Source organism: Mesorhizobium sp. ZC-5 (assembly GCF_025753855.1).
Classification (GTDB): Bacteria; Pseudomonadota; Alphaproteobacteria; order Rhizobiales; family Rhizobiaceae; genus Neomesorhizobium.
The window spans coordinates 57,672-171,912 of sequence record NZ_JAOWPT010000009.1 but is presented as its reverse complement, the minus strand read 5'-3'; the positions used below and the strand labels follow the sequence as shown (position 1 = coordinate 171,912).

Genomic DNA, 114,241 nt, shown 5'->3' with positions numbered 1-114,241 from the left:
TGGTCAAGAAGGCGATTGATGCGTTTTCATCTCCAGTCAACGCTCGGAGACCTCGCTTCTTCCCTGAGCGAGGTCTCCTAAGACTGGCGGGTCATCTGTGTAGTTAAAATAACCTGTGAACGATCTCTTAGCGATCGAACGGGAGCAGGTCGTAATCCCGGTTGGCGAGATGCATGTCGAACTGCGCGCGCGTCACATTCATCGCCACCAGATTCTCGAAGACATCCCGCAGCGGCGGCAATATCTGAATTTTCCTGCCGCCATCCTGGAGCAGGCGCACCAGGCCCTCGGCCTCCGCCTTTTTCATGAGGCGCCTGATGTGCGTTCTCGACACCGCAAACTGCGGCGCAATCTCGTCGAAGGGAAATTCGACGATTTGTTCGTCGCCGGATTGCACCGCATCGCCAATGCTCATCAGCTTGAAGAGCAGTATCTCGCCGCCATCCGAAGTGGCAAACAGCTGCGAGCCCATGAGGCTGGAAATCAGGGAACTCCTGTTCAGCAGCGAATGGATGGTCGAAGCGAAATAGCGTTGGAGGAAGTCGTCGCTGTCGATCAAGGCGCGATAGTTGCGCGACGGAAACAGCGTGTCGGCGGAGGTCAGCGCAATGCGAAGTACCCCCCTCGCCCCGGCGACCAGCCGCTCGGTGGGAACGATATGCATCGACCGGCGATCCTGGTCGTTTTCCATGCGCCGGACCAGGCCGATCCGCTCCAGCAGCAGAACCGTCGCCGCGGTGGTGTTTTTGCTGCAGACACCCGTCGCGGTGGTCAGGTTCTGGATGGACGAAAGAGCGGTCGTGAGCGCCTCGGCGTCTGCCGTCGACGGGCAGGTCTCCTCCCCCTCGCGAAAATGCAGTGACAGGATGGCCATGCAGATTGTCTGGCGCGCGATGTTGGCCATCGCCCGGTTGACGAGGTAACGCCCCTGGAACAACTCGACCATGCCGCGCGCGTAGTCGAGAGCGATCGCATGGAAATCCGGGTGCCATCGCAGAATGCGAATGCGCTGCTCGAACCACTGCGCACGGGTCTCGTGACTAATTCCGGCGAGTGTCTGCGGCAATGGCAGCGGGCGAAAGGGAGCATTCATGTCTTGAATCCAGGCATCAGATGCGATTGCGCGGGACGGTCAATCAGGACCGGCGTCGTCGCGAGACGACCCGCGAGGGGTGCCGCACCGCCGGCAGGAACGTCTTGGGGAGAATGCGGCCGGCGCAGGAAAATCGGAAAAACGGATGTGCATAGTGCCCCTCGGTTCCCCTGCAAGCATCGAGTTTGACAGTAGCAAGTCAGCATGTTACTGGGTTGTAACATCGCGATTGTTACTGGCGGGTAACATCTATGTCAAGAACCGAACTGCACAATCCTGACAGCGCCTTGCGCCTGTTGGACGAGTGCGCCGCAAAGACCCCTCCTCGGGAACGCATCCTCACCAGTGCGGCCGAGCTTTTCCGCACGCACGGGTTCGGGGCCGTCGGTGTGGAGATAATTGCCGAACAGGCAAATTCCAACAAGATGACGCTCTACCGGCACTTCGGCTCGAAAGAAGAGCTCCTGTGCGCATGCCTTCGCATGCATGCCGAAAAGACCACCGAGATCTGGCGGTCCCTCGATGAAAAATATCCGGACGACCCGAAGCGGCAGTTGCGCGCCTGGGTCGAGGGCGCCACCGAGGTGGTGTTCTCAGACGACAGCGCCTGCCTGCTCGCCAACGCGGCGGTCGAGCAGAAAGACACCAACCACTGCATTCACCAGATCATCGCCGACGCCAAGGAAACCTACAGACTCAAACTGACCGATCTGTGCCGGCGTGCGGGAATAGCCCAGGCCGAAGAACTCGCCGACGCTTTGACCCTGCTGTTCGACGGAGCCAGGATCAGCAGCCAGAGCTCCGGGCCGGAAGGGCCGCATCAAAGGCTGAAGCAATCGTGCCTTGCCATGATCAACGCATTTTCGCGTTGAGCGGCACGCCGCGGCTATCGCTCCTAGCACCGCGGCTTGGCAGGGATGACTGATCCTCGCCGCTCGCGATTCACCTAGGTGAGAACCCGCGTCTTTGAGGCTTCGATCAATTCGAAGTCGATTTCGACGCCAAGTCCCGGCTCTTTGGGAACGCTGACGAAGCCGTCCCGGCCGACGGAAAGATCGTTGATCAGCCCGCATTTCTGCGCCTCGTCGGGCAGCACGACTTCGAAGAACTCGGTGTTCGGGATCGCGCAGAATACATGCAGGTTGGCGACGTTGTTCAGCGAATTGCCGCCATGGTGGAGTTCGTAGTTGAGCCGGAATGCCTCGGCCAGGTGTGCTGTCTTCAGGCAGGCGGTGATGCCGCCCTTCAGCGCCACGTCGCCGCGCAGCGCATCGGTCGCCTTCTGCGAGACCCACGGCTCGTAAGCGTGGAAGGCGCCGGGTGAGAGTTCGGTCGCGACGACCTGGATATCGAGCTTCTGCTTGAGCTTGGTGTAGTTGTAGATGTCCTCGAAGGGCAGCGGATCCTCGAACCAGTAGTAGCCGAGTTCCTCCAGTTCGCGGCCGACCATGAGCGCCTGCGGATAGGTGTAGACGCCGGTGGAATCGAACATCAGCCGGTACTCGTCGCCGACCGCCTTGCGCACCGCGCGGGCAACTTCGAGATCGGTTTTCGGGTCCAGGCGCGGCGGATGAACCTTGTAGGCCGCGTAGCCGTGCTCCTTCACCGCGAGCGCTTCCTCGATGTAGTTCCCGACATCGGCCCATCCCGGCGAACTGGCATAGGCGGGCGCCTTGTCCCTGAACCCGCCGATCAGTTGGTGGATGGGAAGGCCGGCAACCTTGCCGGCAATGTCCCATAAAGCCACGTCGATCGCGCCGACGCACCGCCAGGTGGAGAGTCCGGCGCGGCGCGCCATGTCCTTGTAGATCGCCTCGCGCTGCAGCGGATCGCGCCCCACCACCACCGGTTTCAGCGCGATGATCAGTGATGCCGCGTCGAGTTCGGCGGTGCGCACCGGCGAGCCGAGGAATGCATGCCCCTGAATGCCCTCGTCGGTCGACACCGTCACCAGGCCCATCGACAGCTTGCCGGACCCCGGCAAGGTGTGGCGTCCGTATGATGCCTTCGGGATGGTCCGCTCGAACATCGTCACGGTGAGATCGGTGATTTTCATCGCTGTTTTCCTCCCGGTGCCCGAAGGCTGTCCGCGTCTTGCCGCCGTACCTGTATATTGCGGTATACGACATTTGCATGTGATTGCATATCTGTGTATACATCATGCAAAGGGGCATCAAGAACCTCGGCGGGAGCAGATACTGCGAGGGCTGCGACGGCGGCCCGGGAAGCGGACATAAACCGCATTCAGGGAGGAAGAAAATGCGCTTCAGAACCACGTTATTCGGGGCAGCGCTGGTCGTCGCGGCTGGCATCGGCACCGCCGCCGCGGACTTTCCCGACCGCCCCATCACCTTTCTCGTGCCGTTCGGCGCCGGCGGCGGCACCGACGTCGCGGTGCGCACCTATGCGCCCTATCTGGAAAAATGCATCGGCAACGGCGCGACCATGGTTGTCGTCAACAAGCCCGGCGCCAGCGGTCAGCTCGGCTTTACCGAACTCGCCACCTCACAGCCCGACGGCTACATGATCTCGACGCTGAACGCACCGAACTTCGAGATCGGCGCGATAACCGGCACCAGCTACAAGCTCGACCAGTTCGAGCTGGTCGGCAACATCGTCGGCACCAATGTGACGCTGACCGTCGCCAAGGAAAGCCCGATCAAAACGGTCGATGATCTGATCAAGGCCGCGAAGGAATCGCCAACGCCGATGAATCTCGGCACCTCGTCGCTCGGCGCCGACGATCACTTGATGGCGCTGCGGTTTGCCAAGATGGCCGGGCTGAAATTCACCACGCTGCCGCTCGAAAGCGCCGGCAACGTGCGCAATGCCATCATGGGCGGTCACGTCCAGGTCGGCAGCCTGTCGAACACCGAGACCGGGCCCTTCATGGACAAGCTGACTGTGCTCGCGGTGGCATCCGCCGAACGCATGCCATCGCTGCCCGATGTCCCGACATTCCGTGAACTCGGCTACGACCTCGTCGCGGGCTCCAACCATGTGCTCGGCATCAGGGCCGGAACGCCGGAGGATATCCGCGCCAAATATGCCGACTGCATCGCGCAGGTGGCGAAAGACCCGGCCTTCCTCGACGAAGCGAACAAGCGGTCTGTCAGCCTCAACATCATGAGCGACAAGGAGGTGAAGGACTTCATCGCCAAGGAGGAAGCGGATCTGCGCGCGCTCTGGGAAAGCGATCCCTGGCAATAGCGGAACGACGCCGAGCCGGTTGAACCGGCAGGCGGGTCTTCCGGCATTTCGAGCGACTTCATCAGGCGGAACTGGGAGTTCGACATATCATGAGGCGTGGCATCGGATTGCTGGCGGCGGCTGTCGCGACGGTGTGGGCAACGGCGGCCTTCGCGGAGTATCCGGACCGGGTAATCACCTACATCGTGCCGTACGCGCCGGGCGGCGGCGCCGATGTCGGCGTGCGCATCGCCGAACCGTTCCTGGAGAAATGCCTGGGCGGCGAGATCGTCGTCATCGACAAGCCCGGCGCCGGCGGCGTGCTCGGCATGATCGACATCGCCGCGGCTGCACCCGACGGCTATACGCTCGGCAGCCTGCTGACGCCCAATCTGCCGGTCGGCACCATCGCAAACGACCCGCCCCGCTACACCATGGACAGTTTCGACTATTTGTCGAACCTGGTCGGTTCGCGCGTTGCCATCAGCGCGCGCAAGGGCGGCAAGTTCAAGACGATCCAGGATCTGCTCGATGCCGCGAAGGCCGCTCCCGTCCAGGCAGCCATCACCCAGGCCGGCGCCGACGACCACCTCGTCCTGCTCCGCCTGATGGAAGCCAGCGGCGCGCAATTCGAATTCATCCCGATGGTGGAATCGCCGCTTGCGAGAAACGCGGTGATGGGCGGCCACGTCGATATACTCGGCCTGTCGGTAACCGAGAGCGCCAACTTCAAGGACCAGCTCGAAACATTGGTAGTGGCGGGAGCGGAGCGGTTTTCAGGCCTGCCCGACGTGCCGACCCTGAAGGAACTCGGCTACGACATCACCGGCGGCAACACGTTCCTGATGGGGGCGCCCAACGGGTTGCCGGCAGACGTCAAGGACAAGCTCGACAAGTGCTTCCAGGAGGTCGGCAAGAACCCCGACTACCGGAAGGCGATCGAGGAAAGAAACTTCATCTTCACGCCGATGACCGCTGCCGAGACGGAAGCCTTCGCCATGGGCGAGTACACCGCATTGAAAAGGATCTGGGACAGCAAGCCCTGGAAATAGCCTTCAAGCCGAAGGCGCAACCGCCTTCGGCTTTGCCCACTTGTCTCAATGTCATCACCCGGCAGGCCATGAAAATCAGCAGCGTCGAAACACTTTATTGCAGCGCCGGCTGGCGCAACCTCTCGTTCCTGAAGGTCAGCACCGATGCCGGACTGGTCGGCTGGGCCGAATTCCCCGAGAACCATATCAACGGCGTGCTGTCGCCGCTGGTGCGGCATCTCGGCCAGCAGTTGATCGGCGAGGACCCGCGCCGCGTCCAGCCGCTGGTCGACCGCCTCCGCCGGGCATCGTGGGGCGTGCCTTTCGGCGCTGTCGCGCGCTCCATCGGTGCACTCGAAAACGCCCTCGTCGACATCAAGGCGAAGTCGCTCGACGTTCCCGCCTACGAACTGATCGGCGGCATGATCCGCGACCGCATCCGCATGTACTGGTCGCATTGCGGCTCCTACCACGTCACCAACTGGAAAGACCTCGGCGTGCCGCGCATCACCTCGCTCGACGACGTGAAGGCGCTGGGACGCAAGGTCAGGGAATCCGGCTACCACGCACTGAAGACCAACCTGATGATGTTCGACAAGGCCGAGCCCTACATGTACCGGCCCGGTTTCGCCGGCGGGTCCGGCGATCCGGACCGCAACCCGACCCGCGCCGCCATCGCCGCGGCGGTCGACCAGATGACCGCCTTCCGCGAGGGTGCCGGGGCGGACATCGGCATCAAGCTCGACATCAACTTCAACTTCCGCCCGGAAGGCTATCTGCGCATGGCCCGCGCGCTGCAGCCGCTCGATCTCGACTGGCTGGAGATCGACAATTTCAGCGCAGCGGCGGTGGCGCAGGTGCGTCGCGGCAGCCGCATCCCGATTGCCTCCTGTGAGACGCTGAGCGGCTGCAGGCAGCTTCGCCCTTATCTCGAACAGGAGGCCGTGGATGTCGCCATCATCGACGTGCCGTGGAACGGCATTCTCGAATCGATGCGCATGGCAGCGCTGGCCGACGCATTCGAGATCAACGTCGCCACGCACAATTTCTGCGGTCCGATCGCAACGCTGATGAGTGCCCATTTCTGCGCGGCGGTGCCGAATTTCCGCGTCATGGAGATGGACGTCGTACAGGTGCCGTGGACCAACGACCTGATCACCCAGGCGCCGGTCATCGAGGACGGCCATATGCGTCTGCCGGCCGGACCGGGCTGGGGCGCCGACGTCAACGAAGAGGCCCTGAAAGCCCACCCGCCCGTCGCCACGAAGCACTGAAGATTTTCGCGGTCAGCGCGAATTCGCAGTCGTCCGGAAATCCCGACGACGTCTCTGGGAGGAGCAAGGGAATGAAAGCCACAGCTTTGTTGTTGTCCTTGACCGCGTCGCTCGCTCTGGCGGCCGGCGCGGCGCATGCGGAATATCCCGAGAAGCCGATCACCTACCTGCTCGGCTACAAGGCCGGCGGCGCCAGCGACATCGCCTTGCGCACCTGGACGCCCTATATGGAAAAATGCCTGGGCAATGGCGCTTCGATCGTCATCGAAATGCGGCCGGGTGCCGGCGGCAGTATCGCCATGACCGACCTCGCGCTTGCAGCGCCAGACGGCTACACGATGGGCCAGACCACCGCTCCCGACCTGATCAGCCAGCGTTTCGGCAAGGACGCGAAGTGGACGAAGGACAGCTTCGACTACATCGGCAACCTCAGCGGGGCGAGTTCGACGCTCACCGTCCGCACCGAGAGCGAGTTGAAGAGCTTCGCGGATTTCGTCGCCAAGGCCAAGACAAGCGGCACGCCGCTCAATGTCGGCATCGGCGGCGTCGGCAATGACGACCATCTCGCCGGGCTGCGGCTCGCCGAACTGTCGGGCATAAAGCTCAACCTCATCCCGTTCGGCGGCGGCGCCGAAACGCGCCTCGCCCTGCTTGGCGGCCATGTCGACCTGGCGCTGATGTCGAGCGGCGAGTTCGGCCGCGACATCACGGACATACGGCCGCTTGCCATCGCGCGCGAGGAGCGCAGCCCGATGCTGCCCGACACGCCGACGTTCCGGGAGCTAGGCCACGACATCATCATGGGCTCGCGGCTGCTGATCGCGGCACCCAAGGGCGTCCCCGCCGAAGTGCTGGAGAAATGGCGCAACTGCGTGACGACGATCGCGGCGGACAAGGCGTTCATCGCCGACGCGGAAACCCGCAAGATGCCCCTGCTCCCGATGACGGCCGACGAGACAACCAATTTCGTCGACGAGACGGATGCGGCACTGACATCGATGTGGGCGAAGGAACCCTGGGTCAAATAGCTCAGGGTCAGCTCTCGATCAGCAAATGCAAGGAATGCAGCCATGAAGCCTGAAGTCATCGTGCGTGTCCCCTTTCCCAAGGAGAGCATCGCGCTGCTCGAGGAGGATTTCGTCGTTCACTATGCGCCGTCCCTGGAACTGCTCGAACAGGCGATTAGGGACTTTGGTCCGCGGACACGGGCGGTGGTGACCAATGGTTCGATCGGCCTGACCGGAGAGCAGATCCGCGCCATGCCGAAGCTCGAGATCATCCATACCGTCGGCGTCGGCTTCGAGCAGATCGACATGACCGCGGTGCATGAAAAAGGCATCGTGGTCGCCAACAATGCCGGCACCAACTCCTTTTCGGTGGCCGAGCAGGCGCTGGCGCTCATTCTTGCGGTGCTGCGCGATATCCCCGCCAACGACCGCGCCACCCGTGACGGCGTCTGGGAAGAGGCGCGCGCGCCACGCCCGCTGATCTACGAAAAACGCGTCGGCATCATCGGCCTGGGCGAAGTCGGTCTCGCCATCGCCAAGCGCGCCGAGGCCTTCGAGGCAACCATCGGCTACCATAACCGCAAGCCGAAGGACGGCGTCTCCTACCGGTATTATGCGTCGCCGCTGGAACTCGCCGAAGCCTCCGACATTCTCGTCGTCTCCTGCCCCGGCGGTCCGGAAACGAGGGGCATCGTCGGACGCGAAGTGTTGGCGGCGCTCGGGCCTTCCGGCCTGCTGATCAATGTCGGGCGCGGCAGCGTCGTGGACACGGACGCGCTGGTCGAGGCCCTGCACGACAAGACCATCGCCGGGGCCGGCATCGACGTCTGGGCCGGCGAACCGGTTCTCCCGGCATCGCTTACCGGCGCGCCGAACCTGATCGTCAGCCCACACATAGGCGGCCGCTCGCCGGAAGCCGTCGTCGCGGCCCGTCGCCAGATCTCGCGCAATTTCAAGGCGCATTTTTCAGGCGGCGAGGTGCTGCACCGCGTCGACTGACCGGGCCTACGCAGCGAACCTGATGCCGACGCTGCCGAGCCGGGTGAAATCCACCCGCACATCGTCGCCCGCCGAGATCGGGATGGCGGCGATGATCGACCCGGTCATCAGGATCATCCCGGCGCGCAGCATGTCGCCATTCGCCAGCACGGTGTTGGCGATGAAGGCGGCGGCGTTGTAGGGATCGCCCATCACTTCGACGCCGGTGGCCGAACCCCGGACCTCGCCGTTGATCGACATCACGCAGCCCTCGACGCGCAGATCAATGCCCGCCGGCGACAGGCCCGGCCCGCCGACGACGATGCTGCCCGCCGTCTTGTGGGTGGCGATCACCATGTGGCGGGTGCGTTCGACATTGCCTGGCGCCCCGACCGCCACCTCGATCGCCGGAAGCAGCGCTTCGGTGGCGCGCAGCACGTCGAGCGGCGTGACACGAGGGCCCGGCAGGTCGGCTCCAAGCAGGATGGCGACCTCCGGCTCGACCGCATTGCGGCTGTTCGGCACGATGGCGATCGGAGCGCTCTCCGGCAGATGCGCCGAGCGCAGGATGGCGCCGGCGATCGGCCCGCCATTGCCGCGCTGGGCCTGGATGGCGGCGCTGGTATAGGCCGCCTTGTAGCCGATGACGGTTTCGCCTTCCGCGATGCGGCGGCGCATCAGGCCGGCCTGGACGCTGTAGGCCTCCGCTTCGACCAATCCCGGCTCGTCCTCCATGATATCCTTCCAGGGCGCACGGCCGGAGACACGGTCGGCGATCCGGTCCACGAGGTTTTCAAGATCGATCTTCATGGCGTCTCCTGGATTGCGAAATATGCGGAAGGGCCTCGCCGGCAGGAATGCCGGCGACATATCCGCCGAGGCGAATGCCTGGATTATGCGATCACGGCTTGATCCATGGGTCGCTGGCCCAGAGTTCTTCCAACTGTTTTGCCTGGCTGCGGATGAAGGCTTCGGTTTCCTCGCCGGTCATGACGTTCAGCGAGAGCGAGCGCTTCTTGGCATCCTCGAGGAATTTCGGATCCTTGGCGGCAACCTGGATGCATTCGCGCCATTTGGCGAGCGCTTCCTCGGGGAAGCCCTTTGGCGCACCGATCACATGGGTCGATCCGCCGACCAGTTCCAGCCCTTCTTCCGTGAAGGTCGGGGTATCGGGAAACAGATCCGTGCGCTGTTCGCCGGCGACCGCAAGCGGCCTCACTTCCTCGCGAAAACCCGCCGCCTCGACATTCGACATGAAGGCGAATTCGACCTGGCCGCCGAGCAGCGCGTTGCGCGAATCCGCACCGGAGCCGAACGGGATGAAGTTAAGCTTGACGCCGACGAGCTTTTCGAACTGCAGGCCGACCAGATGGTCGTCCGCGCCGATGCCGCCCATGCCGACATTGATGGGGCCGCTGCTCGCCTTGATGTGGTCGATCGCTTCCTTCAGCGATTTGAACTTGCTGTCCGCCTGGACATTGAGCGTGGACCGAACGCCAATGACATTGCCGATCCAGACGAAGTCGTCGGCGATCGACGGCTCGGACTTCGACAGCTTGTTGGTGACCAGGTTCGGCATGTTCGCCATGCCGATCGTGTAGCCGTCGGGTGCCGCCTTGTGCAGCGCCTCGATGCCGACGGCCGAGGCAGCGCCCGGCATCGCGGTCGGAACCAGCGCGGCGCCGTTGCCCAGGCAGGCCTCGACGTAGGGCTGCCAGGTGCGAATGCCGACATCGGTGCCGCCGCCGGCGGAATTGGGATTGATGACGATGATCGGGCGTTCGGGATATTCCGCAAAAGCCGCGGTCGAGACCAGGCCAAGCGCCATCGCGCCAGCCAATTTCAGCAGGTTTCGCATTCCAATACCTCCCAGTCAAAGTTTGCGAATACTTTTGTATACATTTGTAGGCAAGACGAGTCCAGCGAGGGTTTTGCTCCTCCGTGTCGCGCAAACCCTCCTGCAGACCGCTGTTGAATTCAGCCTGTGATCGCCGCGTCGGCGGTCTTGGCTTCGGCGAGGAACATCCTGGCGCCCTCGACCATGAAAACGCTGTCGGCGCCGGTGAAATAGCAGCGAGCCGCACCCATCCGCACATAAGGCTCCAACTCGTCGCTTTTGCGGATTCCGCCGATGATCAGCGGCTTGCCGGCCCCCTTGCAGGCCTCGATCACCTTGCGATATGCCTCCTTGACCCGTTCGTTCTTGTATTGGCCGGGAATGCCCATCGATGTGGTGAGGTCGTTGCTGCCGATCTGGATCGCGTCGATGCCGTCAACGCCGATGATGTCGGCGGCGGCTTCGACCCCGGCCTCGGTCTCGATCATCGCGATCAGCAGCGTCGCATCGTTGATGGCGGTCGTCAGGGCGTTGCCCGCAAGGCCCTGGAACCGCGGATTGGGGATGCCGCCACCGACCGAGCGATCGCCCTTCGGCGAAATCAGCGCTGCCTTGACCAGCGCCTTCGCCTCCTCGGCCGAGCGAATGTCGGGCGCAAGGATTCCTTGCGCGCCGGCATCCAGCACGCGTGAAATCAGCCCCGGTTCGAGGCTCGGAACACGAACGAAGGCCGTCACCTCGCTGTGAAGAGCCGTACTGAATATCTGGGCCGCCGTATCGATCGAGATCGAACTGTGCTGCAGGTCCACATAAATGCCGTGATAGCCCACCGCCTGTGCCAGCGAGACGATGTTGACCGTACGCGCCATGCGGACGGAAAAGACGAAGGCCGGCTCGCCGGATTTGAGCCGTTCCTTGAGCAGATTTGTTTGCATGGCTTGTCCTCCTCCGACGTGGCCGCAAATTTGTGACAGCGGCCATCTTGCACGACATGGCTTCATTGCATACAAAGGTCGACAGAAAAATACAACATTGATCTTCCGCGTGACCGATGGAGAATAGGACCCATCGTAACTGCGGGATTCAAACGGGAAAGTTCATGACTCACATTGCTTTGATCGGGTTTGGAGAGGCAGCCCAGGCTATGGCCAACGGCTTGGCGAAGGAGCCGGCGGTTACCGCCTTGTCGGCTTTCGACATCCGTTTCGCGGACGCCGCGCAGACCGGCAATCTTCTCAGCCAGGCGGAAGCCCGCCGTGTCAAGGCGCATGCCGATCTGAAGGACGCGCTTGCCGGCGCCGACATCGTGCTGTCGCTGGTGGTGGGCTCGGCCGCGGTCAAGGTCGGCGAGGCTGCCGGCCAGCACCTGAAGCCGGGGCAGATATTCATCGACCTCAACTCCATCTCCCCCGACGCCAAGAAACGCGTCGCCGAAGCGCTGGCCAAAGGTGGCAGCGCCGATTTCGTCGAGGGCGCGGTCATGGCGCGGGTGCCGCCTTACGAACACAAGGTGCCCATCCTGCTGGCCGGCGCGGCGGCAGAGCGGGCAGCGGAGATCCTGACCAGGGCGGGCATGGAGATCGAGGCGGTCGGCACCGAGATCGGCCAGGCCTGCGCGGTGAAAATGATCCGCTCCATCATCGTCAAGGGCGTCGAGGCCCTGCTGATCGAGAGCCTCACCGCCGCCGAGAAAGCCGGCGTGCGCGAGCGCATCCTCGATTCGATCTCCGAGACGTTTCCCGGCCTCGATTGGCGCCAGACGGCGACCTACTACATCGGCCGGACGCAACAGCACGGCGCCCGCCGCGTTACCGAAATGAAGGAGGCGGCGGCTACTCTGGAAAGCCTCGGCCTCGAGCCGGTGCTGTCGCGGGCGATCTCGGAAACCATCGGGGCGGCTCACGCCAGGTTCAAGGCGTCGACGCTTCCATTCGACAAGGATTATCCGGAGCTTCTGGCCGTGCTGGCGGCGGAAGACGACAAGGCAGGGGACAAGGCAGCATGAAGCCTGAAATTATCGTTCGCGTTCAGTTTCCATCATCGGGACTGGAACTCTTCGAGAAGGATTTCGTCGTTCACTACACCCCCTCGCCCGAGGAATTCGACAAGGCGATCGACGCGTTTCCGAATACCCGTGCCCTCGTCACCAACGGTTCGATCGGCGTCACCGGCGTTCAGCTGCGCCGCATGAAGAAGATCGAGATGGTGGTGACGCAGGGCGTCGGCCACGAGAATGTCGATATGGCGACCGTCAAGGAACTCGGCCTCGTCCTGACCACCGGCAAGGGCACCAATGCCTTTTCCGTCGCCGACCATGCCATGGCGCTGCTGCTGGCAATCGCCCGCAACATCGTGTGGGCCGACAAGCGCGTCCGCGAAGGCGCCTGGCTGCAGTCGCGCGGACCGCGTGCGCTGGCCTGGAAGAAGCGGCTCGGCATCATGGGCCTCGGCGAGATCGGCTTGCAGATCGCCGAGCGGGCAGCCGGTTTCGGCATGACCATCAGCTACCACAATCGCAACAAGCGCGATGACGTCGATTTCGCCTACAAGGCGACGCCGTTGGAACTGGCCCGGGACAATGATTACATCATCATCGTCATGCCGGGAGGCCCCGACACCAGGGGATTGGTCGGCCGCGAATTCCTCGACGCACTCGGTCCGCAAGGCTACCTGATCAATCTCGGCCGCGGCACCATCGTCGACACCGGCGAATTGATCAGCGCACTGCACGAAAAGCGCATCGCCGGCGCGGCGATCGATGTCGTCGCGGGCGAGCCCGCGGTTTCGCCGGAACTGCTCGACGCGCCGAACCTGATCATCACGCCGCATATGGCCGGCCGGTCGCCGGAATCGGTTTCCGTGGCGATGAAGCGCATCTCCGACAATCTGAAGGCGCATTTCGAAGGTGGTGAATTGGTCTCGCGGGTCGCCTAGCCGCCTCGCCGGAGCCGCGATAGAACGGCAGCATGGAACAGCTGGATTGTGTGGTCGCCGGTGCGGGCGTCATCGGCCTCGCGGTGGCACGTGCCTTGGCTCTTGCCGGTCGCGAGGTGGTTATCCTCGAGGCCGCGGATGCATTCGGAACCGAGACCTCGGCGCGCAACAGCGAGGTCATCCACGCCGGCATCTACTATCCTGCCGGAAGCCTGATGGCGCGCTTTTGCGTCGCCGGCCGCGAAGCACTCTATGCCTACTGCCGCGAACGGGGCCTGCCGCATAAAAACTGCGGCAAGCTGATCGTCGCGACCTCGCAGGAGGAGCTTGAACGGCTGCCCGCGATTGCCGCGCGCGCCGCAGCCAACGGCGTCGAGCTGCGAAAGATTTCAGCGGCCGAGGCGCTGGCGCTGGAGCCCGCCCTGGCAACCACCGGTGCGCTTCTCTCCCCATCGACCGGCATCGTCGACAGCCATGCTTACATGCTTTCGCTGCTCGGGGACGCCGAGAATGCGGGTGCCGCGCTGGTTCTGAACAGCCCCATCGTGTGCGGCAAGGTGGACGGCGACGGCATCGTGCTCGATGTCGGCGGCGCCGATCCAATGACATTGCGGTGCCGCACCCTGGTCAACGCCGTCGGGCTGAATGCCCCGGTGCTGGCGGCGGCGATCGAGGGGATGCCGCCGGCCCTGGTGCCGACGCGATATTTCGCCAAGGGAAGCTACTTCTCGCTCGCCGGAAAAGCGCCCTTCTCGCGGCTGATCTATCCCGTGCCGGTCAAGGGAGCGCTGGGAGTCCACCTGACCCTCGACATGGCCGGCCAGGCCCGCTTCGGCCCGGACATCGAATGGGTGGACCGGATCGACTACGAGGTCGACCCGCAGCGGGTGGAAAGCTTCTACGCCGGCGTGCGGCGCTATTATCCGGATCTCGCGGACGGTGCACTGCTGCCGGCCTATTCCGGCATGCGGCCGAAAATCGTGCCGCCCGAAATCGCCAGCCAGGACTTCATGATCCAGGGCCCCGGCACGCACGGCATTGCCGGCCTCATCAACCTGTTCGGCATCGAGTCGCCCGGACTGACCTCGTCGCTGGCGCTCGCCGACCATGTGCGAGACATAGCCGGCGCGAGCTGACAAACTTAAAGCGCATGCGGCTCCTTGCGCACGCCGAGACCGCGCATGAAACGCTCGCGTATCTGCACGGGATCGCGATGCGTCGTGGCGGCGGGCTTCTGGCTGTCGATCTTGGCTGCGATGAAGAACGGGCCGTCCTCCGACAGCGAACGGTCGATCAGCTTGTCGAAATGTGCCTCGTCGTCGGCCCAGAACGCCTTCTCCAGGCCTGACGCGCGCGCCAGTCCGACGAGGTCGGCGACGGTCGCGGATGTCGACGGCTGCCCGCCGGTGATCTGGTAGGCGCCATTGTCCCAGACGATCATCACCAGGTTTTTCGGCCCACGGCTGGCGATGGTGCCGAGCGCGCCGATCTGCATGAGCAGCGAACCATCGCCTTCGAGGCCAAAGACGCGCCGGTTGGGTTGCGCGATGGCGACGCCGTGCGCGATCGGGAAAGCGAGGCCCATGGAGCCCAGCATGTAGAAATTCTGCGGACGGAACCCCGCCCCCCACAGTTCGAAATTGGTCCAGCCGATGCCGCCGATAACCGCCTCGTCGTTTTTCAGCTTGCCGACGAGACGCTTGCTCAGATCGGCCCGGCTCATCACCTTGCGGTGGTTGTGCTGCGCCTGTTTGTTGTTGCCGGCCATGGTCATTTCTCCTTCTTCTCGACCTTGCCGCCGGTCAACAGGGCATTGAGGATCAGCGCCGCGGGAGCCTGCGTCGACACGGCCTGGCTGATGGTGCGGTCGACGATGAACGCCACCTCGTCGAGCCGCCGCAGCGTGTGGTGCTCAATGCCCATGGAATCGAGCGACGGGCGCATCGTGCGGCACACCATGGCCTGGCCGAGGTTGAACTCGCCAAGCGAGCCGCGCTCGGAAATGATCATCAGCAGCGGTATCTGATAGGGCACGGCGAGCGAGGCCAGCGCGTTGGGCAGCGTGGCAAAACCGCTGGTCTGCATCAGCACCACGCCCAGCATGCCGCCCATCCAGGCGCCGGTGACGATGCCCACCGCCTCTTCCTCGCGCGTGCAGCAGAAGGTGGTGAAAAACGGGTCTTCGTGCAACGCCTTCATCAGCGGTGACAGCACGTTGTCCGGCACATAGGTGACGAGCCTGACGTCGTTTTCCTTCAGGACATCGCGCACGATCTCATACCATGCGCGCTGACCGTTCGGGTCTGCGGAATTCATTCCGTCCATCCTCCATGAGTGTCCGGTGCATGCCGGAAATCTGTTCGAAATCGACTGGCTTGGAAGCTCTGCGTACAATTGTATACAGAGACTTTCACGCGGAAACAACAGGCTTTTCGCCGCGAAATCGGATCATGTCGCGGTTTGGAGCCCTTCACGAAAAGGGCCGGCAGCTAGCCGGCCCTTGCCCGAATTCATGTCGATCAATTCTCCACCGAGATCTCCCGGCCGCCGTTGCGCTTCGACTTGCGCAGGTCGTTCACATAGCGGATGCCGGGATAGAACAGCAGCAGAGCCGACAGGAAGATCAGGATGATGCAGATCGGCCTAGTGTAGAGGATCGACGTGTCGCCAGCCGACATCAGCAGCGACACGCGAAGATTGAACTCGGCCTTGCCCCCGAGCACGACGCCGATGATAACCGGCGCGATCGGAAAGCCGAAGCGCACCATGCCGAGGCCGACGAGGCCGAAGATGAAGGCCATGTAGACGTCGAACATCGAGTTCTGCGCCGCAAAGCCGCCGCCGATGACCATCACCACGATGAGCGGCAGCAGCATCGCCTGCGGAATGCGCAGGATGTTGGCGAAGAACTTGTTGGCGATGGTGCCGCCGAAGACGATCAGCAGCGCCGAGGTGATGAACATCTGCCACGAATAGCCGTAGACCACTTCCGGCGCGTCACGGAATAGCTGCGGTCCGGGCTGGAAGCCCTGGATCAGCAGTGCGCCGAGCATCAGCGCCGCGATGCTGGAGCCTGGCACGCCCAGCGTCAGCGTCGGGATCATGGCCGCGGCATTGTCGGCATTGTTGACGGATTCGGCGGCGGCCAGTCCCTCGATGCTGCCCTTGCCGAATTTTTCGGGATGCTTCGAGCTGCGCTTGGCCTCGTTGTAGGCGATGAAGGCGCTGATCGCCGAGCCCGGCAGGATGCCGATGATGATACCGATCAGCGACGACTTGATCCACACCCACCACACCTGGCTGAACTTCCAGAAGCCCTTGTCGGTGTTGATCTGGAACACGGACTTGGCGCCGTGAACATGGATCTGCTGCGCCATCTCCCAGGCCGGCGGCAGCGAGAACATGCCGACCATGACGGCGAGTTCCGGAATGCCGTTGACCAGTTGCAGCATGTCGAACGTGTAGCGTTCGTGGCCAGACACGTTGTCGAGGCCTATCGTGCCGATCAGCAGCCCGAAACAGGAGGCGAGGACGCCCTTGAGAACATCGTCGCCCAGCATCGACGAGATGGTGACCAGGCCGAACACGTTGACCCAGAAGATTTCCGGCGGGCCGAACGCGAGAGCCACCTTGGCCAGCGGCGGCGCCAAGAGGACGAGCGACAGCGCGCTGATCATGCCGCCGACCGCCGAAGACCAGGCCGCGAGATTGATCGCGCCGCCGGCATTGCCCTGCTGGGCCATCGGATAGCCGTCCCAGGCCGTGCAGATCGAGCCAGCATTGCCGGGGATGCGCAGCAGGACGGCGGGAATCGCGCCGCCTTGCGAAGCGCCGTTGTGGATGCCGGCAAGCAGGCCGAGCGCGGGCAGCACGTCCATGCCGTAGGTGAACGGAATGGCTAGCGCGATGCACATGGTGGCGCTCAAGCCCGGCAACGCGCTGAGCATGATGCCGATCAACGTCCCGCAGCACATAGCCAGCAACGACTGCCAGGCCAGAACCGCGAAGAAGGCGTTAAATACGTGGTCAAGTTCGGGCATGGAAGCCTCGCGCTCAGAAGAAGGTCAAGATGAGTTCCCGCGGCAGCGGGACCAGGAAAACGCTGCGAAACAGAAAAGCCACGAGCGAAACGAAGATGAGCGTGGAAAGCCAGACCAGCAGGTGATTGCGGATGCCGAGGAAATAGGCCGTCGCCGGCACATAGATGAAGCTGGCGGTGACGAAGCCGAGATAGTCGACCCCGATCATGTAAAGCAGCGTGCCGACGATCACCGTTCCGACGCGAAACAGTTCGCCGCCATTCATGCGCTCACCGTCGGTCGGCCGCACGATGCCCCTGATGAACAGCAGCACCGAGCAGACCATCATGATGGCGGAAATGCCGCGCGGAAACAGTTCTGCCCCGCCGCCGTAGTCGCGCGCCATGATGAATGCCGTCAGCGAGAACGCGAAGATGACGATCGCTGCAATCGGATCTCTAAGCGCCATGGCGATACCTCCCGGATTCCTGAGCAATGGGGTTGCGGAAACCCTCCGCCCAAAACGGTTGCCGATCTGAATTCAAGATGCTTCCTCCGGTAAGGCGGATTAATCCGCCTTGTATTTTAGTGTCGACGAAAGTATTCCCGTCCGGTCGATGGGGCAATCGAAACCTTTGCCGATTTCGTCAGCCATCGGCTGGGCGGCAACCTTTACGCCTGCCGTTTCACGAAGCGATCGAGCGTCGAGATGATTTCCGACTTCGGACCTGCGCGGTTGTCCTCCGCCACATGTTCGTAGAGGTCGGCAGCGCCCGTTAGCATTCCAGCCGCGCCCCGCTCCGGCTCCAGGAACCTGGCGATCTCGCGCATTTCGCCGTCCCAGCGGTAAGCCTTGGCATACATCGTCGGCAGTTGCTTCGAGAGCCAGGCGTAGAGCGCCGGCTGGCTGGCTTGCAGTTCCTCGACGAAGCTCTCGTTCACGCCGTTGCGGGCGGCACCCAACGCCATCGACGTGCCCAGCGCCTGGAATCCCTTGGTGATGCCGGCATAGGCCATCTTCAACGCCGAGGCGTCGCCGAGCGCGTCGGAAACCACGCGCGTATCGAGGCCAAGCGTCTTCAGCGTTTCGGCTTCGTCCGAAATCGGTCCGGACATATAGAGGCGCGGACTGGAGCCGTCGGATTTCGGCGCCGCCCCGATGATCGAGGCATCGATGAAAGGCAGGTTGCGTTCGAGGAACGGCTTCGAGATGGCATGCAGCGTCTGCGGGGCAATGGCGTTGCAGTCGATGAAGGCGGGTTTTCTCGCCGCCTTTTCGATCAGCGGCATGAAACGCTCGGCCGTCTCGGCCGCCGACGAAGGCGGCACGATCGACAGGAAAATATCCGCTTCAGAAATCAGCGAAGCGTCGTCCGCCGCCACGACGCCGGCAGCGGCCGCCCGTTCGGCGCTGGCGGCGCTTCGGCCGGCAAGCGAGGTCAGCACGCGGGCACCGCGCTCGGTGAGGCGCCGGGCAACGCCGGAACCCATTTCACCCATGGCTATGACGGCAATCGTCTTCATCGCGTTACCTCTGGTTTGCCGTTTTCGGCGCTGGCCCAGCACTCTCGGCGCGATTCGAACCGTCGTCCAGCAGCCACTCCACACTCGCGGCCTCAGTCACGGCCAGCAGTTTGGCGCGCAGGCCCGGACCGATCGGGATGCCGTCCCGCATGCGCTTTTCGGCCATCTTCCATTGCGGATCCCCCGCGACCATCACCGGTTCACCCTCGACGGCGGGTTTGGTGCCACGCAACGCGCCGCAAAGCGCCGCGACGTCCGCCTCAAACTCGCCCTCGCCGCGAAACAGCTTCGGATCGATGGCCAGAAAGAAATGGCCGATGTCAAAGCCCTTGGGTTTCTTGGTATGTTGCGGGTCGGTGATCAGTGTCGCGCCGGTGAGGCAGGACGACAGGATATTGACCATCATCGAAAGGCCGTAACCCTTGTAGCTCGATCCTTCGAGGGTACCGCCGAGCGGCGACATGAAGCCGCCGCGCCGGGTGACATCGAGCGGGTCGGTCGAAACCTGGCCCTGGCTGTCATAGCCCCAGCCGACCGGCATCGGCTGGCTCTCGTTCATCTTGTTGCGGATCTTGCCGTAGGCGACGGTGGTCGTCGCCATATCGAGCAGAAACGGGTCTTCATCGGCGCTTGGCGCCGAGAAGGACCACGGATCGGTGCCGAGCTTGGCTTCCGCACCCCCCGTCGGCGCGACACGAATGCCGGCCGCGCTGGTTGCACCCATGCCGATCAGCCCGGCGCGCGCGGCAAGATCGGTGAAATAGCCGACGGCGCCAAAATGCGAGGAATTGCGCACCGCGGCGACCGCGATGCCGCTCTGCTTCGCCTTGGCGATGGCCGCATCGACCGCCATGGCATAGGCGACGTGCCCCATGCCGCCGTCGCCGTCGACCAGGATGGATACCGGCGTCTCGCGTACAACCTTGTAATCCGCGTTCATCTTCAGCCGGCCGGCCCGAAAGCGCATGTCGTATTCGATCAGCATCGAAACGCCGTGGCTCTCCACGCCATGCAGATCCGCCCATGACAGCACTTCAGCGGTGCGTTCCGCATGCTGTTGCGGCATGCCCCAGGCGAGCAGGATCAGTTCCATCTGCCGGCGATGCACCGAATAAGGAGCGCTCATCGGCGGCCTCCCCGGCATCCACCAGAAGCGCGTTTGGTTTCCCGCCGACCGGCCAGGCACTGCCCCGCGCGGACCGTGACGACGAACTGGCTGCTATTCCGAAAGCTGTTCAATCCGGCTCCTCCGACCCTTGCGAACGCTTGATTTTCGACCGAGCGATCCGCCCGTATGGTGCTGTCGACATTTGTATACGACGATTGTCGCATGTTCAACCCTGCGACGAAGCGATAACGAAATCACCGCTTTAGATGCAGAAAAACACTTGCGCATACATTTGTATACGATAGATTGAACCCGTGCAAAGACAAAATAGCAGGCGTCTAATGACTGAAGTTTTTCATGATGTGATCGTGGTGGGGGCAGGCAATGCCGCAATGTGCGCGGCCTTGTCGGCGCGGGAAACGGGCGCATCCGTACTGGTTCTCGAACGCGCTCCCGAAGAGGAGCATGGCGGAAACAGTACCTTCACCGCCGGCGGCATGCGCTTTGCCTATTCCGGCATCGACGACCTGCGCAAGGTGATGCCCGACCTCACCGAAGAAGAGATCGCGCGCACGGATTTCGGCACCTACACGGAAGATCAGTTCTTCGACGACATGGGCCGGATCACGGAATACCGCACCGACCCGGACATGGCGGAACTGCTGATCACCAAGAGCCTTGAGACCATGGTGTGGATGCGTTCCAAAGGCGTGAAATTCCAGCCCATCTACGGCCGCCAGGCCTTCAAGGTGGGCGGCATGTTCAAATTCTGGGGCGGCATGACCGTGGAATCCTGGGGCGGCGGGCCGGGCCTTGTCGCAGCACTCCACGCCCGCGCCGCGCAGGACGGCATCGAGGTTCGCCACAATGCGCGGGCCCTCTCGCTGATTGCCGACGATGACGGCGTGCATGGCGTCGTTGCCCGCATCGATGGACGCACGACCGAGCTCCGCTGCGCATCGGTGGTGCTGGCCTCCGGCGGTTTCCAGGCCAATTCGGAATGGCGCAGCCGCTATCTCGGACCGAACTGGGAACTCGCCAAGGTGCGCGGCACCCGTTTCAACACCGGCGACGGCATCAAGATGGCAATCGAGGCCGGCGCGATGCCGTGGGGCCACTGGTCGGGTTGCCATGCCGTCGGATGGGACCGCAACGCACCGCCGTTCGGCGATCTCGCCGTCGGCGACGGCTTCCAGAAACACAGCTATCCGTTCGGCATCATGGTCAACGCCAATGGCGAGCGTTTCGTCGACGAGGGCGCCGACTTCCGCAATTACACCTACGCCAAATACGGCCGCGTGATTCTCAACCAGCCGCAGCAATTCGCCTGGCAGATCTTCGACCAGAAGGTCGTCCACCTGCTCCGCGACGAATACCGGATCAAGCAGATCACCCGCGCAGAGGCGAATTCGATCGAAGAGCTTGCGGGCAAGCTCGATGGCGTCGACGCGGAGCGCTTCATCGCCGAGGTCAACGCATACAACGCCTCGATCAGAGAGGACGCACCCTTCAATCCGAACGTCAAGGACGGGCGCTGCACGCAGGGCCTCAAGGTCAACAAGTCGAACTGGGCGAACACGCTCGACCAGGGGCCATTCGTGGCCTTCCAGGTTACCTGCGGTGTCACCTTTACCTTCGGCGGCCTCAAGGTCGATACCGACGCGCAGGTCATCGACACCGAAGGCGACCTGATGCCAAATCTCTTTGCAGCCGGCGAACTCGTCGGCGGGCTGTTCTATTTCAACTACCCGGGCGGCACCGGCCTGATGGCGGGAGCGGTATTCGGCCGGACCGCCGGCCGGAGTGCCGCGATTTCCGCCCTCGCCCGCAACAAGGTGCGGGTCAAGGCCTCTTAGGCGACCCGCCGCACTTTCTCCGGGTCGAATTTCTTTTCGCATTTCAAGGAGCCTGCATGTCTGAGCGCCAGTTGACCGGTAAAATCAATCGAGCGGGGATCGGTCGACTCGAATTGCCGGCTATTCCCGCCGAAATCATCGACGGCTTTCGCGCGCTCGGGGCCGATCTATCGAGTCTGGTTTCCGACGTGCTCGACGAAATGGGCTATGCGAAGGCGATCGGAGCCTCCGTCCTGCGGCCGATCTATGCCGAAGCGGCCGTCGTCGGCCGCGCGCTCACCCTTCGAAACATCGTCCAGGAAACCACGCCCTACAAAGGAGCGATGGCCAAGGTCTCGCGGCTCGCCGAGATCGAGGCGCACAATCTCGCCGAACCCGGCGACGTGCTGGTCATCCAGGGCGTGCACGGCGTGTCGAACATCGGCGGCATCTCGGCCGCGATCGGCAAGCGCGAGGGTGAGATCGGCGCGATCGTCGATGGCGGCGTGCGCGATGTCGGCGAATGCCGTTCGATCGGCTATCCCGTGTGGAGCCGCGACGTGACGCCACTCACCGGCAAATGGCGCATCCAGACCGTCCAGATCAACTTTCCGGTCGAGATCGCCGGTGTCCAGGTGACGCCTGGTGACATCGTGATTGCCGACGAAACCGGCATCTGCTTCGTGCCGCAGGAGATCGCACCCGAGGTTCTGGCCCGGGCGCGCGAAATCCTCGCCGCCGAAGGGCGCCGCCAGAAAGACATCGAAGCCGGCGTTTCTGTACCGGACCTGGCCAATCGCGCCGGCTCCTTCACCATGCCGAAACAGGACTGACGAGCATGAACATGGCACACCATCCCGGCACTGATGCCGCAAACACGCGCACCGGCGCTCAGGTGCTGGTAGACACGCTGATCGAGGCAGGCTCCAACCTCGCCTTCTGCGTTCCCGGCGAAAGCTATCTCGCTGCCCTCGACGCCATGCACGACGTCCAGGACAAGTTCCGCATGATCGTCTGCCGGCACGAGGCCAGCGCCACCAACATGGCGGAAGCGACCGGCAAGCTGACCGGGCGCCCCGGCATCTGCTTCGTCACCCGCGGGCCGGGCTCGTCGCATGCCTCGATCGGCATCCACACCGCACAGCAGGACTCGACGCCGCTGATCGTCTTCGTCGGGCAGGTCAGCATCGGCGATCTCGGGCGCGAAGCCTTCCAGGAAGTCGATTATGTGCAGATGTACGGCAAGTTCGCGAAATGGGCGGTGCAGATCGACGACGCGGCGCGCATCCCGGAGATCGTCAGCCACGCCTTCCACGTCGCCGTCAACGGCCGGCCGGGGCCGGTGGTCATCGCTATCCCCGAGGACGTGCTGAAGCATGCCTGCCCCAATCCGCCCGCCCCCCGCTACACCCGCGCGGTAGCGGCGCCGAGCCGCGCAGCGGTGGCCGAACTGGAAAGCCTGATCGCCGCGAGCGAACGGCCGCTGCTGATCCTCGGCGGCGGTGGCTGGAACGCCGACGCAGTCAAGCAGATGCAGGTCTTCGCCGAAAAGCATCATCTGCCGGCGACCGTCGGTTTCCGCTGCCAGGATCTCTTCGACAACACGCACCCCAACTATGTCGGCGACCTCGGCCTCGGCATCGATGCGGCCCTTGCCGAAATGGTAAAGTCGTCCGACCTGCTCATCGCCGTCGGCGAAAGGCTCGGCGATGCCAGCACCAAGGGCTACACCCTTCTCGACATCCCAACCCCGGCGCAGAAGCTTGTCCACGTCCATCCTTCACCGGAAGAACTCGGCATGGTCTACCGCGCCGACATGGCGATCGCCGCGACCGTTGCCGACTTTGCTGAAGCTGTCGCCGACATCAAGCCGGGGCCTAGGACGCGTGAAAAATGGATCGCCGAAGGTCGTGCGGCATATGACCGGAAGATCACGCCGAAACCGACCGGATTGCCGCTCGACGTCGCACAGGTGGTCAAATATCTGCGCGAAACATTGCCTGACAACGCCATCATCGCCAACGGCGCCGGCACCTACACAGGCTATGTGCATCGCTACTACACGTTCCGCTCGTTCAAGACGCAGCTGGCGCCGACCAGCGGAGCGATGGGTTATGGCTTCCCGGCGGCGATCGGCGCCAAATTGGTGCATCCCGACCGCCCGGTGGTCTGCTTTGCCGGCGACGGCTGCTTCCTGATGGCGTCGCAGGAACTGGCGACGGCGATCCGCTACGACCTGCCGGTCATCGTCGTTTTGGTCAACAACTCCAGCTACGGCTCGATCCGCATGCACCAGGAACGGGAATATCCGGGCCGGACCTTCGCCACGAACCTGAACAATCCCGATTTCGTCGCGCTGGCCAAGGCCTATGGCGCCTATGCCGAACTGGTGGACAAGACCGAGGATTTCGCCGCAGCCTTCGAACGCGCGACGGCTTCCGGCAAGCCGGCCCTGCTTGAGCTCCAGATCGATATCGAAGTGATGGTGAAGGCAAATCCGCGCAAATAAACCGTGGTGGAGAAAAACCGGACGCCACGGCGTGGCTGTTGACATATTGTCGGCTTACAGCCACACGGCATACAATAGTCTACGGAAATGTTCGTCGACATTCGGGGTGAATGTCGGTCACGGGGTGACAGATTGATGTCGGATGATCGGGAATTCATGTCGGGCAACCAGGGTACGGGTTCGGCCCTGTCGTCGCGCGGTGGCCCCCGGGGCGAGTTCGTCTACAAGGCGCTCCTCGACGGCATCCGCGCCGGACGCATCTTGCCGGGCGATCGCATCCGCGAGGAAGACGTCGCACAATCGCTCGGTGTAAGCCGCACTCCGGTTCGCGAGGCGCTTCAGCACCTGCAGGCCCGGCGCCTCGTCGAGATGGCACCCGGCCGCGGCATCGTCGTGGTCGAACTCAACACCCAGCAGGTGATGGAACTCTACGCCATGCGCGAGGTGCTTGAAGGTGCCGCCGCCCGGTTTGCGGCCCAGCATGCGCTGCCGGCTGAAATTTCCATGATGCGCGAATTTCTCGACGAGTTCGAGAAAGCGGAAGGCGACCCGCCGCGGCTGGCGCGAATCAACAACAGTCTGCACCGGACGATCTACGAAGCGGCCCGCAACCGCTACATGCACGAAGCGCTGAACAATCTCGAGGATGCGTTGTCGCTGCTGCAGAACACGACGTTCAGCCTACCTGAGCGCTATGGTTCCGCCTCGCGCGAACACCAGGCGATCGTCTCGGCCATTGAAAACCGCGACAGTGAAGGCGCCGAGGCCGCGAGCCGGCTGCACATCCGCGAATCGCAGCGTGCCCGCCTGCGGATGCTGATGAACCGCTAGGAAGCCCTGCTCCGCACGATTCCACGGCGAGAGTCACCCAAGCGCTGTATCGGGCAGTGCAACAATCTCGACGTCGCAAGAACTGAATTGATCCGTTCCGACGCATCCAGGCAGACCGGCAGTAGTAACGTCGGGGTGAACACGCCGTTTCGGCCTTGCGGTGAAGTTGTCATCTGTATACAGATAAATACATCAAGATACAGGACTTCGGATTGGCTTCCACAAGCCGTCATCGGCTGCGTCTCGACACCGCCAATCGGATTCTCCAGCTGACCATGCAAACCCTCGCCACTGAAGGGCCGGATCGGCCCTGCTACAACCGGACGCCCCTCCCCGATCCACGACATGACATGGCCGGGAAGCTGCCGGGATGAGCGCGCCGGATCCTTCTCCAGGCACGGACGGGGCACAGCCGGCCTCGGCGACCTTCCTCTATATTTTTCCAAAAGTCGCGTTGCCGATGTTTCTGGCGCTGTCCGACCAGTCGATCCTGGCAACCGCGCTGCCGGCGATCGCCGGATCGCTGGGCGGCGTCGAGCAGATATCGCTCGTCGTCATCGGCTACCTCATCGCCGCGACTGTCGCCGCACCGGTCTATGGCCGTCTCGGCGACGCGTTCGGCCGGCGCAACATGATGCTCGGCGCCCTGGGCATCTTCATGGCGGCGTCGGTCCTCTGCTCCTTCGCCAGCAGCCTGACGATGCTCGTCATCGGCCGAGTGCTGCAAGGATTGGGCGGCGGCGGCCTCATGGCGCTCGCCCAGGCACTGATCGGCGAAACCGTGGTACCTCGCGACCGCGCCCGCTACCAGGGATACCTGGCCACTGTCGGCGTCAGCTCCAATGCGCTCGGGCCTGTGCTGGGCGGGCTCCTGACCGAGCATTTCGGCTGGCGCTCGATCTTCATCTTCACCTTGCCTCTCGGCCTCCTGGCAATCTGGCAGATTTCGCGCCTGCCCAGGCATGGCGCCAAGGGCGGCGTCTTCAAGTTCGACTATCTCGGCCTGCTGCTGTTTGCCTGCTTCGTGATCTCGGTGCTGGTGCTGCTGGAGCATGTGCAACGCTTCGAGGCCAGCGGAATACCGTTGATGCTGGCCTTGCTGGTCGTCGCTGTCATCTCGTTCGTGCTCCTGGTTTCGGTAGAGCACCGTGTGACCGCCCCCCTCCTCCCGGTCGATCTTTTCCGCAATCCAACAATCTGGCGCGCCAACGCGGTCGCCGGCTGCCACGGCGCCATTCTGGTCGCGCTGCTGACCTTCGTGCCCATCTATCTGCGCGTCGTGCATGAAGCGTCGGCCAGCCAGACCGGGCTGCTGCTGGTGCCGATGACCGTCGGCATCGGCCTCGGTTCGCTGATCACCGGGCGTATCATCAGCCGCACCGGGCGAACCGCCATCCTGCCCTCGTGGGGACTGGTCTTCGTCGTGGCCGGGCTGACGATCATTGCGCTCTACGCACCACAGTTCCGCCCGATCGAACTGTCCGCTTCGCTCGGCCTGATGGCGCTTTTTCTGGGAACCGTCATGAGCGTGGTGCAGGTTACCGTCCAGCTGGCGGCCGGCCAGGCCATGCTCGGCGCCGGCGCGGCATCGGTCCAGTATTCGCGTTCGATGGGCGCAGCACTCGGCACCGCCATCGTCGCTGCCGTTTTGTTCACGACGCTGTCGTACACCGATCCGGAAGCCGGGCGCCTGTTCGGCCAGGTGCTGCAGTACGGTGCCGGCGCGCTCGAAAGCCTGCCAGCCGCGCGCAGCGAGATCATCCAGGCCGAGTTCGCGCAATCCTTCCGCGCGGCCTTCCTCGCGATTGCCGGGATTGCCGCGCTTGCGGCCATTTTTGTCTGGACGCTGCCACTGCGCCGCATCTGACGCATTTTAGCTCTGCCTCATAACAATCGGCTTGACAAAGCCGGGCAACTGCTATGTCACTATGTGTGATGTATACAACCGCATGCAGATGAATTGGATCGCGCTCCATGGTGTTCCGCATCAATCACATTCACGTAAAGTCACGCGACCCGGGAGCGTCGGCCGACTGGTTCGCGAAAGCCTTCAACTTCACCATCCTGACCGACGAAACCCGCAAGTCGGGTGACCGTTTCATTCGCTGCCAGACCGAAGACGGCTCGCTGCGGGTGAACTTTTCCGGCGAGCAGCAGGGCGAGACCCTGCCCGACGGCATCGTCGGCGTACATCTCGGTCTCGAGCATTTCGGCATCGATTCGACGGATATCGACGCCGATGTCGAGCGCCTCTCGGCGCTCGGCGCCAAACTCGACGAGGCCCCGCGCGTCGGCAGGGGCGGCCAGATGGTCGCCTTCATGCACACGCCGGACGGCGTCCGCGTCGAACTCATGCAACCGCCGAAACAATAACAATCGACAGCGGCCGTGTTCATCGGCCGCCGCACTATCAGGGAGGAAACTGGATATGCGTACTTTGAAAATTCTGCTCGCGGCGGCCACCGCGACGTCGATGCTGGCGGGGCCGGCAATGGCCGAATACCCGGAACAGCCCGTTACATTCATCATCCCCTACGGTCCTGGCGGCACGTCGGACGTCGGCGCCCGCACCTGGGGTCCGTTCATGGAAAAGTGCCTCGGACAGCCGGTCGTGTTCGTCAACAAGCCCGGTGCGGGCGGTGAACTCGGCTTTGCCGAACTGGCGAACGCCAAGCCCGACGGCTATACGATCGGCGCGCTCAACGTGCCGAACTTCCCGGCCGGCGCGATCACCAAGGAAAGCCCGCCCTACAAGCTCGACAGCTTTGCATTCCTCGGCAACCTCTACGGCTCGATCGTGACGATCAATGCCAAGAAAGGCGGCAAGTACAAAACGCTGGAGGAAGTCGTGGCGGCAGCCAAGGCCGGCCAGGTCAACATGGGAATCTCGAACTTCGGCGCCGACGACCACATCAAGATGCTCGCCTTCATGAAGGCGGCCGATGCCAAGTTCACCTTCATCCCGATGACCGATGCCGCGGCATCCCGCAACGCCGTCATCGGGGGCCATGTCGACGTGTCGGGCAACTCCATGACCGAAGTCGCGCAGTTCCAGAACGAGCTGCAGACCCTGGCCATCGCTTCGCCGGAACGCCGGCCCGAACTGCCGGACGTGCCGACCTTCAAGGAACAGGGCTACGAGATCTTCGGCGGCTCCAACCACGTGCTTGGAGCGCCTGCGGCGACTCCGCCGGAAGTCGTGGAGAAACTGTCGACCTGCTTTTCCCAGGTCGCCGCCGATCCGGAATTCCAGAAAGTCGCAAAGGAACGCACGCTCCTCCTCAACGTGATGAACGGCAAGGAAACGGCGGATTGGGTGGCCAAGGAATCCGAGATGCTGAAGGCGCTGTGGGAAAGCGACCGCTGGCTAAAATAGCTCCTCCCGAGGCTGTTTGCGCGCAGCAAACGGCGGGAAGGACCGGCTTTAGCCGGTCCTTCCCATTTTCGGGGTTCACGAACGCGCCTTCACCGCGTTCTTCAGGGCCTTGGCGCGCTGCGACGCGCCTTCGATCAGGTAGGTGATGTCGGTTTGAGTGGTGTGAAAGCGCAGGCCTTTCTCGATGTACCCGGCAAGGCGCTCAAGATTGCGGTCGCCACCCAGCCCGGCGAACTTGCCATTGGCGCCGCATGTCGAAATCAGGCGATGCACCACCGACAACAGCTCCGGATCGTCGAAGGCTCCGGGCTTGCCCATATCCGCCAGAAGGTCCGTACAGCCGAGATGGATGACATCGACACCCTCGACAGCGGCGATTGCGTCGAGATTCTCGACACCCTCGACCGTCTCGATCATGCAGGCGACCAATGTCTTGTCCTCGATCTCGCGCAAGAGTTCGACGATCGGATACGGCCGGTAGCCGGTGACCGAATAGGTGCTCTGGACGGAGCGCTTGCCGAGCGGCGGGAAACGGCAGGCCTCGACGACCCGTCGCGCCTGGTCGGCATTGGCGACATCGGCAACGACGATACCGGAGACACCGGCGTCGAGAAGCTTCGCGATATCGGGATCGTCGTGGCGCGGCACCCGTACGATCGTCGCCACGCCGCAGCCGATCGCGGCCTGCGCGATGTGGCCGATGGTCTCCAACGAAAACAGCGCGTGCTGGGTGTCGATGAAGAGGAAGTCGTGACCGCTGACCTTGGCGATCGCCGCGACCTCTCCCGACCGCGCCAGGCGCACCACCAGGCCGAGCGTCACCTCTCCGGCCCGCATCCTTTCCAACGCGGCGTTGCCGACGTGAAGTTTTTCCATTGGTTCTCCCCTCTTGCCTGCCGAACCGGGCCTTCCGGTTCATCGAGTTCACTTGCGTTACGTCAACTTTGTCATATAAACTGACAATCTTTCCTGGAGAGATACATGCCGTCGAACGGTTCGTCCAACAAATTCAAAGTGGCCTGCGTGGGCCGCGCCTTCGGCCCCGAAGCCGAGGCGATCATTCGCGACGTCGCGCCGGCGGAGTTCGATCTTACGTTCAGCGTCGAGACGGGAGAGGCCGCGCATCCGCTCGTTCACGAGAGCGATTTCATCCTGGTCACCATGCCGGTAACCGAAAAACTGATCCAGGAATCGCCGAAGCTGCGGCTGGTCCACAAATGGGGCATCGGCGTCGACAAGATCGACCTGGAAGGCGCCGAGCGGCAGGGCGTCCCGGTGGCGATCACCGCCGGCTCGAATGCCGGCGCCGTCGCCGAGCACACCTTGCTGCTGATCCTTGGCGCCTTGCGCCGCATTTCGCTGGCCGACCGCAGCATGCGGGCGGGCGAATGGATCTACACCGAACTGCGCCCGCTCTGCCGCAAGCTCTCCGGCAAGAAGGTCGGCATCCTCGGCTTCGGCAACATCGGCAAGAACGTCGCCCAGCGCCTGCAGGGCTTCGAGGTGGAGATCATCTACCATGACCCCTACCGGGCCAGCGAAGAAGTCGAGAAAAAGCTCAACGCCCGCTATGTGTCTTTCGACGACTTGATGGCCGAGAGCGATATCCTCACCCTGCATTGCCCCGGCGGCGAGGCCAACCATCACATCATCAACGCCAGGAGCCTCGCCCGCATGAAACGCGGCTCGGTGCTGGTCAACTGTGCCCGCGGCGACGTCGTCGACGAGCAGGCCATGGTGGCGGCGCTGAATTCCGGCCAGCTTCTGTCGGCGGGGCTTGACGCCTTCGAGCCGGAGCCGCTGCCGGCATCGAGCAAGCTGCTCGCGATGGACAATGTCGTGCTGACGCCGCACACCGCCGGAAGCGTGCTCGATAACGTCGCGCCGGTGGCCCTGCATGCCTTCCGCAACATGCAGCGCGTCATCAATGGCGAGCCGATCCCGAGGTCGGACCTCGTGGTGGTTCCTTCCAAGCCCCGCCAGTTCGCCGGCAGCGACGCCGGCGCGCAACGCGCCTGATCGCGGAAGGTTCTGACGAACATGGCGGAGGACAAGCCAAGGGGGCTGGCCGCGGGATTGACCAATTACGGCGATCCAGGCTTTGCAGCCTATCTGCGGCGGTCCTTCGCCCAGTCGATGGGCTATTCGCGTGATCTGTTGTCCAAGCCGGTGGTCGGCATCACCTGGACGGCCAGCGACTTCAACAATTGCCATCGTGGCGTGCCGCGGCTGGTCGAGGCGGCAAAGCGCGGCGTTCTTGCCGCCGGCGGCCTGCCGCTCGATTTCCCGGTGCCGTCGCTCGGCGAGGTTTTTCTCAACCCGACCAGCATGGTGTTCCGCAATCTGATGGCGATGGCGACGGAAGAGATGATCCGCGCCCAGCCAATGGATGCGGTGATCCTGGTCGGCGGCTGCGACAAGACGCTGCCGGCGCTGGCCATGGGCGCCATCTCGGCTGGCAAGCCGGCGATCATGCTGGCGACCGGACCGATGATGACCTCGCTCTACAAGGGCGAGCGGCTCGGCGCCTGCACCGACTGCCGCCGCTTCTGGGCAAAATACAGGTCCGGCGAAGTCGACAAGCAGGAAATCGGAAAGATCGAGCAGACGCTTGCAACCACGGAAGGCACCTGCTCGGTGATGGGCACGGCCAGCACCATGGCGATCCTGTGCGAGACGATGGGCCTGATGTTGCCGGGCACCGCGGCCATCCCGGCCGTTCATGCCGACCGGTTGCGCGCCGCCGAGGAAACCGGGCGGGCGGCGATGCAGCTTGTTTCGAGCGGCCTCACCTACGACCGCATGCTGAGCCAGGCGAGTTTCGACAACGCCATGAAGATGCTGCTGGCGATCGGCGGTTCGACCAACGCGGTCGTGCATGTCGCCGCCATGGCCGGCCGTCTCGGTTTGGACTTTTCCCTGGAGCGGCTGAACCGGTTCTCCGACGAGACCCCCGTGCTGGTCGACCTCAAGCCGACCGGCCAGGGCTACATGGAGGATTTCTTTGCCGCCGGCGGCGTCGGCGCAGTGCTGAACCGGCTGCGCGGAAAGCTCGATCTCGATGCGATGACGGTGACCGGCGCGCCGCTCGGCGACTTTGCCGCTGCCGACGACGCATGGATCGCCGACGAGGTGATCCGGCCGGTCGAAAATCCGGTGCGCGAAAACGGCGGGCTGGTCGGACTGTTCGGATCGCTCGCTCCCGGGGGTGCGGTGCTGAAGCGGGCGGCGGCTGATGAGCGTCTGTTCGAGAAAACCGCGCGCGCCGTCGTCTTCGACGGACTGGCCGATCTCTCCGCCCGCATCGACGATCCGGATCTGGACGTGACCGAGGACGACGCGCTGGTGCTGAAGAACGCCGGCCCGATCGGCGCCGGAATGCCGGAGGCCGGCTACCTGCCCATCCCGGCAAAGCTCGCCAGGCGTGGCGTCAAGGACATGCTGCGCATCTCGGATGCCCGCATGAGCGGCACTGCTTTTGGAACCATCGTGCTGCACGTTTCGCCGGAAGCGGCGGCCGGCGGCCCGCTCGACCTCGTCCGGAATGGCGACCTTGTCCGCATCAGCGTCAAGGATCGCCGCATCGACCTTGTTGTCGAAGAGACTGAACTGGCGCGGCGGCGTGTGGCAAAGCCTCCCCGGCTCGCCGCGAAGGATCGTGGCTGGCTGGGCCTCTTCAAGCGGCATGTGCTACAGGCCGAGCGGGGCTGTGATCTGGATTTCCTGACCGCGGAATTTCCCCACGAGGAAAGCTGACCATCACGATATGAACCGGCCTCGTCGCGACTCCACGAGGCGCCAATCGGAGGAAGACATGGCAAACATCGCGCTTCAGAAACTTCGCCAGCACGAACTGTCGCTGGGCGTCGTGCTCAGGCAGGCCCGCAGCGTCGAAACCGCCAAGATATTCGAGACGGCCGGCTTCGACTGGCTGTTCATCGACCTCGAGCACAATTCCATGTCGATCGAGACGGCGAGCGAACTGTCCGTCGGATCGCTCGATGCCGGCATCGCGCCGCTGGTCCGCGTTCCCGAAAATCAATACTGGATGGCGACGCGCGCCCTCGATGGCGGCGCCCAGGGCATCGTCATGCCGCATGTCGACACCGTCGAGCAGGCGCGAGAAGTGGTGCGACAATTGCGCTATCCGCCGGTCGGGCGGCGGTCGATCTCCTCGATGCAGGTGCATGTCAACTTCCGCTCCATGCCGGTCGGCAAACTGACCAAGCAGCTCGACGAGGATTTCCTGATCGCGGTGATGCTCGAAACTGAGGCGTCGATCGAGAACTGCGAGGCGATCGCCGCCGTGGAGGGCATCGATGTCGTCATGATCGGCGGCAACGATCTTTGCCTGGACATGGGAATTCCCGGCGACGTCATGAACCCGCGCGTCGTCAAGGCTTTCGAGCGCGTCGCCGCGGCATGCAAGAAGCATGGCCGCCATGCCGGGCTCGGTGGCGTGCGCAAGCCAGAGGACCTGAAGGTCTATTTCGACATGGGCTACCGCTTCATCCTCGCCGCCAACGACGTCACCCTGCTGGTCGACGCCGGCCAGAAGCGGACCGAAGCCCTGCGCGCACTCATCTGAGTTGCACCGCCGATCAGGCCGGCGCGGTTTCGCCGTGCCGAAGCCGCTTCACCGTATTGCGAATGTGGATGCGCGCGGCGGCGGCGGCCTTCGTGGGGTTCGCGGCTTCGATCGCCGCGAGGATCGCGACATGCTCGCCCTGCGCCTGGAGCCACAGCCCGGCCGCCTTGCTCTGCGACAGCCTCGCCGTCTTTTCACGGGCCTGCCTGATCTCGCGGCGTATATGCGGATTGATGAAGTCGAAGAAATCGCTGTAGAGCGGATTTCTAGTCGCCAGCGCAATCGACCGGTGAAAGCGGACATCGGCATCGATGCCCTCCTCGGTGCCTGCCATGTCCGCAGCCATGATCGAAAGACAGTGCCGCATCTCGTCGAGATCGGCCTCCTGCCGCCGCTCCGCGGCAAGCCGCGCCGCCTCGACCTCGAAGGCCATGCGAAGCTCGAGCACATGGGCGAACGGCGTCTCCGCCGGGCCGCCCGACGGATCGATGCGGAACGAGCGGCTCCATCCCGTCGGCGTGACGAAGGTCCCGGCGCCCGGCCGCGCGGTGACCACGCCATCGGCCCGCAGCCGCGAGATAGCCTCGCGCACGACGGTTCGGCTGACGCCGTATTGGGTGGCGATTTCGGCCTCAGTCGGCAGCCGCTCTCCGGGCGATATCTCCTCGCGTGCGATCCGCTCGATCACGTCGCTTGCAAGCCTGCTTGCGAGGCCTTCGCGTGCCAGAAAGGTCGGTTTGTTTCGCGGCATTCTTCGCCTGACTTGGTATGACAATCCGATCAAGTCTTAGCGTGACATCCTCGCATGCACAACGCCGGTGCGGACTTGACGTGAAATGCTGAAAAAAGCGCCACAACCGCCCTCAATACGGCGAACACCATCTTGCCAAACGATGGAGACGACCGTTAGGATTGTCTGATATATACAACCGTATACAATAAAGGGAAACGCACAATGAGATTGAAATCCAGCCTGGCCCTCCTGCTCCTGGCAAGCGTCGCCGCCACGCCCGCCGCAGCCGAATATCCCGAGCGGCCGATCGCCTTCATCAACCCGAACTCCGCCGGCGGCGGCACCGACGTCGGCATCCGGACCTGGGCGCCCTATGTCGAAAAATGCCTCGGCAACGGCGCCACCTTCGTGGTCACCGCCATGCCGGGCGCAACCGGTGCCGTCGGCATGACCGAGGCGGCGAAGGCGCCGAACGACGGCTACACCATCGCCTCGCTCAACATGCCGCAATTCGTCACCAACCAGATCGGCAAGCAGATGACCTTCACGGTCGACACTTTCGATTTCCTCGGCAATATCGTAGGCGTCCGCTCGCTGATCGCGGTCCGCCCCGACAGCCAGTTCAAGACCCTTGCCGATTTCGTCAAATTCGCCAAGGAAAGCGGCCAGCCGATCAATGTCGGCCTTGGCGGCCTCGGCGCCGACGACCATCTCGGCGGCCTGCGTTTCGAACAGATGCTCGGCGTCGATTTCAACTTCATTCCGTTCGGCTCCGGCGCGGATTCGCGCAACGCATTGCTCGGCAGCCAGGTGGAAATCGCCTTCATGTCGAACAGCGAAGCGGCGCAGTTCCGCGACGAGATCCGGCCGCTGGCGATTGCCGCCGACAGCCGCGATCCGCTCTATCCCGACACGCAGACTTTCAAGGAAGCCGGTTTCGACCTGATCTCGGGCTCCGACCACATCATCGGCGTGCCCAAGGGCGCACCGGCGGAGGTGGAGACGAAACTGGCCGAGTGCATTGCGCAGGCGGCCAAGGATCCAGCGTTCCTGGCCGATGCCAAGAAGCGCTCCCTGTCGCTGAACATCATGGATGCAAAGCAGACCGACGCCTTCGTGCGCGAGCAGGACAAGATTTTCCGCGACCTGTGGGCCACCAATCCCTGGATCGCCAAATAGCCGGCCAGCCGGAAGCATTTCTGCGGCACTAGCCGCCGCGATCCAGACGGGCCGCGTGACCGGTTTCGGCGCGGCCCGCCGGACAATCCTGCCTCGCGAAGGAATAGCGACATGACAACCATCCTCGGAAGCGGCGACTTCACCTACAAGGTGGAAGAGCAATGGGTGAAGCTGCCCCCCGGCATCGTCATGGGCGACGTCGCAGCACTTGCAGTCGACCGGCGCGACCGCGTCTATCTGTTCAACCGAGGCCCCAATCCGATGATCGTCGTCGATGGCGAAGGGGCTTTCCTCGACACCTGGGGCCAGGGCGTCTTCAGCAATCCGCACGGCCTGCATATCGGCCCCGACGACACCATCTTCTGCACCGACGATGGCGACCACACCGTGCGCAAATGCACGCTGGACGGCAAAATCCTGCTGACGCTCGGTACCCCGAACAGGCCGGCGCCCTATATGTCCGGCCAGCCCTATCACCGCTGCACGCACACGGCGGTCTCGCCGGAAAACGACTTCTATGTCTCCGACGGATACGGCAACGCCCGCGTCCATAAATATTCGCCGCAGGGCAAGCCCATCCTGTCCTGGGGAGCACCCGGCATCGACGCCGGCCAGTTCAACTTTCCGCACAACATCTGCTGCGACGTCGACGGCTGGGTCTATGTCGCCGACCGTGAAAATCACCGCATCCAGGTCTTCGACGGCAACGGCAGATACGAGACCCAGATCAACAATCTGCATCGCCCGAGCGCCTTGCTGCTCGGTTCCGGCAAGTGCCCGATCTGCTATGTCGGCGAGATCGGCCCCTACATGAACGTCAACCGCAAGAATCCGAACCTCGGGCCGCGCGTCTCCATCACCACCAATGACGGCAAGCTGCTGGCGCGCTTCGGCAACCTGCCGACCGGACCGCGCAATCCGGGCCAGTTCCTTTCGCCGCACTCGCTGGCGGTGGACTCGAAGGGGAATCTCTATATAGGCGAGGTCAGCACCCGGGCCTGGCCTTCGCTCTTCCCCGGAGAGCCGCTGCCTGACAATCTGCACCGCATGCACCGGCTGACGAAAATCCCCGACCCGGCTCTCGACAAGAGCGCTGCCGGCAAGGCGGGCGCCGAGGGGCTGTTCGCATGACGGGCGCATCGGGGGCGGTCCTGCGGCCGGAGCAGCTTAAGGTAATCGACCGCGGCGGCGGCGCCCGCACGACACCTTTGGTGACGCGGGCCATCGGCTCGACCTCGATGCTGAACGGCATCACCGAGTTCCAGCCCAGCGCCTCCATCCCGATGCATTCGCACAATTGCGAAGAGAGCGTTATGGTGCTCGACGGGGAATGCATCGCGGTGATGGACGGCATCGAACATGTTCTTGGGCCGAACGACACGACCTTCATTCCGAGCGGTGTGCCGCATCGTTTCATCAATGCCTCCAAAACGCACAATGCGAGGATTTTCTGGACCTACGCATCGATCGATGCCACGCGTACGATGATCGCGACTGGAGAGACACGCCCGGTCTCGACCGAACATTCGGCGCCGAAATCCGCAGGCGGCCAGGGGTGAGCTAGGCCATGCTCGGTGGTCTCCTGGCCTTGCTGGCGGCTTTGACGTTCGCCATCAACAATGCCGCCTTCCGGCGCGGCGCACTGACCGGAACGGTGGCGCAAGGCATGGCGATCTCGCTGGCCATCGGCGTCGTGCTGTTCGTCGTCGTGGCGTCGCTAACCGGCGCCTGGAGCGCCGCCGCCGCCTTTCCCGCCAATTCATTCCTGATGCTGTGCGCGGCCGGCGTCCTGCATTTTGCCTGGGGCCGGTACTGCAATTTCCGCGCCACCAAGGCGATGGGCGCCAACCTCGTCGGCCCGCCGCAACAGATGAGCATCGTCGTCACGCTGGTGCTAGCGATCGTACTTCTCGGCGAGGCGCTGACACCGCTCAGGCTGCTCGGCATCCTGTTGGTGATATTCGGTCCCGCGGTATCGCTGCGGGCGCGAAAGGCGACGCTCGGTCCGGACGCGACCGCTTCGACCTTCAAGCCGAATTATGCCGAAGGCTACACCTTCGCGCTGCTCTCGGCGACCGGCTACGGCACCAGTCCCATCCTCGTGCGCACGGCGCTTCAGGATGGCGGCCTTGTCGCCAGCATTGCCGGTGGCCTGATCGCCTATGTAGCGGCGGCGGGCGTGATGGCCTTTGCCCTGCTGTCACCCGCGCTTCGCGGCGGCATATTCAGCGTCGATCGCGTGTCGCGAAAATGGTTTTCGATTTCAGGCGCGCTTGTCGCGATCTCGCAAATGACCGGCTACATGGCGCTTGCGGTGGCGCCGGTGTCGGTGGTGACGCCGATCCAGCGCCTGTCGCTGGTATTCCGCGTCTTCGCCAATTCGCTGCTGAACCGCGAGCATGAAGTGATCGGTGGCCGCATCTGGGCGGCGACCATCATCGGCCTCATCGGCGCTATCGCATTGTCGCTCAGCACGGATTATGTGCTCGAGGTTCTGCCGTTGCCGGAATGGCTCGAAACCATTGCCCGCTGGCAATGGCCCGCCGCCTGAGGATCGAGGCGAACGCGATCCTCCAAGCACCTGCTCAGATGAAAGGCGCCTTGCCGCCATCGACGGGAATGGCGGTACCGGCAACATAGGACGCGTGCTCGGAAGCGAGGAAACAGGCGACATTGGCGAACTCTTCCGCCCTGCCCATGCGGCCGAGCGGAATGTCCTTGCCGACTTCGGCGATCATGTCTTCCAGCGTCGCACCGTCCTTGCGGGCCTTCTGGCGGCGCGCGATCTGGTCGGAGACGATCGAGCCGACCATCAGCGCGTTGACCAGCACGTTGTGCGGAGCGCCCTCGCCCGCCAGCACCTTGGTCAGCGCCAGCCCGGCGGCGCGGGACACTGTGGTGGGCGCCCCGCCCGCCCGCGAGTGTTTGGCGTTGATCGACAGGACATTGATAACGCGCCCCCAGCGACGCTGCTTCATCTGCGGCCAGGCGAGCCGCGTCATGCGGATCGCGCCCATCAGCTTCTGCTCGATGTCGTCCTGCCACATCTGGTCGGTGATCGTCTCGAAGGCGCCAAGTCGTGACTCGCCGGCATTGTTGACGAGGATATCCACCTTGCCGAAGGCGGCCATCACCTTGTCATAGGCGTCCTGCGTATCGCCGGCCTTGCCCACATCGCAGACGAAACCCTCGACCTTGCCCTTCGCAGATTTGCGGACCATCGCCACGGCTTCCTCGATTGGGCCGATGCCGCGCGCCAGTATGGCGACGTCGGCACCGGACTGGGCGAAGCGGGTGGCCATCGCCAGCCCCAGCCCCTTGCTGCCGCCGGTGATGATCGCCGATCTTCCGTCCAGCCTGATATCCATGACAACTCCCCTGCCGGCGCTACGCCGTGATCTTCTGCGAGATGAACTTGGTGATCATGAAGGCGTCCAGCGTCTCGTAGCCGCCCTCGCGACCATAACCGCTTTCCTTGACGCCGCCGAACGGCGTATCGGCCTGCGACGTACCGAAATGGTTGAGCGACATGATGCCGCTTTCGACGCGGTGCGCCAGTTCGAACGACCTAGCCTGCGAGTTGGTGAAGGCATAGGAGCAAAGGCCATAGGGCAGACGGTTGGCGATCTCGATCGCTTCTTCGAGGTCGTTGAAGCGGATCACCGGCGCGATCGGGCCGAACGGCTCGATGTTCACCACGTCGGCGTCATCGGGAACGTCCGTCAGCACGGTCGGCTCGAAGAAATAGCCGCGGTTGCCGATGCGCGATCCGCCGGTGGCGATGGTGGCGCCCTTCGCCTTCGCATCGGCGACCATCGCTTCCAATGCCGCCATGCGACGCGGGTTGGCGAGCGGGCCCATCTGCGTTCCCTTGTCCAGGCCGTTGCCGATCTTGATGGCCTTTGCCGCGTTGACGAAGGTCTCGACGAAGGCGTCATGCGCCTTTTCCTGGACGATGAAGCGGGTCGGCGCGGTGCAGATCTGCCCCGCATTGCGGAACTTTCCGGCGGCTCCCTGCTTGGCGATGGCCGCGACATCGACGTCGTCGAAGACGATGACCGGAGAATGGCCGCCGAGTTCCATGACGGCCGGCTTCATTGCTTCAGCGCAGAGCTTGGCGAGGTGTTTGCCGACCGGCGTCGAGCCGGTGAACGTGATCGCTCGGATGACCGGCGAGGCGATCAGATAGGCCGAGATCATCGACGAGTTGCCGGAGACGACGTTGATGACCTCCGGCGGCAGTCCGCCGGCAAGCAGGCATTCGACCAGCGCGCAGGTGGATGTCGGCGTTTCTTCCGAACTCTTGATGATGACGGAGCAGCCGGCGCCCAGCGCTGCTCCCAGCTTGCGGCCGGGCGAAGAAATCGGGAAATTCCACGGCGTGAAGGCCGCGACCGGCCCGATCGGCAGCTTGAGCCCGAAACGGTTGAAGCCGGGATCGCTGGGCACGATGGTGCCGTAGGCGCGGCGGCCCTGCTGCACGTCCCATTCGATGATCGAGGCCGCCCGGATGATTTCCATCCGAGCTTCCTCGACCGGCTTGCCCTGCTCCATGGTGATGTGCGGCGCGATCTCGGCCGCGCGCTCGCGCAGGATCTGGCAGCCCTTCATCACGATGTCGCAGCGCGCCTCGGCGGAAAGGCCGCTCCACGCCTTGAAGCCGCGCTGCGTGGATTCCAGAGCGCGGTCGAGATCGGCTTCGGTCGCACCCGGCAGTTGCGCCAGAACCTCTTCCGTTGCCGGATTTATGACATCCTTCGGCTTTCCGGACCCCTTGGTCCACTCGCCGGCGATGTACATCAAGGGCGCCTTGTAACTCACCACGTCTTTCTCCTTGGGGTATGTGACCGCCCGGAAACGCGGCCGCCTGCTTCAAGTTGTGAGGGAACCTAACCTTGTATTCATCCGCATACAAGGTGCTCGTTGCCCGTTTGTATGACAATTCATCCCGTTACAGCGCTACGGCAAGAATGCGATTCTTTTCAGCAGAACGCGACTTCAAGCCTTTGACCTGGTTCAATTTTTGCCAAGGAGCGCACGGCGGAACTGCGCCTTCTGCAAAACGCCGTCGCGGTTGCGCGGGAAAAGCGGGCCGATGTCGGTGCTGACCTTTAACGTGGCGAAGATCGGGCCTGGCGCCGAGCGGATGAGAGGCGCCGCTTCGTCGAGTTCCGCCGTTGTCCTTATGGTCCGCGCAACCGCAAAACCGCACCCGGTCGCGACAGCGGCGAGGTCGACGCCGCGCCCCGTGTGGGTGCGCTGCATGCCGGTCTCCGCGTAGTATTCGTTGTCGATGACGACGATCGCCAGATTGTCCGGCTTCTCCGCGCCGATGGTCGCCAGCGAGCCGAGGCTCATCAGCATTTCGCCGTCGCCTGCAAAGACGATGACCCGGCGTTTCGGCTGCGACAGCGCAAGGCCAAGGCCCACCATGGTCGCCTGCCCCATGGCGCCGCCAAGCGGAAAATCCTGCTCGAAATCGACCTGGATGGCCGCCACGTCGTAGGACGGGCCGCCAAGCGAGGAAACCGTGAGCGTGTCGCCGCGATCGGCGAGAATGTGTTTCACCGCCGCGCGGCGGTCCAGCGTGTTTCCATTTTTCATGGCCGGGCTCATTTGAAGATCTTGGCGCCGATCAGGCGCTGGGAAAGAAGGACGGCGATCGACTGCGACGCTGAGAACGACATGCGCAGCGCTGCACTCACCGTTTCCTCGATGTCTTCGGCTTTCTCGACGCGCAGGCAGACCATGCCCATCGCCTCCAGCACCGTCGGCGTTGCCTGCCCCATCGCCATCTGCCAGTTGTTGGCCTCGCCGAAATCGCCGCGCATGGTGACGAAGGTAAGGAACGGTATCTGGCAATTCTTGATCAGCGACAGCGCGTTGATGCAGTTGCCGACACCGCTCGACTGCATCAGCAGGGCGCTGCGCACGCCGCCGAGCCAGGCGCCGGTGGCGACGCCGATGCCGTCCTGCTCGGTGGTCAGCGATACCGTGCGCATGTCGGGATCATCGGTGCAGTGCTGGATCAGTTGCTTGTGGCCGCCGTCCGGCACATAGGAAACCTGCGTGACCTTGGCTTCCTTAAGAAGCCGGTAGATCGTCTGCGGCCACGCCGCGCCTTGCTGCTCGTCTGACATTCCTTACCCGTCTCTCCATCCCGGCATCCATTTCGCCGGCAGTCGACCGCCGCCGCCAAATACGGCGGATTTAACGACTACCGGCAAAATCGTGTTGCCTGTATACATGGGTAGACTATAGGATACAAGAAACCCGCCGGTGATTTTATGATACGGCGGCGTTTGGCTCGCGGAGGAGTTGATGACGGTGATCCTGGGCGAAGGCGACTATCGCTACGCCATGCAACGCGGCTGGGGCCGCCTCCCCGACGGCTGGTCGCTCAACGAGGTCGGCGGCGTCGGCGTCGATTCCAGCGACCGCGTCTATGTCTTCAACCGCGGCGAACACCCGATGGTGGTGTTCGACCGCGACGGCAATTTCCTGACCTCCTGGGGCGAAGGGCTGTTCAAGCGTCCGCATGCCGTCCACATGGGGCCGGACGACAGCATCTTCTGCACCGACGACGGCGATCACACGGTGCGCAAATGCACGCTCGACGGCAAGGTGCTGATAACCATCGGCACGCCCAACCAGCCGTCGCCCTACATGAGCGGCCAGCCCTTCTGCCGTTGCACCCACACCGCCTGCGCACCCAACGGCGACATCTATGTCTCCGATGGCTACGGCAACGCCCGCGTGCACAAATACACGCCGGACGGCCGCTACCTGAAAAGCTGGGGTTCTCCCGGAACCGGACCGGGCCAGTTCAGCCTGCCGCACAACATCACCTGCGACGCCGACGGCTGGGTCTATGTCGCCGACCGCGAACTGCACCGCATCCAGGTCTTCGACGGCGAGGGCCGCTACGAGACGCAGTGGAACAATCTGCACCGCGCCAGCGCGCTCTACATGCCCGCCGGGAGCTGCCCCCTCTGCTATGTCGGCGAAGGCGGTCCCACGATGAGCGTCATCCGCAAGGTGCCCAATCTCGGCGGACGCATCAGCATTCTCGACAACAAGGGCAATTCGCTCGCCCAACTAGGCGCCCCGCACACCGGCAACGGCCCGGGCGAGTTCATGTCGCCGCACGGCATCGCGGTGGACTCGCAAGGCTCGATCTATGTCGGAGAAGTGGCGCGCACCGCCTGGGGTCACATCAACCCGGGCATCCCGGTGCCGGACCCCATCCATGTCCTGAACAAACTCACCCGGGTGCCGTAGGAGCCTCCACATGAAACTTGCCTTCATCGGATTCGGCGAAGCGGCACAGGCCATGGCGCTCGGTTTCAAGGGCGAGAAGAGCCTCGACAAGCTGTCCGCTTATGACATCCGCATCGAAGACCCGGCGCATGCGGCGGCGTTGAAGACAAAGGCGGCGGAACTCGACGTTTTCCTGGCGCCGTCGGTAGCCGAGGCGGTCGCCGGTGCGCCGGTGGTGCTGTCGATGGTGCAGGGTTCGGCATCGGTCAAGGTGGCCGAATCCGTCGCGCCGCATCTGTCGCCCGAGCAGATCTTCATCGATCTCAATTCCATCGGACCCGACGCCAAGCGCCGTGTTGCCGCAGCCATTGCCGACGGCGGCCCCGGCGCCTGCGTCGAGGGCGCCATCATGGATGCCGTGCGGCCGAAGAACCACAAGGTGCCGATCCTGCTCGCCGGCCCTCGGGCGGACGAGGCAGCCGCCACCCTCAACGGCGTCGGCATGAAATGCGAGGCGATCGGCGACAGGATCGGGCAGGCCTGCTCGGTCAAGATGATCCGCAGCGTCATGATGAAGGGCGTCGAGGCGCTGATCCTGGAGAGCATGCGCGCCGCAGAAACGGCCGGCGTCACCGAGCGCATCCTCGACTCGGTGAACGTCACCTTCGAGGGCCTCGACTGGCGCAAGCTCACCTCGCACTATCTGAAGCGCACGCACGAACATGGCGCCCGCCGCGTTTCGGAGATGAAGGAGTCCGCCGCGACGCTGCGGAGTTTCGGACTGGAGCCGCGCATGTCGCTGGCGATCGCCGAGACGATTGCCGGAGGCCATGCCAGGCTTTCGTCGACGCCCTATGATGCCGCCGCGCAATATCCGGAACTGCTGAAGATACTCACCACGCCGCAGGCCGGCAGCCAGTCGAACAAATTGCAGGAGAAATAATATGGCGAAAGTCGCCGTGGTCACAGGCGCGGGATCCGGCATCGGCCGGGCGGTGGCGCTTGGTCTGCTCGATGCCGGTTATGCCGTTGCGCTGGCCGGGCGCCGCGTGGCGGAACTGGAGGAAACGGCGGGCCTGGCGAAGGCGGGCAAGCCCCTGGTCGTCCCAACCGACGTATCCGACCAGGCCGCCGTCGAGACCCTGTTCGAGAAGGTCGGCAAGCAGTTCGGCCGCCTCGACCTCCTGTTCAACAATGCCGGACGCGGCGCCCCGGCCGTGCCGATCGACGAGCTGCCGGTCGAGACCTGGCGCGCCGTCGTCGACACCAATCTCACCGGCGCCTTCCTCTGTGCCCGCGAAGCCTTCCGCATGATGCGGACCCAAACGCCAGGCGGCGGCCGCATCATCAACAACGGCTCGATTTCCGCCCATGCGCCGAGGCCGTTCGCCACCGCCTATACCGCGACCAAGCATGCCATCACCGGCCTGACCAGGCAGCTTGCGCTTGACGGTCGCTCGTTCGACATCGTCTGCGGCCAGATCGATATCGGCAATGCCGATACGCCGCTGACGGGACGGATGAAGGAAGGCGTCCTGCAGGCCGATCTCCGCAAGGCAACCGAACCGTTGATGGACGTGAAGCATGTCGCGGATGCCGTGCTCTACATGGATGACCTGCCGCTCGAAGCCAATGTGCTGTTCATGACCGTCATGGCCAACAAGATGCCTTTCGTCGGCCGGGGCTAGATCGATGGACGCGCCCCGCGAAGCCACGCAGTCCGACCAGGTCGCGGTGCCGGCGGTGTTCATGCGCGGCGGCGCCTCCAAGGCGATCGTCTTCCATCGCAGGGACCTGCCGGTAGACCAGGCCGCCTGCGACGCGATTTTTCTCGCAGCCATGGGCTCGCCCGACCCCAATGGCCGTCAGCTCGACGGCATGGGCGGCGGCCTGTCGTCATTGTCGAAAATCTGCATCATCGAAAGGTCGAGCCAACCCGGCGTCGATATCGACTACACGTTCGGCCAGGTCGAGGTGCGCGATGCCCGCGTCGACTACAAGGGAAGCTGCGGCAGCATGGCCTCGGCGATGGGGCCTTTCGCTGTCGACGAAGGGCTGGTCGACGCGCCGCGCGACGGTGAAGCCACGGTTCGCATCCGTGATGTCAACGCCGACAAGATCATCGTTTCGCGCTTCGCGATGCGCGGCGGCAGGGCGGCGGTGACCGGCGATCTCGCCGTCGACGGCATCTCGGGAACGGGTGCCGCCGTCCGGCTGGAGTTCCAGTCTCCAGGCGGCGCGGCGACTGGGAAACTGCTGCCGATGGGCAACGTCGTCGACACCGTGGACGTGGCGGGCGTCGGATTGATCGAATACAGCTTCGTCGATGCGGCGAACCCGGTGATGTTCGTTGCCGCCGAGGCCGTCGGCCTGACCGGCACGGAGCTGCCCGACGCGATCGAATCCGCTCCGGGCCTGCTGGAGCGGATCGAATTGATCCGCCGTCATGTCACCGTGAAGGCCGGGGCCGCGCCCGACATTGCCGCTGCCGCAAAAGTCTCGCTGCCGCGCATCGCCTTCGTGGCGAAAAGCGCCAGGGCCGCAACCCTTTCCGGGCGCGTCCTCGAGGCCGGAGACGCCGACATCATGATCCGGATGATCGGCCGCGGGTTGCCGCATCGCGCCGTACCGGTGACGACCGCGCTCTGTCTTGCCGTCGCCTGCAGGTTGCCCGGAACCATCCCCAACCGCCTGCTCAGCACCCGCGCAGCGCAAGGCGGCGACATCGTCGTCGCGCATCCGAGCGGCGCCTGGACCCTGGCGGCTCAGGTCACCGATACCAACAGTGGCGGCTTCAACGCCGAGATGGCGTCCGTGCAGATGACCGCGCGACGGTTGTTCCAGGGTGAGGTGCTCGTACCGGCGAGCCGCGTCTAAGGCTGTATGCTCGGCCTCAAGCCTTCAGGTGAAGGGTGATCAGCACGGTACAATCGGCGCCGGCGTCGAACCGTGTTGTTATGCGCAGCCAGTTGCCGAATGTCGTCAGGCGCGCCACGGCGACCTGATCCTTGGCCGACGGCATCTCGAATTCGGTGCCTTCCCTCACCCAATGCATGCCGTCCGGAGAAATCTCCACCCACGCTTTCGGCGCCTTGCCGGCCGGCTGCTTCAATGCGCGTAGGAAGAACACCGCCTCGCGCGCCCAGCCGGCCTCATATGGTTCGCTTGCCGCTTCGCCGGTCCAGTATTCGTTGCGGGCGACGATCGCCGTTATGTTTTCCGGAAGCATCAGAAATCCCCCGAAATGCAGACCGAGTCGACATAGAGGAAGGCGCGCTTGGCCACGTCGGTTTCGGCAAACAGGGCGAAGTTGAGCATGCACCACAGATTCTTCATCGCCGGGATGCGGATCGAATCGAAACCGGAAAGATCGAATGTGCGGTCGTTGCACTGGAGCCCTGTCGCCTGCATCGTCTCCAGATCGAAATCGAAGCGCAGATAGCTCCAGTTCACTTTTGTCGGGATCTCGTTGTAGCAAAGCCGCTGCCCACCATCCGGCAGGTCGATCCATCCGTCCGGCGCCAAATGATAGTGGCTGAGGGTCTTGTCCTCGCTGCCGATCGCCTTGAATGTCGTCGTCTCGCGCTTGTACTGCCACTTCTGCAGGTGCTTGCCGTCGGCGGCATTCAGGAAACGCAGATGCGGCATGACGCGCTCTCCGTCTCCGTCGCGGTCGCCGCCTTGCAGGTCGAACAGGAGGCCGATTGAACGCACGTCCGTCTCCGACAGCTTCAATTCGGTCGCCTCCGGTTTGAAGGTGAAATAGAGTTCGAAGCGGATGGGTCCACGCTTGCGGAATGTGTGGCGTTTGATGGCGACATTCTGCGCGCCAGGCCTTGCCCGTGTCGCGATCTTCAGGGCGTAGGAGGAGCCCATGCCGCCGTGCGAGCCCGCATCCCAATGGCCGAGCGTGGAAAGCATCGCACTCGTGTGCTGCGCATAGCCAGGCAGCATCGTGTCGAGGTCACCCTCATAATTGCCCACCAGTTGCGACCAGCCGCAATGGCCGCGGGAGAAATCGTCGAAGGAGATGATGCGCGGCAGCGGGTCGAAGCGCGACAGCGCCGGATCGGCCCGCAGCATCGCCAGCCGCATCGCCTCGCTCATGCCGGCAGTGGAGAGGTCCGTCGTCATTGCTTCGCTGCCCTCACTTGACCGTCAGTTTCTTCACCGCGTCCCAGTCGACTTCGATGCCGAGGCCGGGACCGGTCGGAACCGGCAGCATGCCATTCTTCTGGCGGTCGGCTCCCGGCGCCGCGCCGGTGATCGCCGTCTTGAACGGGCTTGAATCGGTCTCGCATTCCATCGCGCGCAGGTTGGGCATCGCCGCTGCGAGATGAACGCTCGCCGTCTCGCAGACAATGCCGGACATGCCGATATGCGGCGCATATTGGACGTCGTGCGCGGCGGCGAACTCCGCCATGCGGCGCGTCTCGGTGATGCCGCCGGAGCGCGCCACGTCGGGCTGGAGAAAGGAGAGAGTCCGGTTGGCGACGAGCCGCATCGCCTGGTCGAGCGTGTAGTTGCTTTCGCCGGCCGCAAGCGGCGTCGCGCAGCGGCGATGCAGTTCCTCGTAGCCGCTCTCGTCTTCGGGCCGCAACGGTTCCTCGAACCAGAAATAATTGTTGTCGGTCAGCGCGCGCCCGAGTTCGACCGCCTCTTCCAGCGTGTAGGCCCAGTTCGCATCGACGCAGAGCTCGATGCCGTCGCCGGCCCTCTTGCGCAGGCGTTCGACGCGCTTGCACGCTTCCTTGACCGGGTTGGCAACCTTGACCTTGATGCGCGGAAAGCCCTTCTCGATATAGCGGTCGAGTTCCTCGTCCATGAACTCGTCATTGCCCCAGTTCACCGACGCGGCATAGACGGGCACTTCCTGCCGCCCGACGCCGCCAAGCAGCCGGTAGATCGGCAGGCCGGCAACCTTGCCCAGAATATCCCAGAGCGCGATGTCGACGCCGGCAATCGCCTCGAACAGTATGCCGCCCGAGCGGCCGGACAACGACCGGCGCATCGAGTGCCAGTGCGTCATGATGTCGGTGGCGTTGCCCCCCACGAGCCGCGGCTTCAGGGAACCTTCGATAAGTTCGCAGTAGGCTTTCGGTGAGAACCGGGCCAGCGCCTCGCCCACGCCGGTAATGCCGGCATCGGTGCGCACCTCGACCAGCACGATCGAGACTTCGGTGTATTTGCCCCACGACGTCACCGTCGGTTGCGGCAGTTCCTGCGTGAGCGGATGCGCAATGACATCGCTGATGCGGATGTCCGCATTGAGTGTGCCAACGCTCATCGATCTCTTCCCCGGCTTCATTCTGGTGCCTCGCTTCTAGCCGCAACAAAGCTTCTTGGCAACTGACAAACTTAGTTGCTAAGTTAGAAGTTCCTATGTTAGTGGTCTGCAAGCCGAGGATGCAAATGACCACCGATCCGATCCGCAAGCCGATCTTTTCCGCGAGGGTTACGAGCCCGTTGCGGCTGGCCGACTCCGTTTCGGATGCGATCGCCGAGGCGCTTTTCGACGGCCGTATCTCGCCCGGCGAGCCTCTGCCGCCGGAGGGCGAGATCGCGAAGGAATTCGGCGTGTCGAAGCCGATAGCGCGCGAGGCCCTGCGCCAATTGACCGCCGCCGGCCTGATCTTCACCCAGCAGGGCAAGGTTGCCCGTGCGAAGGCTCTCAACGGCGCGCCGCTCGAACGCATCTACGGTTACGCCGTGCGGTCGAGCCTCACCCACCTGCGCGAAGCCAACGAGATGCGCCGCGTCATCGAGACCGGCATTGCGCGCCTTGCCGCCGAGCGCCGGGACCAGTCCGGCCTCGATGCGATGAAGCAGGGCGTTGCCGACATGCGCGCCTCGCTGCTCGACCCGGCGGGTTTCACCGAGGCGGACATCCTCTTCCACGTCGGTCTCGCCATGGCGACCGGCAATTCGATGATCCGAGTCCAGATGGAAGGACTTCGCTCCGTCCAGCGCGAGGTGTCGGAACTGTTCTCGCGCCGCGCCAACCGTACCGACGCCGACTGGAACGCCACCATCGACCGCCACCAGGCGATCTACGACGCGGTGCTTGCAGGCGATGTGGATCGCGCCGAGCAGGCGATCAGGGATCACTTTGAAGCGGCCGACATCGCGTCCCTCGAAGTGGCCGAAAAACTCGCGGCAAAAGACAAATGAGCACGGACCGCTTCTCGCTATCCGGCAGGCGCGCACTCGTCACGGGCGCGAATTCCGGCATCGGACGGGCGATCGCGCTCGGCCTTGCCGAACATGGCGCAGAACTCGTGCTGCACCATTTCGGTGACGCGGACGGCGCGGCCCGCGTTGCGAAAGCAATCGGCAACGGAACGCCGATCCTCGAGGCCGACTTCACCGATGCCGCCGCCGCTTCTGCTTTGGCCGACGAGGTCCTGGCGCGGCATGGACCCATCGACATCCTGATCGCCAATGCCGCGATCGAGCGGCGTCTGGCCTGGCATGACGCGAACCCCGCGCATGTCGAGGCGCATGTCGCCGCGAATTTCACCTCGCTGCTGACGCTTGCCGGAAAGCTTGTGCCGGCCATGGCGGCGCGTGGCTGGGGACGCGTTGTCGCGACCGGCAGCGTCATGGCCACCCGGCCCCGCGCCGAAACCGTCGTCTATGCGTCGATCAAGGCCGCGCAACTCGTTGCGATCCGCGCCATCGGCCGCGAAGTGGCGGGCAGCGGCGTGACGATGAATGTCGTCTCCCCCGGCGCCATCGAGACGGAGGCCACCGCCAGTCGTTACGCCGATGCCGCTTTCCGCCGCACGGTCGTGGCAAAGATACCCGTCGGACGCCAGGGCCGCGCGGACGATCTCGTCGGCGCCTTCGTGTTCCTGTGCAGCGACGCCGCCAGCTACATCACCGGCGCGAACATCCCGGTCGACGGCGGCTGGACCATCGGCGATGCGCCCGGCGCGCTTCCGGGAGAGGCGCGATGAACCGGGCGCCAAAGATCTCCGTGTTCCATGAAGGCTACGATCAGGTCGGCGAGAGCCCACTGTGGGACCGCGAGCGCAACGCCCTCTGGTGGGTCGACATCAACGGCAAGACGATCCGCCGCAAGAATCTCGCGAAACCCGGCGGCCTCACCGATTTCCCGCTCGACATCATGCCGGGCGCGCTCGCATTGGCCGAGGACGGCGCGCTTGTCGTCGCCGCTGCGACGGGCTGGCTCGTGCTCGACGAAGCGTCGGGCGGGCTGACGAAACTCGCCGAGGTGAAGACACCCCTCCCCGACATGCGCATGAATGACGGCGTGGTGGATGCGGCGGGCCGCTTCTGGGCCGGCACGATGCACATGCCCGCCGAGCGCGAGCCGGTCGGCACGCTCTATGCTTTCGACGGAAGCAATGCCGCCGCCAGGATTGACGGTCTGCGCACGGAGAACGGCTGCGCCATCTCGCCGGACGGCAGAACCTTTTATCTCGCCGACAGCCATCCGGCGGTCTGCACGATCTGGGCGTTCGATTTCGATGCCGCGACCGGCGCGCTGGACAACCGCCGCGTGTTCCACAAGCCGACCCATGGCAGGCCCGACGGCGCCTGCGTCGACGCTGAGGGCTGCTACTGGTTCGCGGCGGTGGACGGCGGCCGCATCGTCCGTCTCGACCCTGCCGGCGAAGAGATCGCGGCGGTCGAGCTGCCGGTGTCGCGTCCGACCAAGCCGGTGTTCGGCGGCGCCGACCTTTCCACCATTTTCGTTACCTCGATGCGTGCCGGGCTGGATGCGGCCCAGCTCGAACGGGAGCCGCTGGCCGGTTCCGTGTTCGCCATCGAGACCGGCGTGCGCGGGTTTGCCCAACCGCGTTTCAAGCGAATACCCGCACGGCAGTTCGCCGGCGCGGGCGCATAGAACAACGGCGATTGAACCCAGGGAGGATTATCCATGAAAGCCGTAAGTAAAGGTCTGGCAGTTTCGGCACTGGCGCTCTGCTTGATGTCGACATCGGCACTGGCGGCGGAGCTTCGCTTCACCATCTGGTCCGGCAACGAAGCGCATCTGAAGATGCTGAACGGCATCGCCGACAGCTTCAAGGCGACGCATCCGGACGTCACCGTGAAATTCGAGACGATCCCGCCGGCGGACTACACCCAGAAGCTGACGTTCCAGCTCGCCGGCGGCAATACGCCCGATCTCGGCTGGATGATGGAAGACGCAGCCCCCACCTTCGTGAACGCCGGCGTGCTGGCCGACATCGGCGCGACGGTCAAGGCGGCGGAAGGCTTCGACTTCGCCGACCTGTCGCCGACCGCGATGGGCCTCTGGCAGGATGGCGACAAGGTGTACGGCATTCCGTTCTCCACCTCGCCCTTCATGATCTACTACAACAAGGCGATGTTCGAGAAAGCCGGCCTCGAAGACCCGCTGGCGCTTGCGGCCAAGGGCGAGTGGAACATGGACAAGTTCCAGGAGGTCGCCAAGAAGCTCACCGAAGCCAACGGCACCTGGGGCTTCGAGTTCAAGGACGGCGAAGGCTATGCCTCGCGCGCCATGCACGCGCTGATGCCGCCGATCCGCGCCTATGGCGGCGACGTCTGGGCGAACAAGGAATGCGGCTTCGACAAGCCGGAAGCGCTTGCAGCGGTGAAGCAGCTTCACGACATGGTCTTCAAGGACAAGTCGATCGTGCCGCCCGGCGAATCCGGCGATTATTACTCCGGCAAGTCTGCGATGACGATCAACCAGATCTCGCGCGCCTCGAAGATGCCGGAAGCCGGCTTCCCGTGGGGCATCGCGCCGCTGCCCACAGGCCCCGGCGGTGAATCACCGGTCATCGGCCAGGCCGCGATCGTCGTCTTCGAGCAGGGCAAGCAGAAGGAGCTCGCCGCCGAGTTCGTCGCGCACATGACCAACAAGGAGAACACGGCCATCATGGCGCAGTTCTTCCCGCCCGCGCGCAAATCGGTGCTTGAATCGGACGCCTTCATCAACTCCAACAAGCTGGTGCCAGCCGACCAGATGAAGAACCTCGCGGCCGCCATCATCAACGGCAAGGTGCTGCCCAGCCACGAGAAAAGCCCGCAGCTGCTTGCCGCCATGGCGCCGAGATTGGACGGGCTGTGGAAGGCCGACGCGAATGTCGAGGATTCCATGAAGGCCGTCTGCGCGGCCATCCAGCCCCTGCTCTAGTCGCGGTCGATGACTGACACTTCGCTTCACAAGGAGACCACGGTGCGCCGCAAGGACGCGCCGTGGCTCACATTGAAATACCGGGAGATGCTGGAAGCCTGGCTGTTCCTCAGCCCGACGCTGATCGGCTTCATCATCTTCTTCCTCGGGCCGCTGGTCGCCATCGTCTACTACTCGATGACCGAGTGGAACCTGCTCACCCAGCAGGCGACCTTCGTCGGGCTGAAGAACTTTCACAACGCGCTGCTCGTCAACCCGGACTTCTGGCAGGTTCTGCGCAACTCCGGCATTTTCGCGCTGGGCCTGGTGCCGCTCAACATGGCGCTGGCGCTAACGCTGGCGCTCGCTTTGTCGCGCCCCTTCTTCGGCGTCGTCTTCTTCCGCACGGTCTTCTTCGCGCCGGTCGTCACCTCGGCGATCGCCTGGGCCATTGTCTGGAAATTCCTGCTGCAGGGCGAAGCCGGCATCGTCAACCAGATGCTGGCCACGGTCGGCATCGACGGCCCCAACTGGCTGCGCGAACCGAACTGGGCAATGGCGGCGGTCATCGTCACGCGCGTCATCAAGATGGTCGGCCTGAACATGATCCTCTACATCGCCGCGCTGCAGGCGATCCCGCGCGACTACGAGGAAGCGGCGCGGCTGGAAGGCGCCTCGCGCTGGCAGATCTTCCGCATGATCATCTGGCCGCTGCTCGCCCCAACCACGCTGATCATCATGGTCATCACCACGATCGGATCGTTCAAGGTGTTCGACCATATCTACCAGATGACCGGCGGCGGACCGGAGAACGGCACGCTGGTGCTCGCCTATTACATCTACCTGCAGGGTTTCGAATATTTCGACGTCGGTTACGCCTCGGCGCTGGCGATGATCATGTTCGTCATCGTGATGGCGCTCACCATCGTCCAGGTCATGCTGCGGCGGAAGGAAATGGAATGACCCGCCGCCAGAGAGACCTCGTCTACCGCACCTGCTGGACGATCGCGCTCCTGATCGCCGCGATCCCGTTCATCTTTCCGTTCCTGTGGATGGTCTCCGCCGGCTTCAAGAGCGTCACCGAGATCTTCGGCGAACCAAACCTCATCCCGCGCGTATGGCGCTGGCAGAACTTCGTCGACGTGTTCACCCACCAGCCATTCGCCCGACAGTACTTCAACTCGCTCTATATCGCGCTGTCGGTTACCGCGCTGACGCTGGTCATCTCCTCGCTGGCCGGCTATGCGCTTGCCCGCATGCGTTTTGCCGGCGCCGGCCTTCTGATGCTCTTCCTCGTCTCGGCGCTGATGGTGCCGGAAGAAGTCACCATCATCCCGAACTTCTTCCTCATCAAATGGATGGGGCTAATGGACACGCACTGGCCGCTGATCCTGCTGCCGACCTTCGGCCCGCATGGCGTCATGGCGACGTTCCTGATGCGCCAGTATTTCCTTGCGCTACCCAAGGAGCTCGAGGAGGCGGGCAAGATGGACGGCCTCTCGCGCTTCGGCATCTGGTGGCGCATCGCGCTGCCGATGTCGCGGCCGGCACTTGCGGCCGTCGCGATCATCACCTTCCTGTTCTCCTGGAACCTGTTCCTCGAGCCGCTCATCTTCCTGAGCTCCCTCGATATGTTCACCCTGCCGCTGGCGCTGTCCAATTTCACCGACACTTACGGCCTGCCGCTCTGGAACCTGCAGCTTGCCGCGACCACGCTTGCCGTCGTGCCGATCCTGATCGTCTACCTGATCGCGCAGCGGCAGATCATGGAGAGTTTCGCGCTCTCCGGCGTCAAAGGCTGATACGAAAGAAATCCATGACCGCTCTCGCACTCAAGAACCTGAAGAAGCGCTTCGCCAGCACCGACGTGATCCGCGGCGTCGACCTTGCGATCGACGACGGCGAGTTCGTCGTCTTTGTCGGCCCGTCCGGCTGCGGCAAGTCCACGCTGCTGCGCATGATCTCGGGGCTGGAGGACATCACCAGCGGCGAACTCTATATCGGCGACCGCCTGGTCAACGACGTGCAGGCCGCCAGGCGCGGCGTCGCCATGGTCTTCCAGTCCTATGCGCTCTATCCGCACCTGACCGTGCGCGACAACATGGGCTTTGGCCTCAAGGTGCGCAAAGTGCCGGCGGCGGAGCGCGAGCGCCGCGTCAACGAAGCGGCCGCGACGCTGAAGCTCGACGCGCTGCTGCACCGCTATCCGCGCGAACTCTCCGGCGGCCAGCGCCAGCGCGTCGCCATCGGTCGCGCCATCGTCGGCAATCCCGAGGTTTTCCTCTTCGACGAACCGCTCTCCAACCTCGACGCGGAGCTGCGCGTCCACATGCGTTCCGAGATCGCCGCCCTGCACAACCGCCTCAAGACCACGATGATCTACGTCACCCACGATCAGATCGAGGCGATGACGCTGGCCGACAAGATCGTCGTCCTGCGCGACGGCCTGGTCGAACAGGTCGGCTCGCCGCGCGAGCTTTACGAGCGGCCTGGCAACCTGTTCGTCGCGCAGTTCATCGGCAGCCCGAAAATGAACGTTCTGCCGGCGCAGGCAGCAACGCATCTGTCGCCGGCGGCGCAGGTCCCCTCCTCCGCCGAGAGCGTCGGCATCCGTCCGGAACATCTGTCCGTCACAGGCCCTTCGGAAGTCGGCCTGCGCGGCAAGGTCACGTTGAACGAATACACTGGCGCGGTGACGCTGACCCACATCCAGTCGTCCGACGCACAGCCCATCCTGGCGCTCGATGACGGACGCGAGGTCACTCGCCTGGGCAGCGACGTCTGCCTGACCGCCGAGGCGGGCAACCTGCACTATTTCGACAAGCAGGGGCTTCGTGTTGCAGCGGACGCAGCCTAGGCTCGGAGCTGGGATTCGATGGCGGCCTTGTCGATGACAGACCACACTTTCACGATCCGTTCGTCGCGAAACTCGTAGAATACGTTCTCGGAAAACGAGACCTTCCTGCCGTTCACCGGAAGGCCGAACAGAATTCCTTTCGGTGTGCAGTCGAAGCACAGGCGACTTGCGACACGAGGTGGCTCGGACATCAACAGCTGGATGTTGAAATGGAGATCCGGAATCGCACGGAAATCGCCCTCAAGCATCGCGCGATAGCCCGACAATCCGATCCGCTCGCCGTTGTAGTGGACTTCCTCGTGAACGAACTGCCCCAGGTTCGCCCAGTCCTGTTTGTTCAGGCAGGCAATGTAGCCTCGGTAGATGTCGGAGAGATCGGCTTTGGTCATGGCTGCTGCACCCGGAGTTCCTGTCGCGAGATAGGGTGACACGAAAACGCGGCAATCGGCCTGAAAAAATGGGGCGGCACGGGGCCGCCCCATCGACACGACTGTCTGGTAAAAACTGCTTCAGTTTGCGCGGCGCAGTATCCGCTTCTGGACTGGCCGCTTGAACGGCTTTTCGATCGTCGGCCTGTTGATGGTGCGCTTCGGTGCGGTCAGCGTCCGCAACGGCACGGCCACGGGCTTCTTCACCCAATTGCCGCGTATCATCGGCCGGCCGTCAGGGCAGAGCTTGGTGATCGTCGCCTGCCGAACACACGTCTTGCCGACCGGCTTGAAGCCTTTCTTGCACAGAATGGTCACGTCCGGCTTCTTCACGCATTTGCCGTTGATCCTCTGTTCGCCGCGCTTGCAGGGAACTTCGACGGTCGGCTTGCGCACGCAGGTCTTGCCTTTCAGTACGAAGCCAGGCTTGCACAGGATGCTGACGTCGGGCTTCTTCACACAGCGGCCGTTGATACGCACCTCGTTGCGCTTGCACTTATCCGGGGGCGACGGATTGGGCACGCACTTCAAGCCGACCTGATGGAAGCCCGGCAGGCAGTGGATGCTGACGGGGATGCACTTGTTGCCCACCCGTTTCTCGTTCGCCTTGCAAGGCGCCACTACCGGCCTGTCGACGCACTTGCCGCGCTTCAACTGCTGGTGCGGCAGGCACTTGCGGCCTGGATCGACGACGACCGGCGGCACGGTGGGTTCGGGCTCGTCGAAATGCGGGCGTGTGTCCACGACGAGGTCGTCCGCGGCCGGATCGAAGTTCGGGTTGTTGCAGGTGAAGTCTTCCTTGTCGGTATCGACCGTCACCGGCGCCGGCTGCAATTCCTGCAGCGTGCACTGGATCGAGCGTGTCCGGTTGATCGAAAGGTCATGCGCGCCATAGGCCTCGAACACGCCGCTGCCCTGGTCGTAGCCCGTGGCGGTGCCGGTAAAGAAGGCGCCGTTCGAGCACTGGATGCGGTAGTCGAAATCGCCGGGTGCGGCACGGGTTACCGCGAAGAACACCTGGCCCTTGCGCGGGCAGGATTTGTCGCGGCCGGCGCTGTCGGCGACCGTTACTTCGCCCTGCCATTCGGCCTTGGGCTTGGGCAGGTCGGGATTGTCCTGCGGCACATCGGTGAAACCGCCGCCGCCGGGGCTGGTGCAATGTACGGTGATGTCCTTCCAGCCGTCGAAGGGACCGAACGGACCGGCCTCGACGATCTCCGTCTTGAACTGGAAATACGAGGTCGTGCCGACGTCTTCCCACTTTTCGTAAGTGGCGAAATAGCCGTTCTTGGCGGCATCGAACGACGCCCAGGCCTGTTTCACCTCGGAGGTGATCGGCCCGTCGTCCTTCTGGCGCCAGATGCGCATCGTCACCGGACCGGCCTGGTTCGCCTCGGCGCGGCTGGTTACCTTGAGCGCGGGACAAACCGTGCCCGGATTCGAGCCCGGCTGGTTCGACTGATAGGTAGTCAGGAACAGCTTGACGTTCTCGACGTCGAACTCGCCGAAATCGTGTTTGAGGTCGCTGACGGGCGACTTGATCACCGGCTCGCAGATGACGTTGACGCTGAAGGCATCGCTGTCGGTGTGGTCGATTGCCGTCTGGGACGGACCGCCGACTTCATCGGGCTGATTATGAATGAAGTTCATGTTCAGCGACTCATCGGTATCGATGGCGAGGGTGGCGTACATCTCCTGCGTGAACGAATAGGATTTGGTTGGTCCGTCGGCCTGGAGATGTTCATTGCATCGGCTCAGGATGGCATCCGCCGCCGGATTGATGGCGATGCCGTCCGAAGATGAGATCGGCAGCAGGGACGTCTGGAAGCCGGTGATGGCCGAGCCGCTGTAATCGCGTTCCTCGATGTTCTTGAACCACAGTTGTGGGAACGAGAAACACGACATCCCGCCACAACTGCCGAGGCGGATTGTGGCGGTCTGGACGAAGCCGGGCCATTTCGTGTTGATGCTGAAACTGGCGTCCAGCGCCACCGCGCCTGCCTTGAGCTTGTCCCATTTCTCCCCGTCCGTCGAAATGACGCGGATGATGCCGTGGTCGGCCTCGACGTTGAACGACATCGACTTGAGCTTGGCGCTGTCGCTGAGTGCTGCGGCCGGCGTGGCGGCGAATGCTGCGGCAACCAGCGCGAGGACGGCTGCCGAATTCCGGATGCTGCTTGTTTGAAGTGACATCTTTCTCTCCCTTGGAGTGTTTCCTTCCGGGAGGTCTGTCGCTGCGGCGGTGGATTTGGTTCACGATGCCGAAAGGCCAATGGAAAACCCCGCCGGTTTCCCGGCGGGGTTTCACGTCTCACGCGGCGAATGCTGCCGCCCGAGATGTGGTTCTACTGCGGCGCCTGTTGCCGTTCACGGCGCGGCAACACTCTTTGAACGTCGGGATTGACGTTCTGGTTGAGCTGCGGCCGCGGCTGCCGGATCGGCTTGCAGTTCGGCGGCCTGCCCTCGGTGCCGCGCGGGCAGCGCTGCGGAACGTCGATGCAGCGGCCATTGCGCAGGACCTGGCCACGGCGGCAGACCGGGTCGACCTGGCGCTGCCGGCATTCACCCCGGATCAGGGTGGTGCCGCGCGGGCAGATGCAGCGACCGTCCTGGGTCCTGATCTGGCCCGGCAGCAACCGGCATTGCGGTGCCGGTGGCCGGACGCAGCGCTGGTTGCGCAACTCGGTGCCGCGCGGGCAGATGCAACGCCCGTCCTCGGTCCGGATCTGGCCCGGCAGCAGACGGCACTGCGGTGCCGGTGGCCGGACGCAGCGCTGGCCACGCAGCTCGGTACCACGCGGGCAGATGCAGCGCCCGTCCTCGGTCCTGATCTGGCCAGGCAGCAGACGGCATTGCGGTGCCGGTGGCCGGACACAGCGCTGGTTGCGCAGTTCCGTACCACGCGGGCAGATGCAGCGCCCGTCCTCGGTCCTGATCTGGCCAGGCAGCAGACGGCACTGCGGCGCCGGTGGCCGGACGCAACGCTGGTTGCGCAGCTCCGTGCCGCGTGGGCAGACGCAGCGCCCATCCTCTGTCCGGACCTGGCCGGGCAGCAACTTGCACTCGACCGGCGGAGGCGGCACCGGCGTGGTGGAACCGCCGACGCACTGCCCGTTGCGGAACCGCGTTCCGGGCGGGCAGACGCAGCGGCCGGCGTCGTTCATCACGAAGCCTTCCGAGCACTCCTGCTTCACCTCCTCCTTCACCACCGTGAACGGGTGGCAGGTGGCACGCGCCTCCGATTTGCCTTCCGTCGGTATGGCAGCGCCCTGCCCACCGCCGCGCACCGGTGTACCCGGTTCCAGCACCGCCACGCAGTTGCGGCCTTCGATTGGACCGCGCGCATTGCCCAGCGCGTCTTCCGGAATGACGACCGTCACCTGGTGGACACGGCTCTCGCCGGCTCCGAGCGATAGGTTGGCATCGCAGGAGATCGGCAGGGTCGCCGGTTCCGGGCTGCACCCGAAAGGCGGCTCGATCGAGGTGATCGCAACGCCTTCCAGGCGGCCGAGGCCTTCGAGCTCGACCGCGTCTCCGATCTGCACGGGGCCGTTGAAGGCCTCGTCGCCATCGTTGCGGATGGTGATCTCGAAGGTGCAGGGCTCGCCGGCACGGCACTGGCGGTCACCGGTCTTCTCGACCTTGATCGTCGTGCCGCCCTGGTCGCAGGCCTCGCCCAACGGATAGACGATGTCGTCTCCCGGAGCGGGGCCGAACGAACCGCGTGCGCAGTTCTCGAACCGCTGGTTCGCCGGGACCGACAGGGTCACGTCGAAATGGCGGCTGGTTCCGGGCGTCATCACCGCACCCGGGATCTGGCACGACAGCGCATCGGCCGGAACCGGACCGCAGGCCCACTCCGCGCCGTCGGGCGTGACGGTCTGGATCTGGACCGGCGTGCCGGCGCCGATCAGTTCGGCGACGTCGTTGACCCGCACCGGACCCGAAGGCGCGGCGGTGCCAAGGCTGATGACCGTGATGCGGCATGTGTGTCCGGCCGCACCGGCGATCGGCTCGCAGGTCTTGGTGATGCGCAGCGTCGGCTTGCCGGGATCGCGATGCGGCACCCGCACCTTGGCGCAGGACTTGTTGTTGGCGAGATTGCTCTCGTCGGCAACAGGCAGCACCTCGGCGCAGTTCTCGAGCTGGTCCGGTTGATAATCCGGCCCGACGATCGCCCTGACGAAGATCGGCGTCGACGCGCCCGGCACCAGCACGATGCCGGGATGGTCGCATTTGAACTGGCCGGGTCCTGTCGGACCGCACACCCATGGCGGCGTCGGTTCGAAGTCCGACGATGCCGGCACGCCGGCCGGATAGGTGTCGACCACCGACAGCGGGCCGTTCGCGGCGGCCGTTCCGCTGTTGATGATGTCGATCCGGAACAGGCAGACGCCGTCGATCGAGCAGACCGGCCGCAGCGCCGACTTGCGGATCGTCAGGTCGACCTTCCTCTCGACCGGCGTGCATTCGCGGTCGCGCCCCGGTACGCAGAGCGGGATCGTGGCGCAGGCGCGGTCGTTGGTCTGCACGCCGAACAGCTCCTTGCCGCTGGCCGCGTAGTCATACTTGGCGCAGTTGCGGATGTAGCGTGCGTCCCAGCCGGGTCCCGGCTTGAAGCCGATCTTGAGATCGACGGACTCGCCTGGATTGAGCGTGGTTTCGGGATGCTCGCACTGCATCGGGCTCGTCAGCGGCGCGCAGGTCCAGGGCACGTTCGGCCCCGAATCGATCGACGCGTTGCCAGGCAGTGTCACCTCGTCCAGCACGATCTTGCCGTTGTACGGCCCGTCGCCGACATTGGTGACCGTGATGGTGAAGTCGCAGCCGCCGTCCTTGGTGCAGGTCGGCACGTCGGCGCGCTTGTCGACCTTGAGGTCGGGCTCCCTGTCCTCCGGCGGGCAGCGTATGTCGTCGGGGATGACGAGTTCGATCTCCTGCGTACAGCACAGGCCGACGCCCTCTTCCGGACCGGCATAGGTCTCGACGCCGACGACTATCAGATGCACCACGTCGCCGGGCAATGCCCCGGTGATCGTCCAGTTGAGCACGCCGCCGCCGGCAGGCACGACCTGCGAGGCAGGCGCGACGGTGATGCCGGGCGTGGTCGTCTTGAGCTGCACGACCTTGCCGCCCATCTCGGCGCCAAACGGCATCGAGTAGATGAACGCGCCGCCACCGGGCACGCAGTCCACTTCGCCTTCCTCGATCGTGAAGCAGGCTTCGCCGGGAGGCGGTGGCGGAGGTGGCTCGCAATCGCTGACGTCGATCCTGATCGAGGTTTTCGCACCGGTCAGGAAGTCGCCATCGTCCGGCAGCGCCGGATCGTGCGAGGGCACAAAGATCTCCGGGCCGGCCGGTCGCTGGATGCGGACGAAGGCCTGGTTGTCGACGACAGCCGGTGCCGGGAAGGCAGCCGGGTCGATCTTGGCGGTGATGCGAACCTCGACATAGCGTTCGCCGATTTCGCCGCTGCCGTCGAGGTCAGTGAACGACAGGCGGAAATCGTCGAGCTTGGCGGTGTCGTTGGGGTCCGCCGTGGTGCTTATCGTTCCGGCCGGCAGGGCGCCGCCGCCGGCATCGGTGCCGTCGCCGCTCGCCTGCACGTTGATGACGGTGAGCCCGTTCGGCATCTCGTCCGACAGGTCCATGCGGTAGTCTTTCAGCTGTGCCGCGATGGCCGGGTCGGCGAATGCCTCCGGGTCGCCGCGAAAGCCGAAGCGCAGCCGGTAGGTGACGTAGTCGCAGTTGCGCTGCTTGCCGATCTTCTCGAAGAACGGCCTGAGTTCGCCGCGCTCGGGTTGCGGGCGTTCCGGCCGCTCGAGCTGGATGCGCGGTTCGACCGGGTCGGCGAGCGTGAGTTGCGCCGCCGCCGGGGTGACGGAGGCGAGCGCGAGCCCGGCCGCCATCAGCCAGCGCGCCTGGCGCCTGACATATGACAGGGGTTTCATGATCGTCTCCATGACGGTTTGGGATGTGCTTTCCACGCGGTGGAAAAGTTGAAGACTGTTCATCTCTTCCTCCTCACGGTTCGCAGGCCAGGGGTGGCGTTTCGAGGGTGACGTTGACCTTGCAGCAGGGATAGTAGCCGCCCTTGTCAGCGTCGGATTGCTTGTAGAAGCAGAGCCCCACGTCGAACGCCTCGCCCGGCAAATGTCCGGCGATGCCCAGTGTGTAGGGTGCGCCGGCGGGTTGCGTCTGCTGCAGGGGTGAAACACCGATGCCGGGGGCCAGCGATTGCGCCTTCAGCGAATCGCCGCCGATGCCGGCAACGTCACGGAGATACATGTCGGCCTCGAGCCCGGCCGGCGTGCAGAAATACTCGACCGCCTCGACGTCGAGACAGGGTGGAGTGTTGCCCGGCGGCGGGAACTCCGGCGGCCAGAACGGCGGCAGGAAGCCGCCGCCCGGCACGTCTTCGTACCAGCCGGCGCGGCCGTCGCAAGGCCGCCACACTTCGACGTCGCCGACGTGACCCTTCACTTCCGGGTCCTCGTAGAAACTGTCGAAGTCGACGAACCACGAACCGAACGGCGGTTCGTTGGCCGGCCGCACCAGCGACGTCGAGGTGATCTGCACGCCGTGCACGGCAAGCGGCCCGCCGGCGGCAAGCCGGTCGGCGAGCGCCGGGTTGTCGCGCAGCCTGTCACCGGTTTTCACCAGCGTATCGGCGCAGGCATTGCGGTTGAAATTGCCTTGCGCGTCGTAGCCATATTGCAGGTCGATGCCGCCTGCCGACTGGCGATGCCCTTCCGGGAAGCCGACCGCATATGTCTCCGGCGCTTCCACCCAGATCGATTCCGTTGCCGGGTCGTCGGGGCTCTCGCGCCAGTAGCGCAGCACTTCGCCTTTGCCGCTGTCGGCAAACTGGCTGTAGTCGTAGCGGTTCTCGATCTTGCCGCGCTGGGCGAGATACATGAAGCCGCGATTGTCGAAGGCGATGTCAGTAACGGCGTCGTCCTCTTCGGCCGTCACTGTCAGTTCCCAGCGCGGGTCGCCGGCAAACGTGCCGTCGCGGGCAATACCGATCGACCACACCTCGGCTTTTTCGCCGACTGCGTAATAAAGCCGGCCGCCATGCACGGCGACGCCCCAGACGCGGCGTTCGTCCTGCGTATAGCCCCAGGTGTCGGGATCTTCGCTGTCGAAGGCGGCGCCCTCTATGTCCATCACCGCGCCATCGTCGGCGGCTTCGGCAAGTCCGCGCGCCGGCCGGCCGGCGACGCCGTGGTCGAAGGTGTCGATCAGCGCGCCGTCTATGCCGATGCGGTGGATCAGCCCGGTGTCGAGGTCGGAGGCGAAGAACTGGCGATGCGCCTTGTCGAAGGCGAGGTTGCCGATGCCGGGTCCGCTGTTGGTGTCGATGGTGGCAAACAGCGTGACGGCGCCGGAAATGCCGTCGATCTTCCAGATCGCGCCGGGGCTGCCGCCGTTCTCCTCGGCGAACTGCCCTTCCATGAAGGTGGCGCCTTCGGCACCGCGCCGCTGCCGTTCTGGACGGCCGTCGGCGTCTTCGTCCGGCGTGACGATGCGGATGCCATGCAGCGAGCTTGCCGCCGCGTAGATGTTCGGCACGCCGCTCGGAACGCCGTCGCGGATGCCGTCGTCATACTTGACGCCGAACACCTGGCCGATCTGGCCGGCCGGCACCTCGAAGGGCGGCGGCGTGAACACGAGCTGGCCGGCGGCGGGTCCGCCAAGTGCCGAAACGTCGAAAACGCGCAGCGTGGCGCGGTCCTGGTCGATGAAGGTTTCGTCGACCGGGTCGACACCCGGCGGCAGGCCTTCCTCGATGCCGGGAATGATGGTGCCGGAGAACCCGGTCACCGCCATCGAGCCGGGCTGGACGATCTGCGTTTCCTGGGCATGCAATGGGCTGGCGAACCAGAGCCCCGCGGCCATGGCCAACGCCAGAAAGCCGCTCGTGGTAGCGAGCGACTTTCGAAAATGATCGCCGCGCGTGCCGCACGGGATGGATGCAGTGGATCCGCTGTTGCGGCGCATAAGGGCTCTCCCGACATTTGCGGGAGAATAGGCCGGATCATCGTCGCGGTAGCCCACGCACCAATGCTCTCCGGCAGGTTCCCCCCTGCTGGTCTGGTATGTGGCCCTTGTGCGACGAAAGATACGCGGCCCTTTACCTTGCGTCAACGCAATCGAATGGACCTCGGGAGTGGCTGTTTCGAAACGGCACCCATCGCGTGGGATGCTCGACGCCGGTGAATGCCGGCAGTCGAAATTTGTGCTCATCGCATGCTCCTTTCCTGGGACCGCACGACGCGGTCCAGCCGGTCAGTCGATGCGACCGGGGAAAAGGTTCATGCGTTTGTTGACCCGCCCGCCATCTCCGCCCCGTCGCGGACACTGGCGATTGGCGAAAACGGCCCTCCCCTCGTCATCGGGCTTGACCCGGGGACCCATGCCGGAACGTCGCGGAAGCGTGAGGCGGTGCAGAACGGGCACTTCCCCTTCTCCCCTTGTGGGAGAAGGTGGATCGGCGCGTAGCGCCGAGACGGATGAGGGGTGTTGGTCGAAAAATGAAGCGCTGGCGATCCCGCCGGTACCCCTCGCCCGTCCTTGGCTGTCGCCAAATCCGAGGGCGACACCTTTCCCACAAGGGGAGAAGGTGGAACCGGCCCACGTTGCCAGGTTTATCCACGTCTGCTTTCGCCCTAGGTCGAATATTTTCTTCCACTATTTCAATCGCTTGACGGATTCCCGAAAAATTTCGGCCTTCGTCTTTCCACGCCCCTCCGGCCTCGCTTTATTCTTTTGCCTATTCTCATTTTCGAGGCGGAGCACGATGGAGAGGCAGGATCGGCAAGGGAGCGAGACGCAGCGCCATCACACAACGTTGATGCGCCTGCTCGCCTTCATCTTCGTCTATGCTGGACTGGCCGACGACACGCGTTCCGCCGCCTCGGACACCGGCCGCGCCGGCCGCGCTTTTGATGCCAGCCGCGAGGCCTGGACATTGTCGCGCCGGGCCTGCCGCAGGCTGCTTCTGCTGCTGAGACCCGTCGAGGCCGCGACGCGCCGCCTGATCGTCGTTCTGGCGAGCGGCCTGCCCATCCAGGAGCCGCGGGCCCCCGAACGCCCGGCGACACTGCCGGCGCCGACCCGGTCCCCCTCCCCCTTGTGGGGAGGGGTTAGGGGTGGGGGTAGTTCCATAGCCGCCTCGCCCGGCGACGGCAAAACTTCCGATGCACGCCTGCCGCTTTTCGCGCTGGCCGACCGGCCCAAGCGCTACGAGTGGTTCTTTTCGGGAAAACCGCATGGCGCCGGCTGGAAAGGTCCGTCACCGGCCCTGCCCGGCGACGACGAGCTTCCCGCCACCGGCATTTTGCGCCGCATCGCAGCGCTGGCGCGGGCGCTCGACGATTTGCCGGCACAAGCCGATCGTCTGGCGCGCTGGCGCTCGCGGCGCATGCGGGCCCGCGCGGCGGGCAAGGCCAGAGCCCTGTCGCCGCTCAGGCCCGGAATTCCGCCGGGCTCGCTGCCGCGCCGGGCTCCGAAAAGGGAGCGCCGCGAAGAGCACGACCTTTTGTCCGAGACCCACGCGCTCGCCCGGGACGCTCTGGCGCGCTTCGACACGTCATGACGCACGCCGGCGTGCCTCCCCCTCATCCTGAGCTTGTCGAAGGGAGGGGGAGGTCGTGCCGAAGGCACGGGTGGGGGGACCAGGCCAGGCCGGCGAAAAATCCGGGGCGTGGCGATGGAGACGCTTGTCTTCAACCCGTCTGGTCACCTTCCCGCTCTTGGGCTAGCGTCCGGGCAATGCGATTTTGCGATGAACCTTTGCGGATCGTCATGCGACAGAGCAAACGGAAGCCAGACAATGGGCTCTGATGCCGCCTCCGACCGCGAACTCGTCGCCCGCGTCGCGGCCGGCGATCGCGCTGCCGTCCGGCTTCTGTTCATGCGCCACCACACCCGGGTCTACCGGTTCGTGGCGCGCCAGACAGGATCGGAATCGATGGCCGACGATATCGCGAACGAAGTTTTCCTCGAACTCTGGCGCCAGGCGCCGCGCTTCGAGGCGCGTTCGGAGGTTTCCACCTGGCTGCTCGGCATCGCCCGCTTCAAGGCGCTGTCGCATTTCAGGAAACGCAAGGAAGAATGGCTCGACGACGATCGGGCGGCCGCGGTTCCCGACAGCGCCGACAATCCCGAAGTCACCGCCATGAAGGAAGACAAGGGTGCCGCCTTGAAGCGCATGATCGAGGCACTCCCGGAAGAGCATGGCACGGTGATCGACCTCGCCTATTATCACGGCAAGTCGGTCTCCGAGATTGCCGAAATCCTCTCCATTCCCGAGGCGACGGTGAAGACGCGCATGTTCTACGCACGCAAGAAGCTTGGCGAGGCGCTGAAAGCCGCCGGCTACGACAGGGGCTGGCCATGAGCGAGAGCGATCCGAAAATGTCGCGCCGCGACGAGATGGAAGCACTGCTGCCGTTCTACCTCAACGGCACGCTCGGCGGCGAGAACCTTGCCGCCGTCGAGGCATGGCTGGCGGAGGATCCGGCCGCAGCAGCCGCACTCGAGGAAGCCGAAGCCGAACTGTTCGGCTCGTCCGCCGCCAATGAGGCGATCCGCCCGCCGGCCGATGCGCTCGGTCGCTTCTCGAAGATGCTCGACCGCGAAGCCGGGCCGGCGCGGGAAACCGCAACGGGTTCCCGGCTGGCCGCACTCTGGAGCCGCGTCGCCGGCCTGCCGTCCGGCCTCGCCTGGGCGACCGCTGCTGCGGCGATCGCGCTGGTCCTGTTGCAGGCCGCCGTCAATATCGGCGGTCGTGGCGACGGCTACGAGATCGCAGGCAGCGAAGACGATCTCAAGGCAATGCCGTTCGCGCTCGTCGTCTTCAAGCCGGACGCCAGGATGGCGGACATTGCCGATTTTCTGGATGCAAACGACGCGGTGATCGCCGGCGGGCCGACGGCGGCCGGCGTCTTTCGCATCGGCATTCCGGCCAGGACCGTCGCCGATTACGACCGCGTGCTTGGCCTCATTTCCGCCGCGCCGTTTGCCCAGAGCGTGACCGCTGGAAAGAAGCCGGCAGATGGCGGGTAATGTCCTGAAACGTTCGGCATCGTTGGTCCTGGCCACCGCGCTGCTGGCCGCCGGTCCCGTTTTCGCACAGACCGCTCCAACTGTTCAGCCATCTGACAACGGACAACTGCCTGACCGCGAGCCGTCCGGCCGCCTCGTCGTCATCTTGCCCGATATTCTGGTCGATCTTTTCGATGGTGCCGCTGATGGCTCCGCCCGGCCCGGCGATAGTGCCGACCTGACTGATCCTGCGCCTGTCCCGACGCCCAATCCCGGACCGGGTTCGCCGCCGCCGGGTGATCCCGCGCAGGCTTCGCCGGCCAATCCACCGCCCTCCCCGCTGACGGCGCCGCAGGCGGTGTCAGGCGATTTTGTTCCCGACGAGGTGCTGGTGACCATCGATGGCGACGCCCAGTCCGTCCAGGACATCGCGGCCGCTCTCAACCTCGATATTCGCTCACAGCGCCTTTCGACCCTGCTCGGTGTCACCGTCGTGCGTTACGGCATTCCGGACGGGCGTCCGGTGGGCGTCGTGCTTGCCCAGCTTGCCGGCGATCAGCGCACGCTGCGCCGGGAGCCCAATCACATCTACGACCTCCAGCAGGCGGCGGCGATCGTCAATTATGCCTTCCAGCGCATCGCTCTCGATTCAAGCGCCGCCAGCGGCGAGAACGTCCGCGTCGCGGTCATCGACACCGCCGTCGACGATACGCATCCGGCGCTGTCCGGCGTCATCGCCGGCACCTTCGACGCAATGCCCGGCACGCCCGTCGAGGATCGCGATCACGGCACCTCGATCGCCGGGCTGATCGCCGGCGTCGGGCCGTTTCGCGGCATCGCGCCGGGTGCCGCGATCTATCACGCGCGCGCCTTTGAGGGCGGCAAATCCACCATGGACGTCTTGCTTGCGGCTCTCGACTGGGCGGCGGAGCAGGACGTGCGCATCGTCAACATGAGCTTCGTCGGCCCGCGCAACGATCTTTTGGAACTGGGCTGCATGGCGGCGCGGAAGCGCGGCATGGTGCTGGTCGCCGCCGCCGGCAACAATGGCCCCAAGGCGCCCTACGGCTATCCAGCCGCCTATGACGGGGTCATTGCCGTCACCGCCACCGACGAGAAGGACGAGTTGATGCCGAAGGCCAACCGCGGGCCTTACGTCTTCATCTCGGCACCCGGCGTCGAGGTTCTTGCGCCCGTCGGCGGCGGCACCGACGTGGTCACCGGCACCTCCTTCGCAGCGGCGATCGTCACGGGCGCAATCACCAATCTCCTGCACGCCGCTCCGGACCACGACGCCGGCTGGATCGAGGAGGCTCTGGCCGAGACCGCATCCGACCTCGGCGACAAGGGCCGCGACAGCGACTTCGGTTTCGGGCTGATGAACACGAGGGCTGTGCTGGATCGGAAGAGGTAGTCGTTCCCGATGGCGATGGAAACCGCAACGCGCGATCTACCGGTTCCAACTCGCGCGCAACGCGTCAGCATCGGCGATTGCCATCCCGCAGGCGCTGATCGCTTGCCTTGCGGCAGCAACCAGATCCTCGTTCGCCGAAGCTTGCTCACCGTTCGGCAGGAAGAGATTGTTCTCGAAACCGACACGCGCATGCCCTCCGAGCAGCGCTCCTGCCGCCACGCAGGCCGTCTCGTGCCGGCCGAAGGCGCAGGTCATCCAATGCCCGAACACCGGCATGTTGGCGCCGAGGAATGGCAGCAGATCGTCCGGTCGGGACGTCTGCGTGGCCGTGTAGCGGCCAAGCACGTAAAGCACCGGCAGGTTCTCGAACGGTATCAGGCCGCGCTTTTGCAGCGCTGCGAGCCGAAGCACCTCTTCGGGGGAATAAAGGATGATCTGGGGCGTCACGCCTTCCTTTCGCAACCAGTCGAGGAAAGTTCCGAAGGATGGTTCATGGGCTTCGTCCGGCGCCAGTTCGCGCAATGCAAGGGACACGGCTTCCGGACGCACGTCGCGGACCACCCGCATCTGCTCCTCGGGCTCGTAGATACCCAATGCCTCGCTGGTGATCTGGATGACCATTCTGTCGCCGACTGCCGTACGAACGGATGCGAGCGCCTGCCGGTAGGCGTCCGCGTCGAGGAGGTGACGTCCCTCCTTGTCCCGGACGTGGAGGTGGATCATCGAGGCGCCAGCTTCGGCGCACCCGCTGGCTGTCGCAGCCAATTCCACCACGGTCATCGGAAGCGCGGGATGGTCGGACTTGGTCCGACGCCCGCCATTCGGCGCGACCGCGATGGCAACTGGATTTAAGGGCTCGATCGGATCCATGGCCTTTGCTCTCCAGCGGCAAGATTCATGTGTTTCATCCTTTGATCACGATGAAACACATGTTGCAATCACCCATCCGGCGCGTTAGCAATATCCATGGACCAGGGGCAACTAGCCGAACAGATCGTCACCGCGTTCGACGGCATGTCGACGCAACTTCGGTCGGCTGCCCGCTATGTCCTCGACAGGCCTCATGACGTGGCGCTTCTGACAATGCGGGAACAAGCGCGGCAGGCAGGCGTGCAGCCGGCGACGATGACCCGGTTCGCCCAGCATCTCGGGCTCGACGGTTACGAAACTGTACGCGACATCTACGCAGCGGCCGTCAGGGGCGGTGAGATCGGCTTCGCCGGCAAGGCCAGCCGACAGGTGGAGAGCCAGAAGCTCAAGGGCGCCCATGCCCTTGTCGCCGACATACTTCGCTCGACCGCCGATCACGTGACGGCGCTTGCTGAGCCAGCCTCGATCGATCGCATGGTGGCGACCGCAGGCGCCCTCGTGGCAGCCAGGCGCGTCTATTGTCTCGGACTGCGATCAAGCCATGCCGTTGCCTGGCAGCTCCACTACATCATGTCGCTGATCGGCGAAAAATCGTTGTTGCTGCAAGGCATTGGCGGAACCGACGGAGACCCGCTCGGCCATGCGACGAAGGACGACGTCCTTCTCGCCGCCAGCGTGCTCCCCTACACGCGTTCCACGGTAGAACTCGCCGAATTCGCCGCAGGTCGTCGCATTCCAATCGTCGCCATCACCGACAGCGAGGTCTCGCCGCTGGCGCAGCTTGCGGACCATGTCGTCATCGTTCCGACAGGCAGCCCATCATTCTTTCACACGATGACGCCAGCCTTCGTCGTTGCCGAAATTCTCGGCTCCCTCGTCGCCGGCCAGGCAGGGCAGCATGCGGTCGATGCCCTGCGCCGCTTCGACGAACAGGGCGCCGCTCTCAAGACCCATCTGAACCGACGCATGTCGAAGAGATAGCTGATGACTCATATCCTCCATCGCACCATTCACTCGAAACTGCCGACAGCCGTTCGCGGCCAGGGCATCGAACTGTTCGACGCCGACGGCAAGGCGTATATCGATGCCTCGGGCGGCGCGGCGGTTTCCTGTCTGGGCCACGGCCACCCCGACGTCATAGCGGCGCTGCACGAGCAGCTTGATCGGCTCGCTTATGCCCACACCGGCTTCTTCACCACCGAAATCGCCGAGGCGCTGGCCGACCGGCTGGTCGAGGATGCGCCGGATGGGCTCGACCACGTCTATCTGGTCAGCGGTGGGTCGGAAGCCATCGAGGCGGCGCTAAAGATGGCGCGGCAGTATTTCGTCGAGAAGGGCGAACCGCAGCGGCGGCATATCATCGCCCGTCGTCAAAGCTATCACGGCAATACGCTCGGCGCGCTGGCGACCGGCGGCAATGAATGGCGCCGTGCTCAATTTCAGCCGCTGCTGATCGAGACCCACCATATCGATCCTTGCTACGCATACCGGCTGCAGGAGGACGGCGAGAGCGACGAGAGCTATGCGGCACGCGCGGCACAGCAACTGGAAGACAAGATCTTGGAGCTCGGCGCCGACCAGGTAATCGCCTTTGTCGCCGAGCCGGTGGTCGGCGCGACGTCGGGCGCTGTCCCGCCGGTCGCCGACTACTTCAAGCGCATCCGCAACATCTGCGATCGCTACGGCGTGTTGCTCATTCTCGACGAGGTCATGTGCGGCATGGGTCGCACAGGAACGCTCCACGCCTGCGAACAAGACGGCATCGCGCCCGACCTGCTGACGATCGCCAAGGGTCTCGGGGGCGGCTATCAGCCGGTCGGCGCCGTTTTGCTCGGTGGCCACATATACGACGCCTTCTCCAACGGTTCCGGCTTTTTCCAGCATGGCCACACATATATGGGACATCCAATGGCGGCGGCGGCCGGGCTTGCCGTGCAGACGGTGATCCGCCGCGACGGGTTGCTCGACAACGTCAAGCTCATGGGCGCGCGGCTCGACGAACGCCTGCGCCAGCGTTTCGGCAACCATCACCATGTTGGCGACATCCGTGGACGCGGTCTTTTCCGCGGCGTCGAGCTGGTACTGGACCGGGCCACCAAAGAGCCCTTCGACCCGAAGCTCGGCCTCAACGCACGCGTCAAGCGCGAGGCGATGGCGCGAGGCCTGATGGTCTATCCGATGGGCGGCACGATCGACGGCAAGAGAGGCGACCACGTGCTGATCGCCCCCCCATTCATCGTCACGAACAACGACGTCGACAGGATCGTCGACCGCCTAGGCGAGGCGATCGACGCCGCGCTTCCCTGAGCCCGGCACTCAGAATTAATTGCACGAACAGCGATAGCCAAGGAGGCATGATGCAAGATAATTGACTACGTTCAAAGCAATCAGAACGGTGTGTGTCCTGCACAGAGGCTTCGAGAACAGAAGCCATGGGAACAGATCAAATCGGGAGATCAGACGATGAAAACCAGACTATTTTTCAGGACTTTGGCTGCAACGGCGCTGATGTCGGCGGTCACCGCCGGCGGCGCTTCGGCGCAGCAGAACTTCGTGACGATCGGCACTGGCGGCGTGACGGGCGTCTATTACGCCGCGGGCGGCGCCATCTGCCGGCTGCTGAACAAGGACCGCAAGACGCACGGCATCCGCTGCTCGGTCGAATCGACCGGCGGCTCCGCCTTCAATGTCAACACCATCAAGGAAGGCGAGCTCGACTTCGGCATGACGCAGTCCGACGTCCAGTACAATGCCTTCAAGGGCGAGGATGCCTTCAAGGAAGGCGGTGCGCATGCCGACCTCCGCGCCGTCTTCTCCATCCACCCCGAGCCGTTTACGGTGCTCGCACATCCCGACGCGGGCATCACCAAGTTCGAGGACTTCAAGGGCAAGCGCTTCAACGTCGGCAACCCGGGTTCGGGAACGCGCGCTTCGATGGAACGCCTGCTTGGCGCCATGGGCTGGACGCTGGCCGACTTCTCGCTCGCGTCGGAACTGAAGGCCGACGAGCACGGACCTGCGCTCTGCGACGGCAAGATCGACGGCTTTTTCTACGGCGTCGGTCACCCCTCGGCGAACATCCAGGATCCGACCACGACCTGCGCCGCGAAGCTGGTGCCGCTGACCGGCGAGGCTGTCGACAAACTTGTCGCCGACAATCCCTACTACGCAACGGCCACCATTCCCGGCAAGCTCTACGCCAACAATCCCGACGACACGCAGACCTTCGGCGTGCTGGCAACCCTGGTTACATCGGCAAACGTTCCAGACGAGAGCGTCTATCAGCTCACCAAGGCGGTGTTCGAGAATTTCGATGAATTCAAGTCGCTGCATCCGGCCTTCGCCAACCTGGACCCGGCCAAGATGGTCAAGGACGGCCTGTCGGCTCCGCTCCATCCAGGCGCGGAAAAATACTACAAGGAAAAGGGCTGGCTGAAGTAAGCTTCGCGTACTGACGACAAGCCGGCAGGTTCATGGGGAAACCTGCCGGCGACAATCCAAAAAAGGGAGGGCGTCATGAGCGAGGCCAAGCAACAGCCGGCGGAAGTCGATCTCGAGCAGCTTGAACAGCTGGTTGCCGAGGCCGACACTGGCGGGCGCCACGCGGGTGGCCTTGCCGGCCGGATCCTGCTGTGGGTAGCGGTCGCCTGGTCGCTGTTCCAGCTCTGGTACGCCTCGCCGCTACCCTTCATCTTCGGCTTCGGCATCCTCAACGACACCGAGGCACGGGCCATCCATCTCGGCTTCGCGCTGTTCCTGACCTATACCGCCTACCCGGCCCTCAAGACCTCGTCGCGGGACCGCATCCCCATCCTTGACTGGGTGTTGGCCCTCGTCGGCGCCTTCGCCGGCGCGTATCTGTTCCTGTTCTACGTCGACCTTTCGCACAGGCCGGGACAGCCGACGACCCTCGACTTGGCCACAGGCACGGTCGGCATCCTGCTCTTGCTCGAAGCGACGCGCCGCGCGCTTGGCCTGCCGATGGTCATCGTCGCCTGCGTCTTCATCGTCTACACCTTCGCCGGCCAGTACATGCCGGACGTCATCCAGCATCGTGGCGCCTCGCTCAACAAGTTCCTGAACCACCAATGGCTGACCACCGAAGGCGTCTTCGGCATCGCGCTCGGCGTCTCAACCAGCTTCGTTTTCCTGTTCGTGCTGTTCGGGACGCTTCTGGAAAAAGCCGGCGCCGGCAACTGGATGATGCAGATATCGATCGCGCTGCTCGGCCATCTGCGCGGCGGCCCGGCCAAGGTCGCCGTCGTCTCCTCGGCGTTGAACGGCGTCGTCTCCGGCTCGTCCGTCTCCAACGTCGTTTCCGGCGGCATTTTCACCATTCCGCTGATGAAGCGCACCGGCCTGTCGGGCGTGAAGGCAGGCGCCATCGAGGCGTCAGCTTCCATCAACGGCCAGATCATGCCGCCCGTGATGGGCGCCGCCGCCTTCCTGATGGTCGAATATGTCGGCATCCCCTATTCGGAGATCGTCAAGCATGCGCTGCTGCCGGCTGTGTTCTCGTATCTCGCGCTGCTCTACATGGTGCATCTCGAGGCCATCAAGATGGACCTCAAGACCATCCCGCAACGGCCTACGCCGGGACGGGAGCGCCTGCTGCGCTGGGGCATCGGTCTGTCGGGCAGCGTGCTGGCGACCTGCCTCCTTTACTATGGCATCCTGGCTATCCAGGCCGCGTTCGGCGCCGCTGCCCCAACCCTGCTCGGCATCGCCGGTGTCGTCCTCTATGTCGCTTCCGTCTGGTATTCGTCGCGCTATCCCGACCTCGAGCTCGACGACCCCAACGCGCCGATTCTCGAACTGCCGCGCGCCTGGGACGTGACGCGCACCGGCCTCGATTTCCTGATCCCCATCGCGGTCCTGCTGTGGTGCCTGATGGTCGAGCAGATGTCGCCCGGCCTCTCCGCGTTCTGGGCCACCGTGTCGATCCTCGGTATCGTCGCAACGCGCAAGCCGTTGATGGCCTTGTTCCGCAATCTGAGCCTGCAGGCGGCCATCCGTGACGCGATCGCAGACCTGATCGACGGCCTTGCGCTAGGTGCGCGCAACATGATCGGCATTGCGGTCGCCACCGCGACCGCCGGCATTGTCGTCGGCACCATAACGCTGACCGGCCTCGGCCTGATGATGACGGAACTGGTCGAACTCATCTCCGGCGGCAACGTCATCCTCATGCTGGTGCTGATCGCCGCGATCAGCCTGGTGCTCGGCATGGGCATCCCGACCACCGCCAATTACATCCTCGTCGCCACCCTGATGGCGCCGGTCGTGGTCGATCTCGGCGCGCAGGCCGGCCTGCCGATCCCGCTGATCGCCGTCCACCTCTTCGTCTTCTACTTCGGCATCATGGCCGACATCACGCCGCCGGTCGGGCTGGCTGCCTTCGCGGCGGCGGCGATTTCCAAGGAGGATCCGATCGCCACCGGCTTCCAGGGCGCGCTCTATTCGTTGCGGACCGCCATCCTGCCCTTCGTCTTCATCTTCAATCCGGCCATCCTTCTGATCGGTGTCGATTCGTGGGCGCACACGATCTGGGTTTCGGCCGTCTCGCTCGCTGCCATCCTGCTCTTCTCGGCCGCCACGATGAACTGGTTCGTGACGAAAAGCCGGCTGTGGGAAAGCGCCGTCCTGCTGCTGGTCTGCTTCACGCTATTCAGGCCGGACTGGTGGTTGAACCAGTTCTCGCCGCCTTACGAGGAACTTCCTGCAAGCGAATTCCTAAAGACCGTCGAACAGGCGCCCGCCGACGCTCGCATCAACTTCGTCGTCGAGGGCATCGACCTGATGGGCGACGACGTGCGCAAGACGATCAACATACCGCTCGGCGAACCCGCCGAGCCGCTGGAGCGGCTGCGCCGCATCGGGCTCACCTTCCTGCCGGGAGGCGAGACGCTCATGATCGGCAATGTCGATTTCGGCTCCTACGCCAAACGCATCGGCCTCGAGCAGGGCTACGAGGTTACGGCAGTGCTGAAGAAAGCCGACCAGCCGTCCAGCTTGATCCCGATAGGACTAGCGCTTGCCGTAACCGGAGCCATCGCCTGGATTCAATTGGTGCGCAAGCGGTCGGCTACGGCGGCGAGCTTGAAGCCGGAAGCAAACACATAGATTTACGCGAGCGGAACCCTCTCCGTCATAGAACCATCGCAGCGGTCCATTCCGACGCTCGAGACCGGGCCGGTACGCCGCTCGAAGTCTTGGTCGTCGAACCCACCGGCGCCGAGACACAACTCGTCTTCAAGGCGGGCGATGCGCAACTCGTCGCCCTGGCCGGGGCGCGTCGCCGTGCACGTAGCGGTTCAATCGAAGAAGTCGGCGTCCTCTTCCTTGAGATACTTTTTCGCGCCTTCGACGTCGATGTCGAGACCGAGGCCTGGCGCCTCGAGCAGATCGACCATCGAGTCGTTGACGATCCGCCCTTCCGGCAGGCCGACGACGATGTCCTCCCACCAAGGATCGGAGGCGCTAGGATATTCGAAGGCGATATAGTTGGCAGGCAGGACGGCGCAGACGTTGATCAGCGCGCCCAAGCCCAGAAGGCCGTTGGCGGTGCCGTGCGGGGCCATCATGATCGAATGCATGTAGGCGTGCTCGGCCACCCATTTGAGTTCGGCGATGCCGCCGATGTCCGCCGGGTCGGGTCCGATGACACGCACCGCCTGTGTCTCGATCAGCTCCTTGAAATTGTGGCGCAGGTAGATCTGCTCGCCGGTGTGGATCGGCGTCGAGGTCGAGACGGTCAGTTCGCGATAGGCCTGCGGATTGACCCACGGCACATAGTCGCCGGTCAGCATGTCCTCCAGCCACATCAGGTTGTATTTTTCTACGGCCTGCGCGAAGCGGATGGCATCGGGCAGGAACCAGCCGGGACCGCAGTCGAGCGCAAGCGAAACCTTGTCGCCAAGCACCTCCTTCATGGCAATGACGCAGTCGATCATGTGCGCCATGCCGCGCTCGCTGATCTGCCCCTGATCCATTGCGCCGTGATATGTCGGCGGCTGCCGGACGCCATAATGGAAGTCGGGCACGTTGGTTTTCATGTTGGAGTGAAAGCTGATGCCCTGCTTGACCATGAAGAAGTTTTCCGGCCGCTCCATCATCCATTTGACGTCCGCCGCATAATCCTCGGGGCGGTCGCCGGTGCGCTTCCTGCGGATCGAGCCGTTGTAGACGCGCACCTTGTCGCGCACCTTGCCGCCGAGCAGTTTGTAAACCGGAACGCCCGCCGCCTTGCCGGCGATGTCCCAAAGCGCGTGTTCAATGGCGCTGACGGCGGCACCGTAGGGCTTGAATGAGCCGCGCTGGCGGATCTTCAGCATCACCCGCTCGACGTTGGTCGGGTCCTCACCGATCAGCGCGTCGCGGAAATGCAGCACCCAGGGTTTCAGGTAGGGCTTGGTGTATTCGACCTCGCCTAGACCATGAACGCCCTCGTCGGTGACGATACGAACAATCGGATGTTTGCCGATGACAGCGCAGCGCAGGTCGGTGATTTTCATCGCCGCCCCTACTTCACCGACGAGAAGGCGGCAGGCGCCAGCAATTGATTGCTTATGTTGGCGACAATCTGGCCGTCGCGCTCGGATTCATCGCGCACCTTGTGCCAAGCCGGGTCGGTGGCGAAAGCCGTCCATTTCGTCTCGCGCTCGGCCAGGGATTCCCAGGCGAGGAGGTATGTGAGGTGCTGGTTGCTTTCGCCCACCAAAGTCGTGAAGAACCCAGCCTGGCGGATGCCATGCTTGTCCCACAGCGCCAGCGTATGGTCACTGAACCGCTTGAGCAGCGCTGGCAGCCGGCCGGGCAGGCACTCGTAGATTCTAAGCTCGTAGATCATGGTTCTTTCCGAAATTGTTGCTCGTTTATCATGACGGCCGCGCGCCTTGGTCAGCTCCAGGTCCGGTCCCAGGAGAACTCGTCATTCCAGTGATCGGTCGGCTGCCAGATGCCTTTCACGCCTTCCTGCAGGTGCTGGCTGATGACTTCATCAACCACATCGTCGATGCCGAGGCCCGGTCTGTCCGGCACGGTGATGAACCCGTTCTTAACCAGCGGCTTGGGCAGGCCCGTGACGATATCGTCCCACCAGTCCACTTCCACGCTGTGATATTCGAGCGCCATGAAGTTTTCCGTTGCGACCGCGACATGCGCGGCGGCCATCGCCGCGATCGGGCTTTCGGCCATATGGATGGCCATGGCAATGCCGTGATCCTGCGCCGCATCGCCGATTTTCTTGGTCTCGAGGATGCCGCCCGAGGTCAGGAGGTCGGGATGGATGACAGAAATTCCGCTCTTCAGCAGCGGCTCAAAACCCTCCTTGAGGTAAATGTCCTCGCCGGTGCAGATCGGCACTGACGTCGCTTGCTGCAACTGCCGGTACTGCTCGGTATACTGCCAGGGGATGACGTCCTCGAGCCAGGCGGGTGCGTATTTCTCGATCCGCCGGGCCAGCCTTATGCCGTCCTGTAGCGAGATGTGGCCGACATGGTCGATGGCGAGCGGGATCTCGTCGCCGATCACCTGACGGACCTCGTGGATATATTGCTCGAGCAGATCGATGCCCTTCTCGGTAAAATGCAGGCCGGTGAACGGGTGCATTACGTTCTGCGCGTCGTAGGCGAGATTGCGGGCCTTGCGCTCGTCGAGCGAGCCTCCACGGCCGCGCGGATTGCCGCGAAGTCCGTCAAGCACACCGGCGGGACCGACCACAGCGCCGGGGATATGGGCGATCTGCATCAAGCCCAGATCCATTTTCAGGAAAGTGAAGCCGCGGTCCATGCGCTCTTTGAGCCGCTTGCCCGTCTCGGTGCCGCTCGGCTTTTCGGCATCGGTGTCGCAATAGACCCGCACCTTGTCCCGAAATTTGCCGCCCAGCATCTGGTAGATCGGCACGCCATAGGCCTTGCCGGCGAGATCCCAGAGCGCGATCTCGACTGCCGAGACGCCGCCACCTTGCCGCCCATGCCCGCCAAATTGCTTGATGCGGCGGAACAGCCGGTCGACATCACACGGATTTTCGCCCAGCAGCCGGCTCTTGAGCATCAGCGCATAGGTCGCGCTGGCGCCGTCGCGCACCTCGCCGAGGCCGACGATTCCCTGGTTGGTGTAGATCTTCAGCAGCGCCGAGGTGAACGGTGCGCCGATGATCTCGGCGACGCGGATGTCGGTGATGCGCAGGTCGCTCGGCCGCGAGTCGGTGCGGACATTACTCTCGATCGTCCCTGCCGTGTTGGTGTCGTTCATCTTACTCGCCTAACTTCCGGTTTGCGCCATGCGCTTGGCGACACCCATCTGTTCGATGATGTGCCGGCCCGATCCCTCGACGTGCCTGGCCACCACGGCCGCGGCGCCCTCGGCATCCTGCGCCTTAAGCCGCTCGATCAATTCACGATGCTCGCGGATGACCGCGACGCGCCGGCTGAGCGAGGTCGGGAAGCGCCGGCTGATGGCGCGCAGGATCTCGCGGTGCTTCCACCACAGTTCAGCGGCGTGGCGGTTGTAGTGACGGTCATAGATGATCTGATGGAACCGCGTATCGAGCGCGCCATGTTTTGCCAGGTCGGCGAAGTTCAACGCTTCGATCTCGGCCTGCACCGCCTCCAGCCTCTCGATGTCCGCATCGTCGACGATCGACACGAACCATTTCGTCAAGGCAGGCTCGATGAGCACTTCGATCTCGATGATGTCGCGCACGAAGGTCTCGTCGATCGGCCGCACGCGAGCGCCACGATTGGGCTCGATCACCACGAAACCTTCTCCGCGCAGCTGCTGCAGGGCTTCTCGGATGGGATTGGTCGACGTGCCGTAGCGCGCGGCCAAGTCACCGACCTTCAGCCGTTCGTTGGGCAGCAATCGGGCCGAGATGATCTCGTCGCGGATCCTTTCATAGACCCAGCCGGGCTGGTCGAATGCCTCCCCGGGCTGCCGTTCAATGATTTCAGTATCGCTCATCGACACGCTGTTTATGCGCGTTTTCAGATCAAGCCAAGCCTTATCATACGCAAAGATCGAAAAATAATGTACAATCTCATTCAGGTTGACAGATAGGATTTTGTTTGGGACTGTTCGCGACCTTGGGCTGAAATCGGAAAAATCCGATCGTCCCGGGAGGAAACTGCGCCTGCTGTGAAGCCATGCGCGACCAGTCGGTCGGGCGGGCAAACATTGTTCAGGGAGGAAAATCGCAATGAACAATTCGCGAGATCGCGAACCGAAAGCCAACCAGCGAAGCTACCGCCGCATGCTGGCATCATCGGTGGCGTTTGGCCTGACCGCTTCGTTGGCGTGTACGACTGTCCAAGCGCAAAGTGTCGACCTCAGCAAATGGTCGCCGGAATACGTCAAGAGCATCGCCGGCACCGAAGAGGTCGACACGGCCGCCGATTGCGCAAAAATTACGCCGCTCGACTACAAGGGCAAGGTGTCGGTCTGGTGGACCGGGCCGAACGACGCCTCGCCGGACATCGACCGCAAGGTGCATGAAGATTTCTGGGCCGCCTGGAAAGCGACCTATCCGAACATCGAAACCGACTATCAGAACATCGACTATAACCAGCTGCTGGACAAGCTGCGCACGGCCACGTTGGGGAATGCCGCGCCGATGGTCGTACGCCTCCAGATCCTGGGCGGTATCGAATTTGCCTCAAAGGGCTATTTCCACGAGCTGAAGCCCGAGGATGTCGGCTACGCTACGGCGGATTTCTGGCCGGGTGCCATGAAATCGGTGATGTATGACGGCGTGCCCTACGGCATTCCGACCAACAACGAAACCATGGCGATGATCTGGAACGCAGACATCTTCCAGAAGGCCGGGCTCGATCCCGAAAGCCCGCCCAAGACCTGGGACGACGTGGTCAAGTACTCGAAACAAATCAAGGAAAAGGTCGGGGTCGCCGGCTACGGCCTGGTCGCCAAGCAGAATGCCGGCAACACGCCGTTCCGTTTCATGCCGCAGCTCTGGGCCTTTGGTGGCGGCGCGCTCGACGAAGCGGCAGACAAGCCGGAATACAAGTCCGTCTGGCTAAACAATGATGGCGCCAAGGCTGCGCTCCAGGCGTCTTACGACATGTATGTACGCGACAAGTCGGTTCCTGTTTCGGCTTTGACCAACACGCAAAACGAGAACCAGGCGCCGTTCATCGCCGGCCAGCTGGCCATGATGATCGCGCATCCGTCGGAATACGCCAAGATGGTGGACCTGGCCTCCAAGGCGACTGGCGCCGACAAGGAAGTGGCCGACAAGGTCGTGTCCAACATGCGCTACGGGCTGATCCCGGAAGGGCCAGATCGCCGCGCCGTGGTGTTCGGTGGGTCGAACATCCATGTGTTCAAGGACGAGTATGTCGACGGCGGCTTGGACGAACAAGCGGCCAAGGCACTGGTCTGCTTCTGGACCAGCGCTGAATGGTCGACCAAGCTCGCCTGGGTGACGTCGAATCCTGGCAATCTGCGCGGATTCAAGACCAAGTGGATGAAGGAACGCCTCGACACGATCAAGTTCCTTGACGTCACCACCTCGATGCTGCCGAACGGCATACCGTTCCCCGTGATTCCGGAAGCCACCGAAATCATGAACATCATCGTACCGGACATGCTGCAGAACGCGCTGACCGAGAAGATGACGGTCGAAGAGGCGGCCGACGACGCGGCAGCCAAGGTCGAAGAGCTGCTGTCCGGGCTGTAGGCTCTGCGCGGAAACAGCCGGCGGCATCGCGCCGCCGGCCACCCGATTACGAGGAAGGCGAATTCCGTGACCATCGCAACGGAACGAGCGGCCATTGCTCCGAAGGCGGCAGAACAGCCTTGGGGCATCGGTCTTCTACGGCGGATCATCGATCATCGCAGCGATTATCTATATATCCTGCCGGCGCTCCTGGTGATGCTGGTGGTTATCGCTTACCCTGTCTACTACACGATCGAGCTCAGCTTCTTCAAAACGCCCCCGAACCTCCAGATGAAGGACAAGATCTTCGTCGGGTTCGACAACTACGCTGCCATTCTGTCCAGTTCCTCATTCCACCGGGTAACGATCAACACCCTGATCTGGACCGTTTTCTCGACCGGCTTCGCCTTCCTGCTGGGCCTTGCCGCGGCATTGGCACTGCATCGTGAATTCGCCGGCCGAGGCGTGCTGCGCGCCGTGCTTCTCATTCCCTACGTCGTCAGTGCCGTCGCGGCATCTTACGTGTGGAAGTGGCTTTACCATTCCGATTTCGGCGTCATCGGCGCGCTGGCGGTGCAGTTCGGCCTGACCGACCGACCGATCAATTTCCTCGACAACACGACGACCGTCCTGCCCTCGCTGATCGTCGTCAACGTCTGGAAGGAGTTCTCCTTCGCCATGGTCATGCTGATGGCAGGGCTACAGACAGTGCCGGAGCAGTTGCTGCGCGCCGCCCAGGTGGACGGCGCCAGCGCCTGGCAGCGCTTCTGGCATGTAACCTTCCCGCACCTCAGGGGCGTATCGATGGTCACCGTGCTTCTGCTGATGGTGGCCAATTTCAACTCGTTCATCATTCCCTGGATCATGACCAGCGGCGGGCCGGCCGGTGCCTCCGACATCTGGATCACCGACATCTACAACATCGCTTTCGGCCGCCAGCGCTACGGCGTTGCCTCGGCCTATGCGGTGATCCTGTTCATCGTGATGATGGTGCTGGGATATTTCTACGTGAAGGCGCTGACGCGCGGCGACGAAGCGAGGGCGGGATGAGTACCGCCACGCAGTCGAGCCTCCCAACGACCCGCAAGCCGATCGACTGGTGGCGCTGGGCAGGACGGTTCACGATCCTGCTGCTGCTGATCTTCACCGTGCTGCCGATGCTGTGGATGGTGCTGACCTCGATCAAGTCGCAGTTCGCAGCACTGCAATACCCGCCACAATGGTGGCCGGCCGAACCGACGCTCAACAATTACTGGCGGCTCATCAACCCGGCCGATTCGATCGGTCGGGAATTCCTGCGCTACTTCTGGAACAGTTTCTACGTGTCGCTCATCACGACGATCCTGGGTGTCGTCGTGGCGGTACCGGCAGCCTACGCCTTCTCACGCTTCCGCTTCCCGGGGCGCACCTTTCTCTTTTTCACCGTGCTGGTGCGCAACATGTTCCCGGCAGTGGTGTTCCTGATGCCGCTATTCCTACTGATGCGCTGGATGGGACTGGTCAACACGCATGGATCGCTGATCCTGACCTACCTCACCTTCGGCCTGCCGCTGTCGATCTGGCTGCTCAAGGGTTTCTTCGACAACATCCCGATCCAGCTCGAGCAGGCCGCGCGCATCGACGGCGCAACGCGCTTCCAAGCATTCCTGCTCATCGTCATGCCACTGTCGACGCCCGGCATCATTGCGACCTCGATCTTTTCCTTCATCGGCGCCTGGAACGAATATGTCTACGCCTACACCTTCCTGTCCAAGCAGGAGTCGATGACGTTGCCGGTCGGCATCCAGCGCTTCTTCACCGAATTCGCCACCGACTGGCCAGGCCTGATGGCGGCAACATTCCTGATGAGCGTGCCAGTCGTCGTGCTCTTCCTCGTCCTGCAGAAATATTTCGTCCGTGCCCTCACCGAGGGCGCCGTAAAACACTAGGAGGCGGGTTGTTGGCCCAAGTGGTGCTCAAGGATGTGAACAAGGTTTACGGCAGCCTCTACGCGGTGAACAATGTGTCGTTCACCGTGCAGGACGGTGAGTTCGTGGCGTTGGTAGGGCCATCCGGGTGCGGCAAGACGACGACGCTCAACCTGATTGCAGGCCTGATCACCATGTCCGGGGGTGAGATCGCGATCGGCGACCGCATGGTGACGGATCTTGATCCGAAGGATCGGGATATCGCCATGGTCTTCCAGAACTACGCGCTTTACCCGAACAAGACCGTTTTCAACAATCTCGCCTTTCCGTTGCAGATGCGAAAGCAACCCAAGGACGTGATCGACAAGAAGGTGCGCGAGGCGGCAAAAGTGCTGGACATCACGCATCTGCTCGATCGCAGGCCGCGTGAACTTTCCGGCGGCCAGCAGCAGCGTGTCGCTCTCGGTCGCGCCCTGGTGCGCGATCCGGCGGTGTTCCTGATGGACGAGCCGCTCTCCAACCTGGACGCCAAGCTGCGCGTGCAGATGCGCTCGGAGATCAAGCGATTCCATCACAACCTCAACGCCACGATCGTCTACGTCACCCACGACCAGCTCGAGGCTGTGACCATGGCCGACAAGATGGCGGTGATGCATGGCGGGGTGTTGCAGCAATACGATACTCCCGCCAATGTCTTTTCCAACCCGGTCAACACCTTCGTCGCGAGCTTCGTCGGTAGCCCTGCGATGAGCCTGATCCCTGTCGAGGTGGTGACCACTGGCGCTGCCACGATTCTGAAAGGAACGAGCGGCTGGGAAATGCCGCTCTCCGCCGCGAACGCACGTAAAGCGCAAGGCTCGAGCAACGGCAAGGCAGTGCTCGGCGCCCGCCACTCAACGCTAAAGCTGCACAAGGCCGCGAAGCCGGACGCCGTACCGGGAAAGATACACACGGTGGAGCCGACCGGCGATATCACCTTCGCGCAGGTCCTCGTCGACGGCGAGGTGGTCAACATCAGCCTGGAACCCAGCGTCGCGATCCAGCCCGACGAACGCGTATGGCTGGAATTCGACCAGGACAGAATGCACCTGTTCGACGCAACCACGACAATGGCGCTGAAGGCGGCTTAACGGCATGGACGCCTTCAGATTCTGTGTTCCCGTCCGGACCCTCGCATGAAGATCACCGCGATCACCCCCTACCCGACTTGGGTCGACATCCGGAACCAGCTTATCGTCAAGGTGGAGACCGACGAGGGCATTTATGGCTGGGGCGAGAGCGGGCTGTCGGGCCGTGAGAAGGCCGTGGCCGGGGCCATCGAGCACTATCGCGAGTTCCTGATCGGCCGCGACGCCTTTGCCATTGGCGCACTCTGGCAGGAGATGTATCGCAGCCAGTATTTCGAAGGCGGGCGGGTGCTTACCGCCGCCATCTCGGCCATCGACATCGCGCTGCATGACATCAAGGGCAAGGCGCTGGGCGTGCCGGTTTATCAATTGCTCGGCGGCAAGCAGCGCAATTTCATCCCCACCTTCGCGACGACGAAAGGGCCGTGCGGGCCTGAGATGATCGAACAGGCGAAGGAACTCATGGCAATGGGCTGGAAAGCCATCCGTCTCTTCCCGTCCGATCATGACAGCAAGGGCGTCTATGAGCCGCGCCAGAGCATTGGTGAAACGGCCAAATGGTGCGTCAAGGCGCGCGAAGCGCTGGGCGATGATGTGGTGCTGGGAGTGGATTACCACCATCGCCTGTCGGTGGCCGAAGCGGCCAGCTACTGCCAGAAGATGCCTTCGGGCACGCTTGATTTCCTGGAAGAACCGATCCGCGACGAGACGCCGGAAGCCTATGAAGCGCTGCGCAAACTCACCGATGTGCCCTTCGCCATCGGCGAGGAATTTTCCTCGAAATGGCAGTTCCTGCCCTACATCGAGCGCGATATCCATCAGTTCAACCGCATCGATGTGTGCAATGTCGGCGGCCTGACCGAAGCCATGAAAGTCGCCGGTTGGAGCGAGGCGCATTACGTCGACATGATGCCCCACAATCCACTGGGACCGATTTGCACGGCAGCAACAATCCACTTCGCGGCGGCCGTGGCGAATTTTGCATGGCTGGAGACCCGCGCTTCGCCTGGCGAGCTTTATCACGGCTTCGACGACGCCGAGATCTTTCCCGTCCAGCCTAAACTAAGCGGCGCGACCTATGACGTGCCGAATGGGCCCGGCCTCGGGGTCGAAGTCGATGAGGCGCTGGTGAAAAAACAGAGCTTCAAGTTCTGGGAAGCCCCGCATCTGCGCCGCGCCGACGGCTCGGTGACAAACTGGTGAGCGGACTGGCAGGCAAGATCGCGCTTATCACCGGCGCAGGCTCGGGCATCGGAGAGGCCATTGCCCGCCGGCTTGCGACGGATGGCGCGACGGTCGCCGCGCTCGACTTGCTGCCCGACAGGGCCGCGGCTGTCGCTGATGCGATCATCGCCAAAGGCGGAGCGGCCTTTCCACTCGTTGCCGATGTCGCCGAAGAGGCGCCGATGCGCGCTGCCTTCGCCGAACTGGCAAACCGCGCCGGGCGCCTCGATATCGTGATCGCCAATGCCGGCATCAACGGCCATTGGGCGCCGATCGATGAACTCACGCCGGAGCAGTGGGACGTTACCACCCGGACGAATTTGCGCGGTACCTACCTGACCATGCATCTCGCCGTGCCGATGCTGAAAGCAGCCGGTGGCGGTGCAGTAGTCATCGTCGCGTCGATCAACGGCGCCCGCGTCGCCACGACCGCTGGCGCGACAGCTTATTCGGCGGCCAAAGCGGGACAGGTTGCGATTGCACGCCAGCTGGCGCTCGAACTTGGCCGGCACGGCATCAGGGTCAACGCGGTACTGCCAGGAATGACCGAAACGAACATCCGGGAGAATACCTGGAAGCACAACGCCGAGGCCGCCAGCTGGCCGGTGCATTTTCCCGACGGAGACATTCCTCTCACCGCCGGCCGCGCCGCCAATCCGGGGGACATCGCGGCCGCGATCGCGATGCTTGCTGGTGATGACGCCCGTCATGTTACCGGCGCCGAGCTTACCGTCGACGGCGGACAATCACTGTTGAGATGAGGATACTATGACGCATACACCTGACATCGTTCGCCCGGCAAAGGACTTGATCGACGCATTGAAAGATATCGGTTCGGCCACCGTCGCCGGCACACTGGGCCACATGGGCATCCGCAACCCGCACATTCAGGGGCCGGTAAGCTGGAACAAGGGCAAGTCGATCGTCGGCCCGGCGCTCACCTTACAATTCATGCCCAAGCGCGAAGACCTCTACGGCGAGGGCGAATACGCCGATCCCGAAAAGCAGCTTCATCGCCATGTGCTCTACCACGTGCAGGAAGGCGATGTCGTCGTCGTCGACGCACGCGGCGACATGACAGCCGGCGTCTTCGGCGACATGATGTCCACTTATTTCAAGGGGCGCGGCGGTGCTGGCATGGTCATTGACGGCTGCCTACGTGACTACCCCAATCTGAAGAAACTTGACCTGCCGCTCTGGTTGCGCGGCTGGACGCCCAACTTCCACACCCAGACCGGGCTGATGCCCTTCGCGGTCAATGTCCCGATCGCCTGCGGCGGCGTCACCGTCATCCCTGGCGACATCATCGTCGCCGACGACGACGGTGCCGTCGTCCTTCCCATCGCCCTTGCGCCGCAGGTCGTCGAAACCGCGAAGGTTCATCATGAGTGGGAAGATTTCTCCCGCATGAAACTGATGCAGGGTGCTCCGCTGCAGCGCTACTATCCGCTGCACGACGATGCACGCGGAGAATATGAGGAGTGGCGCAAGACGGCTCCGTTGCCATAATCGGGCGGGGAGCACGATGACCCCCGGAGCGACGGTTCTCGCAAACCGTCCCTTCGCCTTCGGCCATGCCGGCCTTGACTCCGCAACGGCGGCGATGGAGGACTGGCTCGATTCAACTATTCGCTAGCTCCAAGCCTTAGGAGATGCGATCGGGAGTGGTAGACACAATGCGCCGGTCATATGCGCTTCGACTGGCACGCTAGGTTTGAGGCATCTTGTCCCGCTTCTATCGCAAGCATGGAGACGCGAATGCCAATCGCGAAACCTCAACCGGCCCTTACGCAGAATAGTCCACCTCCCCGGACATCCCGCAAACCATTGAGTTTTGCAGTACTCATATTTCCCGGTTTTCCGTTGATGGCGTTCAGCTCGGTCATCGAGCCCTTGCGCGCCGCGAACATCCTTTCGGGCGAGCTTTGCTATAAATGGACGACGGTCGGCGCTTCCGCCGGGAAGATTGTTGCCTCGAACGGCATCGCGATCGAACCCGATTTCGATGTTCGCGACGCACCCTTGGCAGACCGCATCGTGGTGTGCTCCGGCGGAGATGCGGACCATATCGTTTCGGACGATGCCGTCGCCTGGCTCAGAAGGAACCTCCGCGCGGGCGCGGATATCGGCGCGGTAGCTGACGCGGCGTTCTTCCTGGCACGTGCCGGCTTGCTGGAAGGTCATGCCTGCACGCTGCATTGGACGAGCCAGCCAGCCTTTCACGAGGCGTTTCCCGATCTCGACATGCGGCATGATCTTTACGTCATCGACCGAAGACGTTTCACCTCCGCTGGCGGTATCGGCAGCCTCGACATGATGCTTGAGATGATCGCCGGGGACTGCGGCCCGGAATTGGCTTCAGGCGTGGCCGAATGGTACGTGCACAGCCCCCTGCGCTCGGGCGTCGACCGGCGCATGATGCCGCTGCGCCTGCGGACAGGAATACGCGACGAGCTTGTTCTCGCCGCGGTCGCGATTATGGAGGACAGCGTGGAGCAGCGCCTGCGCATGACGACACTCTCCACGCGCCTCAAGGTCTCGTCTGATAAACTGGAGCGCGCGTTCCGGTCGGAACTGAAAACCGTGCCCAGCATCTATTACCGGAACTTGAGGCTGCGCAGGGCGGCGGATCTGCTGACGCATTCGACGCTGAGGATCGGCGAAGTCGCGCTTTCCTGCGGCTTTGCCAACGCGTCGAGTTTCGCGCGAGCGTTCCGTGAACGATTTGGCCTTCCGCCGAATGAAATTCGGCGCCGAACATCAATCTCCGGGGAAATGCCGCGTACATAGCGGACTTTCGCACCCTATCGCGGAATAATGCACAGGAATTGCGGATTTGAGAACGCGATGCGTCGCCGGCTCGAATTATCTTTTTCCTGAGTAACCGCTCCAAGACGATCTGTCCTATGATCGCGGACCGAACAGGGAGAAATCATGAGCAAGTTCATGTTGACCGACAGAACCCTGCATCCGCGGGCCGCGCCAGTCGCGGATAGCTTCAGGGGCGGCAAGATGAACAGGCGCGAGTACCTTGCAACGATGGCCGCCTTTGGCGTCAGCGCTGCAGGCGCCCTCGCCCTCGGCGGCATTGTTCCCACCATCGCAGCCGCGCAGGAGCCGAAAAAAGGTGGCGTTCTTCGCGTGGCAATGAACGTCAAGGGATGGCGTGATCCGCGCACATTTGACGGCGTTGAGATGTCGAACGTCGCCCGGCACTGCAACGAGTATCTCGTCCGCTGGAACCGCGACTTCACGTTCGAGCCATGGCTGCTCGAAGGATGGGAGACGAGCGACGATGCCAAGACGCTCACGCTGAAGGTCCGTCAGGGGATCGTCTGGTCGAATGGTGATGCATTCAATGCCGACGATGTGATCCATAACCTGAACCGGTGGTGCGACGCGGCGGTGGAAGGCAATTCCGTGGCGGGACGCATGGGCGCGCTTGTCGATCCCGCCACCAAGAAGACGGTCGAAGGCGGGATCGAGCGAGTCGACGACAATACGGTGCGGCTCAATCTGCCGCAGCCGGATATTTCGCTGATCGCCGGCATGGCCGACTATCCAGCCCTCATCATGCATCGCAGCTATGATGGCGACACCGATCCCATGAAGGCGCTGGCGATCACCACCGGCCCATGCGAACTGGTCCGCTGGGATGTGGAGACCGCCGCGGAAGTCCGCCGCAAGGACAAGTGGTGGAAGGGTGACTTCCTGCTGGATGGAATCCAGTGGCAGGACTACGGTTCCGATCCGAACCCCATGTTTTCAGCCTTCGAGTCCGGCGAGATCGACACCAATCACGAAACCTCGGCCGACACGCTCTCGCAGGCCGAGGCGATCGGACTGGCCAGTTCGGAAATCGCCACGGGCTCGACGATCGTGGCGCGGTTCAACGTGGCGAACGCACCCTATGACGACGTCAAGGTACGGCGGGCAGCGCAGCTTGCCGTCGACAACGGCGCCGTGCTTGCGATTGCGCTTGCCGGCAAGGGCAGCGCCGCCGAAAATCACCATGTCGGCCCTATGCATCCCGAATATGCCGACATCGGCCCGCATACCCGGGACGTCGAGCAGGCGAAGGCGCTGCTTTCGGACGCGGGCAAATCCGACTTCGAATACGAGCTCATCTCGGTCGATGTCGAGTGGCAGAAGTCGAGCGCGGATGCCATTGCCGCACAGATGCGCGAGGCCGGACTGAACGTCAAACGCACGGTGCTGCCGGCTTCGACATTCTGGAACGACTGGAACAAATATCCCTTCTCCTGCACGGAATGGCTCGGGCGTCCGCTCGGCGTTCAGGTGCTTGCGCTGGCGTACAAGTCAGGTGGGGCCTGGAATGAAAGCGCATACAGAGATCCGGAGTTCGACGCGCTGCTGGACAAGGCGCTCGCCACGCCGGACGCGGAGGAACGCCGCAAGTTCATGGCCGATATTGAAAAGAACCTGCGTGAATCCGGCATCATCATCCAGCCCTACTGGCGGTCCGTCTACCGGACCTATCGGCAAGGCGTACATGGCGTCGAACAGCACCAGTCGCTCGAACAGCATTTCGAGAAGGCCTGGCTCGAAGCCTAGGCGAAGCGAAAGGATTGCATTTACAAGCGCCCGGCATCCAGGCGCTCCATCAAACCAGGTCGGCGTCAAACTAATTCGGCGCTGGTTCCTTTGTTGCCGGCGGTTGCACGGTCACGACCGCAAAGGATCAGTTCACTTTTCAGCGCATGTTGCCGATCTTCCTGCGCAGCCAGCCGGAACCGATCTCGGCCAGCAGGACGAGCCCGACGATGACCAGCAGGATGGCCGCCACCCGCGTGCTTTCCAGTTGCTGCGTGGTGCGCTTCAGATACCATCCCATGCCGCCGCCGCCGAAGAAGCCGACCACAGTCGCGGCGCGGAAGGCGACGTCCCAGGTGTAGATGGCGATGCCGGTGAAGGCGACGCGCACCTGCGGCAGAACCGCATACTGGAACACCTGCAAGGGGCTCGCGCCAACCGACCGCATGGCTTCGACCGGCCCCATGTCGATCGCCTCCAGTTCGTCGGAGAACAGCTTGCCGGCGAAGCCGATGCAGAACACGGTCAGGGCCAGCGTGCCGGCGAGCATGCCGAAGCCCAGCACCGTGACGAACAGGATGGTCCAGATGGTCTCGTGGATCGAGCGGCTGCCCATGATGGCGAAACGGCCGAGCGGATAGGCGATGCGCCGGCTGACCGTGATGTTGCGGGCTGCGAGCCAGGCAAGCGGGATCGAGAACAGCACGCCGAAAAAGCCGCCGAGCAGCGACATTTCGAGCGTCCGGATGACCGAGCGCACGAAGTCAGCATCCGTGACGTAGTCGAGATCCGGCGGGAAGTAGCGGGTCGCCAGGATTTCGGCGAGCCGCGGGAAGGCACCGAGGATGCGCGACAGGTCGATGTTCAGGAAGGCGACCGACCAGCCGAGGAAAGCGAGGATCGCCAGGATGACGGCGAACCGGATGGTCGACTGCGGATGCCGGTAGCGCGACCATTCGCGCTTCGGAGCCGGGATTGTCGGAATGTCGGTCGCGGTGATAGACATCGTCACTGCCTCAGATCACGGCTTTGCGGGCATAGTGGGAGATGACCTCGCCGATGGCGATCAGCACCAGAACGGCCAGCACCACCAGCGTCACGCCACCATAGTTGAACATCGCCATCTGGCGGAAGAACACGAGACCCAGGCCTCCTGCCCCGACCAGCCCCATGATCGCCGAACGGCGGATGTTGATGTCCCATTCGAAGATGATGGTGCCGATGATCACCGGCAGGATCTGCGGCACGATGCCGTAATACATGACCTGGAACTGGTTGCCGCCAACGGCGCGGATCGCCTCGACCGGCTTCGGATCGATGTTCTCGATCGCCTCGGCGGTGATCTTCGAGATGAAGCCGATCGACCGCATGGCGACTGCAAGGATGCCGGGCAGCGCGCCGAGGCCGACGGCGCCGACGAACAGCAGCGCCCAGATGATCTCGTGGATCGAACGGGAAAGCACCATCAGGAAGCGGCCGAGCGGATAGAAGAAATATTTGCTGGGCGTGACGTTGGCGGCGCCGAACCAGGCAACCGGCAGCGACAGGATGCAGCCCAGCAGGGTGCCGAGCGTCGCCATCATCAGCGTTTCAAGCGCTGGGACGACAAGTTTGGGTAACAGCGACCAATCGACGAAGAAGAAACGCTCGATCGTGCCGACGATGCCGAGCGCCCCGCCCATGCGCTGCCAGTCCGTATCGAACATGATGGTGTCCCAGAAACACCAGCCGAGCAGCGCCACGCCTCCGGCCACCAGCAGCCAGTTGTTGATGCGGCGGTTGCGCTTGTGGGCGAGATAGGCGTCGAACCCGTGCTCGGAGACCGGCGCGTCGATGGTGCTCATCACAGCACTTCCATGGCGTAGATTTCGTCGAGATCCTGCTTGCGCATGCCCTCGGACGGACCGTCGAATTTCTTGTAGCCGTCCTGCATGCCGATGATGCGGTTGCAGGTCTCCAGCGCCAGCTGCACGTCATGGATGTTGCACAGCACCGGCACCTTGAACTCAGCTGCGAGTTCGCGGATCAATCCCATCACGTCGCGCGAGATCTTCGGGTCGAGCGCCGAGGTCGGCTCGTCGAGAAGCAGGATTTCCGGCTTCTGCATCAGCGCACGCGCAATGCCGACGCGCTGGCGCTGGCCGCCCGAAAGGGCGTCGGCGCGCTTGTCGATATGATCGGAAAGACCGACGCGCTCCAGCAGATGCAGCGCCCGGTCTATGTCTTCCTTCGGGAAGGCCTTGAAGAAGGAGCGAAATGCGCCGGTGTAGCCAAGACGGCCCGACAGCACATTGTCCATCACCGACATGCGGTTCACCAGGTTGAATTCCTGGAAGATCATGCCGATGCGGCGGCGCAGGCGGCGCAGGTCCCCGGCGCCCAGCGGCCTCACGGACTGCCCGAACAGGATGATGTCGCCTTCGGTCGGCTCGACCAGCCGGTTGATGCAGCGGATCAGCGTCGATTTGCCGGCGCCGCTCGGCCCGATCACCGCGCAGAAATCGTCGCCGCCGACTGCGAAGTCGATGCCTTTCAGGATTTGCGGACCGCTGGCGGTGTAGCTGACCTTCAGGTTGCGCACTTCGAGGATCGACATCGCCCCTACCGGGTTGGCCGGAAGGCCGCGCTCTGCGCGGCCTTCGGCTATGATCGTCTCGTGTCTCAATTGCCCGCCGCCTTCTCGGCCGCGACCAGCTTGCGGATGATATCGTAGTCGCTGTCCTTCATCGGCACGAACTTTGTCGACTTGATGCCTTCGAAGAAAGGCTTGGCGTCGGGGTTCTCGTTCAAGGTCAGGAAGGCGTCGCGGATCGCTGCCTTGATCGGCTCGCAGAGATCGCCGCGATAGACCATCGGATCCTGCGGAATGATGTCCGACTGCCACAGCACGCGATAGTCTTCCGGCGTCGCGAGGCCGCGGTCGATCACGTTGTCGAGCCGGTGCGTTGCCACGAACGCGTCATCGACGCGCCCCTCCTTGACGGCCAGGGCCGACTGGTCGTGCCCGCCGGTGTAGACGACTTTCGAGAAGTATTTTTCGAGTTCGGGACCGGTGCCGATCTTGTCGCCGAAGACCATGCGCGGCAACAGGTTGCCGGAAGTACTGGCTGGGTCGGCGAGACCAACCACTGAGCCTTTCAGCGACTCGATGCTGTCGAACTTGGAGTCGGCCTTGACCAGAAGCACGGCACGGTAGCCAGGCCCCTCTTCCTGGAAATGGCCCTTGGTCTTGGTATAGGTGGCGAAGACCTCGAGCTTCGGATCCTTCTCCTTGGCGAGCACATAGGAATTCGGGCCATGCACACCGATCTGCACCCAGCCGTTGACCATGCCCTCGATGACGGAGGCGTATGACGTCGGCATGAAGAATTCCACCGGTTTACCGGTCTTCTCCTTCAGCGCAGCGAGCAGCGGCGCGTAGATGTCGAGTTCCTGCGTGGTTTCCTCGGTCGGAATGATCGAGAAGACGAGCTGGTCGGGATCCTTGCATTCCTGCGCGAGCGCACTGGCCGAGTAGCTTATGGATGCACCAGCCGCCATCAGGCTGACGGCGACCATTTTCAAAAGCTTCATCTTTTCCTCCCTGATGAACCATTGATACGAGAAGCCGGACAAGCCGGCCTTTATGCTAGGCTGCGGAAGCCTCCGTCTCCAGTCCGGCCGCAGCGAGCAGCTTTCCCTGCTTGCCTATGAAGTTCTGTCCGCGCTCGCCCTCGAAGGCCTGCGTGATCAACGCGCGCCAGTCATCAACCGAAATGCCGTAGCGGTGGTAGTCGGTCGATATGCCAAGTTTTTCCAGCGTGCCGGCCAGAAAATCAGCCGCGTGGCGTGGCTCGGCCTCAAAGATCGCCTGCAAGCCTTCGGCGCAGATGCCCCCCTCGCCGGCGACGCTGCGGAGGATCATCGGCAATGAGAACGAACAAGCTATGCCATGCGGTACGCCATAGCGGAGCGTGATCGGATAGGAGAGCGAGTGTGCGATTGCCGTCTTGGTGTTGGAGAAGGCGAAGCCGGCCAAGAGTGCTGCGCAGGCCATGCGCTCACGCAATTCGACATTGCGCAAATCGTTGACGAGCAGCGGCAGCGTCGACAGCACGCCGCGAGCCGCCATCACGGCATGAGCGAGCGATACGGGGTTTGAATTGCGGTTCCACAGGCTTTCCAGCGCATGCGACAGCGCGTCGAGGCCAGTCTGCACGGTCAGGTCGCGCGGCTTGCCAAGCATCAGTTCGGGGTCCACGATCGCGAACTCCGGATAAAGGCCGGGATGCGCCAGCGAAAACTTCACGCCGCCGGCGTTGTCCCACACCGTGCCCCAGCAGGTCACTTCGCTGCCCGTACCGGCGGTTGTCGGCACCGCGATGATCGGCGACGGGTGCAGGGTCTCTGCCCCGGCACGCTTCTTCAGATAGGCGTCGATCGCGTCGAAATCGCCGCGAGCAGCAGCGAAGACCTTGGCCGAGTCGATCACCGAGCCGCCGCCAAGCGCGACGATCACCTCTGGTTGACGCGAAAGCCGCGAGAAACGCGCGGTCTGAAGTTTCAACAGTGCAATGTCGGGATTTGGGGCAATGTCATCGATGATGAGTTGCGGCGCACCGGCGGTCTTTTCGAGCGAAGCGGCAAGCGAACGGAAAAATGGTTCGCCATAGGTGACCAGCGCGTAGGTGCGGCCGTTCAACAATTCGCCGAGCTTTGAAAAACTGCCGCGCCCGAAACGGACATCAACCGGGTTGCGATAAGACCACACTGCTGGAATTCCCGTCTTTTTATTGCTGACGGGGGAAGTCTGTCGAACTTCCAATCCATTGACTAATACAAATTTCGGTCGATTATCATTGATCATGGCTATAGTTTTCACCCACCTCCGTTCCTTTCACGCCGTGGCCGAGAATCGTGGTTTCACCGCCGCAGCCAACGCGCTGCGCATCAGCCAGCCGACGGTGACGACACAAGTAAAGGAACTCGAGGAGCGTTACGGCGTGGAGTTGTTGTTGAGGCTCGGCCGCCGGGTCGAACTGACCGAGACGGGTGCGGCGCTGTTCGATATCAGCCGCCGCATCATGAAGTTGCACGAGGAGGCCGACGAACTGCTCCTGAGCAGTGGCAAGTTGACTACCGGGCAACTGCGCATCGCCGCCGTCGGGCCATTCCATGCCACGGAAATGGTCGCGCGCTTCCTGGCTCAGTACCCATCCATCAAGGTCAGCATGCTGCTCGGCAATTCCGACCAGACGCTGGCCCGCATTCTGGAGCTTGAGGCGGATGTGGCAATCCTGGCGCATGTGGTCGAGGATTCCCGCGTCCATTCCATACCCTTCAGCACTCACGAGGTCGTGGTCTTCGTCAACGCTGACCATCCTTGGCATGGACGCAAGCACGTCAGTATCGCCGAGCTTGGCCAACAGCCGCTGATCCTGCGCGAGACTGGTTCGACGACGCGGCGTGCCTTCGAGGCCGCCGCCGAAAAGGCGGGCGTTGCCGTCAAGCCATTCCTGGAGATCGGAAGCCGGGAGGGCGTCTGGAAGGCGGTGGAACGAGGACTCGGCATCGGCGTCGTCGCCGACTTCGAGTTCGTCGCGCACCCACGCCTCGACACGATACGCATCGCCGATGCCGATGTACGCACTGAATACCGCCTCGCCTGCCTGCTGGAGCGGCGGCAATCGCCAAAGATCAACGCGTTTCTGGAAACGGTTCTGTAATCAATCCGCCGACGACAGCTCGCGTGCGACATTCCAGAATGCGCGCACCAGCTTGCCGCCGGAACGCTCGCGCAAGCAGATCAGCGCCTCGTCCATCAGCATCTCCGGCGCATCGATGGCGATCGGCACCAGTCGGCCGTCCTGACCGAACTCGGCTTGCGAGACGAAACCAATGCCGCTGCCCGACGCTACGATCTCCCTGACTGCTTCTCGACCCTCCGCTTCGATGGCAGCCCGAAGCTCGACGCTCTGCTCCTGGGCCATAGCCTCCAGCTTCTGCCGCGTCTTGGAACCGCGCTCGCGCAACACCAGCGGATGCTTCGACAGTTTCGCGAAGCTCATCGATTTCGTGCCGGCGAGCGGATGCGTACGGGCGACGAACGCGATGATCGGCGTCGAATTCAATTTCAGCATGTCGAACTCGCGCCCTTTGGGGATTTCGCCGAGCACGCCGATGTCGGCGTCGTAGGCAAACAGGCTGGTGACCACCGTCTCGGTGTTGCCGGTACGGACGGTGACCTGGATGCCGGGATATTTCTCGCGGAACTTCCCCAGGATGTGCAGCAGGTGATGCGCCGCATCAGCGACAATTCGCAGCGTGCCCGACCGCAGCGCGCGCGATTCCGACAGCAAATCGAGCGCCTGTTGCTCGGTGTCGAACATGCGGTGGGTGATTTCGAGGAGTTGTTGGCCAAAGCCCGTCAGCGTCACCTGCTTCTTGTAGCGATTGAAGAGGAGCACGTCGTACTCCTCCTCGAGCTTGCGCACCTGATCGGAGATCGCCGGCTGGGTCAGGAACAAGGCCTCGGCCGCGCGCGAGAAACCGCCCGAAATGGCGACGTAGTGGAATGCACGAAGCTGAACATAGCGCACTGTGCCGACCCTTCGATAGTTTCAGTCGATAGAAGTATAGAAACTAACGAATTGACTTATGTAAAGGCCGCCCTGATTTTTAGTACCCTTCCGACACAAAGCCTGACACGAGACGCGGCCATGCACTTCTCGCTCATCCTGCTGCATCTCGCGGGTGCAACCCTGTTGCTGCTCTACGCCGTCCATATGGTGCGGACGGGCATGGAGCGTGCGCATGGCACAACGCTGCGGCGGCTGCTCGGCGAGGCCAAACGCGGGCAGTTGAAGGCGGCCGCCGGCGGTACGGCAATGGCAATCATGCTGCAAAGTTCGACGGCGGTGGCGATGCTGGCCTGCGGCTTTGCAGCCAGCGGCGTGCTGGCGCTGCCGGTCGGCCTTTCCCTACTCCTCGGCGCCGACCTTGGCTCGGCGCTGGTGGTCCGGGTGTTGTCCTTCGATCTTGGCTGGCTGGTGCCGGTGTGCCTGTTCGCCGGCGGCGTCATGCACCTCAAGTTACCAGGGCAGAAGGTCAAGGAGACCGGCCGCATGGTACTCGGCATAGGCTTCGTGCTGCTGTCGCTGAAGCTGATCGGCGAGGCGACACATCCGCTGCGCGACAGCGCCCTGCTGCCGACCTTCTCCGCCTATCTGGCCAACGACTACTTCACCGCCTTTCTGATCGGCGCCGCTTTCACCTGGCTGGTACATTCCAGCGTCGCGGCGATCCTGATGGTCGCGGCTTTCGGCGGACAGGGCCTGCTGCCACTCGAGGTTGGCGTACCGCTTGTGCTCGGTGCCAATCTCGGCGGCGGGTTGATCGCGTTCTGGCTGTCGCGTGGCATGCCGCCCGCGGCACAGCGCATCCCTCTCGGCAACCTGTTGTTCCGAGCGATCGGCGCTGTCGCAGCGCTCGCCGCCGTCGAGACATTCGGCCCGCCGATAGAACTTCTCGGTTCCAACCATGGCGTGGCGCTGGTCAACCTGCACGTCGTCTTCAACGCGTGCCTGCTTGTCTGTTCCCTGCCCTTCGCTGGCGCGATGGCGCGGCTGATGCAAGTGCTTCTGCCCAATCCGGCCGCTGAGAAAGGTGGTGGAGACCTGCTTTCCCACCGCGCCAGCGCGCTTGACCGCGCCGTCATCGGCAACCCCAGGTTGGCGCTGGCCAGCGCTACTCGCGAACTGCTGCGCATGGGCGAATTGGTCGAGATCATGGTGCGGCCGGTGATGGAGCTTTTCGCCACCGGCACGCGCGAGGAGATTGTCCGCGTCCGCAAGGTGGACGATGAGGTCAATCGCGCCCATAGCGAGATCAAGCTCTATCTCGCCGAGGTGAACCGCGGCCCAATGACCGCGGCGGAAGCGAGCAAGAGCATCGAACTCACCGACTTTGCAATCAACCTCGAACACGCCGGCGACATCATCGCCAAGAACCTGCTGGTGTTGGCCGACGAGCGGGCCGAACGCAACCTGCACTTTTCGAAAGAAGGCTGGGCGGAACTGACGGAACTGCATGAACGGCTGGTCGAGAACATGCACCTGGCACTCAATGTGCTGGTGTCGAACGACCTGTCGTCGGCGCGGCAGCTCGTTGTCGAAAAGGAACGCATGCGCGTGCTCGAACGTCGCAGCCATGACGGCCACCTGATGCGGCTGCGCTCCGGCACACCGGAGAGTGTCGAGACCAGCGACATGCATCTTGAGGCGGCGCGAGCCTTGAAGGAAATCAATTCGCTGCTGGTCACCGTGGCCTACCCGTTACTGACCGAAAGCGGTGACCTGCTGCAAAGCCGGTTGGCGAAAATAAATTGATCGTTTCAATTTATATATGGATACAAAATAACGATTTTTCAAATGGATTACGAAGAGGCAAAGTCCTGGCTACACCAAGGGTTTGAGCCGGAGGAAACGACAATGCAGACCGGGACAAGTTTTGCGGTTGCCACGGAGGGTTTCGAGCTTCCGGCGCTCGGCGAGCCCTATCTTCTGACGCCTGGCCCGCTGACCACCGCCTATTCCGTCAAGCAGGCGATGCTGCGCGACTGGGGATCATGGGATGGCGACTTCCGCGCCATGACCGCCAACCTGCGCCGCCGTCTGCTGGCGCTCACTGGCGACACGAACAACGAATTCGACTGCGTGCCGATGCAAGGCAGCGGCTCCTTCTGCGTCGAGGCGATGTTGGGCTCGTTCATACCGAAGGACGGTAAGGTGCTTGTGCTGGCCAACGGCGCTTATGGCCTGCGCGCCGCTTCCACCATGCAGTATCTCGGCCGCGCCTACACCTTGATAGACAAGGGCGACTACCTGCCGCCGCGCGGCGACGAGGTTGCCGCCGCGCTCGACGCCGATCCGGCCATCACCCATGTCATCGCCATCCACTGCGAGACCAGTTCCGGCATCCTGAATCCGGTCGCCGAGATCGCTGAGGCTGTCCAAGCCAAGGGCCGCAAGCTCCTGATCGATTCGATGAGCGCTTTTGGCGCCATCCCGCTCGACGTCAACGACATTCGCTACGAGGCGATGGTCTCATCGGCCAACAAATGCATCGAGGGCGTGCCGGGCTTTGGCTTTGTCATCGCCAGGAAGACTGAACTGGAGGCAGCTAAGGACCGCAGCCATTCACTGTCGCTTGACGTGCACGCGCAATGGGCAGCCATGGAAAAGACCGGTCAGTGGCGCTTTACCCCGCCAACCCATGTCGTCGCCGCCTTTCTGGAAGCCTTGCGCATACACGAAGCCGAGGGCGGAGTCGCTGGCCGCGGCGCACGCTATGCAGCCAACCGCGACACCTTGGTCGGCGGCATGCGCGAACTCGGTTTCGAGACTTTGCTGTCCGATCGTTGGCTGTCGCCGATCATCGTCACCTTCTTCTGCCCTGCGCACGAGAACTTCGCCTTCGACCGCTTCTATGAGCTCATGAAAAAGAAGGGCTTCATCATCTACCCCGGCAAGCTGACAGTGGTGGAATCCTTCCGCATCGGCTGCATCGGTCGCATGGATGAACATGTCATGCGCCGCGTTGTCGAGGCAGCCCGCCAGTCGCTGGCGGAGATGGATGTTCCGGACGCCGCGGCGCCGCGCGCCGCACTCGATGAGCGTGCCAAGCTAGCCGCCTGAATGCATAGACACGAGCTATCGTAGAAATTCAGAATAACGATTTGGCAAATGGATCGGTATGATCCAAGGATGCCGGCGAAAGACGAACAGAGGCGGCACGGTTGCAAGACCGGAAACGCCGAAGCCCGAGGAAAGTAGCGATGAACCAGATGTCCCCCGTCACCGTTTCCGTCAATGGACGCAACTACGCCTGGCCGCCCGTGCCGGCGATCGCCATCTGCCTCGACGGCTGCGAACCGGCCTATCTGGAAGAGGCGATCAAGGCCGGCCTGATGCCGGCGCTGGAGAAAATCAAGGCCAAGGGCACGGTGCGCACGGCGCATTCGGTCATTCCGAGCTTCACCAATCCCAACAACCTGTCGATCGCTACCGGCCGCCCGCCGGCGGTGCACGGCATCTGCGGCAACTACCTCTACAACCCGGAAACGGGCGAGGAGGTGATGATGAACGACCCCAAGTTCTTGCGCGCTCCGACCGTGTTCAAGGCGTTCTACGACGCCGGCGCCAAGGTTGCTGTCGTCACCGCCAAGGACAAGCTGCGCGCACTGCTCGGCGACGGACTGAAGTTCGATGAGAACCGGGCCATCTGCTTCTCCTCGGAGAAGTCGGACACCACGACGAAAGCCGAGCACGGTATCGACAACGCTTCTAAATGGCTGGGCAAGCCGGTACCGGAAGTCTATTCGGCCGAATTGTCGGAATTCGTCTTCGCCGCCGGCGTCAAGCTGCTCAAGGAGTTCCGGCCGGACGTCATGTACCTGACCACGACCGACTACGTGCAGCACAAATATGCGCCGGGCGTGAAGAAGGCCAACGACTTCTACGAAATGTTCGACAAGTATCTCGCCGAACTTGACGCGGCTGGCGCGGCCATTGTCGTCACCGCCGACCATGGCATGAAGCCCAAGCACAAGGCCGACGGCTCCCCTGATGTCGTCTACGCCCAGGACCTGCTCGACGAATGGCTGGGCAAGGATGTCGGCCGGGTGATCCTGCCGATCACCGACCCCTATGTCGTGCATCACGGAGCCCTGGGCTCCTTCGCTACCGCATACCTCCCCAAGGGCGCCAACCGCGACGATATCATGGCCCGCCTGCGCAAGATCAAGGGCATCGATCTCGTGCTCGGCCGGGAGGAAGCCTGCCGCCGCTTCGAACTGCCGGAAGATCGCATTGGCGACATCGTGATGCTCTCGACCGAGAACAAGACCATCGGCACCAGCGAGCATCGCCACAATCTGGCCGCCCTCAACGAACCGCTGCGTTCGCATGGCGGCCTGACCGAGCAGGCCGTGCCCTTCATCACCAATCGGGTTCTGCCCGACCAGCCAGATGCGCCTAACCTGCGCAACTTCGATGCCTTCTACTACGCGGTCATGGCCGCGGCGCAGCCTGAGAATTGAGGACGACCGCCATGACCAAGGCCGAGACATCCATCAAGGTCCGCCACGAACCGATGCGCATCGCCGGCAGGAAGGTCGATGCTGACGGCGTCGTCGAGGTTCGTTATCCGTGGAACGATACGGTGGCCGGCACTGTACCCGCGGGTGGAGCCGAACATGCGCGCCAGGCCTTCGAGGTCGCGGCGAACTACAAGTCGAAACTGACGCGCTACGAGCGTCAGAAAATCCTGCTCAGAACGGCGGAACTGCTGAACGCCCGCAAGGAGGAGATCTCCGACCTCGTCACGCTGGAGCTCGGCATTTCCAAGCAGGACTCGCTCTACGAAGTCGGCCGTGCCTTCGACGTATTCACTTTGTCCGGCCAGATGTGCATCCAGGACGATGGGCAGATTTTCTCTTGCGACCTCACCCCACACGGCAAACAGCGCAAGATCTTCACCATGCGCGAGCCGCTCAAGGCGATCTCGGCAATCACCCCCTTCAACCATCCCCTCAACATGGTGTCGCACAAGGTGGCGCCGGCCATCGCCACCAACAATTGCGTCGTCGTCAAGCCAACCGAACTGACGCCGATGACAGCCCTGATCCTCGCTGACATCCTCTACGAAGCCGGTCTTCCTCCCGAAATGCTTTCGGTCGTCACCGGCTGGCCGAAGGATATCGGCGACGAGATGATCACAAATCCGAACATCGATTTGATCACCTTCACCGGCGGTGTCCCGGTCGGCAAGCTGATCGCCTCCAAGGCGGGCTACAGGCGTCAGGTTCTGGAGCTCGGCGGCAACGACCCGCTGATCATACTCAACGACCTCTCCGACGACGACCTCGCCAAGGCGGCGGATCTCGCGGTAGCCGGCGCAACCAAGAACTCCGGACAGCGCTGCACGGCGGTGAAGCGCATCCTCGTGCAGGAGAAGGTGGCTGACCGCTTCGTGCCGCTGGTTCTGGAGAAGGCGAAGAAGCTACGCTTCGGCGACCCGATGGACCGCTCGACCGATCTCGGCACCGTGGTGCACGAGCGCGCCGCAAAACTGTTCGAGGACCGCGTGCATATGGCAGCTGAACAGGGCGCCGAGATCCTCTACCATCCCGGCCGCCAAAGCGCACTGCTGCCGCCGATCGTCGTCGACCGCGTGCCGCATGCTTCTGAACTGGTGATGGAAGAGACGTTCGGGCCGATCGTGCCGATTATCCGCGCGCCCGACGACGACGACGCGCTGATCGCGCTGTCGAACTCGACCGCCTTCGGCCTGTCGTCGGGCGTCTGCACCAACGACTTCCGCCGCATGCAAAAGTACATCGCTGGCTTGCAAGTCGGCACCGTCAACATCTGGGAAGTGCCAGGTTACCGCATCGAGATGAGCCCGTTCGGCGGCATCAAGGACAGCGGCAACGGCTACAAGGAAGGTGTCATCGAGGCGATGAAGTCCTTCACCAATGTGAAGACTTTCTCGCTGCCCTGGTGATCTGAATGCAGTACGATCTGGCGGTTGTCGGGGCCGGCATTGTCGGTCTCGCCCACGCACTCGCGGCGGCGGAGCGCGGCCTGAGTGTCGTCGTCATCGACCGCGACGCACAAGCCAATGGCGCCTCGATCCGCAACTTCGGCCTCGTCGTCGTTACCGGCCAGGAGCCGGGACCGTCGTTGCGGCGGGCCAAACGGTCGCGCGAGGTGTGGTTAAAGGTTGCTCCAGCGGCCGGCATCAACATCCTGCATCGCGGCAAGCTGGTGGCTGCGCAACGGCCAGAGGCGCTAGCTCTGCTCGAAGCCTTCAAGGCCGGACCGGATGGCCAGGACTGCAGGCTGCTGAGCCGTGCCGAGACAGTCGCCGAGCAACCCGGAATTGATGGTGCGAAGATCGTCGGTGGCCTGTTTAGCCCGCATGAACTCCGCGTTGAATCGCGCGAGGCGCTGCCGAAGTTGGCGGCATTCCTTGCCGATCGCCATGGCGTTGCATTCATGCGCGGAGCCGCCGTGTCGAGTATCGCGCCGCCGATGGTGGAAACCAGCCACGGCCCTGTACGCGCGGCGAAGATCGTCGTCTGCCCGGGCGACGATCTTGCCACGCTTTATCCGGACCGCATCGCACGCTACGGCGTCCGGCGCTGCAAGCTGCAGATGATGCGGCTTGCCGACCCCGGCTTCCGATTCCGGTCGGCGCTGGTTTCGGACCTCAGCCTGCTGCGCTACGGCGGCTATTCTGCGCTGCCCGAAGCTGCTTTCCTGCGGCACCGGCTGACCGAGGATTGCCCCCTCGCCCTCGACAACGGCGTCCACCTGATCGTCGTGCAAAGCGCCGACGGCTCGCTGGTCGTCGGCGACTCGCATCACTACGGCCAGACGCCGGACCCCTTTGCCTCGGACGAAGTTGATGGGCTCATCCTCAACGAGTTCGCCGCCTTGTTCAGCCGGATACCAGACGTACTCGCACGCTGGACCGGCACCTATGCATCGGCGCCTGAGGCTGGTTTCTGCGACGTCCCGCACGAAGACGTCCGCCTCGTCATGGTTACCAGCGGGACTGGCGCCAGCACCGGTTTCGCCATCGGCGAGGAAACCATTGACGATTTGTTCCGCTAGCTGATGTCGGCAACAGCCCTTTCGATCGTCCTTTTCGCGGCTCTTCTCCACGCGACGTGGAATGCGCTTGTCAAAGCTGCACCGGATCGAGCACTGACGCTTGCCGCCGTTTCCGGCATGCATGCGCTGGCCGGCATTATCCTGATCGTGATCTCGGAGCCGCCTGCCACTGCAAGCTGGCCGTCCATCTTCGCCTCGACGGTCATTCACTACGCCTACTATCTGCTGCTCTTCCAGGCTTATCGGCTGGGCGACCTCAGTCAGGTCTATCCGATCTCGCGTGGCATGGCGCCGGCGCTTGTCGCGGTGGGTACCTATTTGATGATCGGCGAGAGCCTTTCCCCGCTCGGCTGGGCGGGACTTGGCCTGGTCACTGCCGGTATTGGTTTGCTGGCCATGCAGCGCGGCGCCGGTCACGCGGACAGCAAGGCGATCGTGGTAGCGGCGCTGCTTGGCCTCAGCATTGCTGCCTATTCCGTCGCAGATGGAATTGGCGTGCGGTACTCCGGCAGTCCCACCGGATATATGGGATGGCTTTTCCTGTTCGAGTCTCCGGTGACTCTGGCCATCCTCGCGGACCGTCGGCGCGCAGGCATTCCGATCAATTGGAGAATCGTCGGAATAGGGTTGATCGGCGGGCTTTTCGCCGTGACTGCTTATGGACTCGTGCTCTACGCGAAGACCATTGCCCATATCGGAGCGGTCTCCGCGATAAGAGAATCGAGCGTCATCATCGCCGCGTTGATCGGCGTGATCGTGTTTCGTGAAAGGCCGTGGTTCGGGCGTGTTCTCGCCGCAGTGGTAGTCGCCGTGGGAGTCGTGACCTTGGCCGGTTTTGGTTAGCATCACAGCGTCAAACATGCATCGGTGAAACTAATGACTGTATCGAATAAATAGATTTTACTTATCTTACCCGCAAACCCAAGGTGACCCATGGACGATGCCCGCTTGCGACAGGCCGGTGGCCGCGAAGCGGCTCTTTCGTCCCAGTGCATCGCAGAATGTACCAATCCAATGGGGAACCCGATCATGAAATCTCGTAGTCCGGCCGTACTCGCCGCCTTCGCCGTAACGCTTCTCTCTTCCTCGGCGTTCGCCGAAACAACACTGACGGTCTACACCTCCGTCGAAGCGGTCGACCTCGACCGCTACAAGCAGACCTTCGAAGCGGCCAACCCCGACATCAAGATCAATTGGGTGCGCGACTCCACTGGCGTCATGACCGCCAAGCTGCTGGCCGAAAAGGACAACCCACAAGCTGACGTGGTGTGGGGCGTCGCGGCAACATCGCTGTTGCTGCTCAAGGGCGAAGGCATGCTCGAGCCCTACGCTCCAGCCGGCGTTGAGAAGCTCGATCAGAAGTTCGTCGACAGCGCCAACCCGCCGGCCTGGGTAGGCATGGACGCCTACGTCGCCGCGCTCTGCTACAACACCGTCGAGGCTGAAAAACTCGGCCTGACGCCGCCGAAGAGTTGGGCCGACCTCACCAAGCCCGAATATAAGGGCCATGTCGTGATGCCTAACCCCAACTCGTCGGGCACCGGCTTCCTCGACGTTTCGGCCTGGATCCAGATCATGGGCGAGGAAGCCGCCTGGAAATATATGGACGGCCTGCATGAGAACATCGCCGCCTACACCCATTCCGGCTCGAAGCCATGCAAGATGGCGGCTTCCGGTGAAACGGTAATCGGCGTCTCCTTCGAGTTCCCGGGTGCCAAGGCCAAGCAGGGCGGCGCACCGATCGACATCATTTTCCCGTCGGAAGGCTCCGGCTGGGAGGCCGAAGCGACCGCCATCATCGCCGGCACCGCCAACCTCGAAGCCGCCCAGAAGCTGGTAGACTGGTCGATTTCGAAGGAAGCCAACGAGATGTATAATGTCGGTTATGCGGTCGTCGCCTATCCCGGCGTTGCCAAGCCCATCGAGCATCTGCCGGATGATGTGGCCTCCAAGATGATCAAGAACGACTTCGAGTGGGCTGCCAACAATCGGGCCGCGATCCTGGCCGAATGGGCCAAGCGCTACGACGGCAAGTCCGAGCCGAAGTCCTGACAGCCTGATGTCATTGCGGGTGCCGTCAACGCGGCGCCTGCTTTGCAAAGAAGGCAGCGGATTCATCGTGAACCTTGATCGGATTTGCCATGAAGCATGAGAGCATTTCGGGCCGCGTGGCCGCTCCGCTGGGAGACATTGCGATGCAGGACGCCGCAACAAAGCCGGCCTATCTGCAAATCGATGGTCTTTGGAAAGCATTTGGCGAGTTCGTTGCCCTGCGCAACATCTCGCTATCGATCCGCGAGGGTGAATTCGTTTGCTTCCTCGGCCCTTCGGGTTGCGGCAAGACCACATTGTTGCGCGCGATCGCCGGCCTCGACCTGCAAAGCCGCGGCACGATCCATCAGGCGGGCAAGGACATCTCCACCCTGCCCCCATCGCAGCGCGACTACGGCATCGTCTTCCAGTCCTACGCGCTGTTCCCCAACCTGACCATCGAAAAGAACATCGCCTTCGGGTTGGAGAACACCAAACGTCCGCGCGCCGAAATAGACAACCGTGTCAAGGAACTGCTTGCTCTCGTCGGCCTTTCCTCGCAGGCAAAGAAATATCCGGCGCAGCTTTCCGGCGGCCAGCAGCAGCGCATCGCGCTCGCCCGCGCCATTGCCATCTCACCGGGTCTGCTGCTGCTTGACGAACCGCTGTCGGCGCTCGATGCCAAGGTGCGTGTGCACCTGCGGCACGAGATCAAGGAGCTGCAGCGCAAGCTTGGCGTCACCACGATCATGGTGACGCACGATCAGGAGGAAGCGTTGTCGATGGCCGACCGCATCGTGGTAATGAACCATGGCGTCATTGACCAGGTCGGCACGCCGACAGAGATCTACCGGCATCCGAAGACGCTGTTCGTTGCCGACTTCATCGGCGAAACCAATCAGTTTCCGGTCAGGATCGCCGGACGATCGAAAGTGGCACTCGACGCAACGGATCTGGCCTGCGCCCCGCACGACCTGCCGGAAGGCAGTGAAGCAACCGCCGTGATCCGACCGGTCGATATCATTCCGCATGGCAACAGCACGTCTGAAAGCATCGGCACGCCCGAGAACCTCATCGACGTGAAGGTCGAGAAAATGGAATTTCTCGGCGCCTTCTGGCGCTGCCGTCTATCGTCTGCGCGGTTCGGCGGCCGCATCCTCATCGCGGACTTCTCGATCAATGCGGTCCGGCGCTTAGGTATCGAAATTGGCGGCGCGATGCAGGTCGAACTGCCAAGCGAGCGCGTGCTGGTCTTTCCAGGGAACAGCTGAGATGACCGCCCTCGCCCTTCCCGCTGGCCGGGCGCCGCGTCAGTCGGTCTCGCGTGACGATCTCGTCAAGCGCGGGCTTATGGTCGCGATCTCGCTCTACCTCGTGCTGTCGCTCGCTGCGCCTCTCTACGTCATGCTGTCGAAGTCACTCTCGACCTACCGCTTCGACTTGACCCAGTTCGAGTTCCAAGTCAGCGACGAGACCGCCACAGTCTGGAGCAAACCGAAGACGGCCGCGGCTCTCAACGCCGAGCTCTCAGCACTGGCACCCGAAGATTTGCGCGCCGGTTCAGACAGCCGGCTGGCAACGACGAAATTCTTCAAGGATTTCTCCTTCCGCAGCCCGGTGAAATATCGAATGCGTGGAACGGTGGAAGATGCCCGATGGCTGGTAGGGTCGGCACCCGGCGGCGGCACGGAATGGCAGGAGTTCGATTCCAACAGCTTCCGGCGCATCATGCTCAGGCCGACGCAATCCTTCGGCCTCGACAACTTCGTTGCCTATTTCTCGACGCCGTCGCTATCCATCTCGATCCGCAATTCGGCGCTTATGGCGACGATCAGCACGGCGATCACCATCGCGGTTGCCTTCGGCCTTGCTTATGCGCTCAACCGCTCCCGTATGTCGTTCAAGGGCTTGTTCCGGCTGGTGACCGTGATCCCGATCCTGGTACCGTCGCTGCTGCCCGGCATCGCGTTGGTCTATCTCTTCGGCAATCAGGGCCTGCTGAAGCCGATTATGATGGGCTATTCGATCTACGGCCCGATCGGCATCGTCATCGGCTCCGTCTTCTTCACCCTGCCGCACGCTTTCCTCATCATCTCGACGGCGCTGTCGGTTGCCGACGCCCGCCACTACGAGGCAGCCACCTCGCTGCGCGCCTCGAAATGGCGCACCTTCTGGACCGTCACCGTGCCCGGTGCCCGCTTCGGCCTGATCTCGGCGGCCTTCGTCGTCTTCACGCTGGTCATCACCGATTTCGGCCTGCCCAAGGTGATCGGCGGGCAGTACAACATGCTGGCCGTCGACATCTACAAGCAGGTCATCGGCCAACAGAATTTCGAGATGGGCGCGGTGGTCTCGGTCATCCTGCTCATCCCCGCCATCATCGCCTTCGCGGTCGACCGCATCGTCCAACGCCGGCAGGTGGCGCTTCTGTCGGCGCGCTCGGTGCCTTATCAGCCGAAGCCGAACCGGCGCTTCGACATGCTGTGCCTCGCCTGGTGCTCGGTGGTGGCAGTCTTCCTCGTCGGCATCATCGGCATCTGCCAGCTGGCGGCGCTGGTGAAGCTGTGGCCCTACGACATGAGCCTCAGCCTGAAGAATTACGCCTTCGACCTGATGGACGGCGGCGGTTGGGCCTCCTATGCGAATTCGATCAGGCTGGCGCTGTTGACGGCCTTCTTCGGCACCATCGTCGTCTTCACCGGCGCCTATATGGTTGAGAAGACACAAGGATTTTCGGCTGGCCGCTCGGCGTTCCACTTTCTCGCCATGCTGCCGATGGCGGTGCCGGGAATGGTGCTTGGGCTGGCCTACATCTTCTTCTTCAACAATCCGGCAAACCCGCTCAGCCCGATCTACGGCACGATGACGATCCTCGTCATCTGCACGGTGACGCACTTCTACACCGTCTCGCATCTCACCGCGCTGACGGCGCTGAAGCAGATGGATGCAGAGTTCGAGCCGGTCGCCGCCTCGCTCAAGCAGCCGTTCCAGAAACTGTTCTTCCGGGTTACCGTCCCGGTTTGCCTGCCGGCCATCCTCGACATCTCGATCTATCTGTTCGTCAACGCCATGACGACGGTGTCGGCAGTCGTGTTCCTCTACTCGACCGAGACGCAACTTGCGTCGGTCGCCGTGCTCAACATGGATGATGCCGGCGACATAGCACCGGCTGCTGCCATGGGCATGATGATCTTCTACACCAATGTCGTTGCCCGGCTAATTCATGCGGGGGTCTCTGGATTGCTTCTGTCCCGCACGCAACGCTGGCGCGACCGCTAGCCTGGATCACCAACGGCCGCTATCCGCGGAATTGTCCTGACATCACGCGGCCGCTTCCGGCAGCGCCTTAAACATCAACTGGATAGGCGTTCTAAGCTTGGAGGATCGAAAGGTGGCTGACGTCCCAGTTCACCCAGAGGCGGTCGTCCCGGATGCGGCTGGCATCCCCCGGATCAAGATACGCCTTGAGCAGCGCACCCTCGCCGGTATCGCCTACTCGAATATCGACGGAAGTGCGGCTGCCCTTGAAGAGCCGGTTTACTACGCGCCCTTCGATCGCATTGCTGTTGGCGGGTTTTTGCGGATGGCACAGTACATTCTCGAGACGCAATGATGCCGTAACCTTGGAGCCTTCGGTGGGGCGGTGCCCGTGCGCGGCGCCATGAATATCAACGCCGTTCCAGTTGATCAGAACGGAGCCATTTTCCATGCCGCGCACCGTCCCGCTAATGAGGTTGGTCTCGCCGATGAATTCGGCGACAAACCGGCTTTGCGGACGGAAATAGAGATCCTCGGGCGTACCGTCCTGCTCGACCTTGCCGCCGTTCATGACGATGATCCGATCGGACATGGTCAACGCCTCCTCCTGGTCGTGGGTGACGAAAACAAAGGTTTTTCCGGTGCGCTTCTGGATATCCTTGAGTTCGACCTGCACCTGCCCCCTGAGTTTTGCATCGAGCGCGCCTAGCGGCTCATCCAGCAGCAGGAGCTTCGGGTCGGGAGCCAGGGCCCGCGCCAGCGCCACACGCTGACGCTGGCCGCCGGAAAGCTGGTCGGGCGTGCGGTCGCGAAAACCTCCGAGCTGAAGGAACTCCAGCAACTCCCGGGTCCGGGCATCAATTTCCGCCTTTGTCTTGCCCTTGAGTTCCAGGCCGAAGGCGATGTTCTGACCGACGGTCATATGCGGGAAAAGCGCGTAATCCTGAAACACCATGTTGACGTTGCGCCGGTTAGGCGGCAGTCGGGTGACGTCTGCACCGTCAAGGATGATGCGCCCTTCAGTGGGGATTTCGAACCCACCCAGCACACGAAGCGTCGTTGTCTTGCCGCAGCCCGACGGGCCTAGGAACGTCACGAATTCGCCAGCCCGGATTTTGAGGTCGAGGCCATCGACCGCGGCCACGTTGCCGAATCTCTTCGTCATGTTTTCGATATGGACGATGGTTTGCGCGTCGTGGCTCATACAGAGGTCCCCTTGTTCATCCTACGCATCGAGCGCTCAGCCCAGATGCCCAAGATGGCCGTGATGACAAGCACTACGGTCGAGATGGCGTTGATCTCCGGCGACATGCCCGAGCGCAACTTGGCGAAGATCAGCACCGGCAGGGTCGGCTGATAGCTGCCCAGGAAGAAGGAGCGGACGAAATCGTCGAAGCTCAACAGCATGCAGAATACGCCGGCACCGATCAGCGCCGGCTTGAGATAAGGCAATGTGACACGCGAAAACGCGACGAGCTGGTCAGCGCCGAGATCACGCGCCGCTTCGATATGGCTTTTGGGCAGCGTGGCGAGGCGCGCCATAACCACGAGGGCGACGAACGGCACATTGTGGATGGTGTGCCCGAGAATGATCGCCGCCATGCCCGTGTCGATCTGCAGGAACTGGATATAAATCCGCAGGGAAATCGCGGAAATGATACCCGGGATGACGGCCGGCATGCAGGCCAGCGCAAAGACGAGAAGCTTGCCGCGGAACTTGTGGGGGCCGAGGAATGCGGCGATCCAGGTACCGATTACCAGGGAAAGAAATGTCGTGGAAAGCGCGATCGCCATCGTATAGCCGAATGCGCCCAACACCTCCGCGCTGCGGAATATTTCCGAATACCAGTCGAGCGTCCAGCCGCGGATCGGAAAGCCGATGAATTTGGAATCCTTGAAACCCATGGTGACCATCAGCACCAGCGGCACGAAAAGGTAGACGACGAACGCCCAGTAGATCACCGACATCAGGATGCGGGTGTTTCTGCTCATTGCATCAATCCCCGTCCGCTGCGGCCCATCAGCTTGAGGAAAACCCCTGTGATTGCCAGCGCACTGATCAGCATGATGGTGGAGAAGGCTGCACCCGTCGGCCATTGATCGCCAGCGACGTGGAAGAAGCCCGCGATCGTTTCGGCAAAGACGGTCGTGCTCGGCCCACCAAGCAGCACAGGCGCGGCGTAGTATCCGGTCGAAATCAGGAAAACCAGGGTGCAGCCGGAAGCGATACCTTCCTTGGAAAGCGGTAGTGTAACCCTCCTGAAGCGCGTCCAGGCGCCAGCGCCAAGGTCGGCGGCGGCCTCCAGGTAGGTGTTGGGAATCTTTTCCAGCGCCGAATAGAGCGGCAGCAGCATATAAAGCGCGGTCAGATAGACGATGCCGACGCCGAGTGAGAAACTCGTGTACATGAACGGGATAGGTCGCTCGATCAGTCCCAGTGACTTCAGCACGAGGTTCACCGCACCATTGTTGCCGAGCAGGATCATAATGGCATAGGTGCGCACGATTTCGCCGACCCAGAACGGGATCAAAAGCAGAAGCAGGAACAGCAACTGATTGCTGCGCTTCACATGCTTGGCCAGGAAATACGCAACCGGATAGGTGATGATCAGCGTCGCAACCGTGAATACGACCGAATAGGCCAGCGTTCGGAAATACGGGACGATAAAGATACTTTCGGCGAAGAAATTGTTCCAGTTGCTCAGTGTAAGTTGCGGCTGGTAGCCGGCCATCGGCGGGTAGGAATCGAGGAAACTGATCCTGACCATCTGCAGGATCGGCCCGACATTGGCGAACAATATCCAGAGTATGGGAACGCTTGCCAGAAGCAGGAATTGCCTGCGTTGGCTCTTGAACAACAAACCGGTGGCTGAGCCATAAGCGCCGTTGGCCATAACGGCGCCCCAGAAGCTGCGCCGCGTCGAAAGCGGCACTGTGTCCCGTTCATCGGCGCGCTGCGTATCGGTCTGTATCATCAAACATTCCTGTCTGCCCGGCTGCTGGCTACCGGAAGCCAAGTTACAGGCGAGACCGGCCATGTACCGATGGCCGGTCGGAGATTGTCGGCCGGACGGCGAGACCAGCCGACAAAGTTCGTTCAGGCGGCCTTGATTTCTTCGACCGCCGGATCGACGAGTTTGTATTTCATGTCGTTTGCTTCCGCGCGGAAGAACTGCAGACCGGCAAGCTCTTCCTCACTGAAGGAGGATGCCTTCTTCTCCAGATCGTTGAGGTGGTCGCCGGCGCCCTTGATGGTCGAGATGAACCCGGATGTCCGTGTCATGTTGGCTCCGATCTCCGGCCGCGCCAGCAGCGCGTCGAGCAGCGTATACGCGTTGTCGGCGTTCGGTGCGTTCTTTGGAATGTTGAAGGTGTAGACGAAGCCGTAGGAGCCTTCCTTCGGGATAGTCATGGCGACCGGCATGCCATCCATGATGAGCTTGGAGATCGGGCCGTTCCAGGCATGCGCCAGGACGACATCCTGGTTGACGAACATCTGCTGGATTTCCGCACCGGAATCGTAGAATTTGCGCACCATCGACTTGTTCGCGATCATGAAGTCGCGGACTTCCTTGACGATCTCCGCCGCCTTCGCCGGATCGTTCATGTACTTGACCATGTTTCCGTCATAACCCTTGTAGAGCATCATGACCGACATCATGTCCTGGATGATGTAGGCCGTCTGGCCCTCATACTTCTTGTCGAACATGGCGTCCCAGCTTTTGGCCTCTTCCGGAGTCACCGCCTCCGTGTTGTAGGCAAGTACTTCCGCGCCCGACAGGATCGGCGTGCCCCACTTCTGGTCCTTGATGATCGCCCAGTCGCTTTCCGAGAACACCGGGTTGATATTGCCCCAGTTTTTCAGCCGGGCGGTGTCGATCGGCGCCAGGAGTCCCGCGTCGATGAACTGCAGGAAGCGATGGCCGGCGACGGTCACGATGTCCACGGTTGGATTTGGCTGCTCGGCAGTCAGAAGGTTGAATTGCTTTCCCTGGTCGTCCACCAGGCGTTCCTGGATCTGGATGCCGGTTTCCTTCTGGAACTCCTCCTTGAATTCCGGCGGCAGGAAGTTTGCGTACGTCCAGACATTCACGACGCCTGCCGCGCGAGCTGGCGTGCTGCGAAAGATCGTGGGCGCAGCAAGCATTGCGGCTCCCGCCGCAGTCGTTTTGATGAATGCACGTCTGTTGGCGATAATTCTTGTCATTTCCGTTTCTCCCATTGCATCGAATTACATTTCCATCTGCTGTCGAACAGGCGCGGCATATCCTTCGCGTGACAGCGTCTTCAGTTCGTCGAGCGACATCGAGTCCAGGTCCAGCGCGCCGAGCAGTTCGTTCTCGGAAAAGAAATCCCGCCCGTACAAGGCCGAAAAGATCTCGACCCCGGCCTGGTGCAACTTGGCGTGCCTGCCTGTCAGCGTCCCGAGCTTGACGGTGGCAAGCAGCCCGTAGGGCACGTCCTCGGTCACGTAGCGCGAATCTGCCGTGGCGGGGCCGACGCCGCCGCGTCCCTCGCGGTGCATCTGCTGGTTCATGTTCGAAATATTGTCCACCGGCACATGGAAAGACAGGTGGAAGTGCTCGAAAATCGTCCGCACCGACAACCCCAATACTTCGGCGATGGCCAGCCGCTCCCGGTCGAGTGCTTCGAGAAGCCGCCCGACATTTGGGGTGACGTTGAGCCCCTGCCCCCAGTTTTCGCCGTGCTCCATGCGAGTCATGTTGCAGAGTGCGATACCAAGGTGGTTCTGCGGATTGAGGTTGCTGAGCGCGATCGCCAGCAACCCTTCGCGTTGCACGAACCGGTCCCCGAACAGCTTGCGGCAAACGGTCAGGCCTTCCGCGCTGCGCGAAGCCGGTACCGTGCAGATGTCGACCTTGCTGCGCACCGTGTTGACGCTCGCTTCGACCGGGCTCGGTCGGCGCCCCGTCGTGACCGTCGTACCCCAGGCGACGATCGGAACGACAATGCCGCGCCGGGCCAGCAGCCTGGAAAGATAAAGCGCACCGAAGGAGGCATGCGAACTGATGAGCACGACCTGATCGCCGCGGATATATGGCGCTACCGCATCCATCACGCCCTTGTGGCCATAGCCCGGCAGGGCGATCATCAGAACGTCCGAACGTTCAGCCAGATCCGTCGCCGACGACGCGACGCCGGGCTGGAACGTACCCTCGATCGCACCCTTGGCGATAAGCTTTTCCCCGGTCGCCAGCCGCTTGGTCCCCTCACCCGAAGGCGACCACAATATGGGCTTGTGGCCGGCGTTCTCTAGGAAGGCGGCAGCACCGAATGCAATCGCACCCGCACCAACAATGCCGACCGTCACGCCCTTGTCGTTCATACCCATGTCACTCGCGCCCGCCATCTATCGTCCACTCCCGCCGTTCGCGTCGTCCCTGGCAACCGGATCGCCGAGTGTGTGCATCAGCCGGTTCGCCCAGCCGAACAGTGACGCCGACAGGATCAGGTCGAGGATTTCCTCATCTGAGAGCCCGGCATTTCGCAATCTCCGCATATCCTCGGGGTCTGCCTCGCTTGGTGCGCGCGACAGCCGGACAGCGAAGTTCAATATTGCGGCTTGCCGTTCTTCGATTTCAGCGTTCTCGCCGTCGGCGAATATCTTCGCGATAACGGTTTCATCCTTCGTCAGTTGGTTGTGGCGGCTGGCATGGACCGCAGCGCAGTAAATGCAGCGGTTGACGATGGAGGCGCCGACCGCCCCGAGTTCACGCTCCGCGCGAGACAGTCCGCCGCGTCCGTACATGATGGCGTTGAACAGCGGCGAGCGTACCTTGAGCGTCTCGACGTCGTTGGCGAGCACCAGCACGTAGTCGGACACTTGGGTGTTGGATGGCGTTACCTGCAACGCCTCAAGTTGTTCCGGCGTCGCATTGGCGAGCTCGATCGGCTTCACACGCGGCCGCCATTCGGGAACTTGCGTCGTGAATTCGTGCAGCACCCCGCTCATCCCTGGCCTCTCAACAGTTTCAGTCCGGCGATCAGCCTCACCTGGTAGGCCAGGAAAGCGTTGAGTTCGGCGAGGCGAACAATGTCGGCGTCGCCGACGCCGGCCTGCTTCAGCGCCTCGATATCGCTCGGCCCAACGTCCTTTGGCGCCGTCGATGCAAGGTCGGTGTAGGCGATGAGCGCACCGATGCGGCCGCTGCCCTTGAAGGCCGGGTCCGCGATGCATTCCACCTCAGCGGACGCGACTGCTTCATGCATGAGTGTCTCGTAGTGCGCGGCAAGTCCGGCATCGGCGTTCAGCCTGGCGATGCGGCTTGCAAGCGCTGCCCGTTCGGCGTGCGACAGACCACCCGGATCCTTGGGTTTCAGTGCCGCGTCGTGCGTGGCCTGCGTCATCGCAACGACCTCGGCGCGGGCGACCAGAGCTTCGTGGGCAGCCTCGCCGGGGAGTACCCTGGACTGTTCGGTCACCACGTCGTTGCTTGCAAGTGCGGACATATTCCCGTCAGCCTCCTTTGCCCGCGGCCTGCAGAGCACCGCCGTCGGTCGTCTCCTCGATTTCCGAGGCCGTCCATTCGTCACCCAGGAGTTCCGGCTTGTCGTAGTCGAGCATGCCTTGCCAGTGGATGGCGACGTCTTCCGCATAGAACCTCGCTGCCAGTCCGCGTGCGAGCCACTGCGCCCCTTCGCTGATGCCAGGGATGTCCCCGCTGACCTTGCCGAGGCTGGCGGTCGCGCCGTAGTTGAAGCAGTGTATGTGCTTGAGCCACGGTGCATTG

The 114,241-nt window shown here is 63.2% G+C and carries 104 protein-coding genes (1 of these 104 running past the window's edge); 61 read left to right on the top strand and 43 right to left on the bottom strand.

Translation table 11 applies throughout. The features are described 5' to 3' along the window. Positions 1–127: 127 nt before the first annotated feature. Positions 128–1,093, bottom strand: a complete 966-nt coding sequence (locus tag OHD58_RS21705) for a hypothetical protein (protein WP_263805550.1) — start codon at positions 1,091–1,093, stop codon at positions 128–130. Positions 1,094–1,344: 251 nt separating this feature from the next. On the opposite strand from OHD58_RS21705, the gene OHD58_RS21700 reads away from it, so the two are divergent. Then, a complete protein-coding gene (locus OHD58_RS21700; protein WP_263805548.1) occupies positions 1,345–1,965 on the top strand; it encodes a TetR/AcrR family transcriptional regulator in 621 nt (206 codons plus the stop codon). A gap of 74 nt (positions 1,966–2,039) precedes the next feature. Here OHD58_RS21700 and OHD58_RS21695 read toward each other — a convergent pair whose 3' ends face one another. Further along, the gene (locus OHD58_RS21695; protein WP_263805547.1) at positions 2,040–3,149 is read right to left on the bottom strand and encodes a mandelate racemase family protein; all 1,110 of its coding nucleotides are present in this window, start codon (positions 3,147–3,149) and stop codon (positions 2,040–2,042) included. Positions 3,150–3,352: 203 nt separating this feature from the next. Here OHD58_RS21695 and OHD58_RS21690 point away from each other — a divergent pair, with 203 nt between their 5' ends. From OHD58_RS21690 to OHD58_RS21670, 5 genes are all read left to right on the top strand, one after another. Beyond that, entirely contained in the window at positions 3,353–4,303 is a 951-nt protein-coding gene (locus tag OHD58_RS21690) for a tripartite tricarboxylate transporter substrate binding protein (protein ID WP_263805546.1), read from the top strand. Between the two features lie 89 nt (positions 4,304–4,392). Continuing rightward, complete coding sequence (locus OHD58_RS21685) at positions 4,393–5,334, top strand: tripartite tricarboxylate transporter substrate binding protein (protein WP_263805545.1); 942 nt, start codon at positions 4,393–4,395, stop codon at positions 5,332–5,334. Between the two features lie 68 nt (positions 5,335–5,402). Further along, the gene (locus OHD58_RS21680; protein ID WP_263805543.1) at positions 5,403–6,587 is read left to right on the top strand and encodes a mandelate racemase/muconate lactonizing enzyme family protein; all 1,185 of its coding nucleotides are present in this window, start codon (positions 5,403–5,405) and stop codon (positions 6,585–6,587) included. A gap of 71 nt (positions 6,588–6,658) precedes the next feature. Then, complete coding sequence (locus tag OHD58_RS21675; RefSeq protein ID WP_263805542.1) at positions 6,659–7,615, top strand: tripartite tricarboxylate transporter substrate binding protein; 957 nt, start codon at positions 6,659–6,661, stop codon at positions 7,613–7,615. Positions 7,616–7,657: 42 nt separating this feature from the next. Continuing rightward, positions 7,658–8,593: a 2-hydroxyacid dehydrogenase gene (locus OHD58_RS21670; protein ID WP_263805541.1), complete on the top strand. Its 936-nt coding sequence runs from the start codon at positions 7,658–7,660 to the stop codon at positions 8,591–8,593. Between the two features lie 6 nt (positions 8,594–8,599). Here OHD58_RS21670 and OHD58_RS21665 read toward each other — a convergent pair whose 3' ends face one another. The 3 genes from OHD58_RS21665 to OHD58_RS21655 form a co-directional block, all read right to left on the bottom strand. Further along, positions 8,600–9,382, bottom strand: coding sequence for a 2-keto-4-pentenoate hydratase (locus OHD58_RS21665; protein WP_263805540.1), 783 nt, complete (start codon positions 9,380–9,382; stop codon positions 8,600–8,602). A gap of 91 nt (positions 9,383–9,473) precedes the next feature. Continuing rightward, entirely contained in the window at positions 9,474–10,430 is a 957-nt protein-coding gene (locus OHD58_RS21660; protein WP_263805538.1) for a tripartite tricarboxylate transporter substrate binding protein, read from the bottom strand. A 119-nt stretch (positions 10,431–10,549) separates the two neighbouring features. Then, the gene (locus OHD58_RS21655; protein ID WP_263805537.1) at positions 10,550–11,344 is read right to left on the bottom strand and encodes an HpcH/HpaI aldolase family protein; all 795 of its coding nucleotides are present in this window, start codon (positions 11,342–11,344) and stop codon (positions 10,550–10,552) included. Between the two features lie 164 nt (positions 11,345–11,508). Between OHD58_RS21655 and OHD58_RS21650 the strand changes: the two genes are divergently transcribed. The 3 genes from OHD58_RS21650 to OHD58_RS21640 are packed head-to-tail and all read left to right on the top strand — an operon-like array spanning position 11,509 to position 14,479. Then, on the top strand, positions 11,509–12,414 hold the full coding sequence (locus OHD58_RS21650) for an NAD(P)-dependent oxidoreductase (protein WP_263805535.1): 906 nt from the start codon (positions 11,509–11,511) through the stop codon (positions 12,412–12,414). Further along, positions 12,411–13,343, top strand: a complete 933-nt coding sequence (locus tag OHD58_RS21645; RefSeq protein WP_263805533.1) for a 2-hydroxyacid dehydrogenase — start codon at positions 12,411–12,413, stop codon at positions 13,341–13,343. The genes OHD58_RS21650 and OHD58_RS21645 overlap by 4 nt, the downstream gene beginning before the upstream one ends. A 32-nt stretch (positions 13,344–13,375) precedes the next feature. Further along, the gene (locus OHD58_RS21640; RefSeq protein ID WP_263805532.1) at positions 13,376–14,479 is read left to right on the top strand and encodes an NAD(P)/FAD-dependent oxidoreductase; all 1,104 of its coding nucleotides are present in this window, start codon (positions 13,376–13,378) and stop codon (positions 14,477–14,479) included. A gap of 5 nt (positions 14,480–14,484) precedes the next feature. Here the strand turns inward: OHD58_RS21640 and OHD58_RS21635 are convergent, their stop codons facing one another. The 6 genes from OHD58_RS21635 to OHD58_RS21610 all read right to left on the bottom strand — a co-directional run bounded on the left by OHD58_RS21635 (position 14,485) and on the right by OHD58_RS21610 (position 20,012). Further along, entirely contained in the window at positions 14,485–15,111 is a 627-nt protein-coding gene (locus OHD58_RS21635; protein ID WP_263805531.1) for a thiamine pyrophosphate-dependent enzyme, read from the bottom strand. Positions 15,112–15,113: 2 nt separating this feature from the next. After that, the gene (locus OHD58_RS21630; RefSeq protein WP_263805530.1) at positions 15,114–15,659 is read right to left on the bottom strand and encodes a thiamine pyrophosphate-binding protein; all 546 of its coding nucleotides are present in this window, start codon (positions 15,657–15,659) and stop codon (positions 15,114–15,116) included. A gap of 203 nt (positions 15,660–15,862) precedes the next feature. Next, positions 15,863–17,383 (bottom strand): tripartite tricarboxylate transporter permease, encoded by a 1,521-nt coding sequence (locus OHD58_RS21625; RefSeq protein ID WP_263805529.1) that lies wholly within the window; start codon positions 17,381–17,383, stop codon positions 15,863–15,865. Positions 17,384–17,396: 13 nt separating this feature from the next. After that, entirely contained in the window at positions 17,397–17,831 is a 435-nt protein-coding gene (locus OHD58_RS21620; RefSeq protein ID WP_263805527.1) for a tripartite tricarboxylate transporter TctB family protein, read from the bottom strand. 203 nt (positions 17,832–18,034) lie between these two features. Beyond that, complete coding sequence (locus OHD58_RS21615) at positions 18,035–18,886, bottom strand: NAD(P)-dependent oxidoreductase (RefSeq protein ID WP_263805525.1); 852 nt, start codon at positions 18,884–18,886, stop codon at positions 18,035–18,037. A 4-nt stretch (positions 18,887–18,890) separates the two neighbouring features. Beyond that, complete coding sequence (locus tag OHD58_RS21610; RefSeq protein WP_263805524.1) at positions 18,891–20,012, bottom strand: Ldh family oxidoreductase; 1,122 nt, start codon at positions 20,010–20,012, stop codon at positions 18,891–18,893. Positions 20,013–20,335: 323 nt separating this feature from the next. On the opposite strand from OHD58_RS21610, the gene tcuA reads away from it, so the two are divergent. From tcuA to OHD58_RS21575, 7 genes are all read left to right on the top strand, one after another. Further along, entirely contained in the window at positions 20,336–21,850 is a 1,515-nt protein-coding gene (gene tcuA / locus OHD58_RS21605) for an FAD-dependent tricarballylate dehydrogenase TcuA (RefSeq protein ID WP_263805522.1), read from the top strand. Positions 21,851–21,906: 56 nt separating this feature from the next. Then, a complete protein-coding gene (locus tag OHD58_RS21600) occupies positions 21,907–22,662 on the top strand; it encodes an RraA family protein (protein ID WP_263805521.1) in 756 nt (251 codons plus the stop codon). A gap of 5 nt (positions 22,663–22,667) precedes the next feature. After that, positions 22,668–24,338, top strand: coding sequence for a thiamine pyrophosphate-binding protein (locus tag OHD58_RS21595; RefSeq protein ID WP_263805519.1), 1,671 nt, complete (start codon positions 22,668–22,670; stop codon positions 24,336–24,338). Between the two features lie 135 nt (positions 24,339–24,473). Next, on the top strand, positions 24,474–25,169 hold the full coding sequence (locus OHD58_RS21590) for a GntR family transcriptional regulator (protein WP_263805517.1): 696 nt from the start codon (positions 24,474–24,476) through the stop codon (positions 25,167–25,169). Between the two features lie 370 nt (positions 25,170–25,539). Further along, complete coding sequence (locus tag OHD58_RS21585) at positions 25,540–27,036, top strand: MFS transporter (protein ID WP_263805516.1); 1,497 nt, start codon at positions 25,540–25,542, stop codon at positions 27,034–27,036. Between the two features lie 107 nt (positions 27,037–27,143). Then, the gene (locus OHD58_RS21580) at positions 27,144–27,542 is read left to right on the top strand and encodes a VOC family protein (RefSeq protein WP_263805515.1); all 399 of its coding nucleotides are present in this window, start codon (positions 27,144–27,146) and stop codon (positions 27,540–27,542) included. Between the two features lie 55 nt (positions 27,543–27,597). Next, positions 27,598–28,545: a tripartite tricarboxylate transporter substrate binding protein gene (locus OHD58_RS21575; RefSeq protein ID WP_263805514.1), complete on the top strand. Its 948-nt coding sequence runs from the start codon at positions 27,598–27,600 to the stop codon at positions 28,543–28,545. Between the two features lie 75 nt (positions 28,546–28,620). Here OHD58_RS21575 and OHD58_RS21570 read toward each other — a convergent pair whose 3' ends face one another. Beyond that, the gene (locus OHD58_RS21570; protein WP_263805513.1) at positions 28,621–29,421 is read right to left on the bottom strand and encodes an HpcH/HpaI aldolase family protein; all 801 of its coding nucleotides are present in this window, start codon (positions 29,419–29,421) and stop codon (positions 28,621–28,623) included. A gap of 105 nt (positions 29,422–29,526) precedes the next feature. On the opposite strand from OHD58_RS21570, the gene OHD58_RS21565 reads away from it, so the two are divergent. The 3 genes from OHD58_RS21565 to OHD58_RS21555 are packed head-to-tail and all read left to right on the top strand — an operon-like array spanning position 29,527 to position 33,133. After that, positions 29,527–30,564, top strand: coding sequence for a 2-hydroxyacid dehydrogenase (locus OHD58_RS21565; RefSeq protein ID WP_263805512.1), 1,038 nt, complete (start codon positions 29,527–29,529; stop codon positions 30,562–30,564). A gap of 21 nt (positions 30,565–30,585) precedes the next feature. Beyond that, positions 30,586–32,301: a dihydroxy-acid dehydratase gene (locus OHD58_RS21560; RefSeq protein ID WP_263805511.1), complete on the top strand. Its 1,716-nt coding sequence runs from the start codon at positions 30,586–30,588 to the stop codon at positions 32,299–32,301. Between the two features lie 58 nt (positions 32,302–32,359). Continuing rightward, the gene (locus OHD58_RS21555) at positions 32,360–33,133 is read left to right on the top strand and encodes an HpcH/HpaI aldolase family protein (protein WP_263805510.1); all 774 of its coding nucleotides are present in this window, start codon (positions 32,360–32,362) and stop codon (positions 33,131–33,133) included. A 13-nt stretch (positions 33,134–33,146) separates the two neighbouring features. On the opposite strand, the gene OHD58_RS21550 is transcribed toward OHD58_RS21555, so the two are convergent. Then, entirely contained in the window at positions 33,147–33,884 is a 738-nt protein-coding gene (locus tag OHD58_RS21550; protein WP_263805509.1) for a FadR/GntR family transcriptional regulator, read from the bottom strand. A gap of 204 nt (positions 33,885–34,088) precedes the next feature. Between OHD58_RS21550 and OHD58_RS21545 the strand changes: the two genes are divergently transcribed. From OHD58_RS21545 to OHD58_RS21530, 4 genes are all read left to right on the top strand, one after another. Further along, the gene (locus tag OHD58_RS21545) at positions 34,089–35,045 is read left to right on the top strand and encodes a tripartite tricarboxylate transporter substrate binding protein (protein WP_263805508.1); all 957 of its coding nucleotides are present in this window, start codon (positions 34,089–34,091) and stop codon (positions 35,043–35,045) included. Between the two features lie 111 nt (positions 35,046–35,156). Then, entirely contained in the window at positions 35,157–36,176 is a 1,020-nt protein-coding gene (locus tag OHD58_RS21540) for a peptidyl-alpha-hydroxyglycine alpha-amidating lyase family protein (protein WP_263805507.1), read from the top strand. Next, complete coding sequence (locus OHD58_RS21535; RefSeq protein ID WP_263805506.1) at positions 36,173–36,604, top strand: cupin domain-containing protein; 432 nt, start codon at positions 36,173–36,175, stop codon at positions 36,602–36,604. Before OHD58_RS21540 ends, OHD58_RS21535 begins: the two co-directional genes overlap by 4 nt. Positions 36,605–36,612: 8 nt before the next feature. Next, positions 36,613–37,596: an EamA family transporter gene (locus OHD58_RS21530; protein ID WP_263805504.1), complete on the top strand. Its 984-nt coding sequence runs from the start codon at positions 36,613–36,615 to the stop codon at positions 37,594–37,596. A gap of 34 nt (positions 37,597–37,630) precedes the next feature. Here the strand turns inward: OHD58_RS21530 and OHD58_RS21525 are convergent, their stop codons facing one another. From OHD58_RS21525 to OHD58_RS21510, 4 genes are all read right to left on the bottom strand, one after another. After that, complete coding sequence (locus OHD58_RS21525; RefSeq protein WP_263805502.1) at positions 37,631–38,413, bottom strand: SDR family oxidoreductase; 783 nt, start codon at positions 38,411–38,413, stop codon at positions 37,631–37,633. Positions 38,414–38,432: 19 nt separating this feature from the next. Next, complete coding sequence (locus tag OHD58_RS21520; protein WP_318528279.1) at positions 38,433–39,866, bottom strand: NAD-dependent succinate-semialdehyde dehydrogenase; 1,434 nt, start codon at positions 39,864–39,866, stop codon at positions 38,433–38,435. Between the two features lie 195 nt (positions 39,867–40,061). Continuing rightward, positions 40,062–40,649, bottom strand: a complete 588-nt coding sequence (locus tag OHD58_RS21515) for a thiamine pyrophosphate-dependent enzyme (RefSeq protein WP_263805499.1) — start codon at positions 40,647–40,649, stop codon at positions 40,062–40,064. 8 nt (positions 40,650–40,657) lie between these two features. After that, positions 40,658–41,185, bottom strand: coding sequence for a thiamine pyrophosphate-binding protein (locus OHD58_RS21510; protein WP_263805498.1), 528 nt, complete (start codon positions 41,183–41,185; stop codon positions 40,658–40,660). Positions 41,186–41,366: 181 nt separating this feature from the next. Here OHD58_RS21510 and OHD58_RS21505 point away from each other — a divergent pair, with 181 nt between their 5' ends. The 4 genes from OHD58_RS21505 to OHD58_RS21490 are packed head-to-tail and all read left to right on the top strand — an operon-like array spanning position 41,367 to position 45,182. Next, on the top strand, positions 41,367–42,326 hold the full coding sequence (locus OHD58_RS21505) for a peptidyl-alpha-hydroxyglycine alpha-amidating lyase family protein (RefSeq protein ID WP_263805496.1): 960 nt from the start codon (positions 41,367–41,369) through the stop codon (positions 42,324–42,326). A 10-nt stretch (positions 42,327–42,336) separates the two neighbouring features. Then, positions 42,337–43,248 (top strand): NAD(P)-dependent oxidoreductase, encoded by a 912-nt coding sequence (locus tag OHD58_RS21500; RefSeq protein WP_263805495.1) that lies wholly within the window; start codon positions 42,337–42,339, stop codon positions 43,246–43,248. Between the two features lies 1 nt (position 43,249). Further along, positions 43,250–43,993: an SDR family oxidoreductase gene (locus tag OHD58_RS21495; RefSeq protein ID WP_263805494.1), complete on the top strand. Its 744-nt coding sequence runs from the start codon at positions 43,250–43,252 to the stop codon at positions 43,991–43,993. Between the two features lie 4 nt (positions 43,994–43,997). Further along, positions 43,998–45,182, top strand: coding sequence for a 2-methylaconitate cis-trans isomerase PrpF family protein (locus OHD58_RS21490; RefSeq protein ID WP_263805493.1), 1,185 nt, complete (start codon positions 43,998–44,000; stop codon positions 45,180–45,182). A gap of 16 nt (positions 45,183–45,198) precedes the next feature. Here the strand turns inward: OHD58_RS21490 and OHD58_RS21485 are convergent, their stop codons facing one another. Genes OHD58_RS21485 through OHD58_RS21475 form a run of 3 tightly spaced genes read right to left on the bottom strand, consistent with a single transcriptional unit; the run spans position 45,199 to position 47,592 of the window. Next, the gene (locus tag OHD58_RS21485; RefSeq protein WP_263805492.1) at positions 45,199–45,534 is read right to left on the bottom strand and encodes a hypothetical protein; all 336 of its coding nucleotides are present in this window, start codon (positions 45,532–45,534) and stop codon (positions 45,199–45,201) included. Further along, positions 45,534–46,400 carry a DUF6772 family protein gene (locus OHD58_RS21480; protein ID WP_263805608.1) on the bottom strand — a complete coding sequence of 289 codons (867 nt, stop codon included), beginning with the start codon at positions 46,398–46,400 and terminating at the stop codon, positions 45,534–45,536. The genes OHD58_RS21485 and OHD58_RS21480 overlap by 1 nt, the downstream gene beginning before the upstream one ends. Positions 46,401–46,452: 52 nt before the next feature. After that, positions 46,453–47,592 carry a mandelate racemase/muconate lactonizing enzyme family protein gene (locus OHD58_RS21475; RefSeq protein WP_263805491.1) on the bottom strand — a complete coding sequence of 380 codons (1,140 nt, stop codon included), beginning with the start codon at positions 47,590–47,592 and terminating at the stop codon, positions 46,453–46,455. 125 nt (positions 47,593–47,717) lie between these two features. Here OHD58_RS21475 and OHD58_RS21470 point away from each other — a divergent pair, with 125 nt between their 5' ends. Genes OHD58_RS21470 through OHD58_RS21440 form a run of 7 tightly spaced genes read left to right on the top strand, consistent with a single transcriptional unit; the run spans position 47,718 to position 54,292 of the window. Beyond that, positions 47,718–48,476, top strand: coding sequence for a FadR/GntR family transcriptional regulator (locus OHD58_RS21470; RefSeq protein WP_263805490.1), 759 nt, complete (start codon positions 47,718–47,720; stop codon positions 48,474–48,476). Then, positions 48,473–49,264 (top strand): SDR family NAD(P)-dependent oxidoreductase, encoded by a 792-nt coding sequence (locus tag OHD58_RS21465; protein WP_263805489.1) that lies wholly within the window; start codon positions 48,473–48,475, stop codon positions 49,262–49,264. The genes OHD58_RS21470 and OHD58_RS21465 overlap by 4 nt, the downstream gene beginning before the upstream one ends. Beyond that, complete coding sequence (locus OHD58_RS21460) at positions 49,261–50,178, top strand: SMP-30/gluconolactonase/LRE family protein (RefSeq protein WP_263805488.1); 918 nt, start codon at positions 49,261–49,263, stop codon at positions 50,176–50,178. The genes OHD58_RS21465 and OHD58_RS21460 overlap by 4 nt, the downstream gene beginning before the upstream one ends. 33 nt (positions 50,179–50,211) lie before the next feature. Beyond that, entirely contained in the window at positions 50,212–51,456 is a 1,245-nt protein-coding gene (locus tag OHD58_RS21455; protein ID WP_263805486.1) for an ABC transporter substrate-binding protein, read from the top strand. Between the two features lie 9 nt (positions 51,457–51,465). Beyond that, positions 51,466–52,398 carry a carbohydrate ABC transporter permease gene (locus OHD58_RS21450; RefSeq protein ID WP_263805485.1) on the top strand — a complete coding sequence of 311 codons (933 nt, stop codon included), beginning with the start codon at positions 51,466–51,468 and terminating at the stop codon, positions 52,396–52,398. Continuing rightward, entirely contained in the window at positions 52,395–53,237 is an 843-nt protein-coding gene (locus tag OHD58_RS21445; RefSeq protein ID WP_263805484.1) for a carbohydrate ABC transporter permease, read from the top strand. Before OHD58_RS21450 ends, OHD58_RS21445 begins: the two co-directional genes overlap by 4 nt. Positions 53,238–53,251: 14 nt before the next feature. Continuing rightward, entirely contained in the window at positions 53,252–54,292 is a 1,041-nt protein-coding gene (locus tag OHD58_RS21440; RefSeq protein WP_263805482.1) for an ABC transporter ATP-binding protein, read from the top strand. Here the strand turns inward: OHD58_RS21440 and OHD58_RS21435 are convergent. The 4 genes from OHD58_RS21435 to OHD58_RS21420 form a co-directional block, all read right to left on the bottom strand. Then, positions 54,289–54,681 carry an ester cyclase gene (locus tag OHD58_RS21435; protein ID WP_263805481.1) on the bottom strand — a complete coding sequence of 131 codons (393 nt, stop codon included), beginning with the start codon at positions 54,679–54,681 and terminating at the stop codon, positions 54,289–54,291. The two genes, OHD58_RS21440 and OHD58_RS21435, sit on opposite strands and share 4 nt — an antisense overlap. 120 nt (positions 54,682–54,801) lie before the next feature. After that, positions 54,802–56,913 (bottom strand): hypothetical protein, encoded by a 2,112-nt coding sequence (locus tag OHD58_RS21430; protein WP_263805480.1) that lies wholly within the window; start codon positions 56,911–56,913, stop codon positions 54,802–54,804. 152 nt (positions 56,914–57,065) lie between these two features. Further along, positions 57,066–60,734, bottom strand: a complete 3,669-nt coding sequence (locus OHD58_RS21425) for a hypothetical protein (RefSeq protein WP_412177267.1) — start codon at positions 60,732–60,734, stop codon at positions 57,066–57,068. 10 nt (positions 60,735–60,744) lie between these two features. Further along, entirely contained in the window at positions 60,745–62,622 is a 1,878-nt protein-coding gene (locus OHD58_RS21420) for a hypothetical protein (protein WP_412177272.1), read from the bottom strand. Between the two features lie 901 nt (positions 62,623–63,523). On the opposite strand from OHD58_RS21420, the gene OHD58_RS21415 reads away from it, so the two are divergent. The 4 genes from OHD58_RS21415 (at position 63,524) to OHD58_RS21400 (ending at position 67,186) form a co-directional block, all read left to right on the top strand. After that, positions 63,524–64,321 (top strand): hypothetical protein, encoded by a 798-nt coding sequence (locus OHD58_RS21415; protein WP_263805477.1) that lies wholly within the window; start codon positions 63,524–63,526, stop codon positions 64,319–64,321. 237 nt (positions 64,322–64,558) lie between these two features. After that, complete coding sequence (locus OHD58_RS21410; protein ID WP_263805474.1) at positions 64,559–65,125, top strand: sigma-70 family RNA polymerase sigma factor; 567 nt, start codon at positions 64,559–64,561, stop codon at positions 65,123–65,125. Beyond that, entirely contained in the window at positions 65,122–65,793 is a 672-nt protein-coding gene (locus OHD58_RS21405; RefSeq protein WP_263805473.1) for an anti-sigma factor, read from the top strand. The genes OHD58_RS21410 and OHD58_RS21405 overlap by 4 nt, the downstream gene beginning before the upstream one ends. After that, a complete protein-coding gene (locus OHD58_RS21400; RefSeq protein ID WP_263805471.1) occupies positions 65,783–67,186 on the top strand; it encodes a S8 family serine peptidase in 1,404 nt (467 codons plus the stop codon). The genes OHD58_RS21405 and OHD58_RS21400 overlap by 11 nt, the downstream gene beginning before the upstream one ends. Before the next feature lie 36 nt (positions 67,187–67,222). Here the strand turns inward: OHD58_RS21400 and OHD58_RS21395 are convergent, their stop codons facing one another. After that, entirely contained in the window at positions 67,223–68,056 is an 834-nt protein-coding gene (locus OHD58_RS21395; protein WP_263805470.1) for a 3-keto-5-aminohexanoate cleavage protein, read from the bottom strand. 96 nt (positions 68,057–68,152) lie between these two features. Between OHD58_RS21395 and OHD58_RS21390 the strand changes: the two genes are divergently transcribed. From OHD58_RS21390 to OHD58_RS21375, 4 genes are all read left to right on the top strand, one after another. Further along, positions 68,153–69,037 (top strand): MurR/RpiR family transcriptional regulator, encoded by an 885-nt coding sequence (locus OHD58_RS21390; protein ID WP_263805469.1) that lies wholly within the window; start codon positions 68,153–68,155, stop codon positions 69,035–69,037. 3 nt (positions 69,038–69,040) lie between these two features. Then, positions 69,041–70,363: an aspartate aminotransferase family protein gene (locus OHD58_RS21385; RefSeq protein ID WP_263805468.1), complete on the top strand. Its 1,323-nt coding sequence runs from the start codon at positions 69,041–69,043 to the stop codon at positions 70,361–70,363. 156 nt (positions 70,364–70,519) lie between these two features. Then, complete coding sequence (locus OHD58_RS21380) at positions 70,520–71,497, top strand: TAXI family TRAP transporter solute-binding subunit (RefSeq protein ID WP_263805467.1); 978 nt, start codon at positions 70,520–70,522, stop codon at positions 71,495–71,497. A gap of 75 nt (positions 71,498–71,572) precedes the next feature. Continuing rightward, complete coding sequence (locus tag OHD58_RS21375; protein WP_263805466.1) at positions 71,573–74,179, top strand: TRAP transporter permease; 2,607 nt, start codon at positions 71,573–71,575, stop codon at positions 74,177–74,179. 191 nt (positions 74,180–74,370) lie between these two features. Here OHD58_RS21375 and OHD58_RS21370 read toward each other — a convergent pair whose 3' ends face one another. Genes OHD58_RS21370 through OHD58_RS21355 form a run of 4 tightly spaced genes read right to left on the bottom strand, consistent with a single transcriptional unit; the run spans position 74,371 to position 78,019 of the window. Further along, entirely contained in the window at positions 74,371–75,570 is a 1,200-nt protein-coding gene (locus OHD58_RS21370; RefSeq protein WP_263805465.1) for a mandelate racemase/muconate lactonizing enzyme family protein, read from the bottom strand. 8 nt (positions 75,571–75,578) lie between these two features. Beyond that, positions 75,579–75,905 carry an NIPSNAP family protein gene (locus OHD58_RS21365; RefSeq protein WP_263805464.1) on the bottom strand — a complete coding sequence of 109 codons (327 nt, stop codon included), beginning with the start codon at positions 75,903–75,905 and terminating at the stop codon, positions 75,579–75,581. A gap of 50 nt (positions 75,906–75,955) precedes the next feature. Further along, entirely contained in the window at positions 75,956–77,311 is a 1,356-nt protein-coding gene (locus OHD58_RS21360) for a mandelate racemase/muconate lactonizing enzyme family protein (RefSeq protein WP_263805463.1), read from the bottom strand. 9 nt (positions 77,312–77,320) lie between these two features. After that, the gene (locus OHD58_RS21355; RefSeq protein ID WP_263805462.1) at positions 77,321–78,019 is read right to left on the bottom strand and encodes a GntR family transcriptional regulator; all 699 of its coding nucleotides are present in this window, start codon (positions 78,017–78,019) and stop codon (positions 77,321–77,323) included. A gap of 289 nt (positions 78,020–78,308) precedes the next feature. Between OHD58_RS21355 and OHD58_RS21350 the strand changes: the two genes are divergently transcribed. The 9 genes from OHD58_RS21350 (at position 78,309) to OHD58_RS21310 (ending at position 88,563) form a co-directional block, all read left to right on the top strand. After that, positions 78,309–79,751 carry an ABC transporter substrate-binding protein gene (locus tag OHD58_RS21350; RefSeq protein WP_412177271.1) on the top strand — a complete coding sequence of 481 codons (1,443 nt, stop codon included), beginning with the start codon at positions 78,309–78,311 and terminating at the stop codon, positions 79,749–79,751. Positions 79,752–79,817: 66 nt separating this feature from the next. Then, a complete protein-coding gene (locus tag OHD58_RS21345; protein WP_412177266.1) occupies positions 79,818–80,780 on the top strand; it encodes a carbohydrate ABC transporter permease in 963 nt (320 codons plus the stop codon). Beyond that, positions 80,777–81,658, top strand: a complete 882-nt coding sequence (locus tag OHD58_RS21340; protein WP_263805460.1) for a carbohydrate ABC transporter permease — start codon at positions 80,777–80,779, stop codon at positions 81,656–81,658. Before OHD58_RS21345 ends, OHD58_RS21340 begins: the two co-directional genes overlap by 4 nt. Positions 81,659–81,669: 11 nt before the next feature. Next, the gene (locus OHD58_RS21335) at positions 81,670–82,767 is read left to right on the top strand and encodes an ABC transporter ATP-binding protein (RefSeq protein ID WP_263805458.1); all 1,098 of its coding nucleotides are present in this window, start codon (positions 81,670–81,672) and stop codon (positions 82,765–82,767) included. 45 nt (positions 82,768–82,812) lie between these two features. Further along, positions 82,813–83,967, top strand: coding sequence for a mandelate racemase/muconate lactonizing enzyme family protein (locus OHD58_RS21330; RefSeq protein WP_263805456.1), 1,155 nt, complete (start codon positions 82,813–82,815; stop codon positions 83,965–83,967). After that, on the top strand, positions 83,964–84,749 hold the full coding sequence (locus tag OHD58_RS21325) for an SDR family oxidoreductase (protein WP_263805455.1): 786 nt from the start codon (positions 83,964–83,966) through the stop codon (positions 84,747–84,749). The genes OHD58_RS21330 and OHD58_RS21325 overlap by 4 nt, the downstream gene beginning before the upstream one ends. A 7-nt stretch (positions 84,750–84,756) precedes the next feature. Then, positions 84,757–85,497 carry a ribonuclease activity regulator RraA gene (locus tag OHD58_RS21320; RefSeq protein ID WP_263805454.1) on the top strand — a complete coding sequence of 247 codons (741 nt, stop codon included), beginning with the start codon at positions 84,757–84,759 and terminating at the stop codon, positions 85,495–85,497. 249 nt (positions 85,498–85,746) lie between these two features. Further along, on the top strand, positions 85,747–86,778 hold the full coding sequence (locus OHD58_RS21315) for a GlxA family transcriptional regulator (RefSeq protein ID WP_412177270.1): 1,032 nt from the start codon (positions 85,747–85,749) through the stop codon (positions 86,776–86,778). Between the two features lie 144 nt (positions 86,779–86,922). Further along, positions 86,923–88,563 carry an ABC transporter substrate-binding protein gene (locus OHD58_RS21310; RefSeq protein WP_263805452.1) on the top strand — a complete coding sequence of 547 codons (1,641 nt, stop codon included), beginning with the start codon at positions 86,923–86,925 and terminating at the stop codon, positions 88,561–88,563. A 139-nt stretch (positions 88,564–88,702) separates the two neighbouring features. On the opposite strand, the gene phnE (OHD58_RS21305) is transcribed toward OHD58_RS21310, so the two are convergent. The 5 genes from phnE (OHD58_RS21305) to OHD58_RS21285 are packed head-to-tail and all read right to left on the bottom strand — an operon-like array spanning position 88,703 to position 93,292. Then, on the bottom strand, positions 88,703–89,548 hold the full coding sequence (gene phnE / locus OHD58_RS21305; protein ID WP_263805451.1) for a phosphonate ABC transporter, permease protein PhnE: 846 nt from the start codon (positions 89,546–89,548) through the stop codon (positions 88,703–88,705). A gap of 10 nt (positions 89,549–89,558) precedes the next feature. Then, positions 89,559–90,386, bottom strand: a complete 828-nt coding sequence (gene phnE / locus OHD58_RS21300) for a phosphonate ABC transporter, permease protein PhnE (RefSeq protein ID WP_263805450.1) — start codon at positions 90,384–90,386, stop codon at positions 89,559–89,561. Continuing rightward, a complete protein-coding gene (gene phnC / locus OHD58_RS21295) occupies positions 90,386–91,207 on the bottom strand; it encodes a phosphonate ABC transporter ATP-binding protein (protein WP_263805449.1) in 822 nt (273 codons plus the stop codon). Before phnC ends, phnE (OHD58_RS21300) begins: the two co-directional genes overlap by 1 nt. After that, positions 91,204–92,115, bottom strand: a complete 912-nt coding sequence (locus OHD58_RS21290) for a phosphate/phosphite/phosphonate ABC transporter substrate-binding protein (protein ID WP_263805448.1) — start codon at positions 92,113–92,115, stop codon at positions 91,204–91,206. Before OHD58_RS21290 ends, phnC begins: the two co-directional genes overlap by 4 nt. A gap of 55 nt (positions 92,116–92,170) precedes the next feature. Further along, complete coding sequence (locus OHD58_RS21285; RefSeq protein ID WP_263805447.1) at positions 92,171–93,292, bottom strand: phosphonoacetaldehyde reductase; 1,122 nt, start codon at positions 93,290–93,292, stop codon at positions 92,171–92,173. A gap of 94 nt (positions 93,293–93,386) precedes the next feature. On the opposite strand from OHD58_RS21285, the gene OHD58_RS21280 reads away from it, so the two are divergent. After that, a complete protein-coding gene (locus tag OHD58_RS21280) occupies positions 93,387–94,247 on the top strand; it encodes a LysR substrate-binding domain-containing protein (protein ID WP_263805445.1) in 861 nt (286 codons plus the stop codon). Here the strand turns inward: OHD58_RS21280 and OHD58_RS21275 are convergent, their stop codons facing one another. After that, complete coding sequence (locus tag OHD58_RS21275; protein WP_263805444.1) at positions 94,248–95,120, bottom strand: LysR substrate-binding domain-containing protein; 873 nt, start codon at positions 95,118–95,120, stop codon at positions 94,248–94,250. Between the two features lie 120 nt (positions 95,121–95,240). Here OHD58_RS21275 and OHD58_RS21270 point away from each other — a divergent pair, with 120 nt between their 5' ends. From OHD58_RS21270 to OHD58_RS21230, 9 genes are all read left to right on the top strand, one after another. Further along, complete coding sequence (locus OHD58_RS21270; RefSeq protein ID WP_263805442.1) at positions 95,241–96,908, top strand: Na/Pi cotransporter family protein; 1,668 nt, start codon at positions 95,241–95,243, stop codon at positions 96,906–96,908. Positions 96,909–97,010: 102 nt separating this feature from the next. Next, entirely contained in the window at positions 97,011–98,216 is a 1,206-nt protein-coding gene (locus OHD58_RS21265) for a 2-aminoethylphosphonate--pyruvate transaminase (protein WP_263805441.1), read from the top strand. Positions 98,217–98,356: 140 nt separating this feature from the next. Further along, positions 98,357–99,619, top strand: a complete 1,263-nt coding sequence (phnA, locus tag OHD58_RS21260; RefSeq protein ID WP_263805440.1) for a phosphonoacetate hydrolase — start codon at positions 98,357–98,359, stop codon at positions 99,617–99,619. 11 nt (positions 99,620–99,630) lie between these two features. After that, a complete protein-coding gene (gene phnY / locus OHD58_RS21255) occupies positions 99,631–101,085 on the top strand; it encodes a phosphonoacetaldehyde dehydrogenase (protein WP_263805439.1) in 1,455 nt (484 codons plus the stop codon). Positions 101,086–101,090: 5 nt separating this feature from the next. Next, positions 101,091–102,200, top strand: coding sequence for a TIGR03364 family FAD-dependent oxidoreductase (locus tag OHD58_RS21250; protein WP_263805438.1), 1,110 nt, complete (start codon positions 101,091–101,093; stop codon positions 102,198–102,200). 117 nt (positions 102,201–102,317) lie between these two features. Continuing rightward, complete coding sequence (locus tag OHD58_RS21245; protein ID WP_263805437.1) at positions 102,318–103,043, top strand: EamA family transporter; 726 nt, start codon at positions 102,318–102,320, stop codon at positions 103,041–103,043. Positions 103,044–103,229: 186 nt separating this feature from the next. Next, a complete protein-coding gene (locus tag OHD58_RS21240) occupies positions 103,230–104,252 on the top strand; it encodes a putative 2-aminoethylphosphonate ABC transporter substrate-binding protein (RefSeq protein WP_263805436.1) in 1,023 nt (340 codons plus the stop codon). Positions 104,253–104,395: 143 nt separating this feature from the next. Continuing rightward, the gene (locus OHD58_RS21235) at positions 104,396–105,502 is read left to right on the top strand and encodes a putative 2-aminoethylphosphonate ABC transporter ATP-binding protein (protein WP_263805435.1); all 1,107 of its coding nucleotides are present in this window, start codon (positions 104,396–104,398) and stop codon (positions 105,500–105,502) included. Between the two features lies 1 nt (position 105,503). Continuing rightward, entirely contained in the window at positions 105,504–107,510 is a 2,007-nt protein-coding gene (locus tag OHD58_RS21230; RefSeq protein ID WP_263805434.1) for a putative 2-aminoethylphosphonate ABC transporter permease subunit, read from the top strand. Positions 107,511–107,601: 91 nt separating this feature from the next. Here OHD58_RS21230 and OHD58_RS21225 read toward each other — a convergent pair whose 3' ends face one another. The 8 genes from OHD58_RS21225 to OHD58_RS21190 all read right to left on the bottom strand — a co-directional run. Next, positions 107,602–108,693 (bottom strand): ABC transporter ATP-binding protein, encoded by a 1,092-nt coding sequence (locus OHD58_RS21225; RefSeq protein WP_263805433.1) that lies wholly within the window; start codon positions 108,691–108,693, stop codon positions 107,602–107,604. Further along, the gene (locus tag OHD58_RS21220) at positions 108,690–109,481 is read right to left on the bottom strand and encodes an ABC transporter permease (protein ID WP_263805432.1); all 792 of its coding nucleotides are present in this window, start codon (positions 109,479–109,481) and stop codon (positions 108,690–108,692) included. The genes OHD58_RS21225 and OHD58_RS21220 overlap by 4 nt, the downstream gene beginning before the upstream one ends. Then, positions 109,478–110,464, bottom strand: coding sequence for an ABC transporter permease (locus OHD58_RS21215; RefSeq protein ID WP_263805431.1), 987 nt, complete (start codon positions 110,462–110,464; stop codon positions 109,478–109,480). Before OHD58_RS21215 ends, OHD58_RS21220 begins: the two co-directional genes overlap by 4 nt. A 122-nt stretch (positions 110,465–110,586) precedes the next feature. Beyond that, entirely contained in the window at positions 110,587–111,696 is a 1,110-nt protein-coding gene (locus OHD58_RS21210; RefSeq protein WP_263805430.1) for an ABC transporter substrate-binding protein, read from the bottom strand. A 24-nt stretch (positions 111,697–111,720) separates the two neighbouring features. Beyond that, the gene (locus OHD58_RS21205; protein WP_263805606.1) at positions 111,721–112,821 is read right to left on the bottom strand and encodes an NAD/NADP octopine/nopaline dehydrogenase family protein; all 1,101 of its coding nucleotides are present in this window, start codon (positions 112,819–112,821) and stop codon (positions 111,721–111,723) included. Positions 112,822–112,860: 39 nt separating this feature from the next. Beyond that, positions 112,861–113,463, bottom strand: a complete 603-nt coding sequence (locus tag OHD58_RS21200; RefSeq protein ID WP_263805429.1) for a peroxidase-related enzyme — start codon at positions 113,461–113,463, stop codon at positions 112,861–112,863. Next, positions 113,460–113,960: a CMD domain-containing protein gene (locus tag OHD58_RS21195; RefSeq protein ID WP_263805428.1), complete on the bottom strand. Its 501-nt coding sequence runs from the start codon at positions 113,958–113,960 to the stop codon at positions 113,460–113,462. Before OHD58_RS21195 ends, OHD58_RS21200 begins: the two co-directional genes overlap by 4 nt. Positions 113,961–113,967: 7 nt before the next feature. Continuing rightward, positions 113,968–114,241 carry the 3' end of an NAD(P)-binding domain-containing protein gene (locus tag OHD58_RS21190; RefSeq protein ID WP_263805427.1) on the bottom strand. It continues 1,223 nt past the right edge of the window, so the window shows 274 of its 1,497 coding nt (coding positions 1,224–1,497); its start codon lies beyond the right edge, outside the window; the stop codon is at positions 113,968–113,970.

Excerpts from the sequence above, each read along its gene's own strand:
- OHD58_RS21705 (WP_263805550.1), bottom strand. The coding sequence starts at position 1,093 with ATGAATGCTCCCTTTCGCCCGCTGCCATTGCCGCAGACACTCGCCGGA.
- OHD58_RS21700 (WP_263805548.1), top strand. The coding sequence starts at position 1,345 with ATGTCAAGAACCGAACTGCACAATCCTGACAGCGCCTTGCGCCTGTTG.
- OHD58_RS21695 (WP_263805547.1), bottom strand. The coding sequence starts at position 3,149 with ATGAAAATCACCGATCTCACCGTGACGATGTTCGAGCGGACCATCCCG.
- OHD58_RS21690 (WP_263805546.1), top strand. The coding sequence starts at position 3,353 with ATGCGCTTCAGAACCACGTTATTCGGGGCAGCGCTGGTCGTCGCGGCT.
- OHD58_RS21685 (WP_263805545.1), top strand. The coding sequence starts at position 4,393 with ATGAGGCGTGGCATCGGATTGCTGGCGGCGGCTGTCGCGACGGTGTGG.
- OHD58_RS21680 (WP_263805543.1), top strand. The coding sequence starts at position 5,403 with ATGAAAATCAGCAGCGTCGAAACACTTTATTGCAGCGCCGGCTGGCGC.
- OHD58_RS21675 (WP_263805542.1), top strand. The coding sequence starts at position 6,659 with ATGAAAGCCACAGCTTTGTTGTTGTCCTTGACCGCGTCGCTCGCTCTG.
- OHD58_RS21670 (WP_263805541.1), top strand. The coding sequence starts at position 7,658 with ATGAAGCCTGAAGTCATCGTGCGTGTCCCCTTTCCCAAGGAGAGCATC.
- OHD58_RS21665 (WP_263805540.1), bottom strand. The coding sequence starts at position 9,382 with ATGAAGATCGATCTTGAAAACCTCGTGGACCGGATCGCCGACCGTGTC.
- OHD58_RS21660 (WP_263805538.1), bottom strand. The coding sequence starts at position 10,430 with ATGCGAAACCTGCTGAAATTGGCTGGCGCGATGGCGCTTGGCCTGGTC.
- OHD58_RS21655 (WP_263805537.1), bottom strand. The coding sequence starts at position 11,344 with ATGCAAACAAATCTGCTCAAGGAACGGCTCAAATCCGGCGAGCCGGCC.
- OHD58_RS21650 (WP_263805535.1), top strand. The coding sequence starts at position 11,509 with ATGACTCACATTGCTTTGATCGGGTTTGGAGAGGCAGCCCAGGCTATG.
- OHD58_RS21645 (WP_263805533.1), top strand. The coding sequence starts at position 12,411 with ATGAAGCCTGAAATTATCGTTCGCGTTCAGTTTCCATCATCGGGACTG.
- OHD58_RS21640 (WP_263805532.1), top strand. The coding sequence starts at position 13,376 with ATGGAACAGCTGGATTGTGTGGTCGCCGGTGCGGGCGTCATCGGCCTC.
- OHD58_RS21635 (WP_263805531.1), bottom strand. The coding sequence starts at position 15,111 with ATGGCCGGCAACAACAAACAGGCGCAGCACAACCACCGCAAGGTGATG.
- OHD58_RS21630 (WP_263805530.1), bottom strand. The coding sequence starts at position 15,659 with ATGAATTCCGCAGACCCGAACGGTCAGCGCGCATGGTATGAGATCGTG.
- OHD58_RS21625 (WP_263805529.1), bottom strand. The coding sequence starts at position 17,383 with ATGCCCGAACTTGACCACGTATTTAACGCCTTCTTCGCGGTTCTGGCC.
- OHD58_RS21620 (WP_263805527.1), bottom strand. The coding sequence starts at position 17,831 with ATGGCGCTTAGAGATCCGATTGCAGCGATCGTCATCTTCGCGTTCTCG.
- OHD58_RS21615 (WP_263805525.1), bottom strand. The coding sequence starts at position 18,886 with ATGAAGACGATTGCCGTCATAGCCATGGGTGAAATGGGTTCCGGCGTT.
- OHD58_RS21610 (WP_263805524.1), bottom strand. The coding sequence starts at position 20,012 with ATGAGCGCTCCTTATTCGGTGCATCGCCGGCAGATGGAACTGATCCTG.
- tcuA (WP_263805522.1), top strand. The coding sequence starts at position 20,336 with ATGACTGAAGTTTTTCATGATGTGATCGTGGTGGGGGCAGGCAATGCC.
- OHD58_RS21600 (WP_263805521.1), top strand. The coding sequence starts at position 21,907 with ATGTCTGAGCGCCAGTTGACCGGTAAAATCAATCGAGCGGGGATCGGT.
- OHD58_RS21595 (WP_263805519.1), top strand. The coding sequence starts at position 22,668 with ATGAACATGGCACACCATCCCGGCACTGATGCCGCAAACACGCGCACC.
- OHD58_RS21590 (WP_263805517.1), top strand. The coding sequence starts at position 24,474 with ATGTCGGATGATCGGGAATTCATGTCGGGCAACCAGGGTACGGGTTCG.
- OHD58_RS21585 (WP_263805516.1), top strand. The coding sequence starts at position 25,540 with ATGAGCGCGCCGGATCCTTCTCCAGGCACGGACGGGGCACAGCCGGCC.
- OHD58_RS21580 (WP_263805515.1), top strand. The coding sequence starts at position 27,144 with ATGGTGTTCCGCATCAATCACATTCACGTAAAGTCACGCGACCCGGGA.
- OHD58_RS21575 (WP_263805514.1), top strand. The coding sequence starts at position 27,598 with ATGCGTACTTTGAAAATTCTGCTCGCGGCGGCCACCGCGACGTCGATG.
- OHD58_RS21570 (WP_263805513.1), bottom strand. The coding sequence starts at position 29,421 with ATGGAAAAACTTCACGTCGGCAACGCCGCGTTGGAAAGGATGCGGGCC.
- OHD58_RS21565 (WP_263805512.1), top strand. The coding sequence starts at position 29,527 with ATGCCGTCGAACGGTTCGTCCAACAAATTCAAAGTGGCCTGCGTGGGC.
- OHD58_RS21560 (WP_263805511.1), top strand. The coding sequence starts at position 30,586 with ATGGCGGAGGACAAGCCAAGGGGGCTGGCCGCGGGATTGACCAATTAC.
- OHD58_RS21555 (WP_263805510.1), top strand. The coding sequence starts at position 32,360 with ATGGCAAACATCGCGCTTCAGAAACTTCGCCAGCACGAACTGTCGCTG.
- OHD58_RS21550 (WP_263805509.1), bottom strand. The coding sequence starts at position 33,884 with ATGCCGCGAAACAAACCGACCTTTCTGGCACGCGAAGGCCTCGCAAGC.
- OHD58_RS21545 (WP_263805508.1), top strand. The coding sequence starts at position 34,089 with ATGAGATTGAAATCCAGCCTGGCCCTCCTGCTCCTGGCAAGCGTCGCC.
- OHD58_RS21540 (WP_263805507.1), top strand. The coding sequence starts at position 35,157 with ATGACAACCATCCTCGGAAGCGGCGACTTCACCTACAAGGTGGAAGAG.
- OHD58_RS21535 (WP_263805506.1), top strand. The coding sequence starts at position 36,173 with ATGACGGGCGCATCGGGGGCGGTCCTGCGGCCGGAGCAGCTTAAGGTA.
- OHD58_RS21530 (WP_263805504.1), top strand. The coding sequence starts at position 36,613 with ATGCTCGGTGGTCTCCTGGCCTTGCTGGCGGCTTTGACGTTCGCCATC.
- OHD58_RS21525 (WP_263805502.1), bottom strand. The coding sequence starts at position 38,413 with ATGGATATCAGGCTGGACGGAAGATCGGCGATCATCACCGGCGGCAGC.
- OHD58_RS21515 (WP_263805499.1), bottom strand. The coding sequence starts at position 40,649 with ATGAAAAATGGAAACACGCTGGACCGCCGCGCGGCGGTGAAACACATT.
- OHD58_RS21510 (WP_263805498.1), bottom strand. The coding sequence starts at position 41,185 with ATGTCAGACGAGCAGCAAGGCGCGGCGTGGCCGCAGACGATCTACCGG.
- OHD58_RS21505 (WP_263805496.1), top strand. The coding sequence starts at position 41,367 with ATGACGGTGATCCTGGGCGAAGGCGACTATCGCTACGCCATGCAACGC.
- OHD58_RS21500 (WP_263805495.1), top strand. The coding sequence starts at position 42,337 with ATGAAACTTGCCTTCATCGGATTCGGCGAAGCGGCACAGGCCATGGCG.
- OHD58_RS21495 (WP_263805494.1), top strand. The coding sequence starts at position 43,250 with ATGGCGAAAGTCGCCGTGGTCACAGGCGCGGGATCCGGCATCGGCCGG.
- OHD58_RS21490 (WP_263805493.1), top strand. The coding sequence starts at position 43,998 with ATGGACGCGCCCCGCGAAGCCACGCAGTCCGACCAGGTCGCGGTGCCG.
- OHD58_RS21485 (WP_263805492.1), bottom strand. The coding sequence starts at position 45,534 with ATGCTTCCGGAAAACATAACGGCGATCGTCGCCCGCAACGAATACTGG.
- OHD58_RS21480 (WP_263805608.1), bottom strand. The coding sequence starts at position 46,400 with ATGCGGCTGGCGATGCTGCGGGCCGATCCGGCGCTGTCGCGCTTCGAC.
- OHD58_RS21475 (WP_263805491.1), bottom strand. The coding sequence starts at position 47,592 with ATGAGCGTTGGCACACTCAATGCGGACATCCGCATCAGCGATGTCATT.
- OHD58_RS21470 (WP_263805490.1), top strand. The coding sequence starts at position 47,718 with ATGACCACCGATCCGATCCGCAAGCCGATCTTTTCCGCGAGGGTTACG.
- OHD58_RS21465 (WP_263805489.1), top strand. The coding sequence starts at position 48,473 with ATGAGCACGGACCGCTTCTCGCTATCCGGCAGGCGCGCACTCGTCACG.
- OHD58_RS21460 (WP_263805488.1), top strand. The coding sequence starts at position 49,261 with ATGAACCGGGCGCCAAAGATCTCCGTGTTCCATGAAGGCTACGATCAG.
- OHD58_RS21455 (WP_263805486.1), top strand. The coding sequence starts at position 50,212 with ATGAAAGCCGTAAGTAAAGGTCTGGCAGTTTCGGCACTGGCGCTCTGC.
- OHD58_RS21450 (WP_263805485.1), top strand. The coding sequence starts at position 51,466 with ATGACTGACACTTCGCTTCACAAGGAGACCACGGTGCGCCGCAAGGAC.
- OHD58_RS21445 (WP_263805484.1), top strand. The coding sequence starts at position 52,395 with ATGACCCGCCGCCAGAGAGACCTCGTCTACCGCACCTGCTGGACGATC.
- OHD58_RS21440 (WP_263805482.1), top strand. The coding sequence starts at position 53,252 with ATGACCGCTCTCGCACTCAAGAACCTGAAGAAGCGCTTCGCCAGCACC.
- OHD58_RS21435 (WP_263805481.1), bottom strand. The coding sequence starts at position 54,681 with ATGACCAAAGCCGATCTCTCCGACATCTACCGAGGCTACATTGCCTGC.
- OHD58_RS21430 (WP_263805480.1), bottom strand. The coding sequence starts at position 56,913 with ATGTCACTTCAAACAAGCAGCATCCGGAATTCGGCAGCCGTCCTCGCG.
- OHD58_RS21425 (WP_412177267.1), bottom strand. The coding sequence starts at position 60,734 with ATGAACAGTCTTCAACTTTTCCACCGCGTGGAAAGCACATCCCAAACC.
- OHD58_RS21420 (WP_412177272.1), bottom strand. The coding sequence starts at position 62,622 with ATGGCCGCGGGGCTCTGGTTCGCCAGCCCATTGCATGCCCAGGAAACG.
- OHD58_RS21415 (WP_263805477.1), top strand. The coding sequence starts at position 63,524 with ATGGAGAGGCAGGATCGGCAAGGGAGCGAGACGCAGCGCCATCACACA.
- OHD58_RS21410 (WP_263805474.1), top strand. The coding sequence starts at position 64,559 with ATGGGCTCTGATGCCGCCTCCGACCGCGAACTCGTCGCCCGCGTCGCG.
- OHD58_RS21405 (WP_263805473.1), top strand. The coding sequence starts at position 65,122 with ATGAGCGAGAGCGATCCGAAAATGTCGCGCCGCGACGAGATGGAAGCA.
- OHD58_RS21400 (WP_263805471.1), top strand. The coding sequence starts at position 65,783 with ATGGCGGGTAATGTCCTGAAACGTTCGGCATCGTTGGTCCTGGCCACC.
- OHD58_RS21395 (WP_263805470.1), bottom strand. The coding sequence starts at position 68,056 with ATGGATCCGATCGAGCCCTTAAATCCAGTTGCCATCGCGGTCGCGCCG.
- OHD58_RS21390 (WP_263805469.1), top strand. The coding sequence starts at position 68,153 with ATGGACCAGGGGCAACTAGCCGAACAGATCGTCACCGCGTTCGACGGC.
- OHD58_RS21385 (WP_263805468.1), top strand. The coding sequence starts at position 69,041 with ATGACTCATATCCTCCATCGCACCATTCACTCGAAACTGCCGACAGCC.
- OHD58_RS21380 (WP_263805467.1), top strand. The coding sequence starts at position 70,520 with ATGAAAACCAGACTATTTTTCAGGACTTTGGCTGCAACGGCGCTGATG.
- OHD58_RS21375 (WP_263805466.1), top strand. The coding sequence starts at position 71,573 with ATGAGCGAGGCCAAGCAACAGCCGGCGGAAGTCGATCTCGAGCAGCTT.
- OHD58_RS21370 (WP_263805465.1), bottom strand. The coding sequence starts at position 75,570 with ATGAAAATCACCGACCTGCGCTGCGCTGTCATCGGCAAACATCCGATT.
- OHD58_RS21365 (WP_263805464.1), bottom strand. The coding sequence starts at position 75,905 with ATGATCTACGAGCTTAGAATCTACGAGTGCCTGCCCGGCCGGCTGCCA.
- OHD58_RS21360 (WP_263805463.1), bottom strand. The coding sequence starts at position 77,311 with ATGAACGACACCAACACGGCAGGGACGATCGAGAGTAATGTCCGCACC.
- OHD58_RS21355 (WP_263805462.1), bottom strand. The coding sequence starts at position 78,019 with ATGAGCGATACTGAAATCATTGAACGGCAGCCCGGGGAGGCATTCGAC.
- OHD58_RS21350 (WP_412177271.1), top strand. The coding sequence starts at position 78,309 with ATGCTGGCATCATCGGTGGCGTTTGGCCTGACCGCTTCGTTGGCGTGT.
- OHD58_RS21340 (WP_263805460.1), top strand. The coding sequence starts at position 80,777 with ATGAGTACCGCCACGCAGTCGAGCCTCCCAACGACCCGCAAGCCGATC.
- OHD58_RS21330 (WP_263805456.1), top strand. The coding sequence starts at position 82,813 with ATGAAGATCACCGCGATCACCCCCTACCCGACTTGGGTCGACATCCGG.
- OHD58_RS21320 (WP_263805454.1), top strand. The coding sequence starts at position 84,757 with ATGACGCATACACCTGACATCGTTCGCCCGGCAAAGGACTTGATCGAC.
- OHD58_RS21315 (WP_412177270.1), top strand. The coding sequence starts at position 85,747 with ATGCCAATCGCGAAACCTCAACCGGCCCTTACGCAGAATAGTCCACCT.
- OHD58_RS21310 (WP_263805452.1), top strand. The coding sequence starts at position 86,923 with ATGAGCAAGTTCATGTTGACCGACAGAACCCTGCATCCGCGGGCCGCG.
- phnE (WP_263805451.1), bottom strand. The coding sequence starts at position 89,548 with ATGTCTATCACCGCGACCGACATTCCGACAATCCCGGCTCCGAAGCGC.
- phnE (WP_263805450.1), bottom strand. The coding sequence starts at position 90,386 with ATGAGCACCATCGACGCGCCGGTCTCCGAGCACGGGTTCGACGCCTAT.
- OHD58_RS21290 (WP_263805448.1), bottom strand. The coding sequence starts at position 92,115 with ATGAAGCTTTTGAAAATGGTCGCCGTCAGCCTGATGGCGGCTGGTGCA.
- OHD58_RS21280 (WP_263805445.1), top strand. The coding sequence starts at position 93,387 with ATGGCTATAGTTTTCACCCACCTCCGTTCCTTTCACGCCGTGGCCGAG.
- OHD58_RS21270 (WP_263805442.1), top strand. The coding sequence starts at position 95,241 with ATGCACTTCTCGCTCATCCTGCTGCATCTCGCGGGTGCAACCCTGTTG.
- OHD58_RS21265 (WP_263805441.1), top strand. The coding sequence starts at position 97,011 with ATGCAGACCGGGACAAGTTTTGCGGTTGCCACGGAGGGTTTCGAGCTT.
- phnA (WP_263805440.1), top strand. The coding sequence starts at position 98,357 with ATGAACCAGATGTCCCCCGTCACCGTTTCCGTCAATGGACGCAACTAC.
- phnY (WP_263805439.1), top strand. The coding sequence starts at position 99,631 with ATGACCAAGGCCGAGACATCCATCAAGGTCCGCCACGAACCGATGCGC.
- OHD58_RS21250 (WP_263805438.1), top strand. The coding sequence starts at position 101,091 with ATGCAGTACGATCTGGCGGTTGTCGGGGCCGGCATTGTCGGTCTCGCC.
- OHD58_RS21245 (WP_263805437.1), top strand. The coding sequence starts at position 102,318 with ATGCATGCGCTGGCCGGCATTATCCTGATCGTGATCTCGGAGCCGCCT.
- OHD58_RS21240 (WP_263805436.1), top strand. The coding sequence starts at position 103,230 with ATGAAATCTCGTAGTCCGGCCGTACTCGCCGCCTTCGCCGTAACGCTT.
- OHD58_RS21235 (WP_263805435.1), top strand. The coding sequence starts at position 104,396 with ATGCAGGACGCCGCAACAAAGCCGGCCTATCTGCAAATCGATGGTCTT.
- OHD58_RS21230 (WP_263805434.1), top strand. The coding sequence starts at position 105,504 with ATGACCGCCCTCGCCCTTCCCGCTGGCCGGGCGCCGCGTCAGTCGGTC.
- OHD58_RS21225 (WP_263805433.1), bottom strand. The coding sequence starts at position 108,693 with ATGAGCCACGACGCGCAAACCATCGTCCATATCGAAAACATGACGAAG.
- OHD58_RS21220 (WP_263805432.1), bottom strand. The coding sequence starts at position 109,481 with ATGAGCAGAAACACCCGCATCCTGATGTCGGTGATCTACTGGGCGTTC.
- OHD58_RS21215 (WP_263805431.1), bottom strand. The coding sequence starts at position 110,464 with ATGATACAGACCGATACGCAGCGCGCCGATGAACGGGACACAGTGCCG.
- OHD58_RS21210 (WP_263805430.1), bottom strand. The coding sequence starts at position 111,696 with ATGACAAGAATTATCGCCAACAGACGTGCATTCATCAAAACGACTGCG.
- OHD58_RS21200 (WP_263805429.1), bottom strand. The coding sequence starts at position 113,463 with ATGAGCGGGGTGCTGCACGAATTCACGACGCAAGTTCCCGAATGGCGG.
- OHD58_RS21195 (WP_263805428.1), bottom strand. The coding sequence starts at position 113,960 with ATGTCCGCACTTGCAAGCAACGACGTGGTGACCGAACAGTCCAGGGTA.